This is a genomic window from Paracoccus albus, from assembly GCF_027913035.1.
GTDB lineage: Bacteria > Pseudomonadota > Alphaproteobacteria > Rhodobacterales > Rhodobacteraceae > Paracoccus > Paracoccus albus.
On the sequence record NZ_CP115775.1, the window covers coordinates 1069816 to 1182640 of the forward strand.

The 112825-nt window shown below is 60.0% G+C and carries 106 protein-coding genes, 3 tRNA genes, 1 other RNA gene and 5 pseudogenes (2 of these 115 running past the window's edge); 73 read left to right on the plus strand and 42 right to left on the minus strand.

Annotated features, from left to right (window positions below; translation table 11 throughout):
• The 3 genes from PAF20_RS05300 to PAF20_RS05310 form a co-directional block, all read left to right on the plus strand.
• Nucleotides 1–467, plus strand: the 3' end of a protein-coding gene (locus PAF20_RS05300) for a LutB/LldF family L-lactate oxidation iron-sulfur protein (RefSeq protein ID WP_271072680.1). It extends 955 nt beyond the left edge of the window; 467 of the gene's 1422 nt are visible here — the last part of the coding sequence; its start codon lies beyond the left edge, outside the window; it ends in the stop codon at nucleotides 465–467.
• The gene (locus PAF20_RS05305) at nucleotides 464–1123 is read left to right on the plus strand and encodes a LutC/YkgG family protein (RefSeq protein ID WP_271072681.1); all 660 of its coding nucleotides are present in this window, start codon (nucleotides 464–466) and stop codon (nucleotides 1121–1123) included. Before PAF20_RS05300 ends, PAF20_RS05305 begins: the two co-directional genes overlap by 4 nt.
• A gap of 150 nt (nucleotides 1124–1273) precedes the next feature.
• On the plus strand, nucleotides 1274–2497 hold the full coding sequence (locus PAF20_RS05310; RefSeq protein WP_271072682.1) for an NAD-dependent epimerase/dehydratase family protein: 1224 nt from the start codon (nucleotides 1274–1276) through the stop codon (nucleotides 2495–2497).
• A 219-nt stretch (nucleotides 2498–2716) separates the two neighbouring features.
• On the opposite strand, the gene PAF20_RS05315 is transcribed toward PAF20_RS05310, so the two are convergent.
• Nucleotides 2717–3373, minus strand: a complete 657-nt coding sequence (locus tag PAF20_RS05315; protein WP_271072683.1) for a trimeric intracellular cation channel family protein — start codon at nucleotides 3371–3373, stop codon at nucleotides 2717–2719.
• An 87-nt stretch (nucleotides 3374–3460) separates the two neighbouring features.
• Between PAF20_RS05315 and PAF20_RS05320 the strand changes: the two genes are divergently transcribed.
• Complete coding sequence (locus PAF20_RS05320) at nucleotides 3461–3718, plus strand: hypothetical protein (protein ID WP_271072684.1); 258 nt, start codon at nucleotides 3461–3463, stop codon at nucleotides 3716–3718.
• A 27-nt stretch (nucleotides 3719–3745) separates the two neighbouring features.
• Here the strand turns inward: PAF20_RS05320 and PAF20_RS05325 are convergent, their stop codons facing one another.
• The 8 genes and pseudogenes from PAF20_RS05325 to PAF20_RS05360 form a co-directional block, all read right to left on the minus strand.
• Complete coding sequence (locus PAF20_RS05325) at nucleotides 3746–3910, minus strand: hypothetical protein (RefSeq protein WP_271072685.1); 165 nt, start codon at nucleotides 3908–3910, stop codon at nucleotides 3746–3748.
• A 152-nt stretch (nucleotides 3911–4062) separates the two neighbouring features.
• Nucleotides 4063–4362 (minus strand): annotated as a pseudogene (locus PAF20_RS05330) (IS66 family transposase); the annotation flags it as partial.
• A gap of 301 nt (nucleotides 4363–4663) precedes the next feature.
• Entirely contained in the window at nucleotides 4664–6295 is a 1632-nt protein-coding gene (locus PAF20_RS05335; RefSeq protein ID WP_271072686.1) for an alpha-D-glucose phosphate-specific phosphoglucomutase, read from the minus strand.
• Nucleotides 6292–8388 carry a glycogen debranching protein GlgX gene (gene glgX / locus PAF20_RS05340; protein ID WP_271072687.1) on the minus strand — a complete coding sequence of 699 codons (2097 nt, stop codon included), beginning with the start codon at nucleotides 8386–8388 and terminating at the stop codon, nucleotides 6292–6294. Before glgX ends, PAF20_RS05335 begins: the two co-directional genes overlap by 4 nt.
• Before the next feature lie 7 nt (nucleotides 8389–8395).
• The gene (gene glgA / locus PAF20_RS05345) at nucleotides 8396–9874 is read right to left on the minus strand and encodes a glycogen synthase GlgA (protein ID WP_271072688.1); all 1479 of its coding nucleotides are present in this window, start codon (nucleotides 9872–9874) and stop codon (nucleotides 8396–8398) included.
• Nucleotides 9871–11139 carry a glucose-1-phosphate adenylyltransferase gene (glgC, locus tag PAF20_RS05350; RefSeq protein WP_271072689.1) on the minus strand — a complete coding sequence of 423 codons (1269 nt, stop codon included), beginning with the start codon at nucleotides 11137–11139 and terminating at the stop codon, nucleotides 9871–9873. Before glgC ends, glgA begins: the two co-directional genes overlap by 4 nt.
• 26 nt (nucleotides 11140–11165) lie before the next feature.
• Complete coding sequence (gene glgB / locus PAF20_RS05355; RefSeq protein ID WP_271072690.1) at nucleotides 11166–13400, minus strand: 1,4-alpha-glucan branching protein GlgB; 2235 nt, start codon at nucleotides 13398–13400, stop codon at nucleotides 11166–11168.
• Nucleotides 13360–15801: a glycogen/starch/alpha-glucan phosphorylase gene (locus tag PAF20_RS05360; RefSeq protein WP_434802942.1), complete on the minus strand. Its 2442-nt coding sequence runs from the start codon at nucleotides 15799–15801 to the stop codon at nucleotides 13360–13362. The genes glgB and PAF20_RS05360 overlap by 41 nt, the downstream gene beginning before the upstream one ends.
• Nucleotides 15802–15893: 92 nt before the next feature.
• Here PAF20_RS05360 and PAF20_RS05365 point away from each other — a divergent pair, with 92 nt between their 5' ends.
• Entirely contained in the window at nucleotides 15894–17483 is a 1590-nt protein-coding gene (locus PAF20_RS05365) for an alpha-amylase family glycosyl hydrolase (RefSeq protein ID WP_271073261.1), read from the plus strand.
• 27 nt (nucleotides 17484–17510) lie between these two features.
• Here PAF20_RS05365 and PAF20_RS05370 read toward each other — a convergent pair whose 3' ends face one another.
• On the minus strand, nucleotides 17511–17966 hold the full coding sequence (locus PAF20_RS05370) for a hypothetical protein (protein WP_271072692.1): 456 nt from the start codon (nucleotides 17964–17966) through the stop codon (nucleotides 17511–17513).
• Nucleotides 17967–18042: 76 nt separating this feature from the next.
• Between PAF20_RS05370 and PAF20_RS05375 the strand changes: the two genes are divergently transcribed.
• Nucleotides 18043–18498, plus strand: a complete 456-nt coding sequence (locus PAF20_RS05375) for a MarR family winged helix-turn-helix transcriptional regulator (RefSeq protein WP_271072693.1) — start codon at nucleotides 18043–18045, stop codon at nucleotides 18496–18498.
• Nucleotides 18499–18551: 53 nt separating this feature from the next.
• Here PAF20_RS05375 and PAF20_RS05380 read toward each other — a convergent pair whose 3' ends face one another.
• A complete protein-coding gene (locus PAF20_RS05380; protein ID WP_271072694.1) occupies nucleotides 18552–20564 on the minus strand; it encodes a TonB-dependent receptor in 2013 nt (670 codons plus the stop codon).
• Nucleotides 20565–20785: 221 nt separating this feature from the next.
• On the opposite strand from PAF20_RS05380, the gene PAF20_RS05385 reads away from it, so the two are divergent.
• Both PAF20_RS05385 and PAF20_RS05390 read left to right on the plus strand, forming a co-directional pair.
• Entirely contained in the window at nucleotides 20786–22156 is a 1371-nt protein-coding gene (locus PAF20_RS05385; RefSeq protein ID WP_271072695.1) for an L-serine ammonia-lyase, read from the plus strand.
• A gap of 192 nt (nucleotides 22157–22348) precedes the next feature.
• Nucleotides 22349–22933, plus strand: coding sequence for an NADPH-dependent FMN reductase (locus PAF20_RS05390; protein WP_271072696.1), 585 nt, complete (start codon nucleotides 22349–22351; stop codon nucleotides 22931–22933).
• A gap of 57 nt (nucleotides 22934–22990) precedes the next feature.
• Here the strand turns inward: PAF20_RS05390 and PAF20_RS05395 are convergent, their stop codons facing one another.
• Both PAF20_RS05395 and PAF20_RS05400 read right to left on the minus strand, forming a co-directional pair.
• Nucleotides 22991–24763 (minus strand): monovalent cation:proton antiporter-2 (CPA2) family protein, encoded by a 1773-nt coding sequence (locus PAF20_RS05395; RefSeq protein WP_271072697.1) that lies wholly within the window; start codon nucleotides 24761–24763, stop codon nucleotides 22991–22993.
• 123 nt (nucleotides 24764–24886) lie between these two features.
• Complete coding sequence (locus tag PAF20_RS05400) at nucleotides 24887–25828, minus strand: ring-cleaving dioxygenase (RefSeq protein WP_271072698.1); 942 nt, start codon at nucleotides 25826–25828, stop codon at nucleotides 24887–24889.
• 119 nt (nucleotides 25829–25947) lie between these two features.
• Between PAF20_RS05400 and PAF20_RS05405 the strand changes: the two genes are divergently transcribed.
• The 3 genes from PAF20_RS05405 to gnd all read left to right on the plus strand — a co-directional run bounded on the left by PAF20_RS05405 (nucleotide 25948) and on the right by gnd (nucleotide 29598).
• On the plus strand, nucleotides 25948–26877 hold the full coding sequence (locus PAF20_RS05405) for a LysR family transcriptional regulator (protein WP_271072699.1): 930 nt from the start codon (nucleotides 25948–25950) through the stop codon (nucleotides 26875–26877).
• Nucleotides 26878–27070: 193 nt separating this feature from the next.
• Nucleotides 27071–28045, plus strand: a complete 975-nt coding sequence (locus tag PAF20_RS05410; RefSeq protein WP_271072700.1) for a serine hydrolase domain-containing protein — start codon at nucleotides 27071–27073, stop codon at nucleotides 28043–28045.
• Nucleotides 28046–28176: 131 nt separating this feature from the next.
• Nucleotides 28177–29598: an NADP-dependent phosphogluconate dehydrogenase gene (gnd, locus tag PAF20_RS05415; protein WP_271072701.1), complete on the plus strand. Its 1422-nt coding sequence runs from the start codon at nucleotides 28177–28179 to the stop codon at nucleotides 29596–29598.
• 123 nt (nucleotides 29599–29721) lie between these two features.
• Here the strand turns inward: gnd and PAF20_RS05420 are convergent.
• The 3 genes from PAF20_RS05420 to glpX form a co-directional block, all read right to left on the minus strand.
• Nucleotides 29722–29796: transfer RNA gene (locus PAF20_RS05420), tRNA-Glu, on the minus strand.
• A gap of 104 nt (nucleotides 29797–29900) precedes the next feature.
• Complete coding sequence (gene recJ, locus PAF20_RS05425; protein ID WP_271072702.1) at nucleotides 29901–31649, minus strand: single-stranded-DNA-specific exonuclease RecJ; 1749 nt, start codon at nucleotides 31647–31649, stop codon at nucleotides 29901–29903.
• Between the two features lie 40 nt (nucleotides 31650–31689).
• Entirely contained in the window at nucleotides 31690–32655 is a 966-nt protein-coding gene (gene glpX / locus PAF20_RS05430) for a class II fructose-bisphosphatase (RefSeq protein ID WP_271072703.1), read from the minus strand.
• A 233-nt stretch (nucleotides 32656–32888) separates the two neighbouring features.
• On the opposite strand from glpX, the gene cysS reads away from it, so the two are divergent.
• The 10 genes from cysS (at nucleotide 32889) to PAF20_RS05480 (ending at nucleotide 42406) form a co-directional block, all read left to right on the plus strand.
• Nucleotides 32889–34289, plus strand: coding sequence for a cysteine--tRNA ligase (gene cysS, locus PAF20_RS05435; RefSeq protein WP_271072704.1), 1401 nt, complete (start codon nucleotides 32889–32891; stop codon nucleotides 34287–34289).
• Between the two features lie 60 nt (nucleotides 34290–34349).
• Nucleotides 34350–35963, plus strand: coding sequence for a citramalate synthase (gene cimA, locus PAF20_RS05440; protein ID WP_271072705.1), 1614 nt, complete (start codon nucleotides 34350–34352; stop codon nucleotides 35961–35963).
• Nucleotides 35960–36709: a squalene/phytoene synthase family protein gene (locus PAF20_RS05445; RefSeq protein ID WP_271072706.1), complete on the plus strand. Its 750-nt coding sequence runs from the start codon at nucleotides 35960–35962 to the stop codon at nucleotides 36707–36709. The genes cimA and PAF20_RS05445 overlap by 4 nt, the downstream gene beginning before the upstream one ends.
• A 106-nt stretch (nucleotides 36710–36815) precedes the next feature.
• Nucleotides 36816–37853: a protein-glutamate methylesterase/protein-glutamine glutaminase gene (locus tag PAF20_RS05450; protein ID WP_271072707.1), complete on the plus strand. Its 1038-nt coding sequence runs from the start codon at nucleotides 36816–36818 to the stop codon at nucleotides 37851–37853.
• A 1-nt stretch (nucleotide 37854) separates the two neighbouring features.
• A complete protein-coding gene (locus tag PAF20_RS05455) occupies nucleotides 37855–38367 on the plus strand; it encodes a chemotaxis protein CheD (protein WP_271072708.1) in 513 nt (170 codons plus the stop codon).
• A gap of 174 nt (nucleotides 38368–38541) precedes the next feature.
• Nucleotides 38542–39660 carry a 3,4-dihydroxy-2-butanone-4-phosphate synthase gene (gene ribB, locus PAF20_RS05460; RefSeq protein WP_271072709.1) on the plus strand — a complete coding sequence of 373 codons (1119 nt, stop codon included), beginning with the start codon at nucleotides 38542–38544 and terminating at the stop codon, nucleotides 39658–39660.
• Between the two features lie 2 nt (nucleotides 39661–39662).
• Nucleotides 39663–40214, plus strand: coding sequence for a 6,7-dimethyl-8-ribityllumazine synthase (locus PAF20_RS05465; RefSeq protein WP_271072710.1), 552 nt, complete (start codon nucleotides 39663–39665; stop codon nucleotides 40212–40214).
• A complete protein-coding gene (gene nusB, locus PAF20_RS05470) occupies nucleotides 40211–40687 on the plus strand; it encodes a transcription antitermination factor NusB (protein ID WP_271072711.1) in 477 nt (158 codons plus the stop codon). Before PAF20_RS05465 ends, nusB begins: the two co-directional genes overlap by 4 nt.
• 106 nt (nucleotides 40688–40793) lie before the next feature.
• Entirely contained in the window at nucleotides 40794–41102 is a 309-nt protein-coding gene (locus tag PAF20_RS05475) for a hypothetical protein (protein ID WP_271072712.1), read from the plus strand.
• 377 nt (nucleotides 41103–41479) lie between these two features.
• A complete protein-coding gene (locus tag PAF20_RS05480) occupies nucleotides 41480–42406 on the plus strand; it encodes a DUF481 domain-containing protein (protein ID WP_271072713.1) in 927 nt (308 codons plus the stop codon).
• 111 nt (nucleotides 42407–42517) lie between these two features.
• Here the strand turns inward: PAF20_RS05480 and ssrS are convergent.
• Nucleotides 42518–42675: non-coding RNA, 6S RNA (gene ssrS, locus PAF20_RS05485), on the minus strand.
• A gap of 98 nt (nucleotides 42676–42773) precedes the next feature.
• Here ssrS and PAF20_RS05490 point away from each other — a divergent pair.
• A complete protein-coding gene (locus tag PAF20_RS05490; RefSeq protein WP_271072714.1) occupies nucleotides 42774–43250 on the plus strand; it encodes an MmcB family DNA repair protein in 477 nt (158 codons plus the stop codon).
• On the opposite strand, the gene PAF20_RS05495 is transcribed toward PAF20_RS05490, so the two are convergent.
• Nucleotides 43247–43471, minus strand: a complete 225-nt coding sequence (locus tag PAF20_RS05495; protein WP_271072715.1) for a DUF6324 family protein — start codon at nucleotides 43469–43471, stop codon at nucleotides 43247–43249. The genes PAF20_RS05490 and PAF20_RS05495 overlap by 4 nt on opposite strands.
• Before the next feature lie 97 nt (nucleotides 43472–43568).
• On the opposite strand from PAF20_RS05495, the gene PAF20_RS05500 reads away from it, so the two are divergent.
• The 3 genes from PAF20_RS05500 (at nucleotide 43569) to PAF20_RS05510 (ending at nucleotide 44792) form a co-directional block, all read left to right on the plus strand.
• Nucleotides 43569–43645 (plus strand) — tRNA-His (locus PAF20_RS05500).
• A gap of 118 nt (nucleotides 43646–43763) precedes the next feature.
• Nucleotides 43764–44105 (plus strand): ElaB/YgaM/YqjD family protein, encoded by a 342-nt coding sequence (locus tag PAF20_RS05505; protein ID WP_271072716.1) that lies wholly within the window; start codon nucleotides 43764–43766, stop codon nucleotides 44103–44105.
• Between the two features lie 15 nt (nucleotides 44106–44120).
• Nucleotides 44121–44792: a phage holin family protein gene (locus tag PAF20_RS05510; protein WP_271072717.1), complete on the plus strand. Its 672-nt coding sequence runs from the start codon at nucleotides 44121–44123 to the stop codon at nucleotides 44790–44792.
• A gap of 64 nt (nucleotides 44793–44856) precedes the next feature.
• Here PAF20_RS05510 and PAF20_RS05515 read toward each other — a convergent pair whose 3' ends face one another.
• The 7 genes from PAF20_RS05515 to PAF20_RS05545 form a co-directional block, all read right to left on the minus strand.
• On the minus strand, nucleotides 44857–45213 hold the full coding sequence (locus tag PAF20_RS05515; RefSeq protein WP_271072718.1) for a DUF1850 domain-containing protein: 357 nt from the start codon (nucleotides 45211–45213) through the stop codon (nucleotides 44857–44859).
• Entirely contained in the window at nucleotides 45210–47294 is a 2085-nt protein-coding gene (locus tag PAF20_RS05520; protein WP_271072719.1) for a TRAP transporter permease, read from the minus strand. The genes PAF20_RS05515 and PAF20_RS05520 overlap by 4 nt, the downstream gene beginning before the upstream one ends.
• 57 nt (nucleotides 47295–47351) lie before the next feature.
• The gene (locus PAF20_RS05525; protein WP_271072720.1) at nucleotides 47352–48308 is read right to left on the minus strand and encodes a TAXI family TRAP transporter solute-binding subunit; all 957 of its coding nucleotides are present in this window, start codon (nucleotides 48306–48308) and stop codon (nucleotides 47352–47354) included.
• A gap of 128 nt (nucleotides 48309–48436) precedes the next feature.
• Nucleotides 48437–48799 (minus strand): Grx4 family monothiol glutaredoxin, encoded by a 363-nt coding sequence (gene grxD / locus PAF20_RS05530; protein ID WP_271072721.1) that lies wholly within the window; start codon nucleotides 48797–48799, stop codon nucleotides 48437–48439.
• A 10-nt stretch (nucleotides 48800–48809) separates the two neighbouring features.
• Nucleotides 48810–49052 carry a BolA family transcriptional regulator gene (locus PAF20_RS05535; protein WP_271072722.1) on the minus strand — a complete coding sequence of 81 codons (243 nt, stop codon included), beginning with the start codon at nucleotides 49050–49052 and terminating at the stop codon, nucleotides 48810–48812.
• Nucleotides 49053–49124: 72 nt separating this feature from the next.
• On the minus strand, nucleotides 49125–50621 hold the full coding sequence (locus PAF20_RS05540) for a glycosyltransferase family 2 protein (RefSeq protein ID WP_271072723.1): 1497 nt from the start codon (nucleotides 50619–50621) through the stop codon (nucleotides 49125–49127).
• Between the two features lie 492 nt (nucleotides 50622–51113).
• A complete protein-coding gene (locus PAF20_RS05545; RefSeq protein ID WP_271072724.1) occupies nucleotides 51114–51854 on the minus strand; it encodes a PAS domain-containing protein in 741 nt (246 codons plus the stop codon).
• A gap of 183 nt (nucleotides 51855–52037) precedes the next feature.
• On the opposite strand from PAF20_RS05545, the gene gmk reads away from it, so the two are divergent.
• From gmk to ispG, 4 genes are read left to right on the plus strand one after another with little or no spacing between them, the layout of a single operon-like run.
• Entirely contained in the window at nucleotides 52038–52670 is a 633-nt protein-coding gene (gene gmk, locus PAF20_RS05550; protein ID WP_271072725.1) for a guanylate kinase, read from the plus strand.
• Nucleotides 52667–53188 (plus strand): gamma carbonic anhydrase family protein, encoded by a 522-nt coding sequence (locus PAF20_RS05555; protein WP_271072726.1) that lies wholly within the window; start codon nucleotides 52667–52669, stop codon nucleotides 53186–53188. The genes gmk and PAF20_RS05555 overlap by 4 nt, the downstream gene beginning before the upstream one ends.
• Nucleotide 53189: 1 nt before the next feature.
• On the plus strand, nucleotides 53190–54290 hold the full coding sequence (locus PAF20_RS05560) for a sensor histidine kinase (protein WP_271072727.1): 1101 nt from the start codon (nucleotides 53190–53192) through the stop codon (nucleotides 54288–54290).
• A 55-nt stretch (nucleotides 54291–54345) separates the two neighbouring features.
• Nucleotides 54346–55473 (plus strand): flavodoxin-dependent (E)-4-hydroxy-3-methylbut-2-enyl-diphosphate synthase, encoded by a 1128-nt coding sequence (gene ispG, locus PAF20_RS05565; protein ID WP_271072728.1) that lies wholly within the window; start codon nucleotides 54346–54348, stop codon nucleotides 55471–55473.
• 82 nt (nucleotides 55474–55555) lie between these two features.
• Here ispG and PAF20_RS05570 read toward each other — a convergent pair whose 3' ends face one another.
• Nucleotides 55556–56299: a DsbA family protein gene (locus tag PAF20_RS05570; RefSeq protein ID WP_271072729.1), complete on the minus strand. Its 744-nt coding sequence runs from the start codon at nucleotides 56297–56299 to the stop codon at nucleotides 55556–55558.
• 130 nt (nucleotides 56300–56429) lie between these two features.
• Between PAF20_RS05570 and PAF20_RS05575 the strand changes: the two genes are divergently transcribed.
• From PAF20_RS05575 to PAF20_RS18835, 8 genes and pseudogenes are all read left to right on the plus strand, one after another.
• Nucleotides 56430–57566 carry a pyridoxal phosphate-dependent aminotransferase gene (locus tag PAF20_RS05575; protein WP_271072730.1) on the plus strand — a complete coding sequence of 379 codons (1137 nt, stop codon included), beginning with the start codon at nucleotides 56430–56432 and terminating at the stop codon, nucleotides 57564–57566.
• On the plus strand, nucleotides 57566–58750 hold the full coding sequence (locus tag PAF20_RS05580) for an N-acetylmuramoyl-L-alanine amidase family protein (protein WP_271072731.1): 1185 nt from the start codon (nucleotides 57566–57568) through the stop codon (nucleotides 58748–58750). The genes PAF20_RS05575 and PAF20_RS05580 overlap by 1 nt, the downstream gene beginning before the upstream one ends.
• Nucleotides 58751–58851: 101 nt before the next feature.
• The gene (locus PAF20_RS05585; RefSeq protein ID WP_271072732.1) at nucleotides 58852–61440 is read left to right on the plus strand and encodes a penicillin-binding protein 1A; all 2589 of its coding nucleotides are present in this window, start codon (nucleotides 58852–58854) and stop codon (nucleotides 61438–61440) included.
• Nucleotides 61441–61526: 86 nt separating this feature from the next.
• Nucleotides 61527–62654, plus strand: a complete 1128-nt coding sequence (prfB, locus tag PAF20_RS05590; protein ID WP_271072733.1) for a peptide chain release factor 2 — start codon at nucleotides 61527–61529, stop codon at nucleotides 62652–62654.
• Nucleotides 62655–62793: 139 nt separating this feature from the next.
• A pseudogene (locus PAF20_RS05595) lies at nucleotides 62794–63267 on the plus strand (transposase); the annotation flags it as partial.
• Between the two features lie 88 nt (nucleotides 63268–63355).
• Nucleotides 63356–64384, plus strand: a complete 1029-nt coding sequence (locus tag PAF20_RS05600; protein WP_271072734.1) for an IS110 family RNA-guided transposase — start codon at nucleotides 63356–63358, stop codon at nucleotides 64382–64384.
• Nucleotides 64385–64654: 270 nt separating this feature from the next.
• Nucleotides 64655–64969: pseudogene (locus PAF20_RS05605) on the plus strand (transposase); the annotation flags it as partial.
• 86 nt (nucleotides 64970–65055) lie between these two features.
• Nucleotides 65056–65847: pseudogene (locus PAF20_RS18835) on the plus strand (IS5 family transposase).
• 373 nt (nucleotides 65848–66220) lie between these two features.
• Here the strand turns inward: PAF20_RS18835 and PAF20_RS05625 are convergent.
• Complete coding sequence (locus PAF20_RS05625; RefSeq protein ID WP_271072737.1) at nucleotides 66221–66664, minus strand: hypothetical protein; 444 nt, start codon at nucleotides 66662–66664, stop codon at nucleotides 66221–66223.
• Between the two features lie 96 nt (nucleotides 66665–66760).
• Between PAF20_RS05625 and PAF20_RS05630 the strand changes: the two genes are divergently transcribed.
• On the plus strand, nucleotides 66761–67078 hold the full coding sequence (locus tag PAF20_RS05630) for a hypothetical protein (protein ID WP_271072738.1): 318 nt from the start codon (nucleotides 66761–66763) through the stop codon (nucleotides 67076–67078).
• The gene (locus PAF20_RS05635; RefSeq protein WP_271072739.1) at nucleotides 67075–67266 is read left to right on the plus strand and encodes a hypothetical protein; all 192 of its coding nucleotides are present in this window, start codon (nucleotides 67075–67077) and stop codon (nucleotides 67264–67266) included. The genes PAF20_RS05630 and PAF20_RS05635 overlap by 4 nt, the downstream gene beginning before the upstream one ends.
• Nucleotides 67267–67354: 88 nt before the next feature.
• On the opposite strand, the gene PAF20_RS05640 is transcribed toward PAF20_RS05635, so the two are convergent.
• Both PAF20_RS05640 and PAF20_RS05645 read right to left on the minus strand, forming a co-directional pair.
• A tRNA-Asn gene (locus PAF20_RS05640) sits at nucleotides 67355–67429 on the minus strand.
• Between the two features lie 61 nt (nucleotides 67430–67490).
• Nucleotides 67491–68330, minus strand: coding sequence for an MBL fold metallo-hydrolase (locus PAF20_RS05645; protein WP_271072740.1), 840 nt, complete (start codon nucleotides 68328–68330; stop codon nucleotides 67491–67493).
• 61 nt (nucleotides 68331–68391) lie between these two features.
• On the opposite strand from PAF20_RS05645, the gene PAF20_RS05650 reads away from it, so the two are divergent.
• From PAF20_RS05650 to tuf, 5 genes are all read left to right on the plus strand, one after another.
• Nucleotides 68392–69744 carry an ATP-binding protein gene (locus PAF20_RS05650; RefSeq protein WP_271072741.1) on the plus strand — a complete coding sequence of 451 codons (1353 nt, stop codon included), beginning with the start codon at nucleotides 68392–68394 and terminating at the stop codon, nucleotides 69742–69744.
• A 382-nt stretch (nucleotides 69745–70126) separates the two neighbouring features.
• A complete protein-coding gene (gene rpsL, locus PAF20_RS05655) occupies nucleotides 70127–70498 on the plus strand; it encodes a 30S ribosomal protein S12 (protein WP_022705687.1) in 372 nt (123 codons plus the stop codon).
• 12 nt (nucleotides 70499–70510) lie between these two features.
• Complete coding sequence (gene rpsG / locus PAF20_RS05660) at nucleotides 70511–70981, plus strand: 30S ribosomal protein S7 (protein ID WP_271072742.1); 471 nt, start codon at nucleotides 70511–70513, stop codon at nucleotides 70979–70981.
• Nucleotides 70982–70999: 18 nt separating this feature from the next.
• On the plus strand, nucleotides 71000–73123 hold the full coding sequence (gene fusA / locus PAF20_RS05665) for an elongation factor G (protein ID WP_271072743.1): 2124 nt from the start codon (nucleotides 71000–71002) through the stop codon (nucleotides 73121–73123).
• Between the two features lie 83 nt (nucleotides 73124–73206).
• Nucleotides 73207–74382, plus strand: coding sequence for an elongation factor Tu (gene tuf, locus PAF20_RS05670; RefSeq protein WP_271072128.1), 1176 nt, complete (start codon nucleotides 73207–73209; stop codon nucleotides 74380–74382).
• Nucleotides 74383–74629: 247 nt separating this feature from the next.
• Here tuf and PAF20_RS05675 read toward each other — a convergent pair whose 3' ends face one another.
• On the minus strand, nucleotides 74630–75412 hold the full coding sequence (locus PAF20_RS05675) for a DUF3800 domain-containing protein (protein ID WP_271072744.1): 783 nt from the start codon (nucleotides 75410–75412) through the stop codon (nucleotides 74630–74632).
• 183 nt (nucleotides 75413–75595) lie between these two features.
• Between PAF20_RS05675 and rpsJ the strand changes: the two genes are divergently transcribed.
• The 9 genes and pseudogenes from rpsJ (at nucleotide 75596) to rplP (ending at nucleotide 80492) form a co-directional block, all read left to right on the plus strand.
• Complete coding sequence (gene rpsJ, locus PAF20_RS05680; protein ID WP_042247848.1) at nucleotides 75596–75904, plus strand: 30S ribosomal protein S10; 309 nt, start codon at nucleotides 75596–75598, stop codon at nucleotides 75902–75904.
• Nucleotides 75905–75913: 9 nt separating this feature from the next.
• On the plus strand, nucleotides 75914–76783 hold the full coding sequence (gene rplC / locus PAF20_RS05685) for a 50S ribosomal protein L3 (protein ID WP_271072745.1): 870 nt from the start codon (nucleotides 75914–75916) through the stop codon (nucleotides 76781–76783).
• Nucleotides 76780–77400, plus strand: coding sequence for a 50S ribosomal protein L4 (gene rplD / locus PAF20_RS05690; protein ID WP_271072746.1), 621 nt, complete (start codon nucleotides 76780–76782; stop codon nucleotides 77398–77400). The genes rplC and rplD overlap by 4 nt, the downstream gene beginning before the upstream one ends.
• On the plus strand, nucleotides 77397–77693 hold the full coding sequence (locus PAF20_RS05695) for a 50S ribosomal protein L23 (RefSeq protein ID WP_271072747.1): 297 nt from the start codon (nucleotides 77397–77399) through the stop codon (nucleotides 77691–77693). The genes rplD and PAF20_RS05695 overlap by 4 nt, the downstream gene beginning before the upstream one ends.
• A 79-nt stretch (nucleotides 77694–77772) precedes the next feature.
• The gene (gene rplB, locus PAF20_RS05700) at nucleotides 77773–78609 is read left to right on the plus strand and encodes a 50S ribosomal protein L2 (RefSeq protein ID WP_271072748.1); all 837 of its coding nucleotides are present in this window, start codon (nucleotides 77773–77775) and stop codon (nucleotides 78607–78609) included.
• Between the two features lie 3 nt (nucleotides 78610–78612).
• Nucleotides 78613–78891: a 30S ribosomal protein S19 gene (gene rpsS, locus PAF20_RS05705; protein WP_147095517.1), complete on the plus strand. Its 279-nt coding sequence runs from the start codon at nucleotides 78613–78615 to the stop codon at nucleotides 78889–78891.
• A gap of 5 nt (nucleotides 78892–78896) precedes the next feature.
• Nucleotides 78897–79274: pseudogene (rplV, locus tag PAF20_RS05710) on the plus strand (50S ribosomal protein L22); the annotation flags it as partial.
• Nucleotides 79275–79348: 74 nt separating this feature from the next.
• Nucleotides 79349–80065, plus strand: a complete 717-nt coding sequence (gene rpsC, locus PAF20_RS05715) for a 30S ribosomal protein S3 (protein WP_271072749.1) — start codon at nucleotides 79349–79351, stop codon at nucleotides 80063–80065.
• Nucleotides 80066–80078: 13 nt separating this feature from the next.
• Nucleotides 80079–80492, plus strand: coding sequence for a 50S ribosomal protein L16 (gene rplP, locus PAF20_RS05720; protein ID WP_271072750.1), 414 nt, complete (start codon nucleotides 80079–80081; stop codon nucleotides 80490–80492).
• Between the two features lie 97 nt (nucleotides 80493–80589).
• On the opposite strand, the gene PAF20_RS05725 is transcribed toward rplP, so the two are convergent.
• A complete protein-coding gene (locus PAF20_RS05725; RefSeq protein WP_271072751.1) occupies nucleotides 80590–81363 on the minus strand; it encodes an alpha/beta fold hydrolase in 774 nt (257 codons plus the stop codon).
• Nucleotides 81364–81433: 70 nt separating this feature from the next.
• Between PAF20_RS05725 and PAF20_RS05730 the strand changes: the two genes are divergently transcribed.
• The 3 genes from PAF20_RS05730 to PAF20_RS05740 are packed head-to-tail and all read left to right on the plus strand — an operon-like array spanning nucleotide 81434 to nucleotide 83519.
• The gene (locus PAF20_RS05730) at nucleotides 81434–81817 is read left to right on the plus strand and encodes a hypothetical protein (protein ID WP_271072752.1); all 384 of its coding nucleotides are present in this window, start codon (nucleotides 81434–81436) and stop codon (nucleotides 81815–81817) included.
• A 56-nt stretch (nucleotides 81818–81873) separates the two neighbouring features.
• Nucleotides 81874–83187: a tRNA (N6-isopentenyl adenosine(37)-C2)-methylthiotransferase MiaB gene (gene miaB / locus PAF20_RS05735; protein ID WP_271072753.1), complete on the plus strand. Its 1314-nt coding sequence runs from the start codon at nucleotides 81874–81876 to the stop codon at nucleotides 83185–83187.
• The gene (locus PAF20_RS05740; protein ID WP_271072754.1) at nucleotides 83187–83519 is read left to right on the plus strand and encodes a DMT family transporter; all 333 of its coding nucleotides are present in this window, start codon (nucleotides 83187–83189) and stop codon (nucleotides 83517–83519) included. The genes miaB and PAF20_RS05740 overlap by 1 nt, the downstream gene beginning before the upstream one ends.
• Nucleotides 83520–83549: 30 nt before the next feature.
• On the opposite strand, the gene PAF20_RS05745 is transcribed toward PAF20_RS05740, so the two are convergent.
• The 3 genes from PAF20_RS05745 to PAF20_RS05755 form a co-directional block, all read right to left on the minus strand.
• Nucleotides 83550–83981: a DUF4177 domain-containing protein gene (locus tag PAF20_RS05745; RefSeq protein WP_271072755.1), complete on the minus strand. Its 432-nt coding sequence runs from the start codon at nucleotides 83979–83981 to the stop codon at nucleotides 83550–83552.
• A gap of 211 nt (nucleotides 83982–84192) precedes the next feature.
• Nucleotides 84193–85707, minus strand: a complete 1515-nt coding sequence (gatB, locus tag PAF20_RS05750; RefSeq protein ID WP_271072756.1) for an Asp-tRNA(Asn)/Glu-tRNA(Gln) amidotransferase subunit GatB — start codon at nucleotides 85705–85707, stop codon at nucleotides 84193–84195.
• A 102-nt stretch (nucleotides 85708–85809) separates the two neighbouring features.
• Nucleotides 85810–86079, minus strand: a complete 270-nt coding sequence (locus PAF20_RS05755; RefSeq protein WP_271072757.1) for a hypothetical protein — start codon at nucleotides 86077–86079, stop codon at nucleotides 85810–85812.
• Nucleotides 86080–86171: 92 nt separating this feature from the next.
• Between PAF20_RS05755 and PAF20_RS05760 the strand changes: the two genes are divergently transcribed.
• The gene (locus tag PAF20_RS05760) at nucleotides 86172–86828 is read left to right on the plus strand and encodes a transglycosylase SLT domain-containing protein (protein ID WP_271072758.1); all 657 of its coding nucleotides are present in this window, start codon (nucleotides 86172–86174) and stop codon (nucleotides 86826–86828) included.
• Nucleotides 86829–86858: 30 nt separating this feature from the next.
• Here the strand turns inward: PAF20_RS05760 and PAF20_RS05765 are convergent, their stop codons facing one another.
• The gene (locus PAF20_RS05765; protein WP_271072759.1) at nucleotides 86859–88241 is read right to left on the minus strand and encodes a dipeptidase; all 1383 of its coding nucleotides are present in this window, start codon (nucleotides 88239–88241) and stop codon (nucleotides 86859–86861) included.
• Between the two features lie 155 nt (nucleotides 88242–88396).
• Here PAF20_RS05765 and hemA point away from each other — a divergent pair, with 155 nt between their 5' ends.
• Together hemA and PAF20_RS05775 are read left to right on the plus strand one after the other, a co-directional pair.
• On the plus strand, nucleotides 88397–89626 hold the full coding sequence (hemA, locus tag PAF20_RS05770; RefSeq protein WP_271072760.1) for a 5-aminolevulinate synthase: 1230 nt from the start codon (nucleotides 88397–88399) through the stop codon (nucleotides 89624–89626).
• Between the two features lie 111 nt (nucleotides 89627–89737).
• Entirely contained in the window at nucleotides 89738–91030 is a 1293-nt protein-coding gene (locus tag PAF20_RS05775) for a helix-turn-helix domain-containing protein (protein ID WP_271072761.1), read from the plus strand.
• Between the two features lie 67 nt (nucleotides 91031–91097).
• Here the strand turns inward: PAF20_RS05775 and hemN are convergent, their stop codons facing one another.
• Nucleotides 91098–92456, minus strand: coding sequence for an oxygen-independent coproporphyrinogen III oxidase (gene hemN / locus PAF20_RS05780; protein ID WP_271072762.1), 1359 nt, complete (start codon nucleotides 92454–92456; stop codon nucleotides 91098–91100).
• Between the two features lie 37 nt (nucleotides 92457–92493).
• Between hemN and fnrL the strand changes: the two genes are divergently transcribed.
• The gene (fnrL, locus tag PAF20_RS05785; protein ID WP_271072763.1) at nucleotides 92494–93258 is read left to right on the plus strand and encodes a transcriptional regulator FnrL; all 765 of its coding nucleotides are present in this window, start codon (nucleotides 92494–92496) and stop codon (nucleotides 93256–93258) included.
• On the opposite strand, the gene PAF20_RS05790 is transcribed toward fnrL, so the two are convergent.
• The 4 genes from PAF20_RS05790 to PAF20_RS05805 form a co-directional block, all read right to left on the minus strand.
• Nucleotides 93255–93941 carry a M48 family metallopeptidase gene (locus PAF20_RS05790; protein ID WP_271072764.1) on the minus strand — a complete coding sequence of 229 codons (687 nt, stop codon included), beginning with the start codon at nucleotides 93939–93941 and terminating at the stop codon, nucleotides 93255–93257. The two genes, fnrL and PAF20_RS05790, sit on opposite strands and share 4 nt — an antisense overlap.
• Before the next feature lie 128 nt (nucleotides 93942–94069).
• Complete coding sequence (locus tag PAF20_RS05795) at nucleotides 94070–95251, minus strand: vWA domain-containing protein (protein WP_271072765.1); 1182 nt, start codon at nucleotides 95249–95251, stop codon at nucleotides 94070–94072.
• The gene (locus tag PAF20_RS05800) at nucleotides 95251–95415 is read right to left on the minus strand and encodes a hypothetical protein (protein ID WP_271072766.1); all 165 of its coding nucleotides are present in this window, start codon (nucleotides 95413–95415) and stop codon (nucleotides 95251–95253) included. The genes PAF20_RS05795 and PAF20_RS05800 overlap by 1 nt, the downstream gene beginning before the upstream one ends.
• On the minus strand, nucleotides 95412–97046 hold the full coding sequence (locus tag PAF20_RS05805) for an MORN repeat-containing protein (RefSeq protein ID WP_271072767.1): 1635 nt from the start codon (nucleotides 97044–97046) through the stop codon (nucleotides 95412–95414). Before PAF20_RS05805 ends, PAF20_RS05800 begins: the two co-directional genes overlap by 4 nt.
• 118 nt (nucleotides 97047–97164) lie before the next feature.
• Between PAF20_RS05805 and PAF20_RS05810 the strand changes: the two genes are divergently transcribed.
• The 3 genes from PAF20_RS05810 to PAF20_RS05820 all read left to right on the plus strand — a co-directional run bounded on the left by PAF20_RS05810 (nucleotide 97165) and on the right by PAF20_RS05820 (nucleotide 100455).
• A complete protein-coding gene (locus PAF20_RS05810; protein ID WP_271072768.1) occupies nucleotides 97165–98835 on the plus strand; it encodes an NAD+ synthase in 1671 nt (556 codons plus the stop codon).
• A 169-nt stretch (nucleotides 98836–99004) separates the two neighbouring features.
• Complete coding sequence (msrA, locus tag PAF20_RS05815; RefSeq protein ID WP_271072769.1) at nucleotides 99005–99586, plus strand: peptide-methionine (S)-S-oxide reductase MsrA; 582 nt, start codon at nucleotides 99005–99007, stop codon at nucleotides 99584–99586.
• Nucleotides 99586–100455 carry a 50S ribosomal protein L11 methyltransferase gene (locus PAF20_RS05820; RefSeq protein ID WP_271072770.1) on the plus strand — a complete coding sequence of 290 codons (870 nt, stop codon included), beginning with the start codon at nucleotides 99586–99588 and terminating at the stop codon, nucleotides 100453–100455. The genes msrA and PAF20_RS05820 overlap by 1 nt, the downstream gene beginning before the upstream one ends.
• Before the next feature lie 24 nt (nucleotides 100456–100479).
• Here the strand turns inward: PAF20_RS05820 and PAF20_RS05825 are convergent, their stop codons facing one another.
• Nucleotides 100480–101586: a Hint domain-containing protein gene (locus PAF20_RS05825; protein WP_271072771.1), complete on the minus strand. Its 1107-nt coding sequence runs from the start codon at nucleotides 101584–101586 to the stop codon at nucleotides 100480–100482.
• 154 nt (nucleotides 101587–101740) lie between these two features.
• Between PAF20_RS05825 and PAF20_RS05830 the strand changes: the two genes are divergently transcribed.
• From PAF20_RS05830 to PAF20_RS05870, 9 genes are all read left to right on the plus strand, one after another.
• Nucleotides 101741–102430, plus strand: a complete 690-nt coding sequence (locus PAF20_RS05830) for a metal-dependent hydrolase (protein ID WP_271072772.1) — start codon at nucleotides 101741–101743, stop codon at nucleotides 102428–102430.
• A gap of 69 nt (nucleotides 102431–102499) precedes the next feature.
• The gene (gatC, locus tag PAF20_RS05835) at nucleotides 102500–102787 is read left to right on the plus strand and encodes an Asp-tRNA(Asn)/Glu-tRNA(Gln) amidotransferase subunit GatC (RefSeq protein ID WP_271072773.1); all 288 of its coding nucleotides are present in this window, start codon (nucleotides 102500–102502) and stop codon (nucleotides 102785–102787) included.
• The gene (gene gatA, locus PAF20_RS05840) at nucleotides 102784–104265 is read left to right on the plus strand and encodes an Asp-tRNA(Asn)/Glu-tRNA(Gln) amidotransferase subunit GatA (protein WP_271072774.1); all 1482 of its coding nucleotides are present in this window, start codon (nucleotides 102784–102786) and stop codon (nucleotides 104263–104265) included. Before gatC ends, gatA begins: the two co-directional genes overlap by 4 nt.
• 22 nt (nucleotides 104266–104287) lie before the next feature.
• Nucleotides 104288–104947, plus strand: a complete 660-nt coding sequence (locus PAF20_RS05845; RefSeq protein ID WP_271072775.1) for a hypothetical protein — start codon at nucleotides 104288–104290, stop codon at nucleotides 104945–104947.
• A gap of 118 nt (nucleotides 104948–105065) precedes the next feature.
• Nucleotides 105066–105725, plus strand: a complete 660-nt coding sequence (locus PAF20_RS05850) for an N-acetylmuramoyl-L-alanine amidase (protein ID WP_271072776.1) — start codon at nucleotides 105066–105068, stop codon at nucleotides 105723–105725.
• A gap of 113 nt (nucleotides 105726–105838) precedes the next feature.
• Nucleotides 105839–107215 (plus strand): MATE family efflux transporter, encoded by a 1377-nt coding sequence (locus PAF20_RS05855; RefSeq protein ID WP_271072777.1) that lies wholly within the window; start codon nucleotides 105839–105841, stop codon nucleotides 107213–107215.
• 30 nt (nucleotides 107216–107245) lie between these two features.
• On the plus strand, nucleotides 107246–107482 hold the full coding sequence (locus PAF20_RS05860; protein ID WP_271072778.1) for an Lrp/AsnC family transcriptional regulator: 237 nt from the start codon (nucleotides 107246–107248) through the stop codon (nucleotides 107480–107482).
• Nucleotides 107483–107550: 68 nt separating this feature from the next.
• A complete protein-coding gene (gene ftsY, locus PAF20_RS05865; protein ID WP_271072779.1) occupies nucleotides 107551–108729 on the plus strand; it encodes a signal recognition particle-docking protein FtsY in 1179 nt (392 codons plus the stop codon).
• Nucleotides 108729–109757, plus strand: coding sequence for an alkane 1-monooxygenase (locus tag PAF20_RS05870; RefSeq protein WP_271072780.1), 1029 nt, complete (start codon nucleotides 108729–108731; stop codon nucleotides 109755–109757). Before ftsY ends, PAF20_RS05870 begins: the two co-directional genes overlap by 1 nt.
• Here PAF20_RS05870 and hrpB read toward each other — a convergent pair.
• Complete coding sequence (gene hrpB / locus PAF20_RS05875; protein ID WP_271072781.1) at nucleotides 109754–112156, minus strand: ATP-dependent helicase HrpB; 2403 nt, start codon at nucleotides 112154–112156, stop codon at nucleotides 109754–109756. The genes PAF20_RS05870 and hrpB overlap by 4 nt on opposite strands.
• Before the next feature lie 117 nt (nucleotides 112157–112273).
• Between hrpB and PAF20_RS05880 the strand changes: the two genes are divergently transcribed.
• Nucleotides 112274–112825, plus strand: the 5' portion of a protein-coding gene (locus PAF20_RS05880; protein ID WP_271072782.1) for a YcjX family GTP-binding protein. The gene runs 828 nt beyond the window's last position; the window shows 552 of its 1380 coding nt (coding positions 1–552); its start codon is at nucleotides 112274–112276; its stop codon lies off the right edge, out of view.

Genomic DNA, 112825 nt, shown 5'->3' on the forward strand with positions numbered 1-112825 from the left:
GCATGAACCATTGCGTCGTCTATCGGCAGATCGGCGGACATGCCTATGGCGGCACCTATCCCGGCCCGATGGGCGCGGTGCTGACGCCGGTGCTGGACGGTCTGCCGCAAAGCCGCGATCTGCCCCATGCCTGCACCATGAACGGCCGCTGCGAAGAGGTCTGTCCGGTGCGTATCCCGCTCAAGACGCTTCTGAAAGCATGGCGGGTGCGCAGTTGGGACAGCCAGCAAGAGGTCGGGACAGTCCGTATGGGTCTCGGTCTGTGGGGCCATGCCGCGCGCAGGCCGTGGCTTTATCATCTGGGAACACGGCTGGCATTGCCGGTCATGCGGCTGTTTGGTCGTGGCGGCTGGATCAGGGGGATGCCGTTTGCATCAGGCTGGACCAGAACCCGCGATCTTCCGAAGCCGGCCTCGCGCAGCTTCATGTCGCAGCATCGCAAATACGGCAATGGTGGCCCGCAATGAGCGCAAAAGAAGATATTCTTGACGCGATCCGACAGGGGCTGACGCGCGGGCAGGGCGGGGCCTTACCCCGCCGCGCTCCAGAGGAGATCAGGGCAGAGGCCGCGTCGCTTCTGCACGACCTCGACGCGATCCGGCCCGATCTGGCCGCGGATGATCCCGTCGCCGCTTTCATCGAGAAATGCGCCAACCCAGCCCTTGGTGTCACGCTTTCGCGGGTGGCTGGCTGGCAGGCGCTGCCAAAGGCGGTGAAGTCCTATCTGGATCTGCACGGCCTTGCCCATGATCTGGCCGTCAGCGGTGATGTCAGGCTGAGTGAACTGGCGGATGCCGGGATCACGACCCATAAGACCTGCGCCGTCGATCAGGCCGCAGCGATCAGCATCGCCGGATGGGGCATCGCCGAAACCGGCTCTGTCGTGGTTCATTCCGCGCGGGATCAGCCGATCCTGAATGTGATGCTGCCGCGCCATTGGCTGGTTGTGGTCGAGGAATCGAAAATCCTGCCATTCCTGGATGATTACGCGACCTATGCCGCCATCCGCCCGCGCAATGTGGTGATCGTCACCGGCTCTTCCGGCACAACCGATATCGAAGGGTTCTTCGTCCGTGGCGCACATGGTCCGGGATTCGTTCATGTGCTACTGCTAGGGGCCTGATTTCGCGGAAGACCGGCACGATCCCGCCCTGTCGCAGCGTTGTCACATATCTGTCTTGCGCGGGTGGTAGGCCGCGATTACTCATCGGTGCCATTGATGGCGCCGGCTTCGGCCACAGGCGGCCGGAGTTGCACTAGGGAAAGGCTATTCATGCGTATTGCGGTTCTTGGCGGCGACGGATTTGTCGGCTGGCCGACCTCTCTTCATCTGTCCAATCTGGGACATGAGGTCCACATCATCGACAACCTGTCCCGCCGCTGGATTGATACCGAGCTGGGCGTCCAGTCGCTGACGCCAATGGATTCGATCCAGGAACGCTGCCGGATCTGGAAACAGGAAACCGGCAACACCATCCATTTCCACCTTCTTGACCTCTCGACAGAGTTCGAGCGTCTGAAGCAATGGTTTGCCGAAAACAAACCCGATGCGGTGATCCACTTCGCCGAACAGCGGGCCGCGCCCTATTCGATGAAATCCGACCGCCACAAGGTTTATACCGTCAACAATAACACCAATGCGACGCATAACGTGTTGGCGGCCTTGGTCGAAACCGGCATCGACGCGCATCTGGTTCACCTGGGCACGATGGGCGTTTACGGCTATTCCAGCGTCGGTGCACCGATCCCGGAAGGCTACCTGGATATCGAGATTGATACACCCACCGGCAAGAAGGCCCAGCAGGTGCTGTATCCGACGCGGCCCGGTTCGGTCTATCACATGACCAAAAGCCTCGATCAGATCATGTTCCAGTTTTATGCGCAGAATGACGGGCTGCGGATCACCGACCTTCATCAGGGCATTGTCTGGGGCACCCATACCGATCAGACCCGCCGGCATGAACAGTTGATCAACCGGTTCGATTATGACGGTGATTACGGCACTGTGCTGAACCGTTTTCTCATTCAGGCGGCAATTGGCTATCCGCTGACGGTGCATGGCACGGGCGGGCAGACGCGGGCCTTCATCCACATCCAGGACTGCGTGCGCTGTATCGAGCTGGCACTTGCCGATGCGCCCGAGGCAGGTGAGCGGGTGAAGATTTTCAACCAGATGACGGAAACCCACCGCGTCCGTGACTTGGCCGCAATGGTCGCGCGTCTTGCCGGGGCCAAGGTGATGAACCTGCCAAACCCACGCAAAGAGGCGGCCGAAAACGATCTGATCGTCAAGAACGACCAGTTCCTTGCGCTTGGTCTGAACCCGATCACGCTGGAAGAGGGGCTGCTTTCGGAAGTGGTCGATGTGGCGAAGAAATATCAGCACCGCATCGACCGCTCTCGCGTGCCGGCAGTGTCCGCCTGGACCAAGGAGATCGCGGCCGAGGTCGATCACGACCCCGAGGCGCATGCGCAGGATGCCCGCGCGGCGGAGTAGACAGGCGGCGAGGCTGGTCCCCACCCGGAATCAAGGCGCGCAGCGCCGCCGGGCAGCGCCGAACGGCCGTCCGGCGGCGATACAGGATAAAATGCTTCGCGCAGATGCAGCAGCGTCCACCCGGCGGCCGGACGCTGCCCTCTGTCGCCCCTTTTCGGGACCGGTGCGATGGCACGCAGTCAGGCGAAGAACCATCTGCAACTGGCCTTATTCGCCGGATCAGCCCCGTGTGCGAGGGGGGCGCGGCTTGTAGGCCGGAAGCGACCATCCCCAGATCAGGGTGCCCGCGCGAAGCAGGAATACCGCGAAGCCGCCGCCGGTTAGCGCAATTGCTGTCGGCAGGCCGAGCCAGGCCAGCAGCAGCGCGGTTACCGCCCCGCCAAAGGCGCAGGTCAGATACAGCTCGCTGCCCTTCAGCACCATTGGCACCTCATTGCCGACCACATCGCGCATCAGCCCGCCCATCGTGCCGGTAATGACACCTGCCATCACCACGATAACGGGGCCGAATCCCCCGGCTATCGCGACGCCAACACCTGCTGGCACCGCGACCGCCAGTGCCACTGCATCCAGCCAGAGAAGCCAGCGATAGCGGCTTTCCAGCATCGGTGCGGTCCAGTAGACGACGAACGCAGCAGCGGCAGCGATCAGGATCAGCTCTGGCTGAGCCACCCAGAAAACCGGGTCGCGCCCCAGCACCAGATCTCGCAGCGTGCCGCCCCCGACGGCGGTCAGCGCGGCCATGAACACAAACCCGATCATGTCCAGCTGCGCACGGCTGGCGACAAGCGCCCCGGTCAGCGCAAAGACCAGAACAGAGCCGTAATCGAGCGCCCAGATATAGGTGCCCAGCTTTTCAACTATATCCGGGTTCATGGCGTCCTCTGATGCGGCAGATGTTGGGCTGGCCGCGATCTGCCATGTTTTCGGGCATCAGAAAAGGGGATTGGCCTATTTGGCGGCTTGAAGATTGTTGTTCAGCAATGCACGAAACTCTGGCTTGAAGGAGCCGAAATTGCTTCCCGCGCCAATAACCAGTGCTATGTGGTTCAGCTTGCCGAAGCTCCCGTCTCTTATGGTTTCACGGATCGTGTTTCGTCAGAGCGGTTGCTGCAGGCTTGTTCGCTCAGCACAAGTGGGACGGCATGTCCGATCATTGCGGCGACGATCGTGACCGAGACGCTCACGAAATCAAATCCTTATCACTACTTTTTCAGGTGATGATCAGGCTGGAGCGCGATGAGCTTTTCATAATGATGACAGTGTCCTGGCGGCGATTTCGCGAATAGGTCGAGGATGGCCTGCCTGACGGCTGGCATGGTCGGTTGCGGTGGCGGTCCGGGAATTCTTTTTTTCCCGTTCTGCTGCCTTGGGGCGGCGGGATTGCAGGAAGGCGCAGGCGATCATCTTCATCAAGGCGTGTCGGTGAAGGCCCGTCCGGGACCGGCCCTTCTGGGCGCGGATACTTCTCGACCACTTCGGGAAATCTCACCGACGATATCATCATGCAATAGTTGGAATTACATTTCGACAAGTGATGCCTCCGGCGTCAGCCGGTGGGCCTTCACTTTGCAGGTTTCGATCAGCGACGCGATGCGGCCCCAAGACGATTCCGCCTTGGTCATGCCCGGCGAAGAGGGCATTTTTCTGTTGAGAGCGATAGGGCGGATCAGGTTTTCTACCCTCTTGGAGTCAATCTCGACACGACCGTCGTGCAGGAAGGTCTGCAACCCGTCCCGGTGAGTGTGGATGTAGTTCAGCTTTTCGCTCGGGCGGTATTTGGCGGAGATCTTGAGGCGCTGTCCCTGCGACCGGTCGCCGAAGGCGGTTAACAGCGGTATGGTGCGTGCCTGACGGATGGACAGGTAATGCGATTGGCCGGACCACAGCCGGGTGAGGCGATCGAATGACGTACAACCGATCACTGGTCCTGGACGTCGAAAATAGTTTGTGCGCGCTTTGGGTGGTTTTCAGCGATGACGATAGCCAGTGGTCGACGCTGCTGACCTGCTGGTTTCGATCGCCTTGCTGCGCTGCTCTTTGGGGTCAAGCCGGGTTATGCTTGGCCGGAAGTTGATCGTATCGCGCGCAATTCGCCTGCATGACTTTGCGCCTGTTTGTATCGAACCCGTGCCACATATGTCCGCAGACAGGGTACTTGCTGCCTCAGGTTGTCACGTCGGGCTCGTCGCGTCCTGTATACTTCTGTATCTGCGCAATCTCCTCTGCCGCCTTCACAACGGGGGCTAGAGCGTCATCCACTGCAAGATCAAGATGGCCATCGGCTCGCTGGTAGCGTTCCAGATAGACCCGCAGCGTCGCGCCTTCTGTTCCCGTGCCGGACAGGCGCATGACAATCCGCGAGCCGTCCGCAAACACGATCCGAATACCCTGTCTGGACGAGGTCGATCCGTCGATCGGATCATTATACTCGAAATCATCGGCGCTTTCGACGGTCAGGCCCGCAAATACCTGCCCTTGCAATTCCCCCAACATGCCCCGCAGACGTTCGACCAAAGCATTCGCGTGTTCCGTTGGCACAGCCTCATAGTCATGGCGCGAGTAATAGTTACGGCCGTATTCCGCCCAGTGCGCCTGCATAATTTCCTGCACAGACTGCTTTTTGGCCGCCAGAATGTTCAGCCAAAGCAGCACAGCCCAGAGACCGTCTTTTTCGCGCACATGGTCAGAACCCGTTCCAGCCGATTCTTCCCCACACAAGGTTGCTTTCCCGGCATCGAGGAGATTGCCGAAGAATTTCCATCCGGTCGGGGTCTCAAAGCAGCCGATGCCGGCTTTCTCGGCCACAAGGTCCGCTGCGCGCGATGTCGGCATGGAACGTGCTATACCGGACAACCCCGCCTGATAACCCGGTGCAAGATGCGCATTTGCTGCCAGCACGGCAAGGCTGTCAGACGGCGTTACATAGATGCCGCGACCGACGATCATGTTACGGTCGCCGTCGCCATCGGATGCCGCGCCAAAGTCGGGGGCGTCCTGGCCCATCATGACTTCCATCAGATCCTTGGCCCAGACCGGGTTGGGATCAGGATGTCCGCCGCCGAAATCGGGCAGGGGCTTTGCGTTCACAACGCTGCCCGCCGCTGCGCCAAGACGATTTTCAAGGATCTCGCGTGCGTAGGGGCCGGTCACGGCGTGCATGGCGTCGAAGCGAATGCGGAAGCCGCCCTGAAGCAATGACCGGATCGCATCAAAATCGAAAAGCTGCTCCATCAGGGTTGCGTAATCTGCGATGGGATCGACGACTTCGATTTCCATCTCGCCCATGGTCAGTTTGCCCGGTGCAGACAGATCGGCATCATGCGTCTCAAGGATGCGGTAAGTGTTGATCTCTTTCGTCCGTTCAAAGATCTTATCCGTGACGCCCTCGGTGGCCGGGCCGCCATTCGCGCCGTTGAACTTCAGGCCAAAATCTTCCGTCTCGCCACCGGGATTGTGGCTGGCGGACATGATGAAGCCGCCATCGGCATTGCGCTTGCGGATCAGGTTCGATGCGGCCGGGGTGGACAGAATGGCATCCTTGCCGACGATCATATGTTTCGCGCCTTGCGCCGCACACATGCGCAGGATCACTTGCGCCGCACGATCATTGAAGAAGCGGCCGTCACCGCCAAGGATCAGGGTTTTGCCCTTCACCCCGCCTATGGCGTCGATGATCGACTGAACGAAGTTTTCCAGATAGTGCGGCTGCATGAATACGCGGGTTTTCTTGCGCAATCCCGATGTGCCGGGCTTCTGGCCCTCGATAGCGGTGGTCTGAACGGTATTGATGGTCATGCGCGGGCTCCTTCTGGCATGAACACGACAATGGAATCGGCGGCGATCAGGGCGGTCGTGCCGTCTTCGCGGCGATCCTGCGCGATTGGCTCGGCAGTGTCGAGAACCCGCATCCAGTTGCCTTGCGGCAGGGGGGGCAGCACCATCTCGACCTCGTGCTGTCCGCCGTTCACCGCGATAAAGGCAGCATCATCTGCGAACTGCTTACGCTCGGGGGAGTTCGCGGCCATGCGCAGCTCAAGCGCAAGCGCGCGCAGATCGGGGCTTTGCCAGTCCGATGCAGAAGGCTCTGCCCCGCCGGGCAGATGCCAGACCAGATCGCGCCCGCCCTCGGGTATTGGGTAAGAATGCAGGAAACGGCGTTGATGCAGAACCGGATGGTCATCGCGCAGCCGGATAAGGCGCGCGGTGAAATCGGCAAGGGCATGATCGGGCGCAGACCAGTCGACCCAGCCGATCTGGTTGTCCTGACAATAGGCGTTGTTGTTTCCATCCTGCGAATTGGCGATTTCATCGCCTGCCAGCAACATCGGTGTGCCCTGTGACAGAAACAGCGTGGCCAGCAGATTGCGTCTGCGACGCGCGCGGGCATCGGCAATCATTGCATCATCGGTGGGACCTTCACGGCCCATATTGTCCGAGTAGTTTTCGTTATGGCCGTCTCGATTGCCCTCATGATTGGGCTGGTTGTGTTTGTGGTTGTAGCTGGTCAGGTCGGCCAGTGTGAACCCATCATGAGCGGTAATGAAATTGAGCGTGGCCTGCGGTGCGCGGCCGTGATGATCGAACACCGGAGCAGAACCTGTCACCCGTTCGGCCAGATCGGCGATGCTGCCGTCCCCACGCCAGAACCTGCGTACACCGTCGCGGAAACGGTCGTTCCATTCAAGGAAGGGCGGGGGGAAGTTGCCAAGCTGATAGCCGCCGGGTCCGACATCCCAGGGTTCGGCAATCAGGCGGACATTGGCCAGCACCGGGTCTTGACGCAGCGCCGAAAGCAGGCGGCCTTCGCGCATGAACCCCGACGCCTCTCGTCCCAGAACGGTGGCGAGATCAAAGCGGAAGCCGTCAACGCCCATATGTTCGACCCAATAACGCAGGGAATCCAGGATCATGCGGATCACCATCGGGTGGGCGCAATTCACTGTGTTTCCGGTGCCGGTGTCGTTGACGTAATAGCGAGGGTTTTCTGTCAGAAGCCGATAGTAGCTGGCGTTGTCCAAACCCCGGAAGGACAGGGTCGGACCCAATTCGTTCCCTTCGGCTGTATGGTTATAGACAACATCCAGAACTACCTCGATCCCTGCCTGATGCAGCCGGCTGACCATATCGCGAAACTCTGCCGGATCGCCCTGTGCGGTGTAGTTGGTTTCGGGCGCAAAGAAGGCCAGCGTGTTGTAGCCCCAGTAATTCGTCAGGCCCTTGCGCAGCAGAAACGCCTCATCCGCATGGGCCTGCACGGGCAGCAACTCCAGAGTTGTGATGCCAAGGCGCGTCATATGCTCAATCATCGCGTCAGATGCGAGACCCGCAAAACGACCGCGTTGATCCTGTGGAACACGCGGGTGCGCGGCGGTCAGACCCTTTGGATGGGCCTCGTAGATCACGACCTGGTCGCGCGCCACGCGGCGAGAGCGGGGCAGGGTGAGTGCATCCTCTGTTACGATGCATTTGGGCATGAAAGGTGCGGAATCGCGGCAGCCGAAGGACAGATCGGCCTGCGCCGCGCGGCTGTCATATCCCAGCAGCGCATCATCGTGGATGACCCTGCCTGTCAGGCGCCGCGCGTAGGGGTCGATCAGAAGCTTGGCGGGGTTAAAGCGATGACCAAGCTGCGGCTCATAGGGACCATAGGCACGCAGACCGTAAAGCGCACCGGGTTGCAAACCGGGGATGAAACCGTGCCAGATATCGCCCAGACGGTCGGGCAGCGTCAGTTGCTGGACCTCTTGCTGACCGTCGGCGGAGAACAGGCAGACATCTATCTTCTCGGCATTTGCAGAGAAAACCGCGAAATTCACGCCATCGCCCGTTGGATGCGCACCCAGCCGGTCTGCACTTCCGGCCGTGATAGAGTATTTCCGTTCAGTCATAGAGCTTTCAGCGTCCGGTCAACCTGTCATAGAGCGCCGCATATTCGCGGGCCGAGGCGTCCCATCCGACCGGATGGGCCATCGCCCTTGCGACCATCCGCTGCCAGATATCCTGTTGGCCGTAAAGGTCTGAAACCTTTTGCAACGCAAGCTTCAGCGCATCGGCGGTAACTGGCGCGAATTGCACCCCCGTTGCCACCTGATCGCGCAATGCCGCGACATTGGCGTCGATCACAGAATCCGCCAGCCCGCCCGTCCGCGCCACCAGCGGCAGGGCGCCATAGGCCAGACCATACATCTGGGTCAGACCGCTGGGTTCGAACCGCGAGGGAACAAGGACGACATCGGCGCCAGCAAACATGCGGTGCGACATTGCCTCATCATAGCCGATATGGACCCCGATCCGACCCGGCCAGCGTGCGGCGGCGCGAAGGTAGCCCTCCTGCAGATCCGGCTCTCCCGTGCCAAGAACCGCAAGCTGACCGCCCCGTGCGACAAGGCCGGGCAGGCATTCCAGCAGCAGGTCCAGACCCTTTTGCCGGGTCAGCCGGCTGACCACGATGAAAACAGGGCCGCCGTTGTCGTCCAGGCCGAATTCCTCTCGTAAAGCCGCTGTGCAGGCCTGTTTACCCGACATATCGTCTGCCGAATACCGCGAGGGGATCAGTGGATCGGTTGCGGGGCTCCAAACCGCCAGATCGACGCCGTTGAGGATGCCGGTCATCGCATCGCCGCGCGCACGGATGACACCTTCAAGACCGAACCCGAATTCCGGCGTGGTCAGTTCCACAGCATAGCTTGGAGACACAGTGGAAATCGCATCGGCATATACCAGCCCGGCTTTCAGCGTCGAGACCTTGCCCCAGTATTCATAACCCTCTGGCGTGAAGCCCGCGGGTGGCAGGCGAAGCTCGTCCACTGCCCGAGCAGAGGCGACGCCCTGAAAGGCAATGTTGTGAATCGTCATGACCGAAGGCAAAGCGTCCTGCGCCCAAAGCGGCGCCAGACCGGCCTGCCAGTCATGGGCGTGCAGCAGATCGGGCTGCCAGCCATCCGAAAGACCCCGCTTGGAAATCTCTGCTGCAGCCCAGCCGAGCGCGGCAAAGCGCCGGGGGTTGTCCGGCCAGTCCGTTCCGCTTTCATCAAGGTAGGGCGATCCGGCACGATCAAACAGATGCGGCGCATCGAGCAAAAGCAGATCAAGTCCCGCCGCCTTGCCGCCCAGCACCCTTGCCGGACCGCCGAACAGATCGTTATCGGACCAAAGTTCTGCGCCGGCCTCCAGTTTCTCCAACAGTCCGCGATAGGCGGGGATCAGCGTGCGAAGTTGCCAGCCAAGGGGCGACAGTGCAGATGGCAAAGCGCCGACCACATCGGCCAGACCGCCGGTCTTGACCAGCGGAGCACATTCGGACGCGACCGATAGGACGCGGCCGGTGAGCGGTGCGGGTTTGACGGGTTTTCGCACTGCCGGTGCCTTTGTCATGCCGAGGCTGCCATGCGATCCAGCATGGCCTGCGTGATCAGCGTCACCCCGCCTTCACTTACACGGAACCACTTCGCATCCTCTTCCGGGTCCTCGCCCACGATCAATCCTTCGGGGATATCGACGCCGCGATCCACGACGACATTGGTCAGCTGAACGTGGCGGCCAATATTCACATATGGCAGCGCCACCACCGATTTAAGCGAGGAATAGCTGTTCGCCTTCACGCCGGTGAACAGCAGAGAGTTCCTCACCTCGGATCCGGAGATAATGCACCCGCCTGACACCATCGAACTGACGGCATGACCCCGCCGGTCCTCGTCGTCGTGAATGAACTTCGCCGGTGGCGTGATCTCGGCGTAGGTCCAGATCGGCCAGTCGCGGTCATACAGGTCCAACTCGGGCGAGAAATCGGTCAGGTCGATATTCGCCCGCCAGAACGCATCGATCGTTCCCACATCGCGCCAATATGCCGGAGCTTCCGGGCTGGAGCGAACGCAACTGTCGGTAAAGCGATGCGCAACAGCTTTGCCGTTCATCACAATCTCCGGGATCAGGTCATGTCCAAAATCATGGCTGGAATTGGCGTCGCCGGAATCCTTGCGCAGCAACTCGCGCAGGAACTTCCAGTCGAATACATAGATTCCCATCGAGGCCAGCGTCGAATCCGGATCATCCGGCATTCCCGGCGGGTCCTTCGGCTTTTCAAGGAAGGAAACGATCCGCCCATCCGCATCAACATCCATTACCCCAAAGGCCGAGGCCTCGGCCCGCGGCACGGTCAGGCAGCCCACCGTCACATCGGCGCCGCTGTCGACATGCTGTTGCAGCATCAGTTCGTAGTCCATCTTGTAGATGTGATCACCGGCCAGAACGATCAGGTAGTCCACGTCATAGCTGTCGATAATGTGTATGTTCTGTGCCACCGCATCGGCGGTGCCGCGATACCAGTTTTCTTCGTCCATCTGTTGGGACGCCGGCAGTATGTCCAGAAATTCATTCCGCACGGACCTGAAGAAGGACCAGCCCCGGTTCAGGTGCCGGATCAGGCTGTGCGCCTTGTATTGCGTGGCCACCGCCATTTTACGGATGCCAGAGTTCAGCGCATTGGACAGGGCAAAGTCGATGATGCGGGACTTTCCGCCGAAATAGACGGCAGGTTTCGCGCGCCGGTCCGTGAGTTCTTTCAAGCGAGAGCCGCGTCCACCGGCCAGAACATAAGCCATCGCACGCGAAGACAGGCGATGCGGTCTTTGTGAAGTCATGGGTTTCCTCCCCCCCAAAGGTGAAATCAGGCGGCCTCGTAAATCAGCACAGAAAGCGGCGGCAGGTCGACAAGCGCAGACTGGTCATAGCCTTGCCATTCATCACCATCCGCCGTCAGAATTTCAGATGTTGCCATGTTGGAGCCGCCGTAAACGCCAGCATCGCTGTTCAGTCGCAAACGCCATTTACCATCGCGCGGCAGTCCTATTCGCCAGCCGTGGCGCGGGACGGGTGTAAAGTTGCAGATGGCCACCACAGGCGCGTCGCCTTCTTCGCCGTAACGGGCATAGGCAAGGACGGATTCCTGTGCCGCGCCCCCTTCGATCCAGCCGAAACCTTCCGGCGCATTATCGCGCCGGTGCAGCGCGGGCAGTTCGCGGTACAGACCATTCAGGTCGCGGATCAGCGATTGCACGCCCTTGTGGCGCGGATCGTCCAGCAGATGCCAGTCCAGTGACGTGTCGTGGTTCCATTCCTTCCACTGCGCAAATTCGCAGCCCATGAACAGCAGCTTCTTGCCCGGATGCGTCCACATGAAGCCGTAATAGGCCCGAAGATTCGCAAACTTCTGCCAGACATCGCCGGGCATCTTCTCGATCATAGAGCCTTTTCCGTGGACCACCTCATCATGGCTGATCGGCAAGATGAAATTTTCAGAAAAGGCATAGACCAGTCCGAAGGTCAGCTGGCTGTGGTGGTGACTGCGATGGACGGGCTCGTGCTTGATGTAATCCAGCGTGTCATTCATCCAGCCCATGTTCCATTTGAACCCGAAGCCAAGGCCGCCGCCATCGACCGGTCGCGACACGCCGGGAAATGCGGTGGATTCCTCGGCAACCGTCATGATGCCCGGCACTTGGCCATAAGCGACCGTGTTGACGTTGCGCAGAAACTCTATCGCTTCCAGATTTTCGCGGCCGCCGTGGATATTCGGCACCCATTCACCTGCCTTGCGCGAATAGTCGCGATAGAGCATCGAAGCGACAGCATCCACGCGCAACCCGTCGATATGGTATTCCTCCAACCAGTACAGCGCGTTGGCGGTCAGGTAGTTTGAAACCTCTCGTCGTCCATAATTGTAGATCAGGGTGTTCCAGTCCTGATGGAACCCCTCGCGCGGGTCGGCATGTTCATAAAGCGCCGTGCCGTCGAAGCGGGCAAGCCCGTGGGCGTCGGACGGGAAATGCCCCGGCACCCAGTCCAGCAACACGCCGATCCCTGCCGCATGGGCGGCGTCGATCAGGGCGCGGAATTCGTCGGGCGTGCCAAAGCGGATCGTCGGCGCATACAGCCCGACCGGCTGGTACCCCCAGGATCCGTCAAAGGGAAACTCGGAAACCGGCAGCAATTCCAGATGGGTGAATCCCATATCGACGACATAGGGGATCAGGGACTTCGCATGTTCCAGATAAGACAGCGGCCGGTTGCCATCCTCTGCCACCCGACGCCAGCTTCCCAGATGGACCTCATAGATAGAGATCGGGGCGGCAACGTTCTGGGCGACTGCGCGGTCAGCCATCCATGTCGCATCTTGCCAGTCATGATCCTGAATGTCGCGCACGACAGAAGCCGTGGCCGGCGGATGTTCCGCGCCAAAGCCAACCGGATCGGCCTTCTGGGGCAGGGGCTCGCCATGTGCCCCGGTAATCGCGTATTTATAGGACGCGCCCGCACCGATATGCGGGATGAAGATTTCCCACACCCCGGTCGATCCGCGCCGCCGCATCCCATGCCTGCGAGCGTCCCAATTGTTGAAATCGCCCAGCAAGGCCACACGTCGGGCATTTGGCGCCCAGACAGCAAAATGCACCCCGTCGACGCCCTGATGCGTCATGACATGCGCGCCCAGCACCCGCCAAAGTTGGCGATGCGTGCCTTCACCGATCAGATGTTCGTCGATCTCGCCAAGCACCGGGGAAAAGCGATAGGCGTCCTCATACTCCCACTCATTGTCGCTGTCTTTGCCTCGCAGCAGATAGGGGGCCAGTTCGGGCATGATGCCGATGAACAGGCCCGGTGCATCATCGACCGGATCCATCGGATAGATCCCCTTGATCGTGGCAAGCGACATTTCGGCGGCACCATGATCCAGTGCCAGAACGCGCCAGCCGTCGCCATGCGGATGCGGACCCAGCAAAGTAAAAGGCTCAGTCTCGCGCCCGTCGGCAAGCGCGCGGGCCCGCTCGGGCAAAAGGGCGGTGCGTCGGCCCTCAGCGTCCTCAGCCTGCCACGAGACCGAGTTCCTGTGCCGTTTGATCATCGCGTGCCCCCTCAATCTTCCAGATCTTACCCATATATTCCCGGACCGAGCGATCGGATGAGAACCAACCCATACGCGCGGTATTCAGCGCAGCCATGCGGTTCCATGCCTGCTTGTTCCCATATGAGGCATCAATGAGCTTCTGAGTCGATTGGTAATCGGCAAAATCGGAGCAGACGAGATAGGTGTCCCAATTCGTCAGAATATCGACAAGGCGACCGTAGCGCGCCGGGTCACCACCAAATGTACCAAGTGCGATCAGACTGATGGCGCGTGACAACGCAGCCGAATCTGCAATCGCCTTGCGGGCATGGTCTGGTACCTGGCGGCGGGCCTCGACCTGCTCTGTCGTCATGCCGAACAGAAAGAAGTTTTCGGCCCCGACATGCTCGCGGATTTCGACATTCGCCCCGTCCAGCGTGCCAATGGTCAGCGCACCGTTCAGTGAAAGCTTCATATTGCCCGTGCCCGAGGCTTCCTTGCCCGCCGTTGAAATCTGCTCTGACAGATCAGCCGCCGGGATCAGCCGTACCGCCATCGAAACATTGTAATTCGGCGGATAGACCACCATCAGGCGGCCTTTCATCAGTGGATCGTTGTTCACGACCGCAGCGACGTCATTAATCAGATGAATAATTTCCTTGGCAACAGCATAGCCCGGTGCCGCCTTGCCGCCGAATATCTTGACGCGGGGCTGCCAGTCGGCATCGGGGTTCTGGCGGATTTCATCCCAGCGAGCGATGGTTTCCAGCACGTTCAGCAACTGGCGTTTATATTCGTGAATGCGCTTGATCTGCACATCGAAGATCGCCTCGGGATCGGGCGTCAATCCGATGGTTTCGCCCAGCCAGTTGGACAGCGCCACCTTGTTGTGACGCTTCGCAGCCGCATAACGGTCGAGCCAGCCGTTGTCGCTGACATGGGCCTCCAGCCCGGTCAGCTGGTCGAGGTGGTTGACCCAATCCTCTGAGCCCAGCGTCTCCGTTATCAGACCCGATAGTGCCGGATTGGCCGAATAAAGCCAGCGGCGCGGCGTCACGCCATTGGTGACGTTGACGATACGGTCGGGATGCAGCGCGTTCAGATCGTGAAAAACCGATTCCTTCATCAGGTCGGTGTGCAGCGCGGATACGCCGTTCACATGACCCGACTGCATGAAGGCCAGCGTTCCCATATGCACAGAGCCATGGTGGATCGCCGAAAGCTCCCAAGGGCGGGACGGGTTGCGGCGCTTGTGGTGGTCGTCGATCCGCTCCACCAGATCCATGTGGCGCGGCAGGACCTTCCGGAAAAGCCCTTCGGACCAAGCTTCCAACGCTTCGGGCAGAAGGGTGTGGTTGGTATAGTTCAACACGCGCACGGCCATATCGGCGGCATCGTCGAACGGCTGGTCGAAATCGTCGATAAGCACACGCACAAGTTCCGCACCAGCAATGGCCGGATGCGTGTCGTTCATCTGTATCGCCACGCGATCGGGCAGTCGGGCGATGGGCTCGCCGCCCTGCGCGAAGCGGCGCATGATGTCGCGGACAGAGGCGGCGGTGAAGAAATATTCCTGCTTCAGCCGGAGTTCCTTGCCGGCTTCCGTCGAATCGTCGGGATACAGAACACGGGTGATCGTCCGGGCCAGCGACTCTGCCACGCCAGCGGCGACATATTCGCCGCGATTGAACCGTTCGAGGTCGAATTCCTGCACCGGCTTGCCTGACCAGAGGCGCAGTGTGTTGGCCCATTTCCCGCGCCAGCCGACAATGGGCATGTCATAGGCTGCGGCGATGACACTTTCTTCCGGATGCCAGACCTTTTTCGGTCCGTCCCCTTCGATCCAACCGCCGAAGCCGATCTCATAGGCTGCCTCGGGGCGCTCAAACTCCCACGGGTTGCGGGATTTCAGCCAGCTTTCGGCGGTTTCGACCTGTCGGCCGTGATCGAATCTCTGCCGGAACAGCCCGTGCTCATAGCGCAGGCCGTAGCCATAGGCGGGGCAACCCACCGTCGCCATGCTTTCCATATAGCAGGCCGCCAGTCGGCCCAGCCCGCCATTGCCAAGCGCGGCTTCGGGTTCATTATGGATCACCTCGTCATAATCCACGCCGAAACCTTTCAGTGCCCCGCGCGCGGCATCGTCCAGACCCAGATTGACGACCGAATCTTCCAGCAGGCGACCGATCAGGAATTCCATCGAAAGATAATGAACCCGCTTCAGCCCGCGTCCGTAAATCGCACGGGTCGAGGCAAACCACGGCTCGACAATCCGGTCGCGTACGGCCAGAGACAATGCGACCCGCCAGTCATGCAAAGAAGCATGTGCCGCATCCTTGCCGATGGAATAGACCAGATGATCCTGAATCGACTGGCCGAGTTCCTTGGGGCTGGCGCTGACCGCTGGCTGTGTCATCATGGCGTTCCGTATGTCTGATATGTTAGCGGCAACATTACGGCGGAGCGTCGTCGTATTCAATGGTTCGAAAGCGCGGTGGAGGTGTGACGATGGTGAATGACTGGTGGCGTGGCTCTGTGACATATCAGGTCTATCCGAGATCCTTTCAGGACAGCAATGGTGACGGGATAGGTGATCTGAAGGGTATCACCGAACGGCTGCGCTATATTGCCAGCCTCGGTGTCGATGCCGTGTGGCTGTCGCCGATCTTCACCTCTCCGATGGCCGATATGGGCTATGACGTGTCCGACTATACCGACATTGATCCTCTGTTCGGGACATTGGAGGATTTTGACAGGTTCGTGGCGAAAGCGCATGAATTCGGGCTGAAAGTTGTCATTGATCAGGTGCTCAGCCATTCCTCTGACCAGCATCCTTTCTTTGTTGAAAGCCGGAAGGATCGCGAAAATCCGAAAGCCGACTGGTACGTCTGGGCCGATGCGCAATCAGACGGCACGCCGCCCAATAACTGGTCATCGGTCTTTGGTGGCTCTGCCTGGGAATGGGACGGGCACCGCAAGCAGTATTATCTGCACAACTTCCTGAGCTCGCAGCCGGATTTCAACTTTCACAACAAAGAGGTTCAGGACTGGCTGCTGGACACCATGCGGTTCTGGCTGGATCGGGGCGTGGATGGATTCCGTCTGGATACGGTGAACTTCTATTTCCACGACGCGAAGCTGCGCAAGAACCCGGCCCGCAAGGGGGAGCCGCAGGTCAATCCCTACGAAATGCAGCTTCACAAGTTTTCCAAGACTCGGCCGGAGAACCTCGATTTCCTCGCCCGGATGCGAGAGCTGACGGATGAATACGGCGCCTCGATGGTGGGTGAGGTCGGCGATTCGACCCGCGCAGTCGAGATCATGGCCGAATATACATCGGGCGATAAGCATCTGCATCAGGCCTACAGCTTCGACATGCTCGGCCCGGAATTCACGCCGAAGCATTTCCGCCAGAAGATCGAAACCTTCTTCAAGAAAGCACCCGATGGCTGGCCGACATGGGCTTTTTCGAACCACGATGTCATTCGCCATCTGACGCGGTGGGAAGAACATGGCGCCGATCAGGACAGTCTTGCAAAGCTGGCGGCAGCGATGCTGCTTTCCTTCCCCGGTTCCGTTTGCCTCTATCAGGGCGAAGAATTGGGTCAGACGGAAACCGAGCTGGAGTTTGCCGAACTGACGGACCCGCCGGGGATACGTTTCTGGCCGGATTACAAGGGCAGGGATGGTTGCCGAACGCCGATGGTCTGGGACGCTAACGGCAACACCTCGGGCGGGTTTTCCGAAGGTAGACCGTGGTTGCCCGTCAAGCCGCCCCAACTGGCCCGCAATGTCGCGGCACAAGAGGCGCAGAGCGATTCCGTGCTGCACTTTTACCGGCATATGCTGGAATTCCGGGCGGAACGGGTTGAACTGCATGGACGTGGTCCGGCCCATTTCTACAACCGGCCGAACCCCGTGTTGATGTTCCAGCGTGAAGGGCTGATCTGTGCCTTCAACCTTGGAACAGAGGCGGTGGATACGAACCTTCCGCCGGAAGGTCAGGGCGGAATTCTTGTCGGCCCGTCGCAAACGGCGGAGTTAAACGGGCGTGAACTTAAACTCGGTCCGAACGGATTTGCATTTGTGGATGTCGCCTGAGCGGCAATGAAGTTTCACCAGCAGCTGTCAATGGCTGCTGGCAAGCTTACGCCGCAGTTTGCCCGTCAGGCGCAAGCCGTCGCGCATACTCAGGCTCAGAAGCGTGATGTTGATCGCGCCCGCGATCAATTCGATTGTTTGAACGGCAACGAACGCCGCGTCGAACTGTGCTGCCTGTGCCTTGGCGGAAAGATACAGCGCTGACGGGATCAGGATCAAAATCCCGTTCGCCGCGATGATCGGCATGCGCTTCCGCTTCGCCTCGACCACCGGGCCGCGCCGTTTTTGCCCCATGCGGAAACCGGACGCGCCGACAGCGGCCATTGCAGGGAGCAGGATCAGCAAGCCCCAGGGTATCAGCGTCTTGACGCCGGTGATCAGGTCGAGGTCACCGGACAGTTCGGACAGGAATGTGCTTAGCCAGAAGGTCAGGGTGGTCAGCAGCGCGACGGCAGCAGCGATGGGGTGAATGATCTTTGTCATCTGAAGTCTCCTTCAACTATCCAATAGCAAGCTATATATCATTGCATAGCACGCTATTCAAGTATTAGGTGGTGATATGACATTCAGTAAAAGAAACTCCGCTGGCTACCTCGCCAACCATATGGCCCGCATTTTCGAGCGTGGTCTTGCCGCGCGCATCAAGCCGCTGGGCCTGTCGACCGGCACGTTCCCCGCGCTTCTCGAATTATGGGAAGAAGATGGGCTGTCGCAGAAACAGCTGGTCGAGCGGCTGGATATTGAGCAGGCGACGATGGCGAATACCCTTTCCCGGATGGAGCGGGACGGGCTGATCCGCCGCAAAACCGATGAAACCGATCGCAGGGTTCAGCGGGTCTGGCTGACGCAGGCGGCGCGGGACAAACGCGGCGCGGCAATCGCAGCTGCGAACGAAACCAATGACAGCGCAATGGCGGGGCTGACCGCTGCAGAACAGGATCAGTTCCGGGACCTGATGCGCAAGCTGATCGACACCTACCGGGCGGCGCCATCGGATGAGGGTGACACAGATTGAAAAAGGGGCCGCTATATGCGACCCCTCAAACGATCAGTGGACTTCTGTGCGGATCAGAACGATTTCGAAACACTCAGCGTAATGGTCCGACCCGGGCCGTAAGCCGGCTGGATATCACGGCTGCCAGCCACGCGTTTCACATAGCTTGACCGCTCGTAATAGGTTTCGTCGAACAGGTTATCGACACCAAGGCGCAGCTTGGCTCCGTTCGCCTGCGGTGGTGTCCATTCGGCATAGGCGTTCACGATGCTGTAGCTGTCGTGTTTGTCGAAGCTTGCAGCCTCCATCGCGTCGTCTGACAATTCGCCCGCCCATTCCAGCGTCGCGCCCAGTTTCAGGTCATATTGCGGAAGTTCCTGATCGACATAGAGCGTCGCCATATCCCCGACCGGCATCAGAGAGCCGCCCGTGGGCAACGCGAAATCGCCGTCAGAAGTCACATCGGCCTTCGTGTAGGTCGCGCCAACGCGCCCGTTTGACCAGTCATAGCTGGCGTTAAGGGTGAACCCCTTGCTGCGGCCTTCCTCGGCGTTGGTCAGCATACCCGCGCCGACATCGTAATCACCCAGACCGTCCAGACGGGTATCAAAGAAGGTCAAGCCACCACGCCAGTTCGCACCGCTCGCATTCAGGCCGATCTTGTAGTTCTTTGCGGTCGCCGGTTCGAGATCCGGATCGGTGATGAAAGCGGCATCGCGGGCATGAAGCAGCCCGTACTCGCCGATGTCAAAGCCCATCCATGTATGCGACGCGCCCGCAAAGACTTCGAACATATCGTTGAAACGATAGGACAGGGTCGCGTTGGCACTTGCGCCAGAGCTTTCGAAGCGGTCGTTGTTCCAGTCTGTCAGGCGATGATGGTCATAGCGCATACCGGTCGACAGGTCGAAGCCGTTGCCAAAGTCGAAACGACCCTGAACGAAGGTGCCAACCTGAAAGGTGGTAAAGTTCCATTCCGGCCCCGGCGCGCCGGAGTGGTCGCCGTAATTGTAGACCATGTAGTCATTATCGGCGAAATCGACGCCAGCGGTGATCGTGCCCTGCGCCAAGGTAAAGGTATTCTTCAGAACACCGCCGAAGGAATCGCGATCCAGTTCCATATCGCCATTCGGTCGAGAGCTTCCATCGACGGGATCAATCAGGTCGCCGACGATATAGTTGGGGCGCCAGTAATTGGTTGAACCGATATAAAGTTCTGCGCTCGGGTCCCATGTATCGGTGGGCGATGTCGCGGTCCATGACAGGCGCAAAGTCTCGCTGTCGACCTCAAGCGGGAAAACCTCTGTGTCGCGGTTGAGGTCCATGTTCATCTTGATGACCCGGTCGGCATCGTCGCGCGACCGGTCATAGGCAAGCTCGAACCGGCTTCCGCCGACCTCGTAACCCAGCTTCACCAGAACGCCTTGCGCTGCGGGTTCCGTGCCGGGCATCTCGCGGCCATTGCCGGCGGTGTAATTTTCACCGTTCTGGCCGTGTAGCATGACAAAGTAATCGAAGCCGCCATAGACGCCATAGCCGGCAAGGCTGCCAGCAAACCCGCGACCGTTGTCGCCATATGACAGAGAGGCACGGCCACCGATGTTCTTGCCATCTTCCAGCAGATCACGCGCACCAACAGTTTCATAGCGCACAGCACCTGCCGCCGCTGCAAATCCGGCATCGGCTGCGGCCGCGCCCGCCTCGACTTCGACCGAACGGATAAAGGCCGGGTCGATCACATTTGATCCGGTATGGTGCCAGCTTTGCGGGCCTTGCGGCACGCCGTCCACGCTGACCGCCAGTTTCGACTGTTCGATCCCGAAGACATAGACGCGCTTCGACGGTCCCGCGCCGCCAGAGACGGTAACAGCCGATTCACGCGCGAACAGTTCGGACACGTTGTCCGGTTGAAGCTCTTCGACATCCTCGGCGGTGACGACAGCGCCGCCGGTGGTCTCGATATTCTCCTCGCCAGCCGCGACCAGGGTGAGTGTATCAAGAACGATTGGTTCCTGTCCCCAGGCAGTGGCGGTCATCAGGGCAAGGGTCGAAACCCCGGCCAGCGGAAGCATGGTTTTGCGCAACATTGTTCCCTCATTTCGCAAGGGGACTCTGTGGCTGAAAACTGGCTGAGATTCCCGATAATTTCTATTGGTTAATTTTGTGCCTCGCTGAGTTCAATGAACAAACCGGCACGCGTCGGCGCACGATGCAATGATGCAACACCAGTCCGCGTCGGCTGTGGGTTTCAATAGGCCGCGCTTGCGCCTATCGTCTGGACAGATCGTCGCGGATCAAGGGGGGAAGCTTGTTTCTGTCGGTACTGGATATGTTCAAGATCGGAGTGGGGCCGTCGTCGTCACACACGATGGGGCCGATGATCGCGGCGAACCGCTTCGCTACTGAACATCTGGACACCCTGTCCGAAGGCAGTTTGGTCGAGGTTGTGCTGTGGGGATCTCTGGCCTTTACCGGCAAGGGACATGCCACCGACCGGGCGGTGATCCTTGGGCTTGCGGGCATCAGGCCGGAAACGCTTGACCCGCAGCAGGCAGAGCAGGTCATGACCTGCGTCCGCGACCGGCGGATGCTTCCGCTTGAAGGTGGCGCATCACTGGATTTCGACGCCGATACCGCGATCCGCTTCGCCTATGGCGAACGTCTGGAAGCTCATAGCAACGCGCTGACCTTCCGGCTCAAAAACGGACAAGAGGTGGTGGCCGAGGAAACCTTCTATTCGATCGGGGGCGGCTTTGTGCTGACAGAGGAGGAGCTGAGCGCTGCACGTGATGCGCCCGGTCCCGAAGATCAGAATGTGCCTTTTCCCTTTGGCAGTGCAGAAGGGATGCTTCGCATGGCGGCAGATTCGGGGCTGTCCATCAGCGAAATGAAGCGCCGAAATGAACTTGCATGCCGGTCAGAGGCCGATCTGAAAGAAGCGCTTGGGCGGGTTGTCGGCACCATGTTCGCCTGCATAGAGCGGGGCCTGGAAACCCGGCAGCGCGAGCTTCCCGGCGGGCTTGGCCTGGAACGTCGGGCACCCAGCCTTGCCCAAGACATGCCGGGGCGGAACCTTATGCCGCATAGCGCCTTCGAAAAGGTCGCGGCTTATGCGATTGCCGTGAATGAGGAGAATGCCGCCGGTGGTCGTATCGTGACGGCGCCGACGAATGGGGCGGCGGGTATCGTCCCGGCCGTGATGCGATATGCGAGAGAGGTTCTGGACCTGCCCGAGGATGATCCGGCATTGCATCGCTATCTGCTGACGGCTGCCGCGATTGGCGGGATCATCAAGGCGAATGCCTCGATCTCTGGCGCGGAATGCGGCTGTCAGGCAGAGGTGGGGTCTGCGTCTGCGATGGCTGCCGCGGGGCTTGCGGAGCTTCTGGGTGGGACGCCCGCACAGGTCGAAAACGCCGCCGAGATTGCGCTTGAGCATCATCTGGGGATGACCTGCGACCCTGTTCTGGGATTGGTGCAGGTGCCTTGTATCGAACGCAACGCCCTTGGCTCGGTCAAGGCGATCACGGCCGCAGCCCTTGCCCTGCGCGGTACTGGAGAGCATTTCATGCCGCTGGACGCCTGTATCGAAACGATGCGTCAGACAGGCGAAGATATGCTGGAAAAGTACAAGGAAACCTCGCTTGGCGGGTTGGCGGTGAACTCTCCAAATTGCTGACTGTGCCGGCGCTGCGCGATTTCACACAAAAAAGCTGAAACCAGAATCCCCTGACAGTCGTTCGGCGTTAGCGAACGCGGAGTTTCGGGTTAACCATCTGGCCGGGCGTCCGCGGGAGGCGTAATTTTGCGCCGAGGAATTGGGGCGGCACCGATCAACGTGCCGCCGATTTTAATAAAAGGATAGGATACTATGGCTAAGACCAAGATTGGCGTCATCATCAGCACCACACGCGACGTCCGCTTTGCTGACAAACCGGCAAAATGGCTGATGGACAACGTCCAGAAGCGCGATGACATGGAGTTCGAACTTCTGGACCTGCGCGATTTCGATCTGCCGTTCTTCGATGAGAAGGCATCGAATCTGTGGGTGCCCAGCGAAGACCCCAAGGTGGTTGCATGGCAGAAGAAGCTGGCGGAATTTGACGGCTATATCATTCTGACTGCCGAATATAACCACTCGATCCCCGGTGTGCTGAAGAATGCCCTGGATCAGGCCTATAAGGAATGGAACCACAAGCCCGTCGCGGCAATGGGCTATGGCGGTGTCGGTGCTGCACGCGCCATCGAACATCTGCGCGGTATCGCCGTCGAGTTGAAGATGGTTCCCGTCCGCGACGCCGTTCATCTTGGCGGCGGAGAGTTTCTGAAGGTCAGCCCGCTTGGCGAAAACGGCGAGATGTCCGAAGTTGATGAGGTTCTGCAGCCTTCGCTGGAAGCCATGCTGGACGAACTGGCATGGTGGGCAGAGGCGACGAAAGCCGCCCGCGCGTCGTGATCCGATTGACGGCGTGACCTTGAAGGCCCGGCGATTGCCGGGCCTTTTCACTTGACGTCATGCCTCGTTCGCGGTCCGCTTGCGTTGCGTCAGCGGTTCCGGCACCGGATTGACAAGCATCTTATCTAGCCCTGCCATCATGCCGCCCTGAACCTGTTCGGTCAGTCGATCACGATCGCGGCGTCGGATATCACTGGCCGTTTCGCTGATAGCCGCATCCGAGCAGCCAAGCGCACGCAGCCCTTCTTCGCCCATGCGATAGGCGGATTCGACCGTCTCTCGGATCTCGAAATCGACTCCTGCGTGGATCAGCTGCATCGAGTGACCCCGGTCGTAGCTGCGCACAAGCAGCTTTGCCTGCGGGAATTCATGCCTCACAAGCTCGACGATTTTGCTGGCGGTTTTCGGGTCATCGACGCAGATCATGATGACTTCGGCCTCCTCGGCACCAGAGTGGCGCAGGATGTCCAGCCTTGTGCCATCGCCGAAAAAGACCTTGAAGCCCCATTTCTCTGCCTCTCGGATACGGTCCGGGTCGCTGTCGATAACCGAGACCTCGACATCGCGCGCCAGAAGCAGTTGCAGCGCGATCTGGCCGAAGCGACCAAATCCGATCACCAGTGCCTGCCCGCGTAACTCGCGCGCATGATCGACGCCTTCCAGAGATTTTTCGCTGCGTAGTCTCCGGTCCGCGGTCATCTGTACAAGCGGCGTGATGGCCATCGACAGGATGACAACGGTGGTGAAGATCGCGTTCTGTCGCGCGTCGATAACCCCGCTGCCTGCGGCGGCGGAATACAGCACAAAGGCAAATTCGCCGCCCTGTGCGAACATCGCTGCGCGATGAAGGGCGGCCGTATTGGTGCTGCCAAAAATCCGCGCAATTGCGTATATCGCCACGGCCTTCACCAGCACATAGACGATCAGCATCGCCAGCAGCAGCGGCCATTCCGCCAGGACCACAGCAAGGTCAAGCGACATTCCCACGGCCAGAAAGAATAACCCCATCAGAAGCCCGCGGAACGGTTCGATATCGCTTTCGATCTGATGGCGATAGCTTGAACCGGACAGCATCACGCCAGCCAGAAAGGCACCCATCGCCATGGACAGCCCTACGGCTTCCATCAACATGGCGGCGCCCAGTACGACAAGAAGCGCGCCGGCCGTCAGCACCTCGCGCGCACGAGCGCGCGCCAGCAATGCGAAGAACGGATCAAGCAGCCAGCGACCGACGATCAGCAGAAGGGCGAGCCCGGCGAGGGCAAGCGTAAGCGCGCCAAGCCCCGATCCTTCGCCCGATTGAGGGGCCAGCAGGGCGACGACCGCAAGAAGCGGGACGATCAGCAGATCCTCGAACAGCAGGATCGAAACGGATTTCTGCCCTTCGGCGCTCGCGATCTCTCCGCGCTCCTGAAGGGTCGACATGATGACAGCGGTGGAGGACAGCACGAAGCCCGCAGCGGCGATAAAGCCATGGGTCGGGGCGAGGCGGAAAACAATTATCCCGGCAGTCGACAAAAGGACGATGGCGGCAGCAACCTGTGCCAATCCCAGACCGAAAATCTGTGATCGCATTGCCCACAGCTTTTGCGGTCGCAGTTCCAGCCCGACGACGAACAGGAACATGACCACGCCAAGTTCTGAGAAATGCAGGATTGCCGCGGGATCGCTGAACAGCCCTAGGATTGAGGGACCGACAATCATGCCGGCGGTAAAATAGCCCAGTACGGACCCCAGCCCCAGAAGCCGGAACAGGGGCACGGCGACAACGGCGGCACCCATCAAAACAATCACCGGGCCGATTGTCGCGCCAAGTCCTTCTGTCGCCATGATGACCCCCTGCAATGTCTGGTATACGGCAGCGTCGACTGACCGGGTCAGGATTGCAAGGGCGTGACAGGAAAAAGGCCGCCGGGATTACCCGGCGGCCTGTGGTCTGGCGAATAACCGCCTTTAGTCGAGCGGTTTCAGGTTAGCCTCGATCTGTGCACGGCGCGGCTCCAGGAACGGGGGAAGGGACAGGCCCTCGCCCATCGTTTCGAGCGGTTCATCCACATCGAAGCCCGGCCCGTCGGTGGCAATCTCGAACAGGTTGCCGCCCGGTTCGCGGAAATAGAGCGAGCGGAAGTAGTAGCGCTCGACCTCACCCGATGAGGGTATGCGAAACTCGTTCAGGCGGTTGGCCCATTCGTGAATGGCCGGAACATCGGGCGTCCTGAAGGCAACGTGGTGAACGGCACCAGCACCCTGACGCGCGACCGGCAGATCAGGCTGCACCGCGACATGCAATTCTGCCGAAGGACCGCCATTGCCCATCTCAAAGACATAGACCTGACCTTCGCCGTCGGGGCTGGCATAGTCTCGCACGCGGCGCATGTTCATGACCTGCGTCAGAACCGCCTCTGTCTGGGCAAGATCGGGAACCGAGATCGTGATCGGCCCCAGCCCACGCACCTGATGGTCGGCGGGCACCGGACTGCGGTCCCAGGGATGCGCCTGACCGGGTTGGTCCGCTGTCAGCCTGAAGCGCTGCCCCTCCGGGTCCTCGAAATCCAGCGTGGCGCGGGTGTCGAGCGTTGTGATATCTCCAACGGTCAGGTCATGGTCGCGCAGGCGTCCGGCCCAGTAATCCAGGCTGGACTCGTTCACGCGCAGCCCGGTGCGGCTGATCGAATGTGTGCCGCGCCGTTCGCGGGCGACAGGCCAGTCGAAAAAGGTCAGATCGGTGCCCGGACTGCCCACGCCATCGGCGAAGAACAGGTGATAGGCGGAGGTATCATCCTGATTGACGGTTTTCTTGACCCGCCGGAGCCCCAGCGTTTCGGTGTAGAAGCGATTGTTGGCCGGCGCATCTGCCGTGATCGCCGTCAGGTGGTGAATTCCTGTAAGGTCCATTTCGGCCTCCGTTGTTTGCTGGGTTCAATATCGGGCCTGTCAGGCAGAACGCCAGAAGGGTCTGGGCGGATCCGGTGTTCGGTCCTTGCGAACGCCCGTGGTGCTGTTAACCTGTATTCATGCGCTACTCACTGGACGAAATCGAAACCTTCCTGACGGTCATGGAGCTTGGCACGGTGACGGCTGCGGCGGCGCGGCTGAACCTGTCGAAATCGGTGGTCAGCAAGCGTGTTTCTGATTTTGAGGCGACAGTCGGCGCGGCGCTGTTTCGCCGCAATGCCGGGCGGATCACGCCGACAGAGGCCGCGAACCGGCTGGCAGAACGCCTGCGCCCGGCATTGTCCGAACTGATTGCAGCGACCGAAAGCACCGCATGGGGCATGGATGGCGCGGCACCGTTACGCGGAACGCTGGCCATTGCCGCACCGATGAGCTTTGGCACCATGTATCTGTCACCCATCATCGCTCGCTTTGCGGCTGATAACCCGGAACTGGAACTGCGTGTCGATTATGATGACCGCACCCGCGATCTGGCGCGAGAGGGCTATGATATCGGCATCCGCATCGGTGATGCTCGGGACGGTGCACTGATGGCCCGCAAGCTGTGTGAGGATCGGCAGCATGTCGTGGCCAGCCCTGCCTATCTGGAACGCCACGGGACGCCGGATACCCCGTCGGAACTGCGCGAGCACCAGCTGATGAGCTATGCGCATCTGACCGATGCAGCGCTTTGGCAGTTTCAGCAGAACGGACGCCGCTTCTCGCCCGAGGTGAGGTCGCGTCTGACCTTCAACAATGGTGAGGCTGTCCGTGATGCGGCCATCGCCGGGTTGGGTATCGCGATCCTGCCGGGGTTCATCACTGCAGATGCGCGACGCGACGGTCGGCTGGTGCAGATTCTGGAAGGTGCCGGGACAAGGGCGCTGCCGATCATGGCCGTCTGGCCGCAGGTGACACCCGTTCCCGCCAAGCTGCGCCTGTTCATCGACCATCTGGCTGGTGAACTGGCAGGCGGTGCGCCCTGGGCCTGGCAAGGTGGATCTCGCTGACCGGCCCAAAGACGTTGAAAAAGTGCAATCCACCTTCGCGCCTGCGGCCCGATGGCGACGATAAATGAGGTGCGATGATAAGTGCTACCGAAAAGCGCTATCAATCTTGCGGTTGAAGAATGCCGCACGCCGACCCCACATCGAAGATGAACAACAGGGGTAAGATTTGATGAATGCGTTTTCCAGAAGACAATTGCTTGTAACCGCTGGTGCCGCGCTGAGCGTTCCGATGATTGCCGGCGCAAGCTATGCACAGACCGCCCGCATCAATGACGTTATCCGCAATGCTGCCCGGATGGACCAGCTTCATGCTCTCGTCGTGACGCAGGGCGGCCAGCGACTGTTCGACGAGGCCTTTCGCGGCCCCTCGCTGGAGCGTCCAGCGAATGTAAAATCGGTGTCGAAGACATTGGTCGCCCTGCTGACCGGCATCGCGATAGAGCGCGGCGTGATCGAGAGTGTCGATCAGCGCGTCCTGCCTTTGCTTGGCAGATCGGGCTTCGGCGATGCGCGTGACCAGATGACCGTTGCGGACCTGCTGACGATGCGTGCGGGCGTCGCCAGCACCTCTGGCGGGAACTACGGGGCATGGGTGTCCAGCAGCGATTGGGTTGAATATGCGCTTGATCAGCCGCTGCAAGGACCGCCGGGGCAGCGTTTCATCTATTCCACAGGCGGTTGGCATATACTTGGCGCAGCGTTGTCGCGGGCTTCTGGCCAAAGCCTTCACCGGCTGGCGCAGGAATGGCTGGGCAATCCGCTGGACATAGCGATCCCGCCCTGGGTCGCCGATCCGCAGGGTCGGTATCTTGGCGGCAATGACATGGCGGTCAGCCCACTTGGCCTTGCGCGGATCGGGCAGATGGTGCTGGGCGGCGGGCAGATCGGGGGGCAGCGTATCGTCAGCGAAAGCTGGATTCAGCGTTCCTGGCAAGCCCGAGCACGATCACCGTTTTCGGGCGATCAATATGGCTATGGCTGGTTCCTGACACGCTTTGGCGGGCAATTCGCTGCCTATGCGCGCGGCTATGGCGGACAGATGCTGGTCGTGCAGCCGGAAAGACAGCTTGTCGTGGCAATCACATCCGATCCCAACAGACCGGCCCGCAGCGGCGGATATTTCGGTGACCTGCGCCGCTTGGTAGATGATATCACCGCCCGCGTCTGACGCATTGCAGTTCGCGGCGCGGGCGATAAGGTAGGGCATGTTTCCTGCCCGCCTGATCGCAAGACGACAGCCAGCCGGCACGCCCACACCTTGCGACCGGGTTAACACATGACATCAGATGGATTGAGCATATGAATAATGCAGCACATTTCGGGCTGATCGGGCTTGGAACAATGGGCGCGGCTCTGGCGATGAACATTGCCGAGAATGGCTATCCGATTGCCGTCTACAACAGGACCGCATCTGTCACCGATGATTTCATCGCCGGGGCGGGCGAACTGGCGGGCAACTTGACCCCGACAAAATCGCTTGAAGCGCTTGTTGCGGCGATCACCCCGCCACGGGCGATTATCCTTATGGTGCCAGCCGGTCCGGTCGTCGATCAGCAGATCGAAGCTCTGGCGCCCCTTCTGGACCAAGGCGATCTTATTATCGACGCAGGTAATGCCAACTACACCGATACAGAGCGCCGCACTGCCGAAAGTCAGGGCAAGTCTTATGATTTCATGGGCATCGGGGTGTCGGGCGGCGAAGAAGGCGCACGCCACGGTCCCTCTATCATGATTGGCGGCGACGCTGCGCAATGGGATCGCGTGGGGGACATGCTGCAAGCTATCTCTGCCAAATACGGTGATGAGCCATGCGCCGCGCTGATGGGGCCGGGTGGCGCGGGCCATTTCGTCAAAATGGTGCATAACGGCATCGAATATGCCGATATGCAGATGATTGCAGAGACCTATGCCCTGATGCGCGACGGCATGGGTTTCGATACGACGCGCATCGCCGAAACCTTCGAGAGGTGGAATGAGGGTCCGCTGGCCTCCTACCTGATCGAGATCTCTGGCAAGGTTTCGCGGGCGACCGATCCCATATCGGGCGGTCCGATACTGGACGCCATACTCGATGCCGCGGGACAGAAAGGCACCGGTCGCTGGACCGCGATAGAGGCACAGAAGCTTGCCGTTGCCATCCCCGTCATCGAGGCGGCCGTGGTTGCCAGAAACCTGTCCGCACAGGTTGATGCCCGCAAGCACGGTGCTGATGTATTCGGCGCCATGCCGGAGAAATTGCCAGAGGGCCTGCTGGACACGGAAACGCTGGAAGCCGCGCTGATTGCCGGCAAGGTTCTGTGCTATGCGCAGGGCTTCGATATGCTTACGCGCGCATCGCAGGAGTTTGAGTGGCATCTGCCCATGCCTGTGATCGCGAAAATCTGGCGCGAAGGCTGTATCATCCGCTCGGACATGCTGAACGATATGGCCGCAGCACTGACTGAAAATCCGCGCGACAACCTGATTTTCGCGAATCCCTTCACTGAGTATTTGAAAAAGAACGAGGCCGCGCTTCGCAAGGCGGTAATTGCTGCGACCAATGCCGGGATAGCGGTTCCTGCATTGGCTGCGGGACTGTCATGGTTCGACGCCATGCGCACCCCGCGCGGTTCCGCCAATATGATCCAGGCGCAGCGCGATTTTTTCGGCGCGCATGGTTACCAGCGTCTGGACGGCAAGGACGCGCCACACGGCCCGTGGTGGGATACCCAAGCCGGCTGACAGGTGTCCTGAATCCGACGGCACATGTTGCACTGTGCCGTCCGGCGCGGGATTTACGTATCAGTCGTAAACGGCCTGAGCCGGCATTTCCACTGCTCATCAAGGCGTTGATTATAAGAGAAATGGCAGCCCGTAGGGGAATCGAACCCCTCTTTCCAGGTTGAAAACCTGGCGTCCTAACCGATAGACGAACGGGCCATCACTGGCGTCCTGCGAGCGTCGCTCGCGGCGTGGAGCGGTGTTTAGGTCAGCATCGCCGGGGCTGCAAGACGAAAAATCGCGTCTGCGGAAAAAATTATTCGCTACAGGGCGAAAGCGTCGTCCAGGCGCAGGCGGACACGGGTGCGACCGCCCCAATGCGACAGCTCCAGTTTGCCTGCGATGTGAAAGCGTCGTCCCTTTGCGGACAGCAGGGCAGGACCCAGCGGCGATTGCATTGCACCCCATGCGACAGCCTCCAGCGGTTTCTGGCCCGGCACCCGGAAAGCCGCGCGCAGGTGGCCGTCGCCCATTGTCGCCACGCTGTCGAGTAGCAGGTCGGAAAACGCATAGCGCGGAGCAGGGGCCGCCTGACCGAATGGTCCCGCCGATTCGATCATTTCCATCAGCTCGGGTGTGGCCGCTGCCGGTTCCAGCAGGCCAGAGATCCGCAGATCATCAGTGCCGGTCCGGTTGTGAAGCTCTGGCTGGATCAGTTCCGCCAGCCGGGCCATTGCACCCTCGATCATCGATTCGGCGACTGTCAGGCCCGCGGCCATCGTGTGCCCTCCGCCTTTCTCGATCAGGCCCTCTGACGAAAGACGATGAACCGCGCGGCCAAGATCGACCCCGGCAACAGACCGGGCGGAGCCTTTGCCGATACCGTTTTCGATCCCGATCACGACAGAGGGCAGGCCCGTACGCTCTTTCACGCGCGCCGCGACGATACCGACGACGCCGGGGTGCCAGCCATCACCGGCAGCCCAACTCAGCGCCTGGTCGGCTCGGGCTTCAACTTGTGACAGCGCCTCCTCGCGGACCGATGCTTCTATCGCGCGGCGGTCGCGGTTGAGTTCGTCCAGTTCTTCGGCCAGGCGCCTTGCCTCATCGGGATGGGTGGCCGACAGGCAGCGGGCGCCCAGATCGGCCCGGCCGACGCGGCCACCTGCATTCACGCGCGGACCCAGCATAAAGCCAAGGTGAAAACTGCTTGGTGCGGTGTCGACGCGCGAGACATCTGACAGCGCGACCAGGCCCGGCCGCTGACGCCGCGCCATGATCGCGAGGCCCTGTCGCACGAAAGCGCGGTTGACCCCCGTCAGCGGTGCAACATCCGCGACCGTCGCCAGGGCGACGAGGTCAAGCAGCGGAAGCAGAGGTGGTTCGGGCTTGCCCTGTTCACGCAGCACGCGCCCCGCCTGAACCAATGTGAGGAACACGACACCCGCCGCGCAGAGATGGCCCAGATTGCCATCCTCATCCTGTCGGTTGGGATTTACCACGGCAAGCGCCGGGGGCAGCGTCTCGCCGGCAAGATGGTGATCCAGAACGACGATATCTGCTGCACCGCCTGCCGCGAGCGCGTCATGGGACAGTGTGCCGCAATCCACGCAGACGATCAGATCATGCTCGGCAGCAAGTGCTGCAACGGCGGGCGCGTTGGGGCCATAGCCTTCGTCAATGCGGTCCGGGATATAAAGCGTCGCGTCCCGGCCCTGCTGGCGCAGCCAGTCCAGCAGCAACGCGGCGGAAGAACCGCCATCGACATCGTAATCCGCGAAGATCGCGATTTTTTCGCCTGCCGCTGTGGCCGCAACCAGACGCTCGGCTGCGTTGGCCATGTCGCGCAGGCTCAGCGGGTCGGGCAGCATCTCGCGTAATGTCGGCGCAAGGTATCCATCGGCCTCGGCGGCTTCGATGCCACGCTCTGCAAGGATGCGGGCGACGGGCAGGGGCAGGTCAGCCGATTGCGCCAATGCCTCGGCACGGCGGGTGGTGTCCTGATCCGGGCCGACCCATCGACGGCCCGTCAGAGAGTTCTCGACATTCAGAAAAGCAGCGCGGTCTGTCATGGCAGGGTTCTGCGTCAGCCGCGCCGCGCTTGCAAGCCTGTCAACGGATCGGGTTGCGATAGATCATCCGCCGGACCGAGCCGGTCTTGGATCGCATGAGGATCGTTTCCGTTTCCAGATATTTCGGCTCTCGCTTGACGCCGCGCACGATAGAGCCATTGGTCACCCCGGTGGCCGAGAAGATCACATCCGCCGTCACCATTTCGTCGCGCGAATAGACCCGGTCGAAATCGGTGATGCCAGCCTTCGTCGCGCGGCCTCGTTCATCATCATTGCGGAACATCAGGCGTCCCCACATCTGGCCGCCCATGCATTTCAGCGCCGATGCCGCCAGCACGCCTTCTGGCGCACCGCCCGCGCCCATATACATGTCGATGCCGGTCAGCTCCGGCTCGGCGCAGTGCATAACGCCTGCCACATCGCCGTCAGTGATCAGCCTGATCCCGGCACCCGTCGCGCGAACCTCGGCGATCAGGTCTTCGTGGCGCGGACGTTCGAGGATACAGACAGTGATATCCGTCGCCTTAACGCCCTGCGCCTTTGCCAATGCCTCGACCCTTTGAGTCGGGCTCATATCAAGGCTGACGACATCCTTGTCGTAACCCGGGCCGATTGCCAGCTTGTCCATATAGACGTCGGGCGCATGCAGCATCGTGCCGCGCGGGGCCATTGCGATGACTGTCAGCGCGTTGGGCATGTCCTTGGCCGTCAGCGTCGTGCCTTCCAGAGGGTCAAGCGCGATGTCCACTTCCGGACCCGTGCCGCTGCCGACTTCTTCGCCGATATACAGCATCGGGGCCTCGTCCCTCTCGCCCTCTCCGATGACGACGACACCGTTGATATCCAGCTTGTTCAACTGGTCGCGCATGGCATTGACCGCGGCCTGATCGGCAGCCTTTTCATCGCCGCGCCCGATCAGCGTGGCCGAAGCATGTGCCGCGGCCTCGGACACGCGGGCCAGACCGAGTGACAGCATTCGGTCGTTGAAATCCTTGGTCTCGGACATTTTATCTCTCCTGAAAGGGCGGGTTGCGGCATGTCTAGGCGTGCCCGGTGACGCCGACAAGACTGGGGGCGCTAACGGGGAATGAAAGCGGAAGCATTCCGCGCACTTGGCAGCGCCCGCCAGATGGTTTAAGCCCATCCCATGTTCGCACGCTGCACCATCTGCTGCATTATCCGCTGACGCATTTCATGCGGGGCAGATTGCTGTAGGCAGGTCCCCGCAAGGGGGACTTCATGGTCGACAAGGTTCAGATACGCCTGACCAACACGCGCACTCGGTCGAAGGAAGACTTCAATCCCATCGACGATAAGAACATCCGCGTCTATGCCTGCGGCCCGACCGTCTATGACCGGGCGCATCTGGGCAATGCGCGGCCTGTGGTGGTGTTCGACGTGCTGTTCCGGCTGCTGCAGCATGTCTATGGCGAGGATGCCGTGACCTATGTGCGCAACTTCACCGACGTGGATGACAAGATAAATGCGCGAGCTGCCGAGACGGGCCGACCGATCCGCGACATTACCGAGGAAACCATCAGCTGGTATCACGAGGATATGAAAGCGCTTGGTGCGCTGCGGCCGACGGAAGAGCCGCGCGCGACGGATTATATCCCGCAGATGGTGGCGATGATTGAAGATCTTATTACCAAGGGCTTTGCTTATGCCGCCGAAGGTCATGTGCTCTTCGAGGTTCGCAAGTTCAGCGAATACGGCAAGCTGTCGGGGCGCTCGCTGGACGACATGATCGCGGGCGCACGGGTGGAGGTCGCGCCATTCAAGCGCGATCCTATGGATTTCGTGCTGTGGAAGCCCTCTACCGGGAACCAGCCGGGTTGGGACTCGCCTTGGGGTTACGGGCGTCCGGGCTGGCATATCGAATGCTCGGCCATGTCGGCGGAGTTGCTGGGGGATGTGTTCGACATCCACGCCGGCGGCATCGACCTGCAGTTTCCGCACCATGAGAACGAGATCGCCCAGAGCCGGTGCGCGCACGGGTCCGAGGTGATGGCGAATTATTGGCTGCACAACGAGATGTTGCAGGTCGAGGGGAAGAAGATGTCGAAAAGTCTCGGCAATTTCTTCACCGTGCGGGATCTGTTGGATCAGGGCATTCCGGGCGAGGTCATCCGGTACGTGCTGCTGATGACGCATTACCGCAAGCCGATGGACTGGACGGTGGAGAAGGTGCGGGAGGCCGAAAAGACGCTGCGACGATGGCATCATGCTACGGCAGACTTGCAGCCGTCCGAACCTCATCCAGATTTTATCGCCGCTTTAGCAGATGATCTCAACATTGCTGAGGCTATGAGCGTACTTCATAGGTTGTCCACCGACCCTAGCCGCGACCGATCCATGCTCTCTTCTCTTTTGGCAAGTGCAAGGCTCGTTGGCCTCTTGACTGAGAAAGGAGGGAATTGGCTGACCACTCAGAGAATTGGTGGGGGCTCCGATGTACTAATCGAAGAGTTGATGTCGCAGAGGTGGGAGTTCCGTCAATTGAAGATGTGGGCTGACGCAGACCGTATCAGAGACCAACTTAGCTCAGCCGGTGTGAAGGTATCTGAAAACAAGGACGGTTCGTATACTTATGAATTCACTTCAGACTTTGATCCCGTCAAGCTAGCCGCGATCAAATAAACGTTTTTGCGCAGCTTGATTTATGGAGAGAATCGAAATGTCTGAAAATAGTTGTTCACCATGACTGACCGCCTCTACCTCTACGACACCACCCTTCGTGATGGCCAGCAGACTCAGGGCGTTCAGTTCTCTGCCAGCGAGAAGACCGAGATTGCAAATATGCTCGACGCTTTGGGCGTCGATTATATCGAAGGTGGCTGGCCGGGCGCCAATCCGACCGACAGCGATTTCTTTGATAATCCCCCTGTGACCAAGGCCACGCTGACCGCATTCGGCATGACCAAGCGGGCAGGGCGCTCTGCCGGGAATGACGAGGTGCTGGCGGCGGTGCTGAATGCGGGGACTGGCAGCGTATGCCTCGTGGGCAAGACGCATGATTTTCATGTGTCCGAGGCGCTTGGTATCACGCTGGACGAAAACCTTGAAAATATAAGTGCTTCGCTGGCCCATATCGTCGCGCAGGGGCGCGAGGCACTTTTCGATGCCGAGCATTTCTTTGACGGCTGGAAGGCGAACCGCGATTATGCGCTGCAATGCCTGTTGGCGGCGCGTGATGCGGGGGCACGGTGGATCGTGCTGTGTGACACAAATGGCGGCACGCTGCCGCATGAAATCGCCGCGATCGTGGGGGAGGTCATCGAAGCAGGTATTCCCGGCGATCGGCTGGGCATCCACACCCATGACGATACCGGCAATGCAATCGCAGGCAGTTTGGCTGCGATCCGCGCGGGTGTGCGGCAGGTGCAGGGCACGCTGAACGGTTTGGGGGAGCGTTGCGGCAACGCGAATCTCACCACGCTGATCGCGACCTTGGCACTGAAGGACGAATTCGCGCCTCTGGTCCCGCAGATCAGTCGCGATGCGCTGAAAAACCTGCTCAAGACGTCTCGTCGTCTGGATGAGATTCTCAACCGCGCGCCGTCACCCAATGCCCCTTATGTCGGCGCCTCGGCCTTCGCACATAAGGCCGGGCTTCACGCAAGCGCTATTGTGAAGAATCCGGCGACCTATGAACATGTCGCGCCGGACAGTGTGGGCAATACCCGCATCATCCCGATGTCAAATCAGGCGGGTCAATCGAACCTGCGTGCGCGTTTGACAGAGGCAGGGCTGAACATTCCCGAAGGCGCAGACCTCGCCGCAATCCTGTCAGATGTGAAGCTGCGCGAGGATCAGGGATATGCCTATGACGTGGCTCAGGCGAGCTTTGAACTGCTTGCCCGCCGTCATCTGGGTCAGCTCCCGCGTTTCTTCGACGTGGAACGCTATCGCGTGATCGTCGAACGGCGCCGCAATGCGAAAGGCGAACAAATTTCGGTCTCTGAAGCTGTGGTGACGGTTCAGATCCAGGGCAACCGGGTGATGTCCGTCAGCGAATCCCACGGCGAGACGGATGCCGATGATCGTGGCCCGGTCAACGCTCTGTGGCGCGCGCTTGGTAAGGATCTGGGCGATTATCAGGCAAGCATAGACGATATGTGGCTGGTCGATTTCCGCGTCAGGATTACCCAGGGCGGGACCGAAGCTGTCACTCGCGTGACCATCGACAGCGAGGATGGCGCCGGTAACCGTTGGTCGACGGTGGGCGTTTCACCCAATATCGTCGATGCCAGCTTCGAAGCCCTGCACGATGCCATCGTCTGGAAGCTGATCCACGATGGCGCAGCGACGTGACGCCTGAACATTGCGCCGAACTGCTGCGAGAGGCCGATCCCGACCGCTTCGCATCTGTCATGGCGGCACAGCCGGGGGATCGGGCGAAGCTTGCGACGCTATACGCCGCGAATTTGGACATCGCGCGTGCGGCGGTCGCCTCCGGTGAACCGCTGATCTCGCAGATGCGCCTGCAATGGTGGACCGACCAGATTGCCGAAATGGCGGAGGGGCGGCCACCGGCGCGGCATGATATTGCTGCACCGCTGTTCGAAAGCTGGGGCGCCGAGATTAAGCCCCTTGCCGCAATTGTCGAGGCGCGGCACCGCGATGTTGTGCGTGAGCCGTTTGCGTCGGTGGATGAGGTAAAGCAATATATTGGCGAATGCACCGGCGGACTTATGAGATTGGCAGGCATTGCTTGCGGGCTGCGCGGGCAGGATGATCTGGTTGCCGCGCAAGCGCTAGGTGCGGGGATCGCGGCATGGCTTGGCGCGTATCCGCAGATTCGGGCGCTTAATCTGGGTCTGTCTGGGGATTCGGGCGATGCGCTGTCCGGTCTGGCCGATGCGGGCCTGCAAGCGCTCGATTCGGCGCGGCGCGTAAGGCCGAAACCGCCTGGTCGGGCTGCGCCTGCCCTGTTCGCCGGGGCGGGTGCGCGGAAGGTTTTGGTTTCCGTGAAGGGCGGCAAACCCCCTGTTGTGACAGAGTTTACGCGCAAATTTGCTTATGTCGCCTTGGCGATCAGAGGGCGTTGGCAGGGCTGATTTTCGCGTTAAGGGCATGTTCATCCCTTTCTGCCAGTCTCCTGCCAGGACCATGACAGGAGATCGGAATGAACGGACCTCAATGCAGCATCCCGGACGGGGTGGCATGAAAACCGTTCGTGTGCTTATCGTCGATGATTCTTCGACAATTCGTCATCTTCTGCGCTTTAGAATGCGTTCCGACCCGCGAATCGAAGTGGTGGGTGAAGCCTCGAACGCCGACGAGGCCCGGCAGGAAATAACGCGGCTTTCGCCCGACGTTCTGACGCTTGATGTGGAAATGCCCGGCCAGTCAGGTCTCGACTTTCTGAAGGAACTGATGCGCACCCGGCCCATGCCGGTGATCATGATCTCCAGCGAGACCCGGAAAGGCAGCGCTGCCGCGATCGAGGCATTGTCTCGTGGGGCGGTGGAGTGCATCGGCAAACCCAGGCGGGAAGAAGCAGGCAATGCCTTTGCGGCCTTGCCGGATCTGGTCTGCGGCGCGGCGACGGCCAATGTCACGCGGCGCCTGGACGGCGCGCGCAGCACGCCAGTGGTGGTCTCGGATTACAAGTGGAACAACCAGATCGTCCTGATCGGGTCATCCACGGGCGGTGTGGACGCGTTGGAGCAGGTCTTCGCTCGTCTGCCGGAAAACTGCCCGCCGATCCTCGTGACCCAGCACATGCCGGAAGGCTTCCTGTCCAGCTTCGCACAACGCATGAACAGCCGCTTCGCGCCGACGATCTGCCTTGCCGAACATGATCGCCCACTTGCGCAGGGTGTCGTGATGATCGCGCCGGGCGGGGCGCGGCATCTGGGTGTCTCCTCAGGACTGCGTCCGCGCTGCCTGCTTCTGCAAGGTGACAAGGTCGGTGGACATCGCCCCTCGGTCGATATTCTGTTCGAATCTGCCTCCCCGATTGCCGAGCGTGTCGTTGCAATCCTGATGACCGGTATGGGGGCGGACGGCGCCCGCGGCATGACAACTTTGCATAAACGCGGCTCACTTTGCCTCGCGCAGGATGAGGCAAGCTCTGTCGTTTGGGGAATGCCGCGCGTCGCATGGGAGATGGGCGGTGTCGACAGGCTGGTTCCGCTGGACTCTATTGCGCCCGAACTGCTGGCGGCCACTGATCGCCGCAACCGTCAGGATCGCTAAGATGCCGGAAACAGGCCGCATCCATGTCATTCAGGGTCAGTTCGAGGTCTCCAGGGGGGAGCCGGAATGTTGCATGACAACGGTTCTCGGCTCCTGCATTTCCGTCTGCATCTTCGACCCGCAGGCACAGGCGGGCGGCATGAATCACTTTCTTCTCGCGGCGGGGCGCACCGGTGGCCATGCCTCCGCAAGCTACGGCGTCAACGCGATGGAACTGCTGATCAACGGTGTGCTGAAACTGGGCGCTGATCGGCGCCGTCTTCGGGCGCATGTTTTTGGTGGGGCGAAAATGGTCGCCGGCCTGAAAAACGTGGGCGCGCTGAATGCAGCCTTCGCGGCCGAGTTTCTGCGTGCAGAGGGGATGCGGATCATGACGCATTCCGTCGGCGGAGATCAGGCCAGACGCATCAATTTCTGGCCATCAGTCGGCCTGGCGAGAGAGCAGTTTATCGCGCAGCAAGTTATAGAAGCGGCGCCGGCTGCACGACCGACCGGGGATGTAGAATTGTTCTGAGCAACCCGTATAAGCAGCCGATTGCGTAAGACGCACCGCGTTTGAACGCCGTCCTGACCAGGATACCGACACATCGGCGGGCATTTGGGTCACACCGCCGACATTGCACGAATTGCTCATGCAGGTCATAACCTTGATCGGCCAGAATCGTTTACTGATCAGGAAGGTGCCGAGATGCAATATGAGAAGCCGGGACCGGTAGAGCGCGACTGGTCCGATGCGATTTCCAGCATCGAGGAGATTATCGAAGACGCCCGCAATGGCCGGATGTGCATCCTCGTCGATCATGAGGACCGCGAGAATGAGGGCGATCTGGTCATACCCGCGCAGATGGCGACACCCGATGCGATCAACTTCATGGCGACGCATGGTCGCGGGCTGATCTGCCTTGCCTTGCCGGGGCCGCGGATTGATGCGCTTGGTCTGCCTCTGATGTCGCCACGCAATTCCAGCCGCCATGAAACCGCCTTCACCATGTCGATCGAAGCGCGAGAGGGCGTGACGACCGGCATCTCCGCGCATGACCGCGCCCGTACGGTTGCCGTTGCCATAGACCCCACCAAAGGACCATCCGATATTGCATCTCCGGGTCACGTCTTCCCGCTGCGCGCGCGCGAAGGTGGCGTGCTTGTGCGCGCCGGCCATACGGAAGCCGCCGTCGATATTGCACGTCTTGCCGGATTGAACGCCTCGGGCGTGATCTGTGAGATCATGAATCAGGACGGTACGATGGCGCGCCTTCCCGATCTGGTCGCCTTTGCCCAGCGTCATGGATTGAAGATCGGGACGATCAGCGACCTTATTTCCTATCGCCGCAGGCATGACAATCTGATCGCCGAACGCGCGCAGCGGCCAGTTCATTCTGTCAATGGCGGCGACTGGATGATGCGCGTCTTTGCAGATGAAACCCAGGGCTCGGAACATATCGTTCTGTCGAAGGGCGACCTTTCCGCGCCGGGGCCCGTGATGGTGCGGATGCATGCGCTCGACCCGCTGCATGATGTGCTGGGCGTCCCGCGTGACGGCGCGGGCGACCTGCCTGCCGCGATGCGCATGATTGCGGAAGAGGGGCGCGGTGCCGTGGTTCTACTTCGCGATCTCAGCAAGGTTCTGGTATCGGAAGGCGGTGCCAGCCCGCATATCCTGCGCCAATATGGGTTGGGGGCGCAGATCCTTTCGGCACTGGGACTGGAAGAGCTTATCCTGCTGACCAATACCGCGCCGCTGAAAATCGTCGGGTTGGACGCCTACGGTTTGTCCGTTGTCGAAACCCGCCCGATTGCGAAGGATTGATCATGGCCGGAATTTCCCATTATCAGCTGCCCCTGCCAGAATTCGACGCGCCTGTCAGGGCTTTGATCGTCGTCTCGCCCTATTACCGCGAAATCGCCGATGCCATGATCAGCGGTGCACGTGCCGTTCTGGATCAGGTCGGTGCGGTCACGGATCTGGTCGAGGTGCCGGGGGCACTGGAAATTCCGACGGCAATCGGCATGGCCGCGCGCAGCGGGCGGTTCGATGGGTTTGTGGCTTTGGGCTGCGTAATCCGTGGCGAGACGACCCATTACGAGACAGTGTGCAACGACAGCTCACGCGGCTTGACCCTGCTGGGTTTGGAGGGGCTGGCCATCGGAAACGGCATACTGACCGTCGAGAATGAGGATCAGGCCATCGTGCGCGCCGATCCCGATGGGCAGAACAAAGGCGGCGGCGCTGCCGCTGCGGCCTTGCATCTGATTGCATTGTCGCGCAAATACGCGCCCACCCGCCAGCAGCCGACGCCCGATCCGCGGGATAACGACCCTATTCGGCTGGCAGGAAGACTCGAAGGAACGACCGGCGCATGAGCAGCCCGAAACGACAAGACAATCGCCGCCAACGCAGCACTGCCGCGCGTTTCTATGCGGTTCAGGCGCTGTTCCAGATGGAGGCCGCCGGCCAGTCGGCGGATCGTGTCCGGCGGGAGTTCGAGGATTGGCGGATTGGCCACGAAACGGAAGAAGAAACCGCGGCCGATGCTGATGAGGCGCTGTTTGGCCGGATTCTGGATGATGCGGTCACATGGCAGGGGCGTATCGACCAGATGACCGATCGCGCATTGGTGGCGCGTTGGCCGATCGACCGGATTGATCCCGTTCTTCGCGCCGTTTTCAGGGCGGCCGGGGCAGAGTTGATCGCCGCAAAGGCACCGCCGCGCGTTATCATCAGCGAATATGTGGGCATCGCGGACGCCTTTTTCCCCGACGGACGCGAGACGAAATTCGTCAATGCCGTTCTGGATCACATGGCCCGCGAGGCCCAGCCCGAAGCGCTCGGCTAACGGGCGCCGCATTGTCGCGCTGCGACAGATTCACCCGGCTTGACCAATTCCGACGACGCATTGCGTCTGCTGTGATAGTCTCCCCTTATCCAAGTGGAGATGAATTATGCCCAAACTCATTCGACTCTATATCGTGAATGTCGCCATCGGCTTTGCACTGGCTGTGGTCTTCACTGCCTTACTGATCGCCTTCGACGTCGCGCATCTGCGTCATCTTGTCTTTGCCAGCGGGTCAGGCGTGGTGGCGGTTTTCATGTTGATCGTCTTTCACACGGTCCTGTTCGCGGGCGTCCAGTTCGCCATCGCCGTCATGAGCATGGCAGAGGATGGTGGCGGCGGCTCCGGGCGACGGTTCAGGCTTCGCCATGGCATCGGAAGCGCCCAGCCGATCAAAGATTCGATTCGAAACCGCTGAACGTCGCCGAGGCGACCGCCTTGATCAAAAGTGCCATCTCCGATTTCGCAAACTGATGTTGTAATTGCGCAACTGAATGCTTCACATTCAGGCTGATTTCGTAACAGAAATGAAACCAATCTGTATAAAACGTGAACGAACAGTGATCAAAACGGAGCGGTTCAGCGTTTGAATAGTTGTTTGAAACATCGGAATTAATCCCGCTCTTGGGTGTTCAGCGCCGGGTGATAGCGATTGGTTCCATCGCGTTTCCTCACAATCATGCGACTGGACTGTTCCTCTGGCAGGCATGGAAACCAGCCCATCAGGGGCATAGTTGATGGCTCGGAAATGATGCGACGCGGAATGTTGCGTCATCAAAACTGAGGATGGAAACCATGAAAGCAGTTGCTCTTCTTGCTGGCGCCACCGCCATTGCGACGACGCTGTCGCTGCCCGCTTTCGCTCAGACCGAAGCCGCAACCGGTGCTGACGTCACGGGCGTAACCCAGGTAAACGATCGTATCGACGACATTCAGGAAGCCGTTGAAGACGATTTCGCCCGTTCGAACGACGCTGACCGCTTCGGTCCGCAGGATCGTCGTCAGGGCCTGTTCGGCGGTGTCTCGCTGACCTATGCTGGTTCGACCGGCAACGATGAAAGCCAGGACTTCGCACTGGCTGGCCGCATGTCTTACAACCAGGGTCCGTTCGCCCAGTCGGTTGGTCTTGGCATGGAGTTCGGTGAAGACAGCGACGGCGACAAGGATCAGGAAGAAGTCTACGCGATCTATGACGCGCAGTATTACTTCAACGATCGCTTCTATGCATTCGCACTGGGCCGTATCAACCAGGACGGCATGGTCGACGAAGAGCTGGACAACCTTGCTGACGGCATGCTGACCGCCGAAGAAATCGACGAGCTGGAAGGCCGCAAAAAGCGTGACGCGTTCCTCGGCTTCGGTCCGGGTTACCGCATCATCAACACCAATGACACCACATGGCGTGTTCAGGCCGGTGTTGGCGTTCGCTATACCCAATCGGTCGATTACAGCGAATCGGACAACCTGGCTTCGGAAACCGAAACCGGCTACATCGCTTCGTCGCGGTTCTACCACCGCTTCAACGACACGATCTTCGTCACCAACGACACCGACTACATCACGTCGGACTCGGCTGGCGATGAGATCACCAACGAATTCGGCGTCAACTTCAAGATGTCGGACCAGCTTGCGACCCGCGTTTCCTACTCGACCGAGTATCAGGAAAACCGCGAAATCCGTACGGATAACGTGCTGGGCGTGTCGCTCGTCTATGGCTTCTGATCCATCCCTCTGGATCGAAGTCTCTCGGGGAAGGGTGGTCTTCGGACCACCCTTTTTCTTTTTGAGATGTGCCTGACGCAAAAAAGCCGCCCCGGAAAGGGCGGCTTTGTGGCGAGAACCGCAGCAACCGTGGGCGCGCAGATTTTCCCGAAAGCCTGGAGTACCAGGTGGGCGCCGGGTAACATGACCAGGGCCATGACAGAGCCAGCTCCCATCGAGAAATTATAGGCCAGTGGAAAAAGTGGCCCTCACGCGAAGAGCAGAAACTCGCCGGTCACGATAGATAGTTGTCGTTCTTCTGGCTTTCAAGGGCGCGATCGCGGGGCCGGGGCTTGCACCATGTTTTCGTTTTGTTCATGATCGCCGCATGACTCTGATAGACCCCAATCCAAACGCCGATGATACGACGCTGCCCGATCAGGCCGGATTCAGACTGGCACGCGGCGTCAGCCGGATGTTGCGCAGCTTTGACCATGCAGTTCTGTGTGAATTCGTGCCGTCGCGCGGTTTGCGCGTCGATGTGATTTCCATCACGCCACAAGGTGAAATCTGGATCGTGGAATGCAAAAGCAGCCGCGCTGATTTCACAGGCGACCGCAAATGGCAGAACTATCTGGAGTGGAGCGACAGGTTTTTCTGGGCGGTCGATACCGATTTCCCTGATGATCTGCTGCCGCCTGATACCGGGCTGATCCGCGCAGATGCTTACGGGGCGGAAATCATGCGGGAATCGCCGCTGACAAAAATGGCAGCGGCGCGGCGTACAAGGCTGACGCGCGATGTCGCCCGCGTCGCCTCCATTCGGTTGCAGGCGCTGATCGACCCCGCCACGGCCGGTCTTTAGCGCCGGGGTTTGCCTTTTCCCTTGCCCTGTTTTGCAGGACCGAGGTTTCGTGCAGCCTCGACCGCGGCCAGCAGCTCTTCGGCGATTTCCGCTGCCTCATCCGGATCGAAATCCAAGGGTAGTTCTACCCCGTCACCCTCGACATAGATTCGCACCATGCCCCGATCCGTCGGACCGATCTGAATATTCGCGGCGATATCGCTTTCGCTGTTGATGCCCATGTCGCTTTCCTTTTCTTTTCCTCCTATCCCGATGATGAATTTGCGGCAAGTCCGGCCTTGCATCCTGTGTCACGGGGCGCTAAACGACGCGAACCGTGCCGCCTTAGCTCAGTTGGTTAGAGCGCTGGATTGTGGATCCAGAGGTCCCCCGTTCAAGCCGGGGAGGCGGTACCATTCCCCAGAATGCGAATTTAGGGCGAATTGCCAAAGATTTATGGCGATTTTCGGAACGACGTGCCCTTGCGCTGCGTTTGACCATGCAACGTTATTTCAAGCCTGAAGGAGGACTTCCATGTCCCGCAATGAATATTCCGCACAGAATCTGAAAGAAGACGCCCGCCACGCGGCTGAAGATGCAGCTGGCAAAGCACAGGACACCGCCCGTCAGGTCAAGGAAAAGGCGGGTGAATATGCCGACACCGCGCGTGAGCTTGGCCATGAATATGCCGAGGCCGCCAAAGACGAGGCTCGTCGCCTTTATCGCAAGGGCCAAGAAGGCGCGCAGCAGATGGCTGGCTACGCCGAAGATTACTATGATGAACTGTCGACGGCCGTTCGCCGCAACCCTGCGCAGGCGCTTGGTATCGCTGTCGGCGTCGGTTTTCTGGTCGGGCTGCTGATCGCGCGCCGCTAAGCGGGGCCTGAACTCATGTTCGATTATGTCAACCGGATGCAGCTTGCGCTAGGTGACAAGGCGCGTCGCGCCGGCATGAAGGCCGGTGCGGGCGTTGCCCTGTTGATTGGCGCGGGCTTCCTTCTGGCCGCTTTGTGGAGCTTTCTTGCATGGCGGCTGGAACTGGGTCCAACCTATGCTTCGCTAATTATCGGCGGCGGCTTCGCGCTGATCGGCCTGATTGTCTGGCTGATGTCAAATTCAGAGCGTCACGCCGTTCCTTCGACCGATGAGCTTAAGAACGAGGTCGAGGCACGGCTGAGCCTTGCCGCTGACGCGGCGATCGACAAGGTGAAGTATCGCGCGGAAAGTGCGGTCGAAGGCGCCAAGTCAAAGGTGACTTCACTGTTCGGCGCTGCCAGCGACACGGTAAAGGGCGCCGCGCACAGCGCCGGTGACGCTGCCTCTGGCGCAGGTCACACGGTTGGTGAAAAAGCCACCGAAGTTGCCGAGATGGGCGGGGTTGCGCTTGATAAGGCGAAAGAAACGCTCGATCAGGCGGTCGAAACCAAGGCCGGCCCGGCAATCGGGCTGGCCGGGGCTTTCTCTGTCGGCCTGATCATCGCCAATGCGCTAAGTCGCAGCCGCAGCAAGGACGACCTGTATTACTATGACGAGGTCGATTGGGAAGAAGATTATTATTACTGATCGACAGCCATGTCATACGAACGGCCCGCTGTGAAGGCGGGCCGTTTTCTTTTGCAGGCGGTTGTCAGGGGCAGGGTTTGATCGTTATCGCCTCGCCCGGCTCTGCGCCGATATCGCGGCAATCATCGCCATCACATAACCGCCATGCCGATGGTGTCGCGCCAGAGGAGGCAAGGACCAGTTCCGGGATCGGCGGCTGATTGGGACGCCAGACCCACCAGCCATCCTCAAGCCTGGCATTGGGCCCCGGCTCCATTCCCGCGCCAGAGCCTTTGATTGCTGCCTTCATCAGGCGCAAACCGGCCTCATTGACGATCCACTCTTCCCGCCAGTTCACCTTTTCGACTGAATGGGTCCATTCCAGTGTGAAACGGTCACTGGACAGCGCAACTGCGACCGCACCAACCAGCAGGCAGCTCATGCCGTTTTCCTTTTCATCCACCAGATAACGCTGAACAGAACGGCAAGACCCAAACCGATTTCATCCGTCAGGGGCAGGGCGGCGATCAAGGTGAAGGCCGCCGCCATTGCAACGCCACGCTCCAGCAGGTTGAGCCGATGTCCCAGCCAGCCGATCACCGCCGTTCCCCACAGCCCGATGCCGATGACACATTTCAGCACGATATAGGCGACAGCCATTGGGAAGCCCAACGCCTCGGCCAGCGGTCCGCCGGGTTGGAGCATGAGTGCAGGCGTAAACACCGCCATATAGGGGATCACGAAACCCGCCGCGGCGACCTTTATCGCCTCAAGACTGATCTTGAAGCCGGATTCCTTGGCGATGGGGGCTGCAGCGAAACAGGCAAGCGCGACCGGTGGCGTCAGATCGGCCAGAATGCCGAAATAGAATACGAACATATGGCTGACGATCAGCGGCACGCCCAGTTCCAGCAGTGCCGGGGCCGCGATAGACGAGGTGATGATGTAGTTCGGGATCGTGGGGATGCCCATGCCCAGAACGATGCAGGTCAGCATGGTCAGGATCAGCGAGAGCATCAGAGAGTTCTCACCAACGCCGACGATGAAAATGCCGAAAGTGTTGGCCGCGCCGGTCAGCGTCATCGTGCCGATGATGACACCGACAAGCGCACAGGCGACGCCGACGGGCAGGGCGGTCTTGGCACCCTCTGCCAGGCTTTCAATCACCTGCCAGATCGTCTGTCTTCCGCCATTCGTCACGACGCTGATCACCAGCAGGGCGCCGACCAGCCCCCAAAGCAGGACCTCTTGCCGGTTGCTCAGCAAATAACCGACCATCAGGCCAAGACCGATCCAGAAGATGATCCGGATAACGTTAGACGGCATCCCCAGCATCAGCGAGGCACCAAGGATCAGCATGATCGTCAGCGCCAGCCCGACTGCGCCCGCGTAAAGTGGCGTGAAGCCGGAGAACAGCAGATAGACCAGCACGGCCAGGGGCAGTACCAGATACCAGCCCTCTCGAATGGCATTCAGCGCTGATGGCAATTCGCTTTTTGCCATGCCGCGCAGATCGCGACGCCCGGCCTCCAGATGGACCATCCAGAAGGTCGAGGCGAAGTAGAGGATGGCGGGGATGATCGCCGCCCGCACAACCTCGACATAGGCGACACCAAGGGTTTCGGCCATGATGAAGGCGACGGCGCCCATGACCGGCGGCATGATCTGCCCGCCCATCGAGGATGTCGATTCAACCCCGCCCGCAAAGGCAGAGCGGTAGCCGAAGCTTTTCATCAGCGGGATGGTGAACTGGCCGGTGGTCACAACATTGGCCACGCCAGAACCAGAAATCGTGCCCATCAGACCAGAGCTGACGACGCTGACCTTGGCCGCGCCGCCCATGCGGTGGCCGACCAGGCCAAGCGATACATCGGTGAACAGTTTGATCATCCCTGCGCGTTCAAGGAACGATCCGAACAGGATGAACAGGAAGATATAGGTCGCGCTGACGTAAAGCGGCGTGCCGTAGATACCTTCTGTGCCGAAGGACATCTGCTCGACCACCTGTTCCAGTGCATAGCCGCGCGTTTGCAGCGCGCCGGGGAAATATTCGCCAAACAGGGCGTAGATCAGAAAAATACCGGCCACGACGGGCAGTGCCGGACCCATGACGACCCACGCAGCGGCAAAAACGGCAACCAGCGTGACGATCCCGACGATTGTGTCGATCCCGTTGATATCGCCCGCCCGCATCATCAGCGGCACATATTCGACCCATTGATAAGCGGCGATGCCGACACCGACCAGACCCATGACCCATGCAAGGATCTGCACAGGCTGGCTGCGTCCGCGCAGCAGTGTCAGCAGCGGGAAGCCCAGTAGCAGCAGGAAACCAAGGTGGACGGCACGCTGGATCTGGCTGTTAAGATTCAGCAAATGCGCCGCAGTGGCGATCTGATAAAGCGAAAACGCAACGGCGATCCAGAAAAGGATGCGGCCCTGAATGTTTTCCGGGAAACTTTCGGCCAGCGGGTCGTGCAGGCCAAGATCGGCCATATCGGCCGCATGGGTATCGACAGTCATCGTGACGCCTTCAGCGAAGAAAGCGGGCCGGCACGCAATAGCGCCGGCCCGGTCTATTTATTCGGCGCTTACGCCGACTTCGTCATAGTAACGCTGCGCACCGGGATGGACCGGGATCGGCATACCCTGAAGTGCGTTCTGCACGTCGATGGCATTTGCGGCAGCATGTGCGGCCTTAAGCTCATCAAGGTTTTCGAAGATCGACTTCGTCATCGCATAGGCCGCGTCATCGCTGACCGCGTCCGAGCTGACAAGGTAGTTGATGACAGCTACCGTCGGCACGCTCTCTGCCTGACCCTCATAGGTTTCGGCAGGAATTTCACCGGCGACATAGGGCGCACCCAGTTCCTCGGCCACGTCGGCCGGTACCGACACGACTGTGATCGGGATCGAGGTCGAAAGGTCTTTCAGCGACGCAACGCCAAGACCGGCGGATTGCAGCGTCGCATCCAGCTGGCGGTTCTTCATCAATTCGACCGATTCCGCGAAGGGCAGGTATTCCACCTTGCCCAGATCGTCATAGCTCATCCCGGCGGCCTCAAGGATTGCACGGGCGTTCAGCTCTGTCCCAGATTTCGGCGCACCGACCGACACCGATTTCCCGGCCAGATCGGCCAGCGTGGTGATGCCAGATTCTTCGCTGGCGACGATCTGAATATAGTTCGGATAGACCGCAGCGATACCGCGCAGCTTGTCCAGGGGCGCGGGGAAACCCGCATCCGCATTTCCTTCGGCGGCCAGTTTCACAGAGTCACCAAGCGAGAAACCGATTTCGCCTTTCGCCTGCTGAAGCAGGTTGAGGTTTTCAACCGATGCCTTGGTCGATTGAACCTGAACCTTGGCGTCCGGCAGAGCTTCCGAGTAAATTTTCGACAGCGCGACACCCATCGGATAATAGACACCCGACGTGCCGCCCGTCAGCACATTGATGAAATCCTGCGCCTGAGCGCCAAGCGGCGCAGCGACAGCTGAAAGACCAAGCAGCGTGGCTGCGACGCGATTGCGAAGGGTCATTCCTACCTCCCGGTTATGGTTTTGACTGGCGACAGGTTAGGTGCGATTTGGGGCGGCGTCAAAAGCAAAAACCCCGCCTTGCGGCGGGGCTTCGTCACTTGGGAAATCTGCTGAGAGGGAGGCACGGCTCAGGCGTTCGCTTCGCGAATCTTATCGGCAGCTTCCTTGTTGTAGGTGATCTCTTTCTGGTCAAACAGCTCATCCAGCTCACCCGCCAGCGTCATCTCGGTCACGATATCGCAGCCGCCGATGAATTCACCCTTGACGTAAAGCTGAGGGATCGTCGGCCAGTTCGAGAAATCCTTGATGCCCTGGCGAACACCTTCGTCAGCCAACACGTTCACATCGCGATAGGCCACGCCCATATAGTTCAGCACACCGGCGACGCGGCTGGAAAACCCGCATTGCGGCATTTCCTTGGTGCCCTTCATGAAAAGCACCACTTCGTTCTCGTCCAGTGCCTGTTGGATTTGCGCACGCGCGTCGGTCATCGGTTCTTCCTCAATCAGGGGCTTTCGTGGTCAGGGCGAGGGCATGAAGCTGGCCGTTTGGCCCGTCCATCTTGCCGTTCAGCGCCGCATAAACCGCACGCTGCTGCTCTACCCGGTTCTTTCCACGAAAGGATTCATCAATCACTTCGGCCGCATAGTGATTGCCGTCGCCGGCCAGATCGTTGACCGTGATCGTCGCATCCGGAAAAGCTTCGCGGATCAGGGCTTCGATTTCGTGCGCTTCTATCGCCATGCAGTCGTCCTTCGCTTTCGGTAAAGATGTAGGTGAAGGGCGGGCGCCTCGCAAGGGTGTGCGCCGCGGCGTTCAGCTTTCGTGCCGCCATTTCCACCAATGCGTGCGTTGAGGTCGACTTCGGTCGAAGGCCTTCATTTGTCCGGGCGGAAGGCAGGACATACGGGGCGTCCCGGCATCCGGCATCCGGACATCGTCGCGCGTGATGCCAAGCCGGTTTGCGTGCCATTTTTTTGCCAGTTCAGCCGCGGCAAACGGTCGTCCGACATATTTTTGCGCCGCGGCCTCTTCGCTGAGTGCCATGTAATGCCGGAGGTTATGCGAGACCGGGGCGACGCGCAGGGGCCCGGATAGCCGATGACCCGCATCTGCGACATTCGAAAGCCCCAGCCCATGCCGCCACATGCGCATCAAACGGAAGGGAACCGGCTCGAAAAGGTAATAGCGGCGCATCTGCGCTGCATAGTCCTTTCCGGCGAAGTCCTGATGGTGTTCAGGAAGGAAAACGAATTCGTTAAAGTTTATCGCGTTATATTCTGATTTTTCTGCATTTTGTGCGATTTCAAGGAGCGTTCGTCCTTCGTCACGATGCTCGATAATCTCGTCGGCATCCATATGGATGATCCAACGAGGTGCGTGCCGCTCGATAAGGCGGTGCTTCTTCTTCAGTTGCGCTTCTACCGAAAAAGCACCGTCATAGGGCAGATGGTGCAGTTCTTCGATGCCATCGCCGATGAGCTTCTCGGCCATTTCGACAGAGCCGTCATCGGAGCCATTGTCGATATATACCAAGGGAACAGATTGTTTTTTCATATTTTCTGTGAGGGTCGGCAGATATTCCTTCGTGTTCCTGCCGCAAACAAATGCCATGACTGGCGCCGCAGCGCGACCGATAATGTCGGGCGCGTGGGTCATTTCGATGCCGGGAGTGTTAACCCGCAACTGGCGGATATGAGAGATTGCTTCGTCAAAATTTTGAATAATATCTGAAAATTTTTCTGGAGTATCGCTATGCACAGCGGGCACATTTGGAATTTTCAGATCAATTAGCTGGCCGGTATCCACGCTCACGCGCCGCGCGGAAAAGCCGGACAGGGCAGCCGACAGCATCGCCTCACCTATCTGAATTTCTTGAATTAAATTATTTAAACGTCTGAAATTTATATTGATTTTGAAATCTTTAGTTTTTGGAATTGGTAGTACGGTGCTTTCACCACTTTGCTGAGCTTGCTGCGTCCATGCCTCGTTCCGCAAAGATCGCAGAACTGCACGGACGGGATCAGCCGTCGACATCGTGATGAAATCGGCGTCGGACAATATTTGCAGCGCGAAACGCGCGTCATACAATACTGTCGATTGGATAACAGCGATGCGCCGGTCCTTGCCGGTTGGAAGGCTGCCGCGATGAGCAATTTCCGAAATCCGGCCGGCACTCAACTCGGGCGAAGGCGCGACGCCCGGCGTGACCGTCATGACCTCGGCACCAGAGAGGTGTAGCAGCTGCATCACCCTCAGCGGCATCACGGACATTGACGGAACACAAATGATCGACAGCCAATTTTCAGCCATTCCTAAACTCCAGCCTGAATTTTTGTATTTATTATCAATGAGTCACGGAAAGTGAAGTGGAACTGCACAGCAAGTTCCTTATCTTCGTCTGCCCTGTTGCCGAAGGGGCTGCGTAGATCATATCACCACAGATCCGTGGTTCGGGACCCGTTCGTTCACAGGACGTTGCCGAAATGTAAAAATCTTTCGCGACCGCCGGGCCGTCCATCTTTCAGGTTCCTTTTTGAATCATTTTTCCGACTTACGGAAAGAGAGGCTTCGACAGGTTGCCGGTTGGACTTTTCGCGCATTTGAGCCGGAGCTCGGGATAAGGGCCAAGATCGTTGCGAAGTAGCGTCAGCGCCAACCTGCTAACGAGAGAAAAAACGGTCTGGTGGGGACTGCGGGCTCGACAAATGTTCAGGCGAAAATATGAACAAGACGACCGGCGAAGAGATAGTGAAACGGTGCCTATACGACAAATACGATCAAGAAAATTTCGGGAATGAAAACCTAGTCGCTGGTGCTCTCTATCAAACGAAAGCGGGCCCGCCGATCTTCCGGGGTTGCGTTTCTGTCGAGCGGTTTCAGCACCGGACGTCGAAGGATAGGTGCCTGCCAGGATGGCGGCGGCTCGGCAACGCCATCGCTGGCGGGTGGGAGCGGGGCGGCCCCCTCGATCACCGGGAACACCGTCTCTGTCAGGATGTCGAACCGGCGGGGTCCGCGACCAATGGTGCCTTCACTGACCAGACAGCCAAGCGCGCGGGTGACGTCACCGAGATCCGAGCGCAACGGAAGAAACAACATCCGGCCGCGCAGTTCGGGTCGGCCATAGGCGGCGCGGGAATGCAGCGCGATATCAGCGATCTGCGGGCCCTTGAAGACCGTTTCCAGGACATCCGACAACCGCCCGCGGCTGTCCGGATTAAGGAACGAACAGACCGGCATACCGCGCACTTCCATGCCCATCAGGTCGATCAGGTGCCGGCCAGACAGGCGAAACCGCGCGGCTCCGGGCGCGATGCGCTCAAGGATGAAGGCGAAATCCAGCACTGTGCGGATGCCGCTTGCCTCGACATCGGTTCGCTCAGGGACCGCGCGGCCACGGCGAAGGCTGTCCCAATAGCTCCTTATGGCAGATACGACGCGATCCGCGCTGACAGGTGCGACAACCGAAAGGTCGACGATTTTTGCCCCGGCCTGTTCGGCTTGGCGCTTGCCCGGATCGTCTGTGCCGCTGTCGTCACTCATCAATTTCAACCTATTCTGCCAGTCGGCGCCGCTGAAACCTCCACCAGATTTTCGCAGGCTTTCCGTAATGTTAGCCGATCTGTCGCGCAAAGAGGTCCAAAATCTTTCTGCTTGGTTAAGTGCGAAGGGTTGATTCTTCTCTTCACCGCCGGGCAAAAGCGCGCAAGGAAATTCGAGGGCTGCATGGACCGGACCGGGCTGTTAATCATTCTGTCGTCACCTTCAGGTGCGGGCAAGTCGACGCTGGCACGGCGTTTGATCGAATGGGATCCGACTCTGTCGTTTTCGGTCTCCGCAACGACCCGCGCCCCGCGTCCCGGAGAGGTTGACGGCCAGCATTACCATTTCATCGAGCGGCCCGAATTCGCGAAGATGGTGGCCTCTGGCGATATGCTGGAACATGCAGAAGTCTTCGGCAATCTCTACGGTTCACCCCGTGGGCCGGTGGAAACCGCGATGCAGGCAGGCCGTGACACGATCTTCGACGTGGACTGGCAGGGCGGCCAGCAGATCCGGACATCGGCGCTTGGTCCGCATGTGGTGTCGATCTTCATCCTTCCCCCATCCTTGAACGAACTGGAACGGCGGCTGGTCCAGCGTGGGCAGGATTCGGCAGAGGTGATTGCCGGACGGATGGATAAAAGCCGGGACGAGATTTCACATTGGGCCGAATATGATTATGTGCTGGTGAATGACGATCTGGAAGAAAGCTTTGAGCGCCTTGTTTCCATCCTGACAGCCGAAAGATTACGGCGTGACAGGCAAAAGGGCCTGGGTGGGTTTGTCAGAACATTGATGGAGGGAGAAGGCGCATGATCTGGGAACTGGACGGGATCGCCCCTGAAATCGCCGGGGACGCGTGGATCGCGCCGGATGCGCAGATCATTGGTCGCGTCGTGATCGAGCCCGGTGCCAGCGTTTGGTGGGGTGCCGTGCTGCGCGGCGATTGCGAAGAGATCCGCATCGGTCGGGGATCGAACATACAGGATCTTTGCTGCCTCCATACCGATCCGGGATTCCCTCTGGTTCTCGGGCAGAACGTCACGGTCGGTCATCGCGCCATTCTGCACGGATGCAAGGTCGATGACGGCGCGCTGATCGGGATGGGCGCGACGGTGCTGAACGGTGCGCATATTGGCGCGGGTTCGCTTGTCGGTGCCTCCGCACTGATTTCGGAAGGCAAGGAAATCCCGTCGCGCGTGTTGGTCATGGGGGCTCCGGGCCGCGTCGTGCGTGACATCGACGATGCCGCTTATGAGGGGCTTCGGAAGAACGCGCAACGCTATGTCGAAAACGGGGCGCGCTTTCGTACCGGCCTGAAACGGATCGACTAAGGTGGATCAGGCGATTATCCAGCAGGTGATCGCGGCCCTGCCGGTGCCTGTCGTTGCGCTTGATGCAGAGGCGCGCGTCTTTGCCGCGAATGTGGCTGCATCGCGTCTGTTGGGTGACAACCTGACCGATCGCCCCTTTGTTACCGTTCTGCGTCATCCGGTCATTGTTCAGGCAGTCGATTCGGTGCTCGATCCCGCCCATGTCGACCCGCCTGTTCCGGACCCCAATCTGGCGAAGGTGGAATCAGGCGGCTACCGCAATCGCGTTGTCATTTCCGCGCGGGGAAGGGACCTTCCGGTCGAGGTAACCGTATCTGCCATGCCCACGAAATTCGGCCGTGGCGCACTGGTCGTGATCGAGGACAGTTCAGGGATTGAGGAAGCCGGCCAGTTGCGCCGCGACTTTGTCGCCAATGTCAGCCATGAGTTGCGCACCCCTCTGACCGCGATGATCGGATTTATCGAAACCCTTCGCGGTCCGGCCCGCGATGATCCGGGCGCGCGTGACCGTTTCCTTCAGATCATGGAAACAGAGGCCGCGCGCATGAACCGGCTGGTTCTGGATCTGCTTTCGCTCAGCCGTGTCGAATCCGAAGAACGCCGCAGGCCCGCAGAAACCGTCGACCTTGCAATGCTGGTCCGTGCCGTTACCGAAACCCTGGCACAGCAGGCCCTTGCCAACAATGTCCGCATTCTGGTCGAGGGGGCCGACAGTCCCGTCTATGTCGCAGGTGATGCCGATCAGCTGACGCAGGTGTTTCACAATCTTGTGGAAAACGCCGTGAAATATGGTGGCACAGGCGGTCTGGTCACGTTGCGGCTGTCTCATATCGCGCATGAGCCAAGCCTGCGCGGCCCGGCCTGTTCGGTCGCTGTCATAGATCAGGGCGAAGGAATAGATGAGATGCATCTGCCCCGCCTGACAGAGCGTTTTTATCGCGTCGACAGTCACCGATCGCGCGAGAAGGGCGGGACCGGGCTGGGTCTGGCCATCGTCAAACATATCACCAGCCGGCATCGCGGAAAGCTGCGCATCGAAAGCGAGCCGGGACAGGGGTCTCGCTTTACTGTGATCCTGCCAGCCGATCCTGAACGGCGCTGAACTTGCCGCGCGGGCGGCAAAGGACTATCTGTAGCGCAGCAATTCGGGGATCAAGATGACGCATAATCCCATTCGTCCGTGGCGTGATATCGAGCGTCGCAGATCGCGCAAGATCATGGTCGGCAATGTGCCGGTCGGCGGTGACGCGCCGATCAGTGTGCAGACGATGACGAACACCGACGGCCACGATGTCCGTGCGACGCTGGATCAGGTGATCCGCGCGGCGGATGCCGGTGCGGATATTGTGCGTATCTCGGCCCCGGATCAGGAAACGACAACGGCGCTGAAGGAAATCTGCCGTGAAAGCCCGGTCCCGATCGTGGCGGACATCCATTTCCACTACAAACGCGCTATTGAGGCGGCGGAAGCGGGCGCGGCCTGCCTGCGTATCAACCCCGGCAATATCGGCAGCGCCGACCGCGTGGCCGAGGTGGTGCGTGCCGCCAAGGATCATGGATGCTCCATCCGCATTGGCGTGAATGCCGGTTCGCTGGAAAAACACCTGCTGGAAAAATATGGAGAGCCATGCCCGGACGCGATGGTTGAAAGCGGCATGGACCATATCAAGATCCTGCAGGATCATGATTTCCACGAATTCAAGATCAGCGTAAAGGCATCAGATGTGTTTCTGTCGGCGGCTGCCTATCAGCAATTGGCCGAGGTGACCGACGCGCCGATCCATCTGGGCATTACCGAGGCCGGGGGCCTGCGCGGCGGCACGGTTAAATCGGCCATCGGGCTGGGTAATCTGCTCTGGGCAGGTATCGGCGACACCATTCGCGTCAGCCTTTCGGCCGATCCGGTCGAAGAGGTCAAGGTCGGCTTCGAGATACTCAAGTCGCTGGGTTTACGCACCCGCGGCGTTCAGATCATCTCCTGCCCGTCATGTGCGCGGCAGGGTTTCGACGTCATCAAGACCGTTGAAAAGCTGGAAGAGCGGCTGGAGCATATCAAGACACCCATCAGCCTTTCGATCATCGGTTGCGTCGTGAACGGTCCGGGAGAGGCGCTGATGACCGATATCGGCTTCACCGGCGGCGGGGCGGGGTCCGGCATGGTCTATATGGCCGGGAAGCAGGACCACAAGATGAGCAATGAGCAGATGATCGACCACATCGTCGAACTGGTCGAGGAACGCGCCGACAAGATCGAGGCCGCGAAAGCCGCACAGGCGGCGGAGTAGCTGCGCGGGCAGGACCGGGGCGCTGCCCCGGACCCCGAGGTATTTATCTCACCAAAGACAGAGCAGATGTGCTGACAGGCGATCAGCCTTCCTGCGCCTGACGCGCCTGTTCGATCACGGGAACGATGCCGGTCTGCGGCATACCGCGCAGCAGCGTGTCGCCAATGATGAAGCTGGGCGTGCCGGAAATCTGCAATTGCTGGGCCAGCTGCGCATTTGCGGCCAGCACCTCATTTACCGCGTCCGAGTTCATCGCCGTCATGATGGCGTCGGCATCGAAGCCCATTTCTTCTGCTGTGGCGCGCAGGCTGTCCTCGCTGACATTGCCGCGCATCGTATAGAAATGGTCATGGACTTTCTTATATGCCTCGTTGCCTTCGGCCTGCTTCACCGCAATGGCAAAGCGTGACGCAAGTTCGCTTTCCTCGCCCAGGATCGGATAATCCTTGAAGATGACGCGGACGTTCTCGTCATTGGCCACGACCTCTTCGACATGGGGAAAGACCTGCCGGCAGACGCCGCAGCGGTAGTCGATGAATTCGACGACAGTGATATCGCCGTCGGGGTTGCCGCCGACATAGCTGTTGCCATCGTTGTAGATTTCATCCTGAAGCTGGGCGATCATCGCCGCGTCATTTTTCGTTTCCTCAGCCATGCGGCGCTGTTCAAGCGCGTTCATCGCCTCGATCATGACTTCGGGGTTTTCCATCAGGTATTCGCGAACAGCCGCGCCGAATGCCTCTTTTTCGCTATCGCTCATCGCGCCGAGGTCCAGTGCGAGGGCCGGTGTGGCAGTCATGAGCAGGGCGGCGAGCAGCGATTTCATCATGGCATCCTTTCCAACTTTGGGCGGAGACTGTCGAGAAATGCCGGGAAAGACAAGCCAAGCTTGCGTGAATAGCTTGACCCGGCGGTCGGGCGGGGGGCATAGACCAAAAAAAGCAGCAGAGGCAGAAATGCGGCAGTCAGTTCGTGGTCAGGTCGACCCGTTCATCGTCATGGATGTCATGGAATCCGCGCGTCGGGCAGAGGCGGGGGGCCAGCATATCATCCATATGGAGGTCGGCCAGCCTGCAACCGGTGCGCCTGGGGCAGCTCGTGCGGCTTTGCAGGCCAGGCTGGCAGAGCCGCTGGGTTATACGGTCGCGCTTGGTCTGCCGGAATTGCGCGAGGGGATCGCGGTGCTGTATCGCGACTGTTATGGCGTCGATCTGGACCCGGCGCGGGTGGTTGTCACACCAGGATCCTCGGGGGCGTTCATGCTGGCCTTTTCGGCGCTGTTTGATGCGGGGGATCGGGTTGCCCTGGGTGAGCCGGGCTATCCCAGCTATCGTCAGATCATGCGGGCAATGTCGCTTGAACCTGTCGGCATCCAGACCGCACCGGAAAACCGCTATCAGCCGCGACCGAATGAAATTCCGACGGATGTGCAGGGACTGATGCTGGCCTCGCCCGGCAATCCGTCTGGCACCATGCTTGGGCTGGACGATTATCGCGGGCTGTTGGATCGCGCGGCTGATTTGGATGTCAGCGTCATCTCGGACGAAATCTATCACGGGCTGAGCTATGGCGCGCGGTGCCATTCGGCACTGGAAGTCAGCGATGACGTTTATGTAATCAATTCGTTCTCGAAGTATTTTTCGATGACCGGCTGGCGGATCGGCTGGATGGTCGTGCCGCAGGATCATATCCGCACGATCGAGCGCATCGCGCAGAACATGTTCATTTGCCCGCCCCATGCGTCACAGGTTGCGGCGCTCGCAGCATTGGATGCGCGCGACGAGTGCGATGCGTTGCTGGCGACCTATGCCGAAAACCGCCGCCTGTTGCTGGAGGCATTGCCGAAGATCGGCTTTGACAGGATCGCGCCACCGGATGGGGCCTTCTATATTTATGCCGATGTTTCTGCGCTGACGGATGACAGCCTTTCTTTCGCGGCCGAGATTCTGGATCACGCGGGTGTGGCCGTGACTCCGGGGCTGGATTTCGATCCCCGTCGCGGGGCCACGACACTGCGTTTCTCCTATGCCCGCAGCACTGATGATATTGCCGAGGGTATCGCGCGGCTGACCCGTTTCATGGACCAACGGTGATGCGCTGCCTGGCGCTGTTGATCTGGCTGATCCTGCCTTTTGCGGCGCTTGCACAGGATCAGGCGCCGAAACTGGACGTCGCTGCCTCGTCAGTCACGCTGGAGGCAGAGGACCTGCTGATATCGTTGCGACTGACGCGGGGCATACCCTATCGCCTGACGCTCGTGGCCGAACCGAAGCGCCTGATTGTCGATATGAAGGGAGCAGGCGCGGACGCGGATGATCTGGCCGCGATCAGGGGGGCGGAACTGTTCGAAGGTTTGCGCAACGGGCCGATCAGCGATGGCTGGCACAGGCTGGTTTTCCAGCTTCGTGCGCCATATGCCGTCGAAAGTGCAACGATGAAATCAGGTGACAGCGCACGGCTGGATATCAGGTTGGTGCCCGTTGCGGCGGAAGAATTCGTTGGTGCCTCGAATGCCGTGTCAGCCATGTGGAACCTGCCGGAACCGACGACGCCTGTGGTCGACCCGGCGCGACCGCGGCCCGTGAGGGTGGCGATTGATCCCGGACATGGCGGCATAGATGCAGGCGCGGTCGAGGCGGGGCTGCGCGAAGCTGATCTGATGCTGGACTTTGCCCATGAGCTGACGGAAAAGCTTATCCGTGCGGGGTTTGAGGTCGTGCTGACGCGACGCCGGGACGAATTCGTCGGACTGGAGGCGCGGATGACCGAAGCACGCGCATCAAAGGCCGATCTTCTGATCTCGCTTCATGCCGATGCGTTGCCGGATGGGCAGGCCGCGGGTGCCGCGATCTTTACCTGGAATACCGAGGCGGATGACCGTGCCTCTCGGCAGCTTGCCGCTCGGCACGACCGCGCCGATCTGGTGGCCGGGTTGGATCTTGCCGGAACGGACGATCACATCGCGGCCACGCTGATGGATATGGCGCGAGCGGATACGCAGCCGAGGTCGGAGGCCCTGGCCCAGCATATGTCGTCATCGCTTGCGCAGGCCGGGCTGGCTTTGCGCAGCAGGCCCGTGAAGGGCGCTGCGTTCAGCGTACTGAAATCGCCCGATATTCCTTCGGTTCTGGTCGAGCTGGGCTTTCTGACCGACGCGGGTGATCGCGAAAACCTGACAAATGACGCTTGGCGCGCCCGTATGGCAGGGGCCATTTCCCAGGCTGTCGTGACATGGTCAGAGGACGATACCGCACGCGCGACGCTACGCCGCCACTAGCAAAAATTTACCATTTATATATACCAGTCACCCAAGCTTGTTTTGACGCGTCCATCTGCGACGTTTAAGAAGCCGCAAAAAGTCGCAAGAGGCAGCACCGCGTGGTTCGGTTTATTCTATCCTTTTTCGGGTCTATCTTCTCGTTCCTGGTCACAGGCGCGATTTTCGGAATGTTGATTCTCGGCGGCGTGTTCTGGACATTCTCGCGCGACCTACCCAGCCATGAACAATTGTCGCAATATGCGCCCAAGACGATCAGCCGCGTTTATTCCGGTGAAGGGCAGTTGATTGACGAATTCGCGCAGGAACGCCGTCTTTTCGTGCCGGGAGAAGAAATTCCCGCACTGGTCAAGGAAGCCTTTGTCTCTGCCGAGGATAAGAACTTCTACAACCACCACGGCTTCGACCCCCGGGGTATTGCGGCAGCGGCCTATCAGGCGGTGGCCTCTGGCGGGGCGAACCTGCGCGGTGCCTCGACCATTCCTCAGCAGGTGACAAAGAATCTGTTGCTGTCCTCTGACCGGACGGTCGAGCGGAAGGTGAAAGAACTGATCCTCGCCACTCGGCTGGAGCAGTCGCTGACCAAGGACCAGATCCTTGAGCTTTACCTGAATGAGATATTTCTGGGTCAGAACAGTTATGGCGTGGCCGCCGCCGCGCAGACCTATTTCAATAAAACCCTGTCCGAACTTGCCCCGCATGAGGCCGCGACGCTGGCCGCCATGCCGCAGGCGCCGGGTCGCTATCACCCCGTCCGCGCGAAAGAGGTCGTGACCGACCGGCGCAATTACGTTCTCCGGGAAATGTGGCAGAACGGCTATATTGACGAGGCAACCTACCGATCAGAGGCTGAACAGCCCCTGCGCTCTGTCCAGAACGGCGATTTTGAGGCGTTTTCCGAAAAGCTGCCGCCGCGCGATTATTTCACCGACGAGATCCGCCGCCAATTGTCCGAGGAATTCGGGCAGGATGAATTCTTTGGTGGTGGCCTGACGATTCGTGCAACCGTTGAACCTCACATGCAAAACCTTGCAGCAGATGCGCTGCGCGAGGCGTTGGAGGATTATGACCGTGGACGCGGTATCTGGCATGGTGTGATCGCCAATATCGCCGCCGACCAGTTGAACGATGAGGCCGCGTGGCGCGGCGCACTTTTCGATATCAGTGAAGCACCGCGCGACATCCCCGGCTGGATGCCCGCAGTCGTGCTGGCTGTCGAGGGCGGCAATGCGCGGATCGGGATCGAGGGGATCGAGGAAGATGCCGACGGTCACTGGATACCGGCCAAGGATGCGCAATGGGCGCGTCCACTGCTGGAGGACGGCTCGCTCGGCGGCAGGGCGCAGGGCGCCGGCGATCTGGTTAAGACCGGCGATGTCGTAATGGTGCGCGCAATGACAAGCGACAGCGATGGCAGCTTCATTCGCTGGACATTGCGGCAGGTGCCGGAAATCGAAGGCGGTTTCATGGCGATGGACGTAAATACGGGCCGCGTCATCGCCATGCAGGGTGGTTTCTCCTACCAATCGTCGGTCTTTAACCGTGCGACACAGGCGATGCGGCAGCCCGGTTCAAGCTTCAAACCCTTCGTTTATGCTGCGGCATTGGATGGCGGCTATACTCCGGCCACTATCGTCGTCGATGAGGAGATCGCGATAAACACACCTGATGGAATGTGGCGGCCCAAAAATAGCTCCAACCGGACATATGGTCCGACACCGCTGCGCACAGGTATCGAACAGTCGCGGAACCTGATGACGATCCGGGTGGCGCAGGATATCGGCATGGAAACCGTCGCCGATTACGCCGAACGCTTCGGTGTCTATCCCGAAGGACAGATGCGGCCTTTCCTCGCCAACTCTCTGGGCGCGCAGGAGACTACGCTGTATAACATGGTCGCTGCCTATGCGATGTTTGCCAATGGCGGCGAGCGGGTTGAGCCGACACTGGTGGACCGCGTGCAGGACCGTCGCGGCCGCACCATCTATCGCCACGATCAGCGCGATTGCGTGGGCTGCTCGATGAATGCCCTGCCTGCCGGAACCTCTCCCGAGATCGACACCAACCGCGAGCGCGTGATGGACGCCGTCACCGCCTATCAGATCACCTCGATGATGGAGGGTGTGGTCAAGCGCGGCTCTGGTTCGGGTGTCAACCTGCCGGTGCCTGTCGCTGGCAAAACCGGCACGACCAACGACGCCAAGGATGTCTGGTTCGTCGGCTTCACATCCAACATCGTGGCAGGCTGCTATCTGGGCTATGACCAACCGCGAACGCTGGGCAGCAACGCTTTTGGCGGCACGCTCTGTGTGCCTGTGTTCAACGCGTTCATGCGTGAAGCGGTAAAGGAATATGGCGGCAGTCAGTTCAAGGTGCCAGAGGGCGGCTATTTCGTGAAGATCGACCGCTTCACCGGCGCACGCCTGCCCTCCGATGCCTCCGGCCCGAATGTCATTTCGGAATTCTTCCGCGAGGGTTCGGACCTGAATACCGGCATGGATTACATCGACGGCGGCTTTGAACCGAAAGTCATGCCCAGCGTCGACGGCCTGCCGCTGACGCTGAAGGAACTGCCCAAGGCGAGCGAAGGGAGCTATGGCGCCAAGGCCATCACCACCTCGACCGGGCAGAAGAAGGTCATCCCAAGGAAGGCCGATTTCGGCACCATTTCCTCGGGTGGCCTGTACTGACCCACAGACAGGCTGCGGCGCTGCCCTTGTGAGGGCGGCGCTGACGGGTTATCTGACCATCCACCCGATCAGGAAGGACCAATCTCATGCGTGCCGAAACCGCTGCCACCGTCGAAGCGATCCGCAAGTCCCTGCGGCTGCTGGCACAGCGCATGGATTGGGAAACCGCACCCCATCGGCTGGAAGAGCTGAACGCCATGATCGAAGATGGCGATCTGTGGAACGACCCCGCGCGCGCACAGAAGCTGATGCGCGACCGGCAGGCCCTTGCGGATTCGGTCGAAGGCTACCGTCGTCTGTCCGGCGATCTGGAGGCCAATGCTGAAATGGTCGAACTGGCCGAGGCTGAAGGCGACAGCGAACTTGTGGCCGAGGCTGAGGGTAACCTGAAAAAGCTGGCCGAGGAGGCCGCGCAAAAAGAACTCGAAGCCCTGCTGAATGGCGAAGCGGACGGCAACGACACCTTCCTTGAAATCAACGCCGGTGCTGGCGGCACGGAAAGCTGCGACTGGGCGTCGATGCTGGCGCGGATGTATGTGCGTTGGGCCGAGAAGAAAGGCTATGACGTCGAACTGATTTCCGAATCCGCGGGCGAAGAGGCAGGGATCAGGTCTGCTGCCTATAAGATTTCGGGTCACAACGCATATGGCTGGCTCAAGACCGAATCCGGGGTGCACCGGCTGGTTCGGATCTCGCCCTATGACAGTTCGGCGCGGCGGCACACCTCTTTCAGCTCGGTCTGGGTCTATCCGGTGGTGGATGACAATATCGAGATCACCATTCCGGACAGCGAAATCCGCATCGACACCTACCGTTCCTCGGGTGCGGGCGGTCAGCACGTCAACACCACGGATTCGGCGGTGCGGATCACCCACTTGCCGACGAATATTGTTGTGACAAGTTCGATGAAGTCGCAGCACCAGAACCGTGAAGCCGCGATGAATGCTTTGAAAGCAAGGCTTTACCAGATGGAGCTCGACAAGCGCAACGCTGAGATCAACGCCCAGCATGACGCCAAGGGCGATGCCGGCTGGGGCAACCAGATCCGCTCCTACGTGCTCCATCCCTACCAGATGGTAAAGGACCTGCGCACCTCGCACGAGACCTCGGATACCCAGGGCGTCTTGGACGGCGACCTGGATGCCTTCATGGCGGCGACACTGGCACTGGATGTTTCGGGCAAAAGCCGCGCCGAGGCTACCGCCGAGGACTAAGGCCAGGCGTCAGCACGAAGGCCGTTCCGGGCAAGACGATCTGCTTTGACCAGACGCCATTCGATAGAGTTCGTTTAGGGTCAGGACCCATTGATTTCGGTTGGGCTACGTGCTTCGCCGCCCGAAAACGAGCGTGAACATGTCTGATCTTTTCTGGCGGACAGATGCGCAGATGGCGCTTCCTGAGCCCTATTTCCCGAAGCCCCACGGCAAGCCGCGCGTCTATGATCGGCGTGTGCTGAACGGTATTATCTTCATCAACCGCAATGGGTTGCGATGCTGCGATGCGCCGAAGGAATACGGGCCGGCAAAGACTCTCTACAACCGCTGGAGCGATAACGGCGTTTTCGCCCGTATCCTGACGGGCCTGTCCGCCGAGGGAACTGAGCACAAGACGATCATTATGGATGCGACCTATCTGCAGGCGCACCGCAAGGCCTCAAGCCTGGGCGTTAAAAAGGGGGCGTGCCCGCGAAATAGGCCGAAGTTCGAAGATCAGAAGGCGATCCCGAGGATAGTTTTCCTAAGAACGGTCGGCATGAATACCAAATTGCACGCGGCAACCGATGCGAAGGGCTGTCCGGTCGGGTTCTTCATCTCGGCCGGACAGGTCAGATGGAGTGGTTGCCGCCCTCCCTAGACGGCATCGCAATGTGCCAAGGTCGTGGTTTTCAACGCCACGCGCAAAGGAGGACGGCGAGATGAAGAATATGATGATCGGGGTCGATCTGGCAAAGGCAGTTTTTCAAGTTCATGGTGCCTTTCGAACGGGGGAGGTCCAGTTCCGCAAAAAACTGACGCGAAAGCAATTCCCCGCGTTTATGGCGCAGCAAGAGCCTAGCATGGTGATTTTCGAAGCATGCGGCAGCGCACATTTTTGGGCCCGTGAGATGGAAGCTCTTGGGCACGAGGTACAGCTGATCGCACCGCAATATGTGCGCCCTTTTGTGAAGCGGCAGAAAAATGATGCGGCCGATGCTGAGGCGCTTGTCATTGCGGCACGCCAGCCTGAGATGCGTTTCGTGGAGCCCAAAACAGTCGAGCAGCAGTCTTGCGCGGCGGTCTTCCGGGGCCGGGAACGATTGGTTCATCAGCGCACTGCGGATGTGAACGCCTTGCGGGCGCTACTGTACGAACATGGCCACGTATTTCCCGCGGGAATACGCTACCTCGACCGCATGGTAGCATTTGTGGAGGATGCGGCATCCGAACTGCCAGCATTGATCCGGGAGGAGTGCCAGGATCTGCTGGCGCAGATTGCAGAGAAAACGACGCGTATTGCCAAGCGCACCACGAAACTCAAAGTTCTGGCCTCCCAGTCGGACAGGGCGCGTCAGCTACAAACCATGCCGGGTGTTGGCCCCCTGACGGCTGTCGCCGTGGAAGCGTTCGGACCTGACATGGCACAGTTCAAGACTGGACGTGACTTTGCGGCTTGGTTGGGTTTGGTGCCAAGACAGCATTCCTCTGGAGGCAAAGAGCGTCTGGGTCGAATGACCAAGGCCGGTCAGGCCGATATCCGACGTCTCCTTATCATTGGCGCAATGTCACGGTTAAACTGGCTTGGGCAGCGCACCATTGTAGAAGGGAGCTGGCTTTCACGCTTGTTGGCACGCAAACCTAAGATGTTGGTCGCGATCGCTCTGGCCAACAAGATGGCCCGGCAGATTTGGGCGATGCTGACGAAGAACGAGAACTACAAGAATCCCGCGCTTGCAGTCACAGCATAATGTTCATGCCGAACTGTTAGCAACGGTGCCAAGGGGTGTGGGAAGACGACGACCTGAATGGGCAAAACGATCGAACAGATCTGGGTTGGGAAAACCAGTTAATCGCTACGAGCTAAGAGCTCGAAAGTCAGATTTGGACCTAATTCGCTGATCACCATCTCGGCCTGCGGCTTCTGGAATCGCCGCGTCATGAAGGCCTCACAGAAGTTCGCACTCGATCACACGCCAACAAGGTCAGAAACTTCTTGCGCTAAGGGCGGCAACCACAGAAGCGATTACACCGCAGCAGCGGCGCTGCTGGGTAGCCTGCCGAAGGCTGACTGGCAGCTCGCCAATCGGGGCTATGACGCCGACTGGTTCCGAGAGGCGTTTAAAGACAAAGGGATACGCGCGTGTACTCCCGGCCGTAAGCGGCGCAAGAGGGCGGTGAAACACGACGAGCGCCGATAGAAACGCCGCAACCGGATCGAGGTCATGTTCGTTAGCCTCAAAGACTGGAGACACTTGGCCACCCGATACGACCGATGCCCGGAAACCTTTTTCTCAGCCATCGCTCTCGCCGCAACCGTCCTCTTCTGGGTATGATAAAGAACGAGTCTGGAGCCTAGGCTCGAGACCCATTGATTTCGCGCGAACTGCGTGCTTCACCGTTCGAGAATGGAGCGGTGAACATGTCTGATCTCTTCTGGCTGAGCGATGCTCAGATGGCGCGTCTTGAGCCCTATTTCCCGAAGTCCCACGGCAAGCCGCGCGTCGATGATCGTCGTGTGCTGAGCGGGATTATCTTCATCAACCGCAATGGGTTGCGCTGGCGCGACGCACCTGCGGAATACGGCCCGCACAAAACGCTCTACAACCGCTGGAAGCGGTGGAGTGATAAGGGCGTTTTCGCGCAGATTATGGCCGGCGAACACTGTGAGAGGAAGACGGTCATGATTAACGCCACCTATCTGAAGGCGCACCGGACCGTGACCAGCATGGCCGTGAGTTCGGAGGATTAGAAAACAGTCCAGTGGACTGTTTTCCCGACGAACGGGGGCGTGGACGCCTGATCGGCCGAACCAAGGGCGGCATGAATACCAAACTGCATGCCATTTGCGACAGCCAGGGGCGCCCGCTCAATCTGTTCGTCACCGCCGGTCAGGTCAGCGACTACATCGGCGCACGGGCATTGCTCGGCAGCCTGCCGGATGTCGATTGGCTGCTCGGCGATCGGAGCTATGATGCCGACTGGTTCAGGGAAGCATTGAAAGACAAAGGGATACGCGCGTGGTATCCCCGGTCGAAAGCAGCGCAAGAAAACTGTGAAGTACGACAAGCGCCGATACAAACGGCGCAACCGCATCGAAATCATGTTCGGCAGGCTGAAGGACCGGCGACGTGTCGCGACACGGTATGACCGGTGCGCAAAGGTCTTCCTCTCGGCAATCGCACTCGCAGCAACCGTCATCTGTTGGCTATGAGTCCTGACCCTAATTCATCTGCCGATACGGCGAAAGGCAGCGCTGCCGCAATTGCCGCAAAAACCAACTGGCGCATAACTGGGTATCTGTTTCAAGATCGACATCAACAAAGTCAACTTCCGCTTGAGTGTGCGGCAGTCCAAAGTGCTCACAAAATGTTGGCATATTCCACCTGACGACAACTATAGATGGTAGTGTCTATCTTTTTCTCGCATATGCCAAGAAGAAGTTGCGCATTTGGATGTGCCAGTGCCGCATCGGTTTCTGCATTGCGTATTGATCAGGTGCCGTTCAACGAGCGCCGACGTGAGGTTTGCCCCTTTCGATACCATTCGATCACGGTTTCGACTTGGATGTTGGGGTCGTTCCCCATCTATTCTTCGATGTAGCGCACCGCGCCAGCCTTTCGCCCGCTAACCACCGGGCCACCGGGTCGATCAGGGTCGATCCACGCGCTGATGATCGCATAGACGGATTCCGGGTGATGATCGGGCCATTGCTCCCCGACGATGCCGAGGGCTGCATGTGCGGATGCGGGCGACAAGCTGCCGCGTGGACCAAGGTCCGCGAGAATCTTGCCAGCTACACTGCGGAGATAGTCCGACACCCAAGTCGGCAATGGCTGTGCTGGATCGTGCCGTTCGAGATATTCCCAAGCTCGAACTGCGACCTCCCGTGAGTGACGCCTGCCGCTGGGCGCACCGGTGGCATCGTCGCTGTCCATGGGCCTTTCAGGCTGGAACTCGGAGGGTTCCAGCTCGAACACGGCAAGCTCTTGGGGCGTCAGCTTGTTAGGTTCGCGCCCCTGCTGCCCCATGTCCCAGACCTCGCTCTGTATGCCAGTTAATCACCACGGCCAGCATCCACTCGGAACGTGGCTACCAAATGGCTTTATACGAAAGGAGCCAATAATATGACCATCTCACCTGAGGAAAAAACCCTCGCATCCATCCAGCAAATGAGCAAGACGCAACTCGCTATGGCGCTTGCGATCATGTCAACACAAATCGACGAGTGTGACGTGTCTTTTGAAGCTGGCAGTGTTGTCGTCAGAGGACAACGCTTGAATCCGCTAATCGACGAAGATCGAGCGGTGCTTGCCATTCTCATTGCTGACAAAGAGTTTGGCTTTTCTGTCTCGACTGTCGAGAAATTGGCAAGCGAACTGCGAGATTTGCAAAATGTCTGGTTCGACGCGGCAAACCAGCTCAAGCTGGGGGCGGCAGCATGACCGACAATCACACAGACGAGCGTGCACTTGCCGAAGTCGAAGCCGCGCAACGCGTGATCAATCACTACATCGGCGAAAACTTTGTGACTGACTTCTGCCGTGACGAAAAGGGCTTCCTCGGCTTCTGCTATGATCCGCAGTGTTTCGCGGATCGTGCAAAACGCTTGGCTGACGGCGGCACTGCCTAATGTTGTAGAGTTGTTGCAGAGCCTGCCGAAAACGACGAAGGCCGCCCCAGTGGGCGGCCTATATCGTGTTGTAATCTCTAAGAAATTATGGCTCCGGCGGTAGGGATCGAACCTACGACCAATTGATTAACAGTCAACTGCTCTACCGCTGAGCTACGCCGGAACACGGGGGGCGATATAGCAACCTGTTTCGGCAGCGTCCAGAGGGGTTCGTCGGAAAAGTTTCATGGAAGTGAAAAAAGAGTTGTCGGTGTAATCGGGGCATCGGTGACCAGAACGCCCAGCTCTGCCATCGCGATCAGGTGAGCCAGCACATTGCGAGCGGCAGCAGGCAACAGTTGGGGTGGAACGTCATATATCGTTTGGGCGATTGTGGCGGCATCGGAAGGACCGCTTCTGAGGGCGCCCAGTATCTGGGCGCTTCGCTGTCGGCGGTGAAGCCTCAATTCCGCGATTCGCGATGCCGGGTCGTCGACGGGCTGCCCGTGTGCCGGAAACAGTTTTCTGAGCTGCAGCGATTCGATCCTGTCGAGGCTGCGGAAATAATCGACCAGATCCCCATCGGGCGGAGAAATCAGGGTAGAGGACCAGCCCAGAATGATATCGCCGCAAAACAGCTGGTCATCCCAAAGATAGGACAGATGGTTGCCCATATGGCCAGGCGTGTGAACGGCGCGCAGCATCCAGCCTTCGCCTTCGACAACATCGCCGTCGCGCAGCAGTTGGTCGGGACGAAAGTCAGTGTCCCGCCCCTCGCCGCCGCCGGCAGTCTCGACCAATGTTTCCATCACGGCGGAGCGCCCTGCATCTGCGCGACCGAGAGCCAGAATCGGGGCTCCCGCCTCTTTCGCCAATGCGGCGGCACCTTCGGAGTGGTCCAGATGAGCATGTGTCACCAGGATATGGCTGATCCTGCCCTGTCCTGCCTCAAGGATTGCCTGCCGGTGTGACAGGATATCTGGGCCGGGGTCGATGATGGCGATGCGGGTCTGTCCCAGCAGAAATGTGTTCGTTCCCGAACCTGTCAGGGGGGAGGGGTTGGGGGCAAGTATCGTCTGAAGCATTGTCGCGGGTTTTCCTCGGCAGTGTCAGTGACTAACTTAGCCGTGCGGCACAGGGGGCGCCATGCGAAACGGAACCGACTTCAACTGGCTGAAACGCCTCATGCCACGCGGGCTTTACGGTCGGGCGGTGCTGATCCTGCTTTTGCCTGTCTTTACGGTCGTTCTGGTCGTCACCGTCATGTTCTTTCAGCGCCACTTTGACGATGTCACGCGGCAGATGACGCGCGGCGTTGCGGAAGAAGTGGCTTTTGTTGCGAGAAATCTCGATCAGGGGCCGGATGCGGCCGCTGCAATGGAAAGCGCTGAATGGATCGCGCGCAATCTCGGCCTTGATCTTGAAGTTCCGGGCGGCCCGGTGAACGAGACGCGCCTGTTCTATGACTTTTCGGGGCGCATTGTCGCGGATGAACTGCGTGACCAGCTTCCGGGTTTGCGCGTCGTCGAACTGGGCGACATCAAGCAGGTCCGACTGGGGATGGCGGGGCAGCAGGGCAACTATGTTCTTGGCTTTGAACGCAGCCGGGTCAGTGCATCTAATCCGCATCAGCTGTTGGTCCTGCTGGGTTTTACAGCGGCGCTGATGACGGTTATTGCCGGAATATTCCTGCGCAACCAACTCAGACCGATCCGGCGGCTTGCCAAGGCTGCAGAGGATTACGGACGGGGCAGGGTGACGCCCTACCGACCGGGCGGCGCGATGGAAATTCGCAGCGCGGGCACGGCCTTTCTGGATATGCGCAACCGGCTTGAGCGTCTGGCGGAACAGCGGGGCATGATGCTGAGCGGGATCAGCCATGATCTGCGCACGCCCCTGACGCGGCTGCAACTGTCGCTGTCCATGCTTTCACCTGATGTAGAGCCGGACGAAGAAGAGATTGCGGCGATGCGGCGCGACCTTGACGAGATGTCCGGGATGATCAACGCATTCCTCGCCTTCGCCCGTGACGCAGCGCAGGATATGGGTGCCGCCGAAGAGGTTGCGATCCTGCCCTTTATGCAGCGTATCATCGAAGACGCCGCGCGAACCGGGCAAGAGATCGAGTTTCGTGCTGACGATATCACCGCCGCCGACAGTGCCACGTTCCGGCCCGATCTTTTGCGCCGGTCCATTGAAAATCTGATCGGTAATGCCGGGCGATATGCACGGCATATACGCATCATTGCCGCAGCCGGTCCGCGCGCGATACGTATCAGCGTCGAAGATGATGGGCCGGGCATTCCCGAGGATAAGCTGGAAGAGGCAATGCGCCCATTCAGCAGACTGGACCCGGCCCGTTCGCGGAACCGGGGCGAGGGGACAGGGCTGGGACTGGCCATCGCGGCCGATACGGCGCGGATGCTGGGTGGCCAGCTTCGCCTTGGCCGCAGCGCCGATCTGGGGGGATTGCGGGCCGAGATAGCGTTCCCGCGCTGACTTCTGGAACGTGATTGGACAAGCGTCTGGCCGAATGGAATTCACAGACCGCCGGGACAAAGCGGTGCCTATGGTTGTCACGACTTGCGATGGGTGAAGTGGGGTCCCATATACTGCCTTAGTCCCCAGCATTTGCGGGGCGAGTATTGTTGACAGCCCAGCCGATTCCGCCTATAGCCCGCCCGATCCGATGGGTTCTTCGCCCTCGGGATCCAGAACCAGATGGTCGAATTCAGGCCAAGCGCCTGGATTTACTGGATAGCCCCTCCGCCCCCGCATGGGAACGGAAGGGCTTTGGCTTTTTGCGATTCGCGCAATTGGCCGTCGAGAAGTGGCGCATCCGGCCGGGTGCGAGTATTGACAGAGCAAGACGGGGAACCGAATGCCTACGATTCAACAGCTGATCCGCAAACCGCGGCAGCCCAAGGTGCAGCGCTCGAAATCGCAGCACCTCCAAGGATGTCCGCAAAAACGCGGCGTCTGCACGCGCGTCTACACCACGACGCCGAAGAAACCGAACTCTGCTATGCGTAAGGTCGCCAAGGTGCGCCTGACGAATGGCTTTGAGGTCATTTCCTACATTCCGGGCGAAAAGCACAACCTGCAGGAACACTCTGTTGTTCTGATCCGCGGTGGTCGTGTGAAAGACCTTCCGGGTGTCCGCTACCACATCCTGCGCGGTGTGCTGGATACCCAGGGCGTCAAGGATCGTCGCCAGCGTCGTTCGAAATACGGCGCCAAGCGTCCGAAGTAAGGAGAGACACAGATGTCACGTCGTCACGCCGCTGAGAAGCGCGAAGTCCTGCCCGACGCCAAATATGGCGATCGCGTGCTGACCAAGTTCATGAACAACCTGATGGTTGACGGGAAGAAATCGGTCGCCGAACGCATCGTTTACAACGCACTTGACCGCGTCGAAACGAAGCTGAAGCGCGCGCCGGTCGAAGTCTTCCACGAAGCCCTCGACAATGTGAAACCTTCCGTCGAAGTGCGTTCGCGCCGCGTCGGTGGTGCCACCTATCAGGTTCCGGTCGAGGTTCGCCCGACCCGCCGCGAGGCTCTGGCCATCCGCTGGCTGATCACCGCTGCGAAAAACCGCAACGAAAACACCATGGAAGAGCGCCTTGCCGGTGAGCTTGCCGATGCCGTCAATGGCCGCGGCACTGCCGTCAAGAAGCGCGAAGACACCCACAAGATGGCCGACGCGAACAAAGCGTTCAGCCATTATCGCTGGTAACCGGAAGGAAGGCCCATTATGGCACGCGATTATCCGATTCAGCGTTATCGTAACTTCGGCATCATGGCGCACATCGATGCCGGCAAGACGACAACGACCGAGCGTATCCTTTACTACACCGGCAAGTCGCACAAGATCGGCGAAGTCCATGACGGCGCCGCGACGATGGACTGGATGGAACAGGAAGCAGAGCGTGGTATCACCATTACCTCGGCTGCGACCACGACCTTCTGGCAGCGTCAGGAAGACCCGACCGCTGACGGCACCTCGGATACGAAGTTCCGCTTCAACATCATCGACACCCCCGGCCACGTTGACTTCACCATCGAAGTCGAACGCTCGCTGGCGGTTCTGGATGGTGCGATCTGCCTGCTGGACGCCAATGCCGGCGTTGAGCCGCAAACCGAAACCGTCTGGCGTCAGGCTGACCGCTATAAGGTTCCGCGGATCGTCTTCGTCAACAAGATGGACAAGATCGGCGCGGATTACTTCAACTGCGTCAAGATGATCAAGGACCGCACCGGCGGCATCCCGTGCCCGATCGCACTGCCGATCGGTGCCGAGGACAAGCTGGAAGGCATCATCGACCTGATCAAGATGGAAGAATGGGTCTGGAAAGGTGAAGACCTCGGCGCAAGCTGGGTTCGCCAGCCGATCCGTGCCGAGCTTCAGGATCAGGCCGACGAATGGCGCAACAACATGATCGAGCTTGCTGTCGAGCAGGACGATGATGCGATGGAAGCCTATCTGGAAGGCAATGAGCCGGACGAGGATACACTGCGCAAGCTGATCCGTAAGGGTACGCTGTCGCTGTCCTTCTTCCCGGTCATGGCCGGTTCTGCGTTCAAGAACAAAGGTGTGCAGCCGCTTCTTAACGCCGTGATCGACTTCCTGCCGGCTCCGATCGACGTGCCGACCCTGATGGGCTTCTCGCCCGATGACGAAACGGAAACGCGCGATCACGCCCGTCCGGCTGATGACGATGCACCGTTCTCGGCACTGGCGTTCAAAATCATGAACGACAAGTTCGTCGGCTCGCTGACCTTCTCCCGGATCTATTCGGGCAAGATCAGCAAGGGCGATTCGATGATGAACTCGACCAAGGGCAAGAACGAGCGTGTCGGCCGCATGATGATCATGCACGCGATTGAGCGTGAAGAGATCGAGAATGCATATGCCGGTGACATCATCGCGCTTGCAGGTCTGAAAGAAACCACCACGGGTGACACGCTGTGCGATCCCCAGAAGCCGGTGGTTCTGGAAACCATGACCTTCCCCGAGCCGGTGATCGAAATCGCTGTGGAGCCGAAGTCCAAGGCCGACCAGGAAAAGATGGGCCTCGCCCTTCAGCGCCTGGCTGCCGAAGACCCGTCTTTCCGCGTCGAAACCGATCTGGAATCGGGTCAGACCATCATGAAGGGCATGGGCGAACTTCACCTCGACATCCTGGTCGACCGCATGAAGCGCGAGTTCAAGGTCGAGGCGAATATCGGTGCGCCGCAGGTGGCTTACCGCGAAACCATCTCGACCGAGGCCGAGATCGACTACACGCACAAGAAGCAGTCCGGTGGTACCGGTCAGTTCGCCCGCGTGAAGATGATCATCACCCCGACCGAGCCGGGCGAAGGTTACTCCTTCGAGTCGCGCATCGTTGGTGGTGCGGTGCCGAAGGAATACATCCCCGGCGTCGAAAAAGGCATCAAGTCGGTTATGGACAGCGGTCCGCTGGCAGGCTTCCCGGTAATCGACTTCAAGGTCGCACTGGTTGACGGTGCGTTCCACGATGTCGACTCCTCCGTGCTCGCCTTCGAAATCGCTGCCCGTGCCGGCATGCGTGAAGGTCTGCGTAAAGCGGGTGCGAAGCTGCTGGAGCCGATCATGCGCGTCGAAGTGGTCACGCCGGAAGAATATACCGGGTCGATCATCGGTGACCTGACCTCCCGTCGCGGGATGGTTCGCGGTCAGGACGCACGCGGCAACGCAAACGTCATCGACGCGTTTGTGCCGCTGGCGAATATGTTCGGCTATATCAACAACCTGCGTTCCATGTCTTCGGGCCGCGCGGTGTTCACGATGCAGTTCGACCATTACGATGCTGTGCCGCAGAACATCTCGGAAGAAATCCAGAAGAAATACGCGTAATCAAGGCGGTGCGGGGGGAACCTCGCGCCCTACCACCCCTGTAGGGTGCGCCTCGGCGCACCGTCACTCAAAGGAGCTTTGCAATGGCAAAAGCAAAATTCGAACGGAACAAGCCGCACGTTAACATCGGGACGATTGGCCACGTTGACCACGGCAAGACGACTCTGACGGCTGCGATCACCAAGTATTTCGGTGACTTCCAGGCCTATGACCAGATCGACGGTGCGCCGGAAGAGAAGGCGCGCGGGATCACCATCTCGACCGCTCACGTCGAGTATGAGACCGACACCCGTCACTATGCCCATGTCGACTGCCCCGGCCACGCCGACTACGTCAAGAACATGATCACCGGTGCCGCGCAGATGGACGGCGCGATCCTGGTTGTGAACGCCGCTGACGGCCCGATGCCGCAGACCCGCGAACACATCCTGCTGGGCCGTCAGGTCGGCATTCCCTACATGGTCGTCTACCTGAACAAGGTCGACCAGGTGGATGACGAGGAACTGCTGGAACTGGTCGAGATGGAAGTCCGCGAACTGCTGTCCTCCTACGACTACCCGGGCGACGATATTCCGATCGTCAAAGGCTCGGCTCTGGCCGCTCTGGAAGGCCGCGACGAGGAAATCGGTGAAAAATCGATCCGCGCGCTGCTGGAGGCCGTGGACAGCTATATCCCGACGCCCGAGCGCGCCGTGGACCAGCCGTTCCTGATGCCGATCGAAGACGTGTTCTCGATCTCGGGCCGTGGTACGGTTGTGACCGGCCGGGTCGAGCGTGGCGCTGTCAATGTCGGCGACGAACTGGAAATCGTGGGCATCCGCGACACCAAGAAAACCACCTGCACCGGTGTGGAAATGTTCCGCAAGCTGCTGGATCGCGGTGAAGCCGGCGACAATATCGGCGCTCTGCTGCGCGGTATCGAGCGTGACGGTGTTGAGCGTGGTCAGGTTCTGGCCAAGCCGGGTTCCGTGACCCCGCACACCAAGTTCGAAGCAGAAGCTTATATCCTGACCAAGGAAGAAGGCGGCCGCCACACCCCGTTCTTCGGCAACTACCGTCCGCAGTTCTACTTCCGCACGACGGATGTGACCGGGACGGTGAAGCTGCCGGAAGGCACGGAAATGGTGATGCCGGGCGACAACCTGAAGTTCGAGGTCGAGCTGATCGCCCCGATCGCGATGGAAGAAAAACTGCGCTTCGCCATCCGCGAAGGCGGCCGCACCGTCGGCGCAGGCGTGGTCTCGAAGATCATCGAGTGATCGCAACCGCGATATCGTGATGAAAGCCCGTCCCGGAAGGGACGGGCTTTTTAGTGGGGTGGGTCGTCATGGGTGATCGCCCCGTCTGAGGTATGATCACAAGCCCGTCCCGAGCGGGCGAGCATTACGCTGCCGAGGCGTATCTTAACTTGATTTTGATGACTGAATGGCTATATTCATCTCAAAGGTTCCTCCCCGATGAAAAGAACCCAAGGGGTTCTCCGCAAGGTAGTCGGGGAGGTCGTTTTCAGTAGTAGTGCCGCCTTCCAGTGCGAAAGATGTCGAATTCGCTCCTGATCAGAGGCTCTATTAAGCTATGATGCTGAAGCTGCTTTCTCTCCCATTTTCTTAATATGGCCCAGTTGATGTAGTCGGCAATTTGTAGGCCGTAATGGGCCTTTGACCTGTGATGCATCAGCCGATATGGTGTGCTGTCAGGAAGCATTTGGGATAGCGTAACTTTAACGGCCTTTTCTATCGCGCGCCTTTTTCGGTTAACAGGGATGGAATCTGTTATGATCACAAGTTCGCCTATCCCGTTGGGACACCTCTCAACAACGTAGCGCAACAGATATCCCAACATCCTAGGGTAGAAATTCTCCGGTGCCTGAAGGGCTGGACCGGTCTTCCTCTTCTCGACAACGACCGCATCAGCGCATGCAAGAGGCAAGTTATCAGCCAGCATTTGAAACACACGCTCTTTTATATGTGAGTTGTCTTCGGCGCAGTGGAAATATTCAAGGTCGATGCGAGGCGGAACTCGGAACTCCAAGAGGTCATATTTGTAGGTGTCGAGAAACGTGTGCAGCCTAAACGGTCGCATCATCGACACACTGGTGAGTGTAAAATACTCCGACCCACTCGGCGAAAAATCAAAATTTCCGCCCTCGTCTAGGAAAACATACAGGGTGGGTGCTGCTTCGGTTGAAATATCGAGCATAGAATCTGTAGCGATGACTGTCGGCCGAGTAGAAATAATCCCGGCGTTCAATGCAATCGGATTCTCTGCAACGCTACCCTTGACCCTCACACCCACATGACGCTATACGCGCCCATCGCGACCGAATCCGCTTGAATCAAAGGATTCGCTTGCATCTGACGGGGCCGCCCCCTATAGGGCGGCTTCGCAGTTTTTATATGAGGTCCGATGCTGGCGCCGCGTGGTGTGTCGTCAGCCTCTCGACTGGAACCCTCAAAGCTCCGAGGGATGACGATGCAAAGTCAGAATATCCGCATTCGGCTGAAGGCGTTCGATTACCGCGTGCTGGATGCCAGCACCCAGGAAATCGTGAACACCGCCAAGCGCACGGGTGCCACGGTTCGCGGGCCGATCCCGCTGCCGAACAAGATCGAGAAATTCACCGTCCTGCGCGGTCCGCATATCGACAAGAAATCGCGCGACCAGTGGGAAATCCGCACGCATAAGCGTCTGCTGGACATCGTCGATCCGACGCCGCAGACCGTCGACGCGCTGATGAAGCTCGACCTCGCCGCTGGCGTGGATGTCGAGATCAAAGTGTAAGGGGGCAACATGCGTACGGGTGTTATCGCCAAGAAGCTGGGCATGACCCGGCTGTTTCTGGAAGATGGCCGCCAGGTTCCGGTGACCGTCCTCCATCTCGACAACCTTCAGGTGATCTCGCAGCGCACTGCCGACCGTGATGGCTATGTGGCCGTCCAGCTGGGCGCGGGCGATGCGAAAGCCAAGCGCGTCTCCGCGCCGGTTCGCGGCCATTTCGCGAAAGCCGGTGTCGCGCCGAAGCGCAAGATCGCCGAGTTCCGCGTCAGCGAAGACAATCTGGTCGAAGTTGGTGAAGAGATCGTGGCCGATCACTATTTCGCCGGCCAGTTCGTCGATGTTGCGGGCACGTCCATCGGTAAAGGTTTTGCCGGTGCGATGAAGCGTCACAACTTCGGCGGTCTGCGTGCCTCTCATGGTGTGTCGATCAGCCACCGCTCGCACGGTTCGACCGGTCAGTGTCAGGATCCGGGCAAGGTGTTCAAGGGCAAGAAAATGGCCGGTCATCTTGGTGCCGTTCGCGTCACCACGCAGAACCTGCAGGTCATCAAGACCGACAGCGACCGCGGCCTGATCATGGTCAAGGGCTCTGTTCCGGGTTCCAAAGGTGGCTGGGTTGTCATCAAGGATGCCGTCAAGAAAGAGGCGCCTGAGAACCTGATCACCCCGGCTGCGACGCGTTCGAAGCTGAAAGAAGCGCAGCGCGTTGCCGAAGAAGCCGCAGCAGCTGCTGCTGCCGAGGAAGAAGCTGCCCGCGAGGAAGCCGCACGTCTGGCTGCCGAGCAGGAAGCTGCAGCGCTCGCCGAAGCTGAAGCGTCGATCGAGGCTGACAAGGCCGCCGAAGACGGTGCTGCACCGGAAGGCGAAGGAGACAAGGAATGAAACTCGATGTGATCAAGCTGGACTCCGGTAAGGCCGGGTCCATCGAGCTGGCCGACGAGGTCTTCGGGCTGGAGCCGCGCGGCGACATCCTGCAGCGCGTCGTCCGCTGGCAGCGTGCCAAGGCACAGGCCGGGACGCACTCGGTTCTGGGTAAGTCGGAAGTCAGCTACTCGACCAAGAAGATCTATCGCCAGAAAGGCACCGGCGGCGCTCGTCACGGTTCCCGCAAGGCGCCGATCTTCCGCAAGGGTGGTGTCTACAAGGGTCCGACCCCGCGTTCGCACGCCTTCGATCTGCCGAAAAAGGTCCGCGCGCTTGGCCTCAAGCATGCGCTGTCGGCCAAGGCAACCGCAGGTGAACTGGTGGTGATCGAGGATCTGAACATTGCCGACACCAAGACCTCGGCCGTTGCAAAAGCGGTCAAGGAAAACGGCTGGAAGCGCGTTCTGGTCATCGACGGTGCCGACGTGAACGAGGGCTTTGCCCGCGCCGCGCGCAATCTCGATGGCGTCGATGTGCTGCCGTCGATGGGCGCAAACGTCTATGACATCCTCAAGCGTGACACGCTGGTGATCACGCGTGCTGGTGTCGAAGCACTGGAGGCTCGCCTGAAATGAGCGCGAAAGCTGAACATTACGACGTGATCCGCAAGCCGGTCATCACTGAAAAGGCAACGCTGGCTGGTGAAGTCAATGCGTTCGTTTTCGAAGTGGCGATTGACGCGAACAAACCGCAGATCAAGGAAGCTGTGGAAAACCTGTTCGACGTCAAGGTGAAAGCGGTGAACACCACCGTGACCAAAGGCAAACACAAGCGTTTCCGCGGCCGCCCCGGCGTCCGTTCCGACGTGAAGAAAGCCTATGTCACGCTGGAAGAAGGCAATTCGATCGACGTGTCCACCGGACTCTGATCGTAACCAGAAGATCGCGGTTCCCGTTCGCGGGGGCCGCATAACTATTTGACGAAACAAAGCAACGGAAGACAGAAAGATGGCACTCAAGTCGTATAAACCGACGACGCCTGGCCAGCGTGGGCTGGTTCTGATCGACCGTTCGGAGCTTTGGAAAGGTCGTCCGGTCAAAACCCTTACCGAGGGTCTGACCAAGAAGGGCGGCCGGAACAATACCGGACGGATCACCATGCGCCGCAAAGGCGGCGGGGCAAAGCGCCTGTATCGCATCGTCGATTTCAAGCGCAACAAGTTCGATGTATCGGCAACGGTCGAGCGGATCGAATACGATCCCAACCGCACCGCTTTCATCGCGCTGATCAAATATGAAGATGGCGAGCAGGCCTATATCCTTGCACCTCAGCGTCTGGCTGTTGGCGATAAGGTGATCGCTGGCGCCAAGGTCGACGTAAAGCCGGGCAACACCATGCCTTTCTCAGGCATGCCGATCGGCACGATCGTCCACAATGTCGAGCTGAAGCCCGGCAAAGGCGGTCAGATTGCACGTTCCGCCGGAACCTACGCTCAGTTTGTTGGCCGTGACGGTGGCTACGCCCAGATCCGCCTTTCCTCGGGCGAGCTGCGCATGGTCCGTCAGGAATGTCTGGCCACCATCGGTGCTGTTTCGAATGCCGATCATTCGAACCAGAACTTCGGTAAAGCCGGCCGCAACCGCCACAAGGGCATCCGCCCGAGCGTTCGCGGTGTCGCTATGAACCCGATCGACCACCCGCATGGTGGTGGTGAGGGCCGCACTTCGGGTGGCCGTACGCCGGTTACGCCCTGGGGTAAGGACACCAAGGGTAAAAAGACCCGCACGAACAAATCGACCGACAAGTATATCCTGCGGTCGCGTCACGCGAAGAAGGGACGTTAATCCATGGCACGTTCTGTTTGGAAAGGCCCGTTCGTCGACGCCTATGTTCTGAAGAAGGCGGAAAAAGCCCGCGAATCCGGCAAGTCCGACGTGATCAAGATCTGGTCGCGCCGCTCGACAATCCTGCCGCAATTCGTTGGTCTGACTTTCGGCGTCTATAACGGTCAAAAGCACATCCCGGTCAATGTTTCCGAGGATATGATCGGCCAGAAGTTCGGTGAGTATTCACCGACGCGGACCTATTACGGTCACGCAGCCGACAAGAAAGCGAAAAGGAAGTAATCGTCATGGGTAAGGAAAAGAATCCGCGCCGCGTGGCGGATAACGAAGCGATGGCGAAGACCAAGATGCTTCGCACCTCGCCGCAGAAACTGAATCTCGTCGCCGGTCTGATCCGCGGCAAGAAGGTCGAAACGGCTCTGTCCGATCTGACCTTCTCGAAGCGCCGTATCGCTGGCGACGTGAAGAAGTGCCTGCAATCGGCCATCGCGAATGCCGAGAACAACCATAATCTGGACGTCGACAACCTGATCGTTGCCGAAGCATGGGTTGGTAAGAACCTTGTCATGAAGCGCGGTCGTCCGCGCGCCCGTGGTCGTTATGGCCGCATCATGAAGCCGTTCTCGGAAATCACCATCAAGCTGCGTGAGGTCGATCCGGCCGCTGCCGCGGCTGCTGCCGAAGCCAAGAAGGCTTCGCGCAAGACCGCCAAGGCAGAAACCGCAGAGGAGCAAGCGTAATGGGTCAGAAGGTTAACCCCGTCGGGATGCGCCTCCAGGTCAATCGCACCTGGGACAGCCGTTGGTACGCCGACGACAAAGAGTACGGCGATCTGCTGCTCGAAGACCTGAAAATCCGGGAATTCGTCAAGAAAGAAGCCAAGCAGGCCGGCATCAGCCGCGTCATCATCGAGCGTCCGCACAAAAAATGCCGCGTGACCATTCATGCTGCACGTCCGGGCGTCATCATCGGCAAGAAGGGCGCCGATATCGAGGTTCTGCGCAAGAAGCTGTCGCAATTTACCGACAGCGAACTGCACCTGAACATCGTTGAGGTTCGCAAGCCGGAACTGGACGCCCAACTGGTCGCTGAATCGATTGCGCAGCAGTTGGAGCGCCGGGTTTCGTTCCGCCGCGCCATGAAGCGCGCTGTTCAGAACTCGATGCGTATGGGTGCGCTTGGGATCCGCGTTAACGTCGCCGGCCGTCTGGGCGGTGCCGAGATCGCACGGACCGAGTGGTATCGTGAAGGTCGCGTTCCGCTGCACACGCTGCGTGCGGATATCGACTATGCACTGGCAGAGGCCATGACCCCTTACGGGATCATCGGCATCAAGGTCTGGATCTTCAAAGGCGAGATCATGGAACATGATCCGCAGGCCCGTGACCGCAAGGCTGCCGAAGCTCAGGACGGTCCGGCCCCGCGTGGCCCACGTCGCGACCGCGACAGCCGGTAAGGAGTAGGAAACAATGCTGCAACCGAAACGGACGAAGTTCCGCAAACAGCACAAGGGCCGGATTCACGGCGAAGCCAAAGGTGGCTTCGACATCAACTTCGGTTCGTTCGCCCTGAAAGCGACCGAGCCGGAGCGTGTCACCGCCCGCCAGATCGAAGCGGCCCGCCGCGCGATCACCCGTCACATGAAGCGTCAGGGCCGGGTCTGGATCCGGGTTTTCCCGGACGTGCCGGTTTCCTCGAAGCCGACCGAAGTGCGGATGGGTAAAGGTAAGGGTTCGGTCGATTACTGGGCCGCCCGCGTCCATCCGGGCCGGATCATGTTCGAGATCGACGGCGTCGCCGACAACATCGCACGCGAGGCACTGCGCCTTGGCGCGATGAAACTGCCGGTCACGACCCGCATCGTCGAGCGTTCGGACTGGTAAGTCCGGCATCCGACCGAAGGAAATCTGAAAACCCCGCCAGAGATGGCGGGGTTTTTGTTTGGGTATCCGGGCCTTCTGCGCAGATGCCGCCTATGCTTCAGCCAAGGAAATCGGCAATCGCATCAGCAACCTGTTTCGGCTCCTCTGCGTGGAGCCAGTGCCCGCAATTGGCAATATAGCGCAGCTCTGCCTGCGGGAAATATTCGTGGATCGCATCTGCGTTCTTTCCCTCCCGTGCATAGTCGGAATCTGCACCGGCAAGGAACAATGCTGGCCCGTCGAATGCGCCTTTTGGCAGGCCGTCCGGCCAGCCAACCAGCGATGACATCTGATCAGACAGCACCGGCAGATTAAGCTTCCAGCGTGGTGGGGCGGCCTTCAGATCGAGGCTTTGCAGAAGGAAGGCGCGCACGCCGGGTTCATCCACCGATTGCGCCAACCGCTTGTCCGCCTCTGACCGCAGCTTCAGCCCGTCCAGATCAAGGGCCTGCATCGCGTCGACATATTCCTGCTGCGTGTGACTGTAGCTGACCGGGGCAATATCCAGCACCGCAAGCTTGCGAACCATTTGTGGATGGCTCAGGGCCAGCACCATTGACGCCTTGCCACCCATCGAATGGCCGACCACATCGGCCTTGCCGCCATGGGCCTCGATCAGATCGCGCAGATCACCAGCTAGCGCAGGATATGAATGGTCGGGATCATGGGGAGAGTCGCCATGATTGCGCATATCGACAGAGATCACCTTGCGGTGCTCGTCCAGCCGTCTGGCGATGCCGCCAAGATTCCTGGCCGATCCGAACAGACCGTGTACCAGAAGGACGGGCGGCATCCCGTGATCGTCGCCGGAAATGAGTGTGTTCAGTTTCATGGCAACAGCTTAGCCGGGCTGGAATGCCTTCGCCAGCCCGTCTATGATCCCGGCGCAAATGAGGGACGCAATGACACCGCTGAACGTAAGAAGCTGGGCCGAAGAGGTCGCCGTGCTGATGGCAACGCGCCTTGGCGGTGCCCGCCGGGGCGAGGCGATTGACCTGGACACGATGCTGCGTCGTCGCGGCGGCGCATTGCCGCGCAACCTGTATAAGCAGGCCGTGATCCTGCGCGATGCTGAGACGATCACCAACGCCCCCAAGATCGCCCGTCAGACCGATTTCCGTGGTGCCGCGCAGGCCCATGCAGATCTGGTCGCATATCTGAAACCGTTCGGACGCGTGACGCGGATGCAGGAAAAGGCGACAAATTTTGCAGCTTCGGTCGTCTTTGGCCTTCTGGTTCTGGGGATCGTGATTATCTGGGTTCTGGTCTCGCAGGGTTATCTGTAGGCGCGGCTTTGCTTCGCTGCGCCTTTCGGATATTAGGCGCGCAAAGGAATCCGATCATGGCTGAACCGAAGAAGCTTTTCATCAAGACCTATGGCTGTCAGATGAATGTCTATGACAGCTCGCGCATGGCAGAGGCGATGGGCGCGGATGGCTATGTCCTGACCGAGGATCAGGCAGAGGCCGATATGGTTCTGCTGAACACCTGTCATATCCGGGAAAAGGCGGCAGAGAAGCTGTATTCCGATCTGGGACGACTGAAGCCGTTCAAGGCCGAAAAGCCGGACCTGAAAATCGCCGTGGCGGGCTGCGTGGCGCAGGCCGAGGGCGAAGAGATCGTGAACCGCATGCCTCTGGTCGATCTGGTTGTCGGGCCGCAAAGCTATCACAAGCTGCCTGCGATGGCGCGTGGCGAAGGCCCGCGCGTGCTGACCGAGTTCCCGGAAGAAGACAAGTTCGACCATCTGCCGAAGGCGCGTGCCACACGGCGTGCGCCGACGGCCTTCCTGACCGTGCAGGAAGGCTGCGACAAGTTCTGTGCCTTCTGCGTCGTTCCCTATACACGCGGGGCCGAGGTCTCTCGCCCCGTGGAACGGATCATGGCCGAAGCCCGCGATCTGGTGGAACGCGGTGTGCGCGAAATCACGCTGCTGGGGCAGAACGTCAATGGCTGGCACGGGGCAGGGGCCGATGGTCGGGAATGGCAATTCGGGCGGCTGATCCGGGCAGTGGCGGAAATCGACGGGCTGGACCGCATTCGCTACACGACCAGCCACCCCAATGACATGACCGATGACCTGATCGAGGCGCATGGGGATGAGCCGAAGTTGATGCCCTATCTGCATCTGCCGGTGCAGTCGGGCAGCGATCGGGTGCTGAAGGCGATGAACCGCAAGCATACCGCCGAACAATATCTGCGGCTGATCGACCGTATCCGCGCCGCGCGTCCCGACATCGTGTTGACGTCGGACTTCATTGCGGGTTTTCCGGGTGAGACCGATCAGGATCACGCTGACACGCTGAAACTGATTGAAGATGTCGGCTATGGCATGGCTTACAGCTTTAAATACTCGTCACGCCCCGGTACGCCGGCCGCCGGTCGTGCGGAAGTTCCGGGTGATGTGGCCGATGCCCGCCTGCAGGAATTGCAGGCCCTTCTGAGCCGCCAGCAAAAGGCCGTGCAGGAATCGATGATTGGCCGCAGGCTTGGTGTGTTGTTCGAAAAGAAGGGCCGCGAGGCGGGGCAGATGATCGGCAAGTCGGACTACCTGCACTCTGTCTTTGTCGAAGCGCCTGACGCCATGATCGGCGAGCTGGTCGAGGTCGAAATCACCCGTTCCGCGCCGAACTCTCTTGAGGGGAAACTTGCCTGATGCCGGTCTGGGCGTGGCTGTTGGGCGCTGTCGGGCTGGAGGTCGTGGGCACCACGGCTTTGCAGCAATCGGCCCAGTTCACCCGTATTTTGCCGACCGCTGTCATGGTGGCCTGCTATGGCTTGTCCTTTTACGCGTTGTCAGTCGTGGTGCAGTCCATGCCGGTGGGCGTCATGTATGCAATCTGGTCCGGAGCGGGAATCGCGCTGATTTCGCTGATCGGCTGGTTGTTTCTGAATCAGAGACTTGATGCGGCGGCACTGCTTGGCATTGGTCTGATTGCCGCCGGGGTGATTGTGATCAACCTGTTTTCCGGCGCCAATCCGCACTGAGCAGAGGTGAAAGCTGCGATTGGCAGTGGATCATTCTGCCTTGGATTTTTCTGCCACGCGCATTTTTTCTGAAAAGACGGGTGACGCTGTATCTTCGGCCTGCGGGTTGTTTGACGGGGCGGCGGTCGGCAGCGGCGTGCCGGCATCATGCGCAGCAGGTGCCGCCGGTTTTTCCTCTGGACGAGCGACAGGTCGCGGGGCGGCAGGTTCTTTCCGCTGGGCAACCGTTGCAGCGGGACGACGAAAGATCAGCAGGTTGTGGAACAGGGTGGTCCGTCCGGTCAGCCCGCTGCGCTCTTCGGATGGAAGCGTTTCCGCGCGCAGATATTCCCAGCCATCCGCCGCCATTTTGTTGATAGCTTCAGTCAGAGTTGCGGCGTAGCGGTCGCTTGGCGTTTTCGCGCCCTTGGTCTTTTCGCTCCGCATGGGGGCGGGGATCGTCATGTATTCGTAGCTGGACACGGAATTGTTCCTTCTGGCGTTTGGCGGCAGGATAAGCCGCGCCGCCCGGCCATGCCAGCCCGCGCGAGCGAATTTTTGCCTGTCTCGTCAGACAGGCTTTGCGGTAAACAACGCAGGCGAGAGCTGGTCTTCTCTGAATGGATCATGCCGACCTTCATGACCACAAAAGCTCAGCAGTGACGCGTCGCCAGCCGCCACCTGCGGACAGGCATCATCCGCCCAGTTTCTTCGCCACGATTTCGTTGACCGCAGCCGGGTTGGCCTTGCCGCCTGTCGCCTTCAGCACCTGGCCGACGAACCAACCTGCGAGTTTCGGGTTCTGCTTGGCTTTTTCGACCTGCGCGGGGTTGTCGGCGATGATCTGATCCACCGCCGCTTCGATCGCGCCAAGATCGGTGACCTGCTTCATGCCGCGTGCTTCGACGATTTCCGCCGGCTCGCCGCCCTCGGTCCAGACGATCTCGAACAGATCCTTGGCGATCTTGCCCGAAATATCACCCTTGGCGATCAGGTCGATGATCCCGCCAAGCTGCGCCGCCGATATGGGCGAGGTCTCAATCCCCAGCCCTTCCTTGTTCAGCCGCCCGAACAATTCGTTGATGACCCAGTTGGCCGAAATCTTGCCGTCCCGGCCGCTGGCCACAGATTCGAAGTAATCGGCATTCTCGACCTCGGCAGTCAGAACGCCCGCGTCATATTCCGACAGGCCCATATCCTTGACGAAACGGGCCTTTTTCGCATCGGGCAGTTCGGGCATCGCGGCGCCGATCTGATCGACCCAGGCCTGCTCTATCTCCAGCGGCAGCAGGTCGGGGTCGGGGAAATAGCGGTAATCATGCGCCTCTTCCTTGGAGCGCATGGACCGCGTCTCGCCCTTGTCCGGATCGTAAAGCCGGGTTTCCTGCACGATCTTGCCGCCATCCTCAATGATGGCGATCTGACGGCGGGCTTCATATTCGATGGCGGCCTGAATGAAGCGCAGAGAGTTCATGTTCTTGATTTCGCAGCGCGTGCCCAGATGGCTGAAATCCTGCGTTTCCTGATAGCGTTCATAATCGCCGGGCTTACAGACAGACACGTTCACGTCAGCCCGCAGGTTACCGTTCTGCATATTGCCGTCGCAGGTGCCCAGATAGCGCATGATCTGGCGCAGCTTCGAGACATAGGCCGCCGCTTCTTCAGGTCCGCGAATATCGGGGCGGCTGACGATTTCCATCAGGGCGACGCCGGTGCGGTTGAAATCGACGAAAGACATGTTCGGGTCCATGTCGTGGATCGACTTGCCGGCATCCTGCTCCAGGTGGATTCGTTCAATCCGCACGCGACGGCCCACGCCCGGACCCATGTCGACGATGATTTCGCCTTCCCCCACGATGGGATGGTACAGCTGGCTGATCTGATAGCCTTGCGGCAGGTCGGGATAGAAATAGTTCTTGCGATCAAAGGCGCTGAACAGGTTAATATCTGCCTTCAGGCCAAGCCCGGTGCGAACGGCCTGTTCGACACAGAATTCGTTTATGACCGGCAGCATTCCCGGCATGGCCGCGTCGACGAAGGCGACATTGCTGTTCGGCTCTGCCCCGAAGGTCGTTGATGCGCCGGAAAACAGCTTTGCATTGGAAGAAACCTGCGCATGAACCTCCAGCCCGATCACCAGTTCCCAGTCAGAGGTGGCACCGGCGATGCGTTTCGGTTCGGGCGGGGTGAATTCGAGATGGTCGAGCATGGCAATGTCCTGTCTATTCGCCCGGTTTCTAAGCCGGGCGGGGCCTGCGGGCAAGAACCATCATTTCGTCAATATCGTCGTGCTTGAAGCCGAGTTGTGTGCTCAGGGTTGTCGCAAGCGCTTCTGGTCATCGCGTGACGGCATCCCGCTGAGATCAAGAAAGGCGACTGAGATCGCGGCAATAGCCAGATCAGGCTCGTCGACGCCTTCAACCGGATGGGCATTCGCACGACGGCGAAAACCAAGACGGCGCGGGGCGTTGACCAGATCGCCGGCAGTATTGCCGATTTCGCGCGCCGCATCGCGGGCCGTATTGAAACGCCAGTACCAGACGGCTGCGGCGGAAATCGCCCGAAGGATGATAAATAACATGACGCTCCCGCACAGTTTACCAAAACACAGTTTTCTTATGCCCGCCTATCGGCTAGCGGCATAGCAAAGGCAATATTTGCTGGATGGGACAGATGCGCATTTTCCATAAATTGGCCGTTGTTGCGGCACTGGGCTTTTCCTTGGCGGGCTGTGACAGCGCCAGCATTGGTACGGCAGCGGTAGAGGCACCGACGCTGGCCGCCAACGAACCGGGGCTGGCACGGCGCGCCATCGCTGCCCTGCCTGGAACGGCGCCTTTGCCAGAGATGCACTGGGAGGGACGTCAGAACAGCGAGGAATGGACTCGCGCAACATTGGCTGCACTGGATACCGAAGGCGCGGTGCTGATGTCACGCGTGCCCTCCGACGTGATGGAGTTCTGTCCCGCCTATGCCAAGCAGAGCCACGCAAACCGGCGGGCGTTCTGGGCGGGTCTGCTTTCAGCGGTGGCGCGGCATGAAAGCAGCCATAATCCGCAAGCGAGCGGGGCAGGCGGGCGCTATCTTGGGCTCATGCAGATTTCCCCTGCGACCGCGCGTAACTATGGGTGCAGCGGTTCGCTGACGAAGGGGGCCGAAAACATGGCTTGCGCAGTTCGCATTGCCGCCAAACAGGTGGCGCGGGACAATGCCATCGCGCGTTCGGGTGGCGGCTGGCGTGGTGTCGCGCGCGACTGGATGCCGCTGCGCAACAGCTCTAAACGCGCGCAGATCGCCGCGTGGACAAGCAAGCAATCCTACTGCCGCTAAGCGCAGGGGCGCAGCAGCGCCCCTTGTCCGCTATCTCAGCGCGGCAATGATGCGCGCCCAGCTTCGGGCGCCTTTCACAAAGCTTTCGACATCGTATTTTTCGTTGGGCGAATGAATGCGGTCGGATTCCTTTGCGAAACCGATCAGCATGGTATCCATGCCAAGGATCTGCTTGAAATCCCCCGCAATCGGGATAGAGCCGCCCATTCCGATAAACACGGCCTCTTGCCCCCATTCTTCGCTGAGCGCTTGCTTTGCCACATCGAAGGCAGGGTCCGACGTGTCCATCACCGCCGCAGGGGAGCCGCCATGTTCATGGAACCTTACGCTGCAATCATCGGGGATAAAGCGTTGAATATGTTCGCGGAATGCAGCGCGGATCTTTTCGGGGTCTTGCGTGCCGGTCAGCCGGAAGCTGACCTTGGCGCGTGCCTCCGCCGGCAGGACCGTCTTGAAACCGTCGCCGGTATAGCCGCCGGTGATGCCGTTGATCTCTGCTGTGGGTTGGTTCCAGAGCATCTCCAGCGGCGAACGACCTTTTTCACCAATGGGATTTTTCAGGCCGACGCGTGACAAAAATTCCCCGGCATCGAAGTTCAGCGCTTCCCAGTCGCTGCGCAACTGATCGGAAAGCTCCTCAACACCGTCGTAGAACCCGGGCAGGGTGACGCGTCCGTTTTCATCTTTTAAAGCCGCCAGTGCATTGCACAGGATCTGGATCGGGTTAGCCGCCAGCCCGCCGAAGCTGCCGGAATGCAGGTCCTGATTGGCGGCCTGAACGATAATTTCTTCGCCCACCAAGCCGCGCAACTGGCTGGAAATGGCAGGGCGACCGTCAGCCGCCAGTCCGGTGTCGCAGATCAGTGCCAGCGACTGCGACAACTCGTCACGGTTCGCCTCAAGGAACGGGATCAGCGACGGAGATCCGGATTCCTCTTCGCCCTCGAACAGCAGCGTCAGACCAGAGGGCAATTCGCCATGCACGGCTTTCCATGCCCGACACGCCTCGACAAAGGTCATGAGCTGCCCCTTGTCGTCTGATGCGCCACGACCACGGATGACGCGACCTTCGGGCGTATCCTGTATCGCCGGTTCGAAGGGCGGGTCGTCCCAAAGGTTCAGCGGATCGACCGGCTGCACATCGTAGTGGCCATAGAAAAGCAACGATCTTTCAGTGCCTTGCGGGGTCGAGGCGACGACCATCGGATGACCGGTTGTTTCGCGAACCTCCGCAGTAAAGCCCAGGGAACGAAGCTCATCAGCAAGCCAGTTTGCCGCGTCTGAAACATCGCTGTCATGGGCTGGATCGGTCGAAATCGAAGGTATCCGCAAAAAGGCCAGAAGCCGATCCAGGGCCTGCGGCAGATCGCTGTCCAGGCGGTTGAGAATATCGTCAATTTTATGGTCGGCCATGACGTTCCTGACTGTTTTTATTGGGATTAACCCGTGGAAACCTCGCGACAAAATGGGAAGTTTGCCCTGTATCTTGGGGCGTTTGACCCTTATCAATGTCGCCGAAGGATGATCTGACATGATCGCACCCAGCAAGCAAGGCAAGGGGCCCCGCGATGGAATATGACGCCGCACTCGATCAGGCGATAGAAAAGCTGCACGAAGAAGGCCGCTACCGCACGTTCATTGATATCGAACGCCGCAATGGGTCTTTTCCGAACGCAGTCTGGACGCGCCCGGATGGGTCAGAGCAGGATATCACCGTCTGGTGCGGCAATGATTATCTGGGCATGGGTCAGCACCCGGTCGTTCTGACGGCGATGCACGAAGCACTTGACGCGACCGGTGCAGGCTCTGGCGGGACGCGTAATATTTCGGGCACGACGGTCTATCACAAGCGCCTTGAGGCAGAGCTTGCCGATCTGCACCTGAAGGAAGCGGCGCTTGTGTTCAGCAGCGCCTATATCGCCAATGACGCGACGCTTTCGACGCTGCGCAAGCTGTTCCCTGGCCTGATTATCTATTCGGACGAGCTCAACCATGCCTCGATGATCGAAGGCATCAAGCGCTTTGACGGTGCCAAGCGCATCTTCCGTCACAACGACCTTGCTCATCTGCGCGAGCTGCTGGAGGCTGACGATCCGCAGGCGCCGAAGCTTATTGCTTTCGAATCGATCTATTCGATGGATGGCGATTTCGGCCCGATAGCAGAGATCTGCGACCTCGCCGACGAATTCAACGCGCTGACCTATCTTGATGAGGTTCATGCGGTTGGCATGTATGGTCCGCGCGGCGGCGGCGTTGCGGAACGCGACGGGCTGACACAGCGCGTCGATATTTTCAACGGTACGCTTGGCAAGGCCTTCGGCGTGTTCGGGGGCTATATCGCGGCAAGCGCCAAGATGGTCGATGCGATCCGTTCCTATGCGCCGGGCTTTATCTTCACGACGTCGCTGCCGCCGGCTGTCGCAGCAGGCGCGGCTGCATCAATCGCATTCCTGAAAACAGCCGAAGGGCAGGAGCTGCGCGATAAGCAGCAGCTTCACGCGCGCATTCTGAAAATGCGGCTGAAAGGGTTGGGAATGCCCATCATTGATCACGGCTCGCATATTGTGCCGGTTCATGTCGGGCACCCGGTGCACTGCAAGGCACTGTCCGATATGCTGCTGCGTGATTTCGGGGTGTATGTGCAGCCGATCAACTTTCCAACCGTGCCGCGCGGAACAGAGCGCCTGCGTTTTACACCCTCTCCGGTCCATAGCCCAGAGCAGATAGAGGGTCTTGTGCGCGCAATGGACGCGCTTTGGTCACAATGTGAGCTTAATCGTTCGGTTGCGGTCGCTTAAGCAGCTAAGCGGGGTGATCGCCTCTCGCCTCTGTGATAACCTTGCCTTAACTAAACTATGCATTGCTGCGATTCGCGGCGTGCAGCAGGCAGGAAATGTAGGACAGGCGTGATGATCAGGCTGCAGGCAAAAGCTTCGCCACAGCATGACGGTGCTGCATCGGGTGGTGACGGCATCGAAGATTTTGAGACTCGCCTTGGCGATCTGATGCGGGGTGAGCGGGCGACGATGGGCAAGTCCCTGCTGGACGTTCAGCGGGAATTGCGCATCCGCGCCGGCTATATTTCTGCCATTGAGAATTGTGATATTTCCGCATTTGATGCCCCCAGCTTCATTTCCGGCTATGTGCGTTCTTATGCGCGCTATCTGAAGATGGACCCCGATATCGTCTTTGCCCGTTTCTGCGACGAATCGGGATTTGAGCCCCCGCACGGCATGTCGCCCATCGCGTCCGGCCCGAAGCCGCAGCGGCGCCCTTCTGACCCGGCAGAGGCCCTTGCCAACCCGAAAGCCCTTTTCATCCCGCAGCCGGAACCGTTCTGGTCATCGGTGCAGCCTCGCGCCGTTGGTTCGGTCGTTGTATTGGTGGCTCTGGTTGCTGGCCTGGGCTACGGTGGTTGGTCGGTTCTGCAGGAACTTCAGAAGGTTAACCTGACGCCGGGGGATCAGGCACCGGGCGTCACGTCCTCTCTGGACCCGGTGGAGGGTGCGGCTCAGCCCGAAGCGGATGAATTGACCGATTTAGCGGTCAATCTGCCGCAGCCGGACGGAATTGATCGCATGTATCGCCCGCAAGCCCTTGAAATACCTGTGCTTACGGCACGCGACGGTCCGATCGCTTCGATCGATCCTGAACTGCCGACACCAGAAGAGCTCGCCTCCATCGAAGAGCCTGCAACCAGTGCGGGCAAGGTTGCAGCGGGTGATGCCTCGCCAGCTGCGCCGCGCAATATCGCGCAGGCAATGGATTATGGCCCACAATTGCCAGAGGATCAGATGGCTGTGCGGACTGTCGCCCCCGATGCGCCAGAGCTTGAAATTCTGGCGGTGCGTCCGGCATGGGTGCGCGTTACATCCTCGGACGGGACAGTGTTGCTGGAAAAGACTATGGATGCTGGCGAGCGTTTCGCCATGCCCAAGCTTGAGGCCCCGCCGGTCCTGCGGGCCGGTAACTCTGGCGCGGTCTATTTCGCACTGAACGGTCGCACTTACGGCCCGGCGGCGCCGGGCGCGCAGGTGGTCAAGAATCTGGAAATGTCGCCGGCGAATCTGACGGCGCGATATGCGTTCGCTGACCTGTCGAAGGATGAAGACCTGAGAGAGTTTGTCGCTATAGCGTCGGCTGATCCGTCGGTGATGCAGACCGACAGCAGCGATGCGCAGCCTGTCCCGATCGGCCAGTAAAGCACGCAGCTTTTGGTAGCTGCATATATTTTATACTCAGCATCTTGCGGTCAATATCTCACCTTCTCTATACCGCAGGTGAATGGCCGGCTGCCGCCATTTGGTAGCTGTCCAGCATCCGGGCGATCATGCGCGTCAGCGGACGAGCTTGCGGAGGTAACTCGACAGAGCCATCGGCGGCCACCGAAACCATTTCCCCGAACCGCGCCCTCACAGGTGCGAAGGTTTTCTTCAGCATGTCGCGATCCACACCGAACCGCTTGTGCATTTCCGAAGCATCTATCCTGAAATCGCACATCAACGACTCGATCATCCGGGCGCGCCACAGATCATCATCGCTGAACACGTGCCCGCGGGTGACGGATAATCGGCCCTCGCGAATCGCTTTGACATGTGCCCCTGTGGCTGGCGCGTTTTGCGCGATGCCCTGCGGATAGCGCGATATAGAGGATGCGCCCAATCCCACCAGCACCGCTGCCTGATCGTCGGTATATCCCTGAAAGTTTCGCCGCATAAGGCCATCCCTCTGCGCGATGGCCAGACGATCAGTCGGTCGCGCAAAGTGGTCTATTCCTATCTCGGCATAACCATCGGCGACAAACAAGTCGCGCGCAGTGTTGAACAGTCCAAGCCGCGCTTCCGGAGAGGGCAGGTTCTCTGCCGGGATCAATACCTGCCGCTTGGCCATCCAAGGCACATGGGCGTACCCGTAAAGGGCAATCCGATCAGGCGACAACGCCAGCAATTGCTGTACGGATTCCGATATTCGGGCCCTGTTCTGAAACGGCAGTCCGAAAAGGATATCGGCGTTTATGCTTTCGATACCGCGTTCACGCAGCATATCGACTGTTGCGGCCGTGATTTCGAAACTCTGTTCGCGTCCGATTGCTTTCTGGATTTCCGGATCGAAATCCTGAACGCCGATGCTGGCACGTGTCAGCCCGGCCGCGACAAGGGCATCCATGCGCTCTGTATCAATCTCGTTGGGGTCAATCTCGACAGAGAATTCCGCGCCCTCTGCCAACGGAAACGCGGCAAACACCGCACCCGCCACACGACGTATCACGTCCGCGGGCATCAGCGTTGGTGTTCCGCCGCCCCAATGCAGGCGCGACAACCTTATGCCCGGCGCGAGGCGCGATTTCAGCAGTTGCAGCTCTTCCAGAAGGGTCTCGGCGTAGGCCCGGACAGGCGCATCTGATTGCGTCCCTTGCGTGCGGCAGGCGCAAAACCAGCACAGACGGCGGCAGAAGGGGACATGCATGTACAGCGATATCGCACTGCCTGCGGGAATGGCAGCCTGCCAGGCCCCGACCTGCGCCGGGCCAATGGCAGGGCTGAACTGAGTTGCAGGGGGGTAGGATGTGTAACGCGGCACCCGTGCGTCAAACAGTCCCAGCCGAGCAAGTTGCGATTTTTGTTCCATTTGCATAGAAATAAGGGGCGTACAGGATATTTCATTGATGCAAATCAAGTTTCAGTCGGCCAATTATGAGGCTGCGCATTTCGACAAAAGCTGCGAAAACTGCCCGATCCGCTATCGCGCAGTTTGCGCGCATTGTGATGCCGAAGATCTGGAAAAGCTTGAAAAAACGAAATATTACCGTGACTTCAGGGCGGGTCAGGTAATCGTCTGGTCGGGCGACGATATGGATTTTGTGGCCTCGATTATTGAAGGTGTGGCGACACTGACCCAGACGCTGGAAGATGGGCGCACCCAGATGGTGGGCCTGCTGATGCCCAGTGATTTCCTGGGCCGGCCCGGTCGCAGAATTGCTACTTTTACGGTGACAGCAATCAGCGACCTGCAGCTTTGCTGCTTCCGCAGGCAGCCTTTTGAGCAGATGATGCGTGACAATCCACGTATTCCGTCGCGTCTGCTGGAAATGACTCTGGATGAACTGGATGCCGCACGCGAATGGCTGCTGGTGCTGGGCCGGAAATCCGCTCGCGAAAAGATCGCGTCCTTTCTTGCGATACTGGCGCGGCGAAAGGCTGCACTGGCAAATCAGCAGGCGCGTGGCCGCATTCAACTCAGCCTGCCGCTGACCAGAGAGGCGATTGCTGACTACCTTGGTCTGACCATCGAAACCGTCAGCCGTCAGCTTACCGCGCTCAAGCGAGACGGCCTGATTGAAATCGAGGGAAAGCGCGGGGTGGTCCTCACGGATTTTGCCAGTCTCGTGCTCGAAAGTGGCACTGACAGCGATGGCGGCCTGATCGCCTAGCGCTGATCCCAGCGGGCAATGTTGTTCCGGATCGCCTCTATCCGCTTTGGTGTCGCCGGATGCGACAACAACCATGCGGGTGCCGAAACGCTCCGCCGTCCCGTCAGTGCGTTCAGTTTCTCGAACAGGGAGATCTGCGCTTCAGGACCGATACCGGATTTGATTAGCAAGGCGGTGGCGAACCGGTCGGCCTCGAACTCATCTGATTGCGACAGGCGTGCCGCCAGCGTCATTACCAGCAAGTTTATCAGCCAGGGCCCGACAAAAGGCAGGAACCTGCCAATGGTCATCAGCAGGACGCTGCGCAATACATTCTGCCCGGCAAAATCGATCAGCCTGCGTTTCGAGTGGCCATGTGCGACATGGCCAAGCTCATGCGCGACGACGCCAGCGATTTCTTCGGGGGAGACATCGCCCTTTTCCATGCGGTCCATGAAGCCGCGTGTGATGAAAATCCGGCCATCAGGCGCGGCAAGGCCGTTGACCATCGCAACCTCATAGACCTGTGCCTTGATCCGCGGCAATTCCATGGCCCGGCCAAGCCGATCCAGCAGAGGGTTCAGCCTGTCGTCATCCAACGGCGTCGAATTCTCTGCCATCTCACGTTTCAGGCGCCACACCGAAAAGAACCACATCCCCAGCGAATAGGCGACGATCAGCAGGATGGGCAGAAACTTCAGCATAGGTTAAATCTGGCGTGGCACCTGCTGACGATCAAGTGCGCGTTGAGACGTAAAGAAGGTATTTATGCACCGAAGAATGCAACTCTTCGGTGTTCAAATACCTATGCGAGCTCTCGATGAGAGCAGGTTCAGCCGAGGATGCGCATTGCTTGGGTCAGCCCCTCCAGCGTCAGGGGCATCATGCGTTTTTCAAAAACCTCTTCGATCATGCCGATGGACTGGGTATAGCGCCATTGCCGTTGCGGAACCGGGTTCAGCCAGACATGATCGGGCCATGTCTCAGCCGCGCGTTGCAGCCAAAGCGCTCCCGGCTCTTCATTCCAATGTTCGTTGGCACCACCGGGCACGGCGATTTCATAAGGCGACATCGAGGCGTCGCCGACGAAGATGCATTTATAGTCTCGGCCATAGCGGTGCAGGATGTCCCATGTCGGCGTCGTTTCGGTCCAGCGGCGGCGAGAATCCTTCCAGACGGCTTCGTACAGGCAGTTATGGAAGAAAAAATGTTCCATATGCTTGAACTCGGCGCGCGCGGCGCTGAACAACTCGTCCACGACGCGGATATGATCGTCCATCGAGCCGCCGACATCCAGAAACAGCAGCACCTTTACCGCATTGCGTCGCTCGGGCCGGGTTTTGACGTCGATATAGCCGTGATCGGCGGTGGCGCGGATCGTGGCTGGCAGGTCAAGCTCTTCCGCGGCGCCGTGCCGCGCCCATTGCCGCAGCCGTTTCAGCGCCACCTTGATATTGCGAGTGCCGAGTTCCACGCTGTCATCGAAATCCCTGAATTCGCGCTTGTCCCAGACTTTGGCGGCCCTTCTGTGGCGCGATTCATGCTGGCCGATGCGGACGCCTTCGGGGTTGTAGCCATAAGCGCCGAAGGCCGAGGTTCCGGCCGTTCCGATCCACTTGTTTCCGCCCTGATGGCGCCCCTGTTGCTCGGCCAAACGCTCGCGCAGCTTTTCCATGAGCGCCTCGAAGCTGCCCGATCCTTCGATCTCGGCCTTTTCGGCATCGGTCAGCAGCTTCTCGGCCATTTTCTCAAGCCATTCGCGCGGAATATCGACCTGCTCCAGCAGGGCTTCCACGGGAATTTGTTCAACGCCCGAGAACGCCTCGGCAAAGGCGCGGTCGAAACGGTCGATGTGGCGTTCGTCCTTGACCAGCGAAATCCGTGCGAAGTGATAGAAATCGTCGGGGTTACTGCCCGTAACGCCCTGCGACAGCCCGCCGAGAAGATCAAGATATTCCCGCAGGCTGACCGGCACCCCATGGCGGCGCAGGCTGTCGAGGAAGGGGCGAAACATCAGGTCATTCGGTCGATGATGAGTGTCGCGAACAATCCCAGCAGGACGAAGGCAAACATATGTGCAAGCGCCCATTGTGCCTTGTCCTTGCTGTTGCCCCCAACACGGCCGGCGCGCATCCAGCCGAGTGCGAAACCGATGATGGCGCAGGCGATCACGATCATTGGTTTGACCCTTCGGTTACATCGACAGGTATGGCCGCAGGAATATCGGCGGTCACGGGTTCAGTGGCTTCTTGCGCTGCGTTTCCGTTGCTTTCTGCCGCCGTCGCACTGCCTGCATCTGATTCCGAGGGCAGGTCGGGTGTCGGATTTTCCTGATCGGGCATGGGGGCGCCTTCTGACGCGCCATTCGCCGCGTTCCGCGTATCGGGGGCGGGGCCTTCGGTTGCGACGGGGCCGGGACGGCTGAGCCTGTTCTGGTCCCATTCGCCCGAGGCGACCTGCCCGGTCGCATAGCGCATCACGCCCTGACCCTGCCGTTTGCCTGCCGCGAAATGGCCGGTATAGGTGTCGCCGGTTGCATAGGTTGCGATGCCTTCACCGTCGATTTCACCATCCTGCCAGCCGCCTTCATAGATGAAACCGTCGGGCGTGGTCAGCTTGCCTTGCCCTTCGCGCAGACCTTCGGCGAACTCACCAGTGTAAACGGTGCCGTCGGGATAAGTGGCCTGCCCGCGTCCATCGCGTTCGCCGTCCTTCCACTCGCCATTGTAGACGTAGCCGTCGGGATATGTCATCCGACCCTGACCGTCGATCCGGGCTTCACGGAAAGAGCCTTCGTAGATCATCCCGTTGGCATAGGCGGCGCGTCCCTGACCGTGGATCACGCCTGCCGCCCAATCGCCTTCATAGGTCGCCCCGTCGGGATAGGTGATGCGCCCGCGCCCGTCGGGCTGGTCGGCGGCCATCTGCCCTTCATAAACCGAGCCATCGGGATAGGTGATCTTGCCCTCACCCTGCATCTGCCCCGCGACCCACTGGCCGGTATAGACATATCCGTCAGTGCCGGTGAAGGTGCCGGTCCCGTCACGGCGATCATCGCGAAACTGGCCCTGATACGTGTCACCATTGGCATAGGTGGCAAGACCCTGTCCCTCGCGTTTGCCATCGCGCATCTCTCCCTCGTAGCGGTCGCCCGATTGCTGGGTCAGATCACCACGGCCAGACATCTGCCCGGCCTCCCATGTGCCGTCATAGACCAGACCGTCCGGCATGGTCAGCTTGCCGCGACCGGCGCGCTGTCCTGCCAGCATCTGGCCTTCATAGACCGCGCCATCGGGATAGGTGATCCGGCCAATGCCTTCCTTGACGCCGCTGACCCAGTCCCCGTCATAGCGATAGCCGTTCGGCTGGCTCAGCACGCCCTTGCCGTGATGCATGGCATTCTGGAAACCGCCCTCATAGCTGGCGCCGTTGGCGTAGTTCGCCACGCCTTCGCCGGTGATCTGCCCATCGACCCAGTCGCCTTCATAGGTGCCGCCATCGGCATAGGTGATCTTGCCCTGGCCGTTGGGCTTGCCCTTGGCGAAGGTGCCTTCATAGACGGAACCGTTCGGGAAGCGCGCGCGGCCCTGACCCAGGATTTCGCCCTCGACCCAATCGCCTTCATATTCATAGCCGGACGGCAGCGTGTAAGTCCCGCGCCCATGCTGCAGCCCGTTTCGGAATGTGCCCGTATAGACCCCGCCATCGTCATATGGCTTGGTAACCACATTGCCTGTCTGCTGCGTGCTGTCCTGTGCCATGGCTGGCGTTGCCGCCGCCAGGATTACTGCCGCAAGAGCTGCCTTCATGCCCGACTCCGTTCTTTGCCCCCTCGTTTAGCCCAACCGGAACCGCAGCGCAAAGCCTGCCGTTCACTCTCGCCGCTGGCTGCGCTATGGCTGGCGCAGCACAGTCGAGGAACCGCATATGACCGACAGCATCCGCATCACGCTTGCACAGTTGAATCCCACGCTAGGCGATCTGGAAGGAAACGCGGCCAAGGCCCGGTCCGCCTGGGAAAAAGGCAAAGAAGCCGGTGCCGCCATCGTCTATCTGCCCGAGATGTTCATCACCGGCTACCAGACGCAGGATCTGGTGCTGAAAAAAGGCTTCGTCGAACACGCCGTCTGGCAGGTAGAGGCACTTGCCCGCGAATGTGCAGATGGTCCGGCACTTGCCATCGGCACGCCTTGGGCGTCCAAGGACAAGCTGTATAATGCGTATTTCATCTGTGAGGGCGGCGAGATCATCGCGCGTGTGCTGAAGCACGAATTGCCGCATAAAGAACTGTTCGATGAAATGCGCCTGTTCGATGAGGGGCCGATTTCGGGGCCTTACAGCATCGCGGGCGTGCGGATCGGCTCACCTATCTGCGAAGACGCATGGTGGCCGGACGTGGCCGAGGCGCAGGAAGAATCGGGGGCAGAGATCCTCGTCAGTCCGAATGGCAGTCCATATTACCGCAACAAACTGGATGTCCGCATGGGCCATATGGTTGCCCGCGTGGTCGAGAACCGGCTGCCCTTCGTCTATCTGAACTCTGTCGGCGGGCAGGATGATCAGATTTATGACGGCGCCAGCTTTGTGCTGAACCCCGGTGCCGATGGCGGCGCGGAAAAGGTGGTGCAGTTTGCGCCCTTCGACGAAGTCATCGACCAGGTGGATTTTGTGCGCACCGATCAGGGGTGGCGCGCCAAGCCAGGCCAGATGATCGAGCAGCCCGATGAGTGGGAGCAGGATTACCGAGCGATGATGACCGGCCTGCGCGATTATCTGCGCAAGAACGGCTTTCGCAAGGTACTGCTGGGTCTGTCCGGGGGCATCGATTCGGCACTGGTTGCCACGATAGCCGCCGACGCGGTCGGTCCGGAAAATGTACGCTGCGTCATGCTGCCGTCCGAATATACCTCGCAGGCCAGCCTTGACGATGCGGCGGATTGCGCGACTCGTCTGGGCGTGCGGCTGGATACGGTAAAGATCGACGGTGCGCGGGATGCGGTATCAGATGCGCTTGCCCATCTGATGGAAGGCACAAAGCCCGACGTGACAGAGGAAAACATCCAGTCCCGCCTGCGTGGCCTGATGTTGATGGCGCTGTCGAACAAACATGGTGAGATGCTGCTGACCACGGGCAACAAGTCGGAAGTCGCGGTTGGCTATGCGACCATCTATGGCGACATGGCTGGCGGCTACAACCCGATCAAGGATCTGTACAAGACCCGCGTGTTCGAAACCTGCCGCTGGCGCAATGCCAATCACCGCGGCTGGATGATGGGAAAGACCGGGGAGGTTATTCCGCCGCAGATCATCACAAAACCACCGAGCGCCGAACTGCGCCCGGATCAGAAAGACAGCGATTCCCTGCCTCCCTACGACGTGTTGGACGAAATTCTGTACGGGCTGGTGGAAGAAGACCTGTCACTGAAGGACCTGGTGCAGCGCGGCTTTGACGCGGCGACGGTCAAACGGGTAGAATGGCTGCTTCTGAACAGCGAATGGAAGCGCTATCAGGCCGCACCCGGCCCGAAGGTTTCGCCCAAGGCATTCTGGCTGGACCGCCGCTATCCGCTGGTGAACCGCTGGCGGGACGAGTTGTAACGTCGCTGCCCGCTTGGTCCGCAGGCTGCGCCCATAATGCACGGAATTTCACCGCGTCCTCTGGTGTTTGGCGCGGTGAATGACTTAATCAGCAACTCAACAGCCCCGCAGTTGCGCTGAACCTTCCGGGTCAGCCATGCGTTACCGGCAGAAGAGAAGAGGTATCACGATGGCAAATCATGCGATCTTTGACCGTCCGATGGACGCCCCGCCCCCCAAGGGGTTCGAGCAGGCGATTTTCGGAATGGGCTGTTACTGGGGTGTTGAGCGTCTTTTCTGGGAACAGGAAGGCGTCTGGATGACTCAGGTCGGTTTCGCTGGCGGCAGCGTTCCGAACCCGACTTACCGTCAGGTCTGCGAAGGCGGCACCGGCCATGCCGAGGTCGTCCATATCGTCTATGACCCCGAGCGGATCAGCTATGACCATCTGCTGAAACTGTTCTGGGAAAATCATGACCCGACGCAGGGCAATCGTCAGGGGAATGATGTGGGCGATCAATACCGCTCTATGATCATGTATTATTCCGATGCGCAGAAGACGATGGCAGAGGCCGCGAAGGTCGATTACGACAACCGTCTGGCCGTGGCAGGCAAGGGCAAGATCACCACGGAAATCCTGCCCGTCAGTGAATTCTTCCCCGCGCAGGAAGAGGAGCATCAGCAATACCTGCACAAGGTTCCCGACGGCTATTGCAATATGCGCGGCACCGGGGTCGAGGCGTCGATGCCGGAAGGGCATGAGCTTCCCTGATGCCGACATGGACCGCACTGAGCCAGGTTTCCGGACGCGATGCCGCTGACACGCTGGCCGAACTTTGTGAAGATCTGACGCCCGAACCTGTCGGCTCCGGCGTGTTCGAGATTGAAGATGGCTCGGACCGTTGGGAGGTCGGGATCTATTTTACCGAGTCCCCGGACGAGATCGGCCTGGCCCTGCTGGCTGCGGCGCAAGGGGCCAACCCCTTCGTGATCAGCGAACTGCCCGAGGTCGATTGGGTCGCCCATGTGCGCCGTGAACTGACGCCGGTCGAGGCAGGTCGGTTCTTCGTCTATGGCAGTCACGATGAAGACAAGGTGCCAGCCGATGCGGAACCGTTGCTGATCGAAGCAGCGATGGCCTTCGGCACGGGGCATCACGGGACGACCAAAGGGTGTCTTGAGGCGCTCGACCGATTGCTGAGCTCTGGTTGGAAGCCCGGACGGGTCGCCGATATCGGCTGCGGCACGGCCGTCTTGGCCATGGCTGCTGCCCGCGTTCTGCCCGGAACCGTGCTTGCGTCGGATATTGATCCGGTTGCGGTTGACGTTGCAGCTGCGAATGTTCTGGCAAACGGGCTAGACGGGCGTGTGGTCTGTATCGAGGCCGTGGGTTTCGATCATCCGATGCTTGATGATGCCGCCCCCTTTGATCTGGTTTTCGCCAATATCCTGAAACAGCCGCTGATCGACCTTGCGCCGGATATGGCACGCCACGTCGCGCAACAGGGCCGCGCAATTCTGTCGGGCTTGCTTGTGACACAGGCAGCCGACGTCATTGCTGCCTACGATGCCGCAGGCTTCGATCTGGAAAGTCAGGAAGAGATCGGAGAGTGGGCGACGCTGGTCGTGACGCGCCGATAAGCCGATAAACGGTCGAAACCCGCCTCAGGCCAGCAAGGGTTTGGCATTTTTCCGGTGACGCCGGATCAGTTCTTTCACCTCCCTGCCGGACAGGAACCTCCGCACGCCGTTGCGCGGCGTTGATGGGTCAGCGAAAAGCTGCGGAAACAATGTCTGGATCTCTCGACGGGCCGAGGGGCTGACCGCTTTAAGTGCTTCAGGCCCGGTGAACAGTGATTCTGTCCAGCACCCGTTCGACTGCACAAGTTCATGACGGTCGAAAAGCAGATGATAATAATCTACGCCCTCCGGCGGGTCCTCGATGGAAATGCCCGGCATGCCGCAAAGATGCTTTGCCGCGACCAACCCCTCTGCCGCGCCGCAAATGCGCTCTGCCACTGGTGAGTCGATCAGCACCCTGTGCTGAGGCGATACCGTCAGATCTTGGTCGGGATAGCCGTTGCCCAATGCGCCCTTGAGGATTCTGACCGCCCGCAGGTTCGGGGCAAGATCAAGCACCCGTGCGGAAACATGGCGATGACCTATCCAGCACAGCGGCCGTGGCCCGCGGTCACGGGTCAGGATCAGGTCGCCTGCCGAAAGTTCCTCGACCCGACGGGGGCCGTACGCGGTCATGATCAATGTTCCCGCCCCAAAGCATATGGTGCCCAGATAGCTTTGCGGGATCTCCGTCGGCTGCATGGGAATATTTCTGCCATTGACGGGTATGGATACTTTGTATGTCCGCGCAGGATCAAATTGCTGAGTAGTGCCTTCTGCAGGAACGACCAGAACCGTCGTCCGATCACCGATGTCAGTAGAGAGTTTATATTTGCGACCGATGGTACGCGGTAGCATGACCAGATATTCAGCGTTGGTTTCGCGGTCGATGATTAATACCAACTTGTCTTTCAGAAACGTCAGCACGGAGCCTTCGTGGACGGTCTCGCCGCTGATCACGACGTCGCGCAGGACTTGCTGTCCAAGTTTCTCGTGCGTGCTGACCGCGTCGAATGAATTGTCTGGATCGTCTAAGTATATGTCTTGTTCCGCTGCATCTGCGAACGAAACACTGGTTATCCCCCAATAAGGGAAATCGTTGTTGGCCGGAACTTTCTCTTCAAATGTATAGGCCTTAATCAAATAAGCCATGCGGATCGCGCCTCTTGTCCCGAAAGGTCTGACGAATTTCAACCAAAGGTTGATTAACAAGAGGTTAATGCTCCCGCTTTGTGGTGATTTCAGGTGGTAATTCGCGTTAGCTCCGATAGGCTCGTGCAAGCTTTGCTGATAGAAGGAGAAGATGATGCGTCTGACCTGGCTCGGCCATGCAAGCTGGCGACTTGAGATCGAAAATGCGGTGATTCTGATCGACCCCTGGCTGGACGGAAACCCCAGCTTTCCGGACGCCCAGAAGGCAGAGGCGATCAACGGGGCAACGCATATCCTGATCACCCACGGACATGGCGATCACGCCTCAGAGGCTGTGGAGCTTGCCAAGGAAACGGGTATTCCGGTCGCTGGTATTTATGACCTGATGCAGTTCTGGGAGGGCGAACAGGGCATTGCGACCATAGGTTTCAACAAGGGCGGCACGGTCGATCTTGGGGGCGCGCAGGTCACGATGGTGAATGCGGTTCACTCATCTTCGCTTGGTCATGGCGCGGAGGGGCCGAACTATGCCGGACATGAAGCGGGCTATATGATCGCGGTCGAAGGAAAGGTGATCTATTTCTCGGGCGATACCGATATCATGGCCGATATGGAGTGGATGGGCGACCTGCACAAGCCGGACATCGGCATTCTGTCGGTTGGCGGACATTTTACAATGGACCCGGCGCGGGCTGCCTATGCGGCAAAACGCTGGTTCAACTTCGATACGATCGTATGCTCGCATTATCTGACCTTCGATTTCCTTCAGCCTGACATTGCGCCTTTGCGGGATGTCGGCGCGAAACTGATTGAACCGCAGGTGATGGAAGGCCTCACGCTCTGATGACGCTCTGCCGTGCTTGCAGCGCGTCGCAGGCGCGGCTAAACCCGCCGCAAGGCTAAAGGAGCACGCATGTCCATCACCGAAGAAGAGGCGCGCAAGGTCGCCCATCTCGCCCGGATCGCGGTTGAGGAAGAACATCTTCCCGCGCTCGCCGGAGAGCTGAACAATATCCTGCATTTCATGGAGCAACTGAGCGAAGTCGATGTCGAAGGCGTCGAACCGATGACCGGCGTTACACCCATGCGGCTGAAGCGGCGCGAGGATGTCGTAACTGATGGTGGCTACCCTGAAAAGGTGCTGGCAAACGCCCCCGATGCGCGTGAAGGGTTCTTTGCGGTTCCGAAGGTGGTGGAATGAGCGATCTGAACAAACTGACCATTGCCGACGCGCGGGACGGGCTGCGCGAAGGGAAACTGTCGTCCGCAGAGCTGACCGAGGCGTGTCTGACCGCTATTGAGGGCGCGAATACGCTGAACGCCTTTGTGCATCAGACACCCGATCTGGCGCGAGAGATGGCGAAGGCCGCCGATCACCGCATCAAGGCGGGCGATGCGGTGGCGATGACCGGGATCCCGCTTGGCATCAAGGATGTCTTCTGCACCCGCGGCGTGGCGACGCAGGCGGCCAGCACTATCCTTGACGGTTTCCGGCCCGAATATGAATCGACCGTGACCCAGAACCTGTGGGATGCGGGCGCGGTCATGCTGGGCAAGCTGAACATGGACGAATTCGCCATGGGTTCGTCGAATGAGACAAGCGCCTATGGCAATGCCGTCAACCCGTGGAGGCTGGGCGATCAGGAACTGACGCCGGGCGGTTCGTCGGGTGGGTCGGCTGCTGCTGTGGCGGCTGATCTGTGTCTGGCCGCGACCGGTACGGATACCGGCGGCTCGATCCGCCAGCCCGCGGCGTTCACGGGCACGGTGGGCCTCAAGCCGACCTATGGCCGTGTCAGCCGGTGGGGAACGATTGCTTACGCTTCCAGCCTCGATCAGGCCGGGCCAATGACCAAGACCGTGCGCGATGCGGCGATCATGCTGGGCGCAATGGCATCGAGCGATCCTAAGGACTCGACCTCTGCCGATATTCCTGTGCCGGATTTCGAGGCCGCGCTGACCGGCGATATTCGCGGCAAGAAGATCGGGATTCCACGCGAATACCGGATTGAAGGCATTCCTGCGGAAATCGACGCTCTGTGGCAAAAGGGCGCTGAAATGCTGCGTGATGCCGGCGCAGAGGTCGTCGATATCAGCCTGCCGCATACGAAATACGCGCTGCCAGCCTATTACGTTATCGCACCGGCAGAGGCGTCGTCGAACCTCGCCCGTTATGACGGCGTGCGTTACGGTCGCCGTGCCAAGCTGGGGCAGGGTGACGGCATCGTCGAGATGTATGAAAAAACCCGCGCCGAAGGCTTCGGACCAGAGGTCAAGCGCCGTCTGATGATCGGCACCTATGTGTTGTCGGCGGGCTTCTATGACGCCTATTACAACCGCGCCCGCAAGGTGCGCTCGCTCATCAAGCGCGACTTCGATCAGGCTTATGCCTCGGGTGTGGATGCGATCCTGACGCCTGCGACACCGTCGGCGGCTTTCGGGCTGGGCGACATGTCAGGCAAAGACCCGGTCGAGATGTATCTGATGGATGTCTTTACCGTGACCGTGAACCTTGCCGGGCTGCCGGGAATTTCCGTGCCGGTCGGTCTGGATGGTCAGGGTCTGCCCTTGGGCCTGCAATTGATCGGGCGTCCCTTCGAAGAAGGCGATCTGCTGAATCACGCCTACGCACTTGAACGTGCCGCTGGTTTTGCCGAGAAACCAGATAGCTGGTGGTAAAAGTCATTTGAAGGGACTCGCGATGAAGAAAGTGCTTTTGGGACTGGTTTGCATTGCGGGCCTTGCGGCCTGTGCGGATGGAACGGGGCAGGTGCTTGACCCGCGCTATCGTTTCGACAGCGACCGCCCCTATGACGAATACCGGGCCGCGCGTGAAATGGCACTGACCGGGCAGGCGGCTGCGCCGCAGACCGTACCGAAAACGCGGCCTTTCGATGCCCCCACCGCAGAAGAAATCGCCAGCCCGACCGCTTATCAGCGCGTTCAGCAACGTCGTGCGCAGATGCGCCGTGGCGCGGCGGGCGGCGGTGGCTATGTCGATCCCGATACCGGACAGATTCTGCCGTCGAATACCACCACTGTGACCCGTAGCGCTGCGGCAATTTCGCAGGCGCCTGCATCCATTCCGCCTGCGCATGTGAATGACAGCCCGGATACCGACGCGCTCAGCCGCTATGCCGGAACGCAGCGCCACGCGCCGGGCACTGCTGCGTTCAGCCGCAGCGGCGGTACGGAGGAGGCGGCGGCGCGGGCCTGCGCGCGCTACCCGAATGCCGAGGCCGCGCAGCTGATGTTCCTGTCATCCGGCGGACCGCAGCGCGATCCGATGGGGATGGACCCGGATGGCGACGGCTATGTCTGCGGCTGGGACCCGACGCATTACCGCGTCGACCGGCTGTGATTACCTGTAAAGAAGGCGTCGTTGCCCGAAACCTGGATGAGGGTGAAACATTGTTCCTTGTTCGTCCCGACTGGCATGTCATCGGCGATGACGCGAAAATCCGGCGCAGCAGCAGGGGATGACGCATCCATCCCCGAATCACGGCGAAAGGCGCGGCGGTGCACGGCCTTCGCTGATCGTGATCCATTATACCGGCATGAGCGACGGCCCGTCTGCCCGCGCGCGCCTGTGTGATCCGCAGGCAGAGGTCAGTGCCCATTGGCTGATCGATGAAGATGGCACGGCGGAGGCACTTGTGCCTGAGGATCGCCGCGCATGGCATGCTGGAGCGGGTTCGTGGCAGGGTAAGGATGACGTCAATTCGCGCTCTATCGGGATTGAACTGGTCAATCCCGGTAACAGGCCATTTGCAGCTGCACAGATGGATGCGCTTGAGACGCTGCTGGCGGGCATCATGTCGCGTTGGTCCATCGGACCCGAGGCCGTTATCGGCCATTCCGACATGGCGCCGGGCCGCAAATTTGATCCGGGCCCGCGTTTCGACTGGGCGCGACTGGCGCGGCAGGGGCTGGCTGTTCATCCGGGCGCCGCGGGCGAGGATATGGCGCTCGGTGACAGCCTTGCAGCACTTGGCTATCCTGAAGCAGAAGAGAATGACCGCCTGTCGGCTTTCCGGCTGCGTTTCCGTCCCGGCGAGACTGGCCCGGAAACAGAAGCCGACCGGCGCGTGGCATCCGCGGCCGTGGCGGCATTTGGTGAGATCACCGATAGCGCGTGATTCCAGGGCGGGAATGCGACTGGCATCGACGCGAAACCACAGCCCCCGTCGAAAGATAAACTCCGAGGTGACACGCCCTTGCCTATCGCTTGGGCAATGGCTAATCGCCGGTCATGGACTTCGCGCGTTACCGCCCTCATCTGATCGCCACGCTGGCGCTTGGCCTGCCGCTTGTCGGCGGGCATCTGGCGCGTATGGCGATTGGTATCACCGATACGGTGATGATCGGCTGGTACGGGGTGGATGCGCTTGCGGCGCTAGTGCTGGCCACGTCATATCAGTTCATCTTTTTCATGTTAGGCGCGGGCTACGGGCTGGGCGTCATGGGGCTGCTGGCTTCGGCCAATGCGCGCGGCGACATGACAGAGATCCGACGCGCAACGCGCATGGCGCTGTGGCTTTCGACCATCCATTCCGTCGTGATCATGCCCGTGATGTGGTATTCCGAGCCGATCCTGCTGGCCATCGGTCAGGAACCCATCGTGGCAGAGCTGTCGCAGGACTATATGCGGATTGCGGGTTGGGGCGGTCTGGCCTTTCTTTGGGCGATGACGCTGAACTCCTACCTCGCGTCGATGGGGCGGACGCAGGTGGTTTTGTGGCTGACGGTCGTCGGTATTCCGTTGAATATCCTGATGAACTGGATCTTCATATTCGGGAATCTCGGCGCGCCGGCACTGGGCGTGCGGGGTGCGGCCATCGCCTCGATCGTCACGCAATATGTCACGCTGGCGGCGATACTCGTCTATGCGCTTTGGCTGCCGCAGGCCCGGCCCATCGCCCTGCTACAGCGCTTCTGGCGGCCTGATTGGCAGGCTTTTCGGGCGATCTTCCTGCTGGGTCTGCCAGTCGGGCTGACTCTTGTGGCGGAAATCGGCATGTTCGTCGGCAGCAATATCATGATGGGCTGGTTTGGCACTCGTGCACTGGCCGCACATGGCATTGCGCTGCAATTGTCCTCGATTTCCTTCATGTTCCATCTTGGCATGTCTAATGCCGGGACCATCCGTGCGGGTCAGGCGCAGGCGCATGGCGATCCGATTGAAATGCGCGATGTCGCGACCTCCCTGATCGTATTGTCGGTGGGCTTTGCCATACTGACCAGCCTGGTTTTCATCCTGACGCCCGGTCCGCTTGTGGCACTTTACCTTGATCCGGCAAATCCAGAAGCGCCCCAGATTCTGACGCTGGCCGTCGGGCTGATGTTCTGGGCGGCGCTGTTCCAGCTGGTCGATGCGATGCAGGTGCAGGGCCTGGGTCTGCTGCGCGGCGTGCAGGATACAAGGCGGCCTATGTGGTATGCGACGATAAGCTATCTGCTGGTCGGTTTGCCTGCGGGTTACATCTTTGCCTTTCCGCTTGGCATCGGCCCTGCCGGTCTGTGGATGGGCCTGCTGGTCGGGTTGAGCGTTGCTGCCGTTCTGATGCTCGGCCGTTTCTATTCCGGATTGTCGCGGGGGGACTGGACCCGTGCGGTCCAGCCGGGATAACCTGCGACAAATCTTACCGAAAGGCTGCCCATGCGCCCCGTTTTTGTTCAGTTCCGCTGCGCACCCGGCCGGACCTATGACGTCGCCGATGCCATTTATGACCGCGAGGTCGTGTCAGAGCTTTATTCGACATCAGGCGAATATGACCTTCTTGCAAAGGTCTATATCCCCGAAGAAGCGGATGTCGGCCATTGGCTGAACGAAAACCTGTTCGGGATCGACGGGATCGTGCGGACCCTGACCACAATGACCTTCAAGGCATTCTGAAAACGCAGGCTGCCCTTTTCCTTCGCGCTGCAAAGGCATAGGTTCTCGCCCAAGCAATTGAGGTGGCCATGTCGTTCTTTTCCAAGCTGCGAGAGCGGCTGACCAAATCATCATCCAAGATCGGGCAGGGGCTTGACGATCTGGTGGGCGATGGCTCTCCCGAGCCTGATACGAATCCCACGCCAGAACCGCCCCCGCCTGCTGAGGCAAAGCCGCCAGAACCACCGGCCTCGCCTGCATCTGTCTGCCCTGCGCCCGCTTCTCCTCCAGAGCCTGCTCTGCCAGTGGATCCGGCGCCAATTCCGATGCCCATGCCCGACGCGCGGCCCGCAACGCCGCCCGCGCCGGAGCCGGCGAAGAAGCCCGGCCTGATGGGTCGCATTTTCGGAGGCGGCGCGACCGCAGCCCCAGCGGAACCGAAGCGAGAGCTTGACGATGAAATGCTGGAGGATCTGGAGGACACCCTTGTCGCCGCTGATATGGGCGTGGACACTGCGCTGCGGGTGACTGCCAATATCGCTGAGGGGCGGATGGGACGGCGCGTCTCGGCCACTGAACTGAAAACTCTGCTGGCGAACGAGATCACGCGGATCATGACTCCGGTCGCGCAGCCCCTGCCGCTTTATCCGAAGAAGCCGCAGGTGGTGCTGGTCGTGGGGGTCAACGGGTCGGGCAAGACAACGACCATCGGCAAACTGGCCAGCCAGTTCAAGGCGGCGGGCAAGAATGTGGTCATCGCGGCGGGCGACACCTTCCGTGCCGCTGCGGTCGAACAGTTGCAGGTCTGGGGGCAGCGTGCTGGTGTGCCGGTGATGACGGCGCCCGAAGGGTCCGACCCCGCCAGCCTTGCCTTTGACGCCATGGCTCGGGCCGAGGCAGAGGGTGCGGATCTGTTGATGATCGACACCGCAGGACGGTTGCAGAACCGCGCCGACCTGATGGAGGAGCTTGCCAAGATCGTCCGCGTCATCCGCAAGAAGGACCCGACGGCGCCGCATAATACCTTGCTGGTACTGGATGCCACGACCGGGCAGAATGCGCTGTCTCAAGTGGAAACGTTCCAGAAACTCGCCGATGTGTCCGGGCTGGTGATGACCAAGCTGGACGGCACCGCGCGCGGCGGCGTGTTGGTGGCGCTTGCCGATAAGTTCGGCCTGCCTATTCATGCGATTGGTGTGGGCGAGCAGATCGACGATCTGGACGCCTTTGAACCGGATGAGTTTGCCCGCGCGCTCGTCGGGTTGTGATGCCTGGCCGCGTCCCTTCGGTCGCGGCCTTCGCAGCCGTCGCCCTTGCCCCCGCGCTGCTGATGATCTGGGGGGCAGCCAGTGGCGGCTGGACGCTCTGGGCCGGTTTTCTGTGGATGGCCGTTGTCGCGCCGCTGGCCGATACGCTGATTGCAACGGGTTTTGGTAATGCACGGCACGACGAGCGCTTTCCGGCGGCAGATGCCTTGCTTGTTGTGCTGGCGTTCAGTCATCTTTGCCTCTTGGTCGCGGCCTTGGGTGCTTTCGCGAATGACTGGCTGACCGGCTGGGAACGCATCGCGCTGTTTCTGGGTGCGGGCATGTGGTTCGGCCAGGTCACCAACTCATTCGCGCATGAACTGATCCATCGCGGCAGCCGGGGCCTGTTTCGTCTGGGTGCGGCAGTCTATGTCAGCCTGCTGTTCGGCCACCATGTCAGCGCGCATCGGCTGGTTCATCACAGCAATGTCGCCACAGATGCCGACCCGAATTCCGCCCGGAAGGGTGAAAGTTTTTGGGCCTTCTTTCCGCGCGCATGGTTCGGGTCATTTCGCGCCGGGCTCGCGGCAGAGCGCAAACGCAGCACCGCTTCGGGCCGGATGAACCCCTATCTCTACTGGATCGGCGGCGCGGCGTTTTTCCTGATGCTGGTCGCGCTGATCTTCGGGACGCGGGCGCTTGCGGACTATATTCTGCTTTGCCTTTATGCGCAGATGCAGCTGATGCTGTCCGATTATGTCCAGCATTACGGGTTGCGCCGCGCCAAGGTAAGGGGACGCATCGAACCTGTTGGACCAAGGCACAGCTGGGACGCACCGCATCCTTTTTCCTCGCTTGCGATGGTCAATGCGCCGCGCCATTCCGACCACCATGCCCATCCGGGACGTATCTATCCCGCATTGCAACTGGGGGGCGCACAGCGTCCGATGCTGCCCTATTCGCTGCCGGTCATGGGGGCAATCGCGATGGTTCCACCGTTATGGCGGCGGGTCATGGATCGTCGCGTTGATCGGATGATGGCGGATTAACTGCCGCGCGGTTTGGCGCGAAGCGTCGGATCGGCCTGTGTCGGGTCTTCGGGCCACGGGTGCTTGGGATAGCGTCCGCGCATGTCCTTGCGCACATCTGCATAGGAACCGGCCCAGAAACCCGGCAGATCGGTCGTCACCGCAACCGGCTTCTGTCCCGGCGAAAGCAGCGTCATCCGCAGCGGCTGGTTGCCGATCATCGGGTGGCGGGTGAGGCCGAATACCTCTTGCAGACGCAGCTCGACAGAGGGTGTTTCCGCATCATAGTCAATCGGCACCTGTCGCCCGAGCGGTGTCGTGAAGTGCGCAGGTGTCAGCCGGTTCAGCGCCTGCTGCCCATCCCAGCCCAGCAGGTTCATCAGCGGCTGCGTCAGATCCAGCCCGCGCAGATCGCCCCGGTTCCTGACCTTGCCCAGAAACGGCAGAAGCCAGTCTCCATCCGTCAGCAGTTCCTCGTCCGAGACATCGGGCCCCTCGGGCAACAATCTGATCCGGGCGCGCAGACGGGCGGCCTTCGGGGACCAAGTCAGCCCTTCGGATTGCAGTCCCTCCCACGCGGCACGGGCGATGGCGTCTTCTGCCGGTTTCGGCAGTGGACGTTCTGCCAATACCAATGCGCCCAGCCGGTCACGCTCTCGTGCAAGAATGCGGCCGTCGCGCGGCGACCATTCGACCGCCTCAAGTGTTTCGATCCGGTCGGCAAAAGCGTCGCGGATCTCGTCTTCGGTGATGGGCAGGGCAAGGCGAATGCGCGATTCACGACCCTGACCATCCAGATCCGTCGCGACGAGGAAAGGCTCGGCGCCCATCGCATCGCCCTCTGTCAGGACCGCGCCACGCCCGCCCGACAGCAGATAGCGCGGCTGATCGCCGGGGCGGCGCATCCCGATCCGGTCTGGATAGGCAAGTGCGGCCATCGCGCCGGGTGACATCGCGGCGGTATCGGGCACAAGACGAGCGAGCCGCTTACCCTCCTGCCGGATGCGGTCCAATGCGCCCCGTGCGGGACCGTGGCGAGAGGATTCCTGCAAGGCGCGCAGCCGCAGCGACAGATCGGCCCCGGCACCGCGAAGCGGATCGCGGTCTTCGATCAGCGCAGCCAGCGGCGCTGCATTGCGTCCCGCGACCGCCAGCATATGTGCGAGGCGTGGGTGAACCGGCAGCGCCGCCAGATCGCGGCCATGCGGGGTGATCCGGCCTTCTGCGTCTAGCGCACCCAGATCGCGCAGCAGCGCCCGCGCCTCTGCCATCGCGGCATCGGGGGGCGGCGTCAGAAAGGCCAGATCGGCCCCGTCGCTGCCCCAATTTGCAAGCTCCAACGCCAGTCCTGTCAGGTCTGCAACGGCGATTTCGGGTGGTGCGAAACCGGGCAGGGCTCCTTCCTCGGCCCGCGCCCACATGCGATAGCAGATGCCCGGCGCGACACGACCGGCGCGGCCACGGCGCTGTTCTGCCTCTGCCCGGCTGACGCGCTCTGTCACCAATCGCGACATGCCTGATCCGGGATCGAAGCGCGCCCGTCGCGCCCGCCCGGCATCCACCACCACGCGAACACCGGGAATGGTCAGAGAGGTTTCCGCAATCGCCGTCGCCAGCACGATCTTGCGATGCCCGCGCGGCGGTGAAAGCGCCGCCCGTTGCGCCTTGAAGTCCATCGCACCGAAAAGCGGCGCGACCTCGCATGGCAGATCCGACAGCGCGGCAGCAACGCGCCGGATTTCGCCCTCTCCCGGCAGGAATGCAAGGATTGTGCCGCCGGGATCATCGCGTGTCTCTGCTTCGGCTTGCGTGATCAGCCGGGCGGCCTCTATATCCAGACGATGACCAGCGGGCAGCGGGCGCGGCAGATAGCGTGTCTCAACCGGAAAGGCGCGGCCCATGCTTTCGATGACAGGCGCATCGCCCAGCATAGCGGCGACGGGGCCTGCATCCAGAGTCGCAGACATCACGAGCAATTGCAGATCGGGGCGCAGGGCACCGCGCGCCTCCCACGCAAGCGCCAGTCCCAGATCGGCATTCAGGCTGCGTTCATGAAATTCGTCGAAGATCACGCAGCCGATCCCCTCCAGCGAAGGGTCGGATTGCAGCATCCGCGTCAGGATACCTTCGGTCACCACCTCGATCCGTCGCCCGGCAACGGATTCGCCACGCATCCGGAAACCGACATCCCCGCCCGGCTTTTGGCCCAATCCCTCGGCCAGCCGTTCGGCGGCGGCGCGGGCGGCAAGGCGGCGCGGTTCCAGCATCAGGATCTTGCCTGACACCTGATCCATCAGCGCCAGCGGAACGCGGGTCGTCTTGCCCGCACCCGGCGGGGCGACCAGCACGGCGCAGCCACCGGCCTTCATCGCATCGCGAAGGGCGGGCAAGGCGTCTTCTATGGGCAGGCGTTCGGTCATCACTGCCTTATGGCGCGGTGCGGTCGGGTTCGTAAAGGCTTGCACGCCGGGCCGCAGGGCCCGATATGAAACCGGAAGCCGGTGCAACGGGTTGTGCCAAAAACATATGGCGGGCAGATGGGTGTTTCCGATTTTACCAATGGTCTGATGCGCGGGATCGGCATCGGTGATCCGACGATCCGGCTTGGTGTGACCGGCCTTAGCCGTGCGGGTAAGACGGTGTTCATCACTTCGCTTGTGGCGAACCTGATGGATCGGGGGCGAATGACCGCACTGCGCGCCGCGGCCGACGGCTCGATCAAGGCGGCATGGTTGCAACCGCAGCCTGATGACACCGTGCCGCGCTTCGAATTCGAGAACCATCTGGCGGCGCTGACCGGGCCGGAACCTTACTGGCCCGAAGGGACGCGCCATGTCTCGGAACTGCGCCTGTCGCTGCGCGTGCAGCCTACGGGCATGTTCAGCGGCTGGCGCAAGCCGCAGACGGTGCATGTCGACATCGTGGATTATCCCGGCGAATGGCTGCTTGATCTGCGCCTGATGGAGCGCAGCTATGACGAATGGTCGGCAGAGGTTCTGGCCCGGATGCCCGGACGTCCGGGGGCAGAGGATTACCTCGCCGCGCTTGAAGCCGTCGATCTGGACAAGCGGCTGGATGAACAGATCGCG

Excerpts from the sequence above, each read along its gene's own strand:
- PAF20_RS05695 (WP_271072747.1), top strand. The coding sequence starts at position 77,397 with ATGAGCGCGAAAGCTGAACATTACGACGTGATCCGCAAGCCGGTCATC.
- gatB (WP_271072756.1), bottom strand. The coding sequence starts at position 85,707 with ATGCTCGACCATCTCGAATTCACCCCGCCCGAACCGAAACGCATCGCC.
- PAF20_RS05455 (WP_271072708.1), top strand. The coding sequence starts at position 37,855 with ATGCCGGAAACAGGCCGCATCCATGTCATTCAGGGTCAGTTCGAGGTC.
- gatC (WP_271072773.1), top strand. The coding sequence starts at position 102,500 with ATGTCCATCACCGAAGAAGAGGCGCGCAAGGTCGCCCATCTCGCCCGG.
- PAF20_RS05495 (WP_271072715.1), bottom strand. The coding sequence starts at position 43,471 with ATGGGCATCAACAGCGAAAGCGATATCGCCGCGAATATTCAGATCGGT.
- glgC (WP_271072689.1), bottom strand. The coding sequence starts at position 11,139 with ATGACTTCACAAAGACCGCATCGCCTGTCTTCGCGTGCGATGGCTTAT.
- PAF20_RS05380 (WP_271072694.1), bottom strand. The coding sequence starts at position 20,564 with ATGTTGCGCAAAACCATGCTTCCGCTGGCCGGGGTTTCGACCCTTGCC.
- rpsS (WP_147095517.1), top strand. The coding sequence starts at position 78,613 with ATGGCACGTTCTGTTTGGAAAGGCCCGTTCGTCGACGCCTATGTTCTG.
- ribB (WP_271072709.1), top strand. The coding sequence starts at position 38,542 with ATGCAATATGAGAAGCCGGGACCGGTAGAGCGCGACTGGTCCGATGCG.
- PAF20_RS05645 (WP_271072740.1), bottom strand. The coding sequence starts at position 68,330 with ATGCTTCAGACGATACTTGCCCCCAACCCCTCCCCCCTGACAGGTTCG.
- nusB (WP_271072711.1), top strand. The coding sequence starts at position 40,211 with ATGAGCAGCCCGAAACGACAAGACAATCGCCGCCAACGCAGCACTGCC.
- hemA (WP_271072760.1), top strand. The coding sequence starts at position 88,397 with ATGGAATATGACGCCGCACTCGATCAGGCGATAGAAAAGCTGCACGAA.
- PAF20_RS05625 (WP_271072737.1), bottom strand. The coding sequence starts at position 66,664 with ATGGGGCAGCAGGGGCGCGAACCTAACAAGCTGACGCCCCAAGAGCTT.
- rpsG (WP_271072742.1), top strand. The coding sequence starts at position 70,511 with ATGTCACGTCGTCACGCCGCTGAGAAGCGCGAAGTCCTGCCCGACGCC.
- rpsC (WP_271072749.1), top strand. The coding sequence starts at position 79,349 with ATGGGTCAGAAGGTTAACCCCGTCGGGATGCGCCTCCAGGTCAATCGC.
- PAF20_RS05520 (WP_271072719.1), bottom strand. The coding sequence starts at position 47,294 with ATGACTGTCGATACCCATGCGGCCGATATGGCCGATCTTGGCCTGCAC.
- tuf (WP_271072128.1), top strand. The coding sequence starts at position 73,207 with ATGGCAAAAGCAAAATTCGAACGGAACAAGCCGCACGTTAACATCGGG.
- PAF20_RS05515 (WP_271072718.1), bottom strand. The coding sequence starts at position 45,213 with ATGAGCTGCCTGCTGGTTGGTGCGGTCGCAGTTGCGCTGTCCAGTGAC.
- rplB (WP_271072748.1), top strand. The coding sequence starts at position 77,773 with ATGGCACTCAAGTCGTATAAACCGACGACGCCTGGCCAGCGTGGGCTG.
- rplC (WP_271072745.1), top strand. The coding sequence starts at position 75,914 with ATGCGTACGGGTGTTATCGCCAAGAAGCTGGGCATGACCCGGCTGTTT.
- ftsY (WP_271072779.1), top strand. The coding sequence starts at position 107,551 with ATGTCGTTCTTTTCCAAGCTGCGAGAGCGGCTGACCAAATCATCATCC.
- PAF20_RS05800 (WP_271072766.1), bottom strand. The coding sequence starts at position 95,415 with ATGATCGTGATCGCCTGCGCCATCATCGGTTTCGCACTCGGCTGGATG.
- PAF20_RS05830 (WP_271072772.1), top strand. The coding sequence starts at position 101,741 with ATGCGTCTGACCTGGCTCGGCCATGCAAGCTGGCGACTTGAGATCGAA.
- fusA (WP_271072743.1), top strand. The coding sequence starts at position 71,000 with ATGGCACGCGATTATCCGATTCAGCGTTATCGTAACTTCGGCATCATG.
- PAF20_RS05490 (WP_271072714.1), top strand. The coding sequence starts at position 42,774 with ATGACTCTGATAGACCCCAATCCAAACGCCGATGATACGACGCTGCCC.
- PAF20_RS05540 (WP_271072723.1), bottom strand. The coding sequence starts at position 50,621 with ATGGCTGAAAATTGGCTGTCGATCATTTGTGTTCCGTCAATGTCCGTG.
- ispG (WP_271072728.1), top strand. The coding sequence starts at position 54,346 with ATGACGCATAATCCCATTCGTCCGTGGCGTGATATCGAGCGTCGCAGA.
- PAF20_RS05600 (WP_271072734.1), top strand. The coding sequence starts at position 63,356 with ATGAAGAATATGATGATCGGGGTCGATCTGGCAAAGGCAGTTTTTCAA.
- PAF20_RS05760 (WP_271072758.1), top strand. The coding sequence starts at position 86,172 with ATGCGCATTTTCCATAAATTGGCCGTTGTTGCGGCACTGGGCTTTTCC.
- PAF20_RS05360 (WP_434802942.1), bottom strand. The coding sequence starts at position 15,801 with ATGATGACACAGCCAGCGGTCAGCGCCAGCCCCAAGGAACTCGGCCAG.
- PAF20_RS05555 (WP_271072726.1), top strand. The coding sequence starts at position 52,667 with ATGATCTGGGAACTGGACGGGATCGCCCCTGAAATCGCCGGGGACGCG.
- rpsJ (WP_042247848.1), top strand. The coding sequence starts at position 75,596 with ATGCAAAGTCAGAATATCCGCATTCGGCTGAAGGCGTTCGATTACCGC.
- PAF20_RS05855 (WP_271072777.1), top strand. The coding sequence starts at position 105,839 with ATGGACTTCGCGCGTTACCGCCCTCATCTGATCGCCACGCTGGCGCTT.
- glgX (WP_271072687.1), bottom strand. The coding sequence starts at position 8,388 with ATGACTGAACGGAAATACTCTATCACGGCCGGAAGTGCAGACCGGCTG.
- PAF20_RS05390 (WP_271072696.1), top strand. The coding sequence starts at position 22,349 with ATGGCTAAGACCAAGATTGGCGTCATCATCAGCACCACACGCGACGTC.
- recJ (WP_271072702.1), bottom strand. The coding sequence starts at position 31,649 with ATGACAGACCGCGCTGCTTTTCTGAATGTCGAGAACTCTCTGACGGGC.
- cysS (WP_271072704.1), top strand. The coding sequence starts at position 32,889 with ATGGTCGACAAGGTTCAGATACGCCTGACCAACACGCGCACTCGGTCG.
- glgA (WP_271072688.1), bottom strand. The coding sequence starts at position 9,874 with ATGACAAAGGCACCGGCAGTGCGAAAACCCGTCAAACCCGCACCGCTC.
- PAF20_RS05395 (WP_271072697.1), bottom strand. The coding sequence starts at position 24,763 with ATGGCGACAGAAGGACTTGGCGCGACAATCGGCCCGGTGATTGTTTTG.
- PAF20_RS05755 (WP_271072757.1), bottom strand. The coding sequence starts at position 86,079 with ATGTTATTTATCATCCTTCGGGCGATTTCCGCCGCAGCCGTCTGGTAC.
- PAF20_RS05310 (WP_271072682.1), top strand. The coding sequence starts at position 1,274 with ATGCGTATTGCGGTTCTTGGCGGCGACGGATTTGTCGGCTGGCCGACC.
- PAF20_RS05475 (WP_271072712.1), top strand. The coding sequence starts at position 40,794 with ATGCCCAAACTCATTCGACTCTATATCGTGAATGTCGCCATCGGCTTT.
- PAF20_RS05775 (WP_271072761.1), top strand. The coding sequence starts at position 89,738 with ATGATCAGGCTGCAGGCAAAAGCTTCGCCACAGCATGACGGTGCTGCA.
- fnrL (WP_271072763.1), top strand. The coding sequence starts at position 92,494 with ATGCAAATCAAGTTTCAGTCGGCCAATTATGAGGCTGCGCATTTCGAC.
- PAF20_RS05810 (WP_271072768.1), top strand. The coding sequence starts at position 97,165 with ATGACCGACAGCATCCGCATCACGCTTGCACAGTTGAATCCCACGCTA.
- PAF20_RS05335 (WP_271072686.1), bottom strand. The coding sequence starts at position 6,295 with ATGACCATCAATACCGTTCAGACCACCGCTATCGAGGGCCAGAAGCCC.
- PAF20_RS05405 (WP_271072699.1), top strand. The coding sequence starts at position 25,948 with ATGCGCTACTCACTGGACGAAATCGAAACCTTCCTGACGGTCATGGAG.
- gmk (WP_271072725.1), top strand. The coding sequence starts at position 52,038 with ATGGACCGGACCGGGCTGTTAATCATTCTGTCGTCACCTTCAGGTGCG.
- cimA (WP_271072705.1), top strand. The coding sequence starts at position 34,350 with ATGACTGACCGCCTCTACCTCTACGACACCACCCTTCGTGATGGCCAG.
- PAF20_RS05740 (WP_271072754.1), top strand. The coding sequence starts at position 83,187 with ATGCCGGTCTGGGCGTGGCTGTTGGGCGCTGTCGGGCTGGAGGTCGTG.
- PAF20_RS05400 (WP_271072698.1), bottom strand. The coding sequence starts at position 25,828 with ATGGACCTTACAGGAATTCACCACCTGACGGCGATCACGGCAGATGCG.
- PAF20_RS05725 (WP_271072751.1), bottom strand. The coding sequence starts at position 81,363 with ATGAAACTGAACACACTCATTTCCGGCGACGATCACGGGATGCCGCCC.
- PAF20_RS05545 (WP_271072724.1), bottom strand. The coding sequence starts at position 51,854 with ATGAGTGACGACAGCGGCACAGACGATCCGGGCAAGCGCCAAGCCGAA.
- hrpB (WP_271072781.1), bottom strand. The coding sequence starts at position 112,156 with ATGACCGAACGCCTGCCCATAGAAGACGCCTTGCCCGCCCTTCGCGAT.
- PAF20_RS05805 (WP_271072767.1), bottom strand. The coding sequence starts at position 97,046 with ATGAAGGCAGCTCTTGCGGCAGTAATCCTGGCGGCGGCAACGCCAGCC.
- PAF20_RS05570 (WP_271072729.1), bottom strand. The coding sequence starts at position 56,299 with ATGAAATCGCTGCTCGCCGCCCTGCTCATGACTGCCACACCGGCCCTC.
- PAF20_RS05845 (WP_271072775.1), top strand. The coding sequence starts at position 104,288 with ATGAAGAAAGTGCTTTTGGGACTGGTTTGCATTGCGGGCCTTGCGGCC.
- PAF20_RS05375 (WP_271072693.1), top strand. The coding sequence starts at position 18,043 with ATGACATTCAGTAAAAGAAACTCCGCTGGCTACCTCGCCAACCATATG.
- glgB (WP_271072690.1), bottom strand. The coding sequence starts at position 13,400 with ATGATCAAACGGCACAGGAACTCGGTCTCGTGGCAGGCTGAGGACGCT.
- PAF20_RS05575 (WP_271072730.1), top strand. The coding sequence starts at position 56,430 with ATGCGGCAGTCAGTTCGTGGTCAGGTCGACCCGTTCATCGTCATGGAT.
- hemN (WP_271072762.1), bottom strand. The coding sequence starts at position 92,456 with ATGGAACAAAAATCGCAACTTGCTCGGCTGGGACTGTTTGACGCACGG.
- rplP (WP_271072750.1), top strand. The coding sequence starts at position 80,079 with ATGCTGCAACCGAAACGGACGAAGTTCCGCAAACAGCACAAGGGCCGG.
- PAF20_RS05535 (WP_271072722.1), bottom strand. The coding sequence starts at position 49,052 with ATGGCGATAGAAGCGCACGAAATCGAAGCCCTGATCCGCGAAGCTTTT.
- PAF20_RS05790 (WP_271072764.1), bottom strand. The coding sequence starts at position 93,941 with ATGCTGAAGTTTCTGCCCATCCTGCTGATCGTCGCCTATTCGCTGGGG.
- PAF20_RS05650 (WP_271072741.1), top strand. The coding sequence starts at position 68,392 with ATGCGAAACGGAACCGACTTCAACTGGCTGAAACGCCTCATGCCACGC.
- PAF20_RS05870 (WP_271072780.1), top strand. The coding sequence starts at position 108,729 with ATGCCTGGCCGCGTCCCTTCGGTCGCGGCCTTCGCAGCCGTCGCCCTT.
- grxD (WP_271072721.1), bottom strand. The coding sequence starts at position 48,799 with ATGACCGACGCGCGTGCGCAAATCCAACAGGCACTGGACGAGAACGAA.
- glpX (WP_271072703.1), bottom strand. The coding sequence starts at position 32,655 with ATGTCCGAGACCAAGGATTTCAACGACCGAATGCTGTCACTCGGTCTG.
- PAF20_RS05510 (WP_271072717.1), top strand. The coding sequence starts at position 44,121 with ATGTTCGATTATGTCAACCGGATGCAGCTTGCGCTAGGTGACAAGGCG.
- PAF20_RS05465 (WP_271072710.1), top strand. The coding sequence starts at position 39,663 with ATGGCCGGAATTTCCCATTATCAGCTGCCCCTGCCAGAATTCGACGCG.
- PAF20_RS05450 (WP_271072707.1), top strand. The coding sequence starts at position 36,816 with ATGAAAACCGTTCGTGTGCTTATCGTCGATGATTCTTCGACAATTCGT.
- PAF20_RS05505 (WP_271072716.1), top strand. The coding sequence starts at position 43,764 with ATGTCCCGCAATGAATATTCCGCACAGAATCTGAAAGAAGACGCCCGC.
- PAF20_RS05370 (WP_271072692.1), bottom strand. The coding sequence starts at position 17,966 with ATGACAAAGATCATTCACCCCATCGCTGCTGCCGTCGCGCTGCTGACC.
- prfB (WP_271072733.1), top strand. The coding sequence starts at position 61,527 with ATGCGTGCCGAAACCGCTGCCACCGTCGAAGCGATCCGCAAGTCCCTG.
- gatA (WP_271072774.1), top strand. The coding sequence starts at position 102,784 with ATGAGCGATCTGAACAAACTGACCATTGCCGACGCGCGGGACGGGCTG.
- PAF20_RS05730 (WP_271072752.1), top strand. The coding sequence starts at position 81,434 with ATGACACCGCTGAACGTAAGAAGCTGGGCCGAAGAGGTCGCCGTGCTG.
- PAF20_RS05820 (WP_271072770.1), top strand. The coding sequence starts at position 99,586 with ATGCCGACATGGACCGCACTGAGCCAGGTTTCCGGACGCGATGCCGCT.
- PAF20_RS05480 (WP_271072713.1), top strand. The coding sequence starts at position 41,480 with ATGAAAGCAGTTGCTCTTCTTGCTGGCGCCACCGCCATTGCGACGACG.
- PAF20_RS05325 (WP_271072685.1), bottom strand. The coding sequence starts at position 3,910 with ATGAAGATGATCGCCTGCGCCTTCCTGCAATCCCGCCGCCCCAAGGCA.
- PAF20_RS05850 (WP_271072776.1), top strand. The coding sequence starts at position 105,066 with ATGACGCATCCATCCCCGAATCACGGCGAAAGGCGCGGCGGTGCACGG.
- PAF20_RS05525 (WP_271072720.1), bottom strand. The coding sequence starts at position 48,308 with ATGACCCTTCGCAATCGCGTCGCAGCCACGCTGCTTGGTCTTTCAGCT.
- PAF20_RS05860 (WP_271072778.1), top strand. The coding sequence starts at position 107,246 with ATGCGCCCCGTTTTTGTTCAGTTCCGCTGCGCACCCGGCCGGACCTAT.
- rpsL (WP_022705687.1), top strand. The coding sequence starts at position 70,127 with ATGCCTACGATTCAACAGCTGATCCGCAAACCGCGGCAGCCCAAGGTG.
- PAF20_RS05315 (WP_271072683.1), bottom strand. The coding sequence starts at position 3,373 with ATGAACCCGGATATAGTTGAAAAGCTGGGCACCTATATCTGGGCGCTC.
- PAF20_RS05825 (WP_271072771.1), bottom strand. The coding sequence starts at position 101,586 with ATGGCTTATTTGATTAAGGCCTATACATTTGAAGAGAAAGTTCCGGCC.
- rplD (WP_271072746.1), top strand. The coding sequence starts at position 76,780 with ATGAAACTCGATGTGATCAAGCTGGACTCCGGTAAGGCCGGGTCCATC.
- PAF20_RS05765 (WP_271072759.1), bottom strand. The coding sequence starts at position 88,241 with ATGGCCGACCATAAAATTGACGATATTCTCAACCGCCTGGACAGCGAT.
- PAF20_RS05580 (WP_271072731.1), top strand. The coding sequence starts at position 57,566 with ATGCGCTGCCTGGCGCTGTTGATCTGGCTGATCCTGCCTTTTGCGGCG.
- PAF20_RS05305 (WP_271072681.1), top strand. The coding sequence starts at position 464 with ATGAGCGCAAAAGAAGATATTCTTGACGCGATCCGACAGGGGCTGACG.
- gnd (WP_271072701.1), top strand. The coding sequence starts at position 28,177 with ATGAATAATGCAGCACATTTCGGGCTGATCGGGCTTGGAACAATGGGC.
- PAF20_RS05635 (WP_271072739.1), top strand. The coding sequence starts at position 67,075 with ATGACCGACAATCACACAGACGAGCGTGCACTTGCCGAAGTCGAAGCC.
- PAF20_RS05795 (WP_271072765.1), bottom strand. The coding sequence starts at position 95,251 with ATGTTTCGCCCCTTCCTCGACAGCCTGCGCCGCCATGGGGTGCCGGTC.
- msrA (WP_271072769.1), top strand. The coding sequence starts at position 99,005 with ATGGCAAATCATGCGATCTTTGACCGTCCGATGGACGCCCCGCCCCCC.
- miaB (WP_271072753.1), top strand. The coding sequence starts at position 81,874 with ATGGCTGAACCGAAGAAGCTTTTCATCAAGACCTATGGCTGTCAGATG.
- PAF20_RS05630 (WP_271072738.1), top strand. The coding sequence starts at position 66,761 with ATGACCATCTCACCTGAGGAAAAAACCCTCGCATCCATCCAGCAAATG.